Below are 115,343 nucleotides of genomic sequence, written 5' to 3'. Positions count from 1 at the left end.
GGGTAACCAAAAGGGGCACAAAACCCTGAAAGGCACCTTTGGCTGTTATTTTCTGTTTTTTAAGTCCTACGATCAATAAGATTACAAAAGAAAGCAAGGCAACGGCAAACATGGGCCAAATCCACTTGAATGGATAAGATACCAACCGAAAATATGGGAGGTTAAAATAGATGAAATCATCCGTGCTTTTTAGATTATTTAGGTTGGCATCACTAAAGTGATGTAACAAAGGCATCAAATAACTACCCTGATGGGACAACGTATTTTTGTCCAACCTTTCATAATTGTCCAGGGCAGTATGGTAGTCGTAGTGGTCATCAATAAACGCAAAATTAAAACCCTCAATATCCCCATCTTCCCTAAATACGGTTAAATCGGTATCATTGGGCAGCATTTTATAGATACTGTAAGCCAAAGAGTTGGCCACTGGATATTTTGGATTGGCTTTGGTAAATTCCTCAATCAAAGTTCCATTGCCTTGATTGGTTTCAATTAACATATAGCTGGGTCCACCACTGCCTCTGGCTTCAAAGTTGAGTACAAGTCCCACCTCCTTCGCCCAAGGATGGTTTTTTACAAAAAGATCGGCTCCATTTAGGCCTAATTCCTCAGCATCTGAAATAAGAATGATGATATCATTTTTTGGAGTCTTGTTTTCAGCTAAAAAAGCCCGTATACCTTCCAAAATTGTGGCAACTCCACTCGCTGCATCACTGGCCCCTAAAGAAGAATGCGGGTTGCTATCATAGTGAGATAATAAGAGCAATGCTTTTCCGTTGCCCGACCCTTCTATTCTTGCCAAAATATTGGTTGCTTTGCTCAAATTTGCCCAATCACCTGCTGTATAGCCCTCTTGTGTAATCGGGTCCAATCCCATTTTCTTTAGCTCGGCAATAATATAACCTCGAGCGGTGGCATGTCCAGGGAATCCCACTGCGTGAGGTTCAATAGAAAGGTTTTTAACATGAACCAAAGCTCTATCGGTTGAAAATAATTCCAGTGAATTTTCAGCATCACCCTTGTACGATGGCATTAACGATTTATAGCTCCAATACACTGCTAAAATCAGTAGGAGAAGGGCGAGGGTTCTAGAAAATTTCATAGTTTGAAGGAATTGGCGTATAAAAATATGAAATTATGAAAGGTTCGCACATTTAATGCGAAAAACTTAAATAATTCGTTAAAATTTCCTATCTTAATCAATCAACCCAAAAATTAACGGCATGGCAATCAAGAGTTTTCAGGGCGCTCGAGCAAAGGATTCCTCCAAAAAAGAGTATAACGCCCCCATATTGGTTGAGGACTATATGACCAAGAAATTGGTGACTTTTACTCCGGAACAATCTATTTTGGAAGTGATGGAGGCTTTTGCAAAGCATCATATTTCAGGTGGACCTGTAATGGATAAAAATGGGTTTTTGGTTGGGATTATTTCCGAAGCGGATTGCATGAAACAAATTTCTGAAAGTAGATACTTCAATCAGCCTATTTTGGATAAAAGTGTGGAACGCTTTATGACAAAAAATGTACAGACCATTCCAAATGATATGAGCATTTTTGATGCTGCCGGCGTTTTTGACAAACACAATAGACGCAGGCTCCCAGTAATGAAGAATGACATTTTGGTAGGACAGATCAGTAGAAAAGATATTGTGATTGCGGCGCTAAAATTAAGTGCCCAGAATTGGAAGAAATAATCTGATCATTCCCGTTTTACAATCATATAACGATCATTGTCCAAAGGCAAGTACCCAAGGTCATAAAGGAAGTAATATGTACTTCCTTTTTTTGTGGTGTAAAGGTTGGTGATATATTCAAAATCGAATCCTTTGTCTACCAACCGCATTTTTGTAGTAGTGGTTTTGCCTTCTTTTAGAGGAAAACTTGCTAAAATCCGGTAATTTTTACGCAGTCTATTGTTGATGTTTCTGACTAGGTTTTTACTGTCTTTGTTCAGCCTATTGTTATAGGCATTTCTGCAGTGGTCGGAACAATATTTTTTATCAACCCTACCTATTAATTTTTCACCACATTCCAAACAATGCTTCTCGGACATCTCTTCGATTTAGGATAATACAATATCGTGTTTTTTCAATAAACCGATAAGATTGTCCTTGCTGAACCTGGCCTTTTTTAAATTGTTTTGCTCCGGATCTATACTTAAATTGAATGAAGTGGACAAATCCACCTTTTCAAGATTGGTCTGGTAAAAAACAGCCTTTTCCAGATTGCAATTGGGAAAGATGGAATGTGATAGAACTGCTTCAGAAAAATCAGCTTCAGTAAGATTGCAATCTTTAAACATTGTACTCTTTAAAGTGAGCTGGAAGAAGGAGCTTAAGGTCAAATTGCAATTTTCAAACCGGAGCGAGAGTAAAAAATCATTACAATCCTCAAAACGGAGGCCTACCAATTTGGAATCCCTGAAAACAGCATCTTTAAAAATGGTATGCTTTATATTGGCATTGGTAAGATCACAATCCACAAACTCACACTCCATAAAGTTTTGATTGTCCAGATACGCATTGGAGAAATTACAACCGCTAAAAACACAGTTCTCATATTCCCCTTTTTCAAGGGCCGTTTTGGTGAAATCTTGACCTTCAAAAGTTTTGTCGGCAATAAATGGTTTATCCATGTTGGAATTCTATTCCGATATCTTGAATTTTACATTTACCGAAGTTTCCACTTTAATTTTTTCAAAATCAATATCCAATGGCTCTGCTTCAGCCATATCCATGGCCATCGCTTTCATTTCCATTCTGGGAGCTTGATTGTACCTTGGGTAATAGGGTGTGGAAGTATCAAGAATATGGATGGCTGCACCAACTTTTTGACCAAGAGGAGCGGTGAGCGCATCTGCCTTTTTCTTAGCCTTTTTAACCGCTCTGGATTTTAGTTCCAGTTCCAATTCGTCCATTTTAGAGTACTCCGTCTTTTCAAGATAAGTGTTGGCAATATCCAATTTTTCCAAGGCTACCATAACTTCACCGGCTTTTTTCCCTGAGTGAACCAAAAGGGAATATTGCTTGCTTTTAAGCACATCTTTTTGTCTAAGGAAGTACTTTTTGAAGTTGCTGCTAAGGTCTTTGATCACCAATTGTTTGTCCAAATCAATTCCTAAAGCCCTTAAGCTTTGGGCCATTTTGTTCTCTTGCTCTTCAACCGACTTTTTGCCTTTTGAATCTTTTTCTTGAATGGTGATGTTCAAATAGATTTTATCAGGAGTGACCAAAGTGTCCACCCTTGCAGATGTTTCAAGATAAGGTATGTCTAAGAAATTTTTTGATTGTCCCATAGCGGAAGTTAATGCACTGAATAAAATAAAAGTAGCAACAATTTTTTTCATCACTGAAGTTTTTTTAAAGGTAAATACTTTGCTGCAGGGTGCAAAACCTGTGCCGTTTTAAATCGACAAAAAAAGAAGTCTTATTTTTAGTAACATGAAGTTTGTATTGGCTCCAGATAAATACAAAGGATCCCTATCGGGATTGCAGTTTTGCGAGGTAGTGGAACGGGGATTGCGAAGGGTATTTCCCAATGCCGAAATTGTACAAATGCCCTTGGCCGATGGTGGGGATGGAACTGCGGAAGTAGTACAGCACTATTTACATGCCTGCCAATTGAAAACCATTGTTAAAGACCCGCTGTTTCGGGATGTTACATCTGGATATCTGTTTTCCCAAGAAAAAGAAACTGCTTTTGTAGAAATGTCCGAAGCTTCCGGCTATAAACTACTGGACAAGGACGAACTGAACTGTATGAACACAACATCTTTTGGAACCGGACAATTGATTGTCCATGCGATAGAACAAGGCGCCAAAGAGATTGTTTTGGGAATCGGAGGCAGTGCAACCAATGATGCGGGAATGGGAATGGCGGCTGCCTTGGGCTATCAATTTTTGGATGAAAAGGGAAACGAACTCTCACCAATTGGGAAAAACCTTTCCAAAGTGGTAAAAATTGATTTGGAAGATGTACTTCCAACACTTAAGGATGTGAAAATCAAAGTGGCCTGTGATGTAAACAATCCATTTTATGGAAGACAAGGTGCAGCTTATGTGTATGGACCACAAAAAGGAGCTTCCGCAGAAGATATTATTCATTTGGACCAAGGACTTGAAAGTTTTGCGAAGATTGTCCATGGGCAATTTGGGGTTGATGTGCAGAAAATCCCCAGAGCAGGGGCTGCAGGCGGAATGGGAGCAGGAGCTAAAGTGTTTTTGGAAGCCGTGTTATTATCTGGAATCGACTTGATCAAAGAAATTGCTGATTTTGACAACGCAATCATGGATGCGGATTGGATCATTACTGGGGAAGGACAGTTGGACCACCAAACTTCATCGGGGAAAACAATTGATGGAGTAATCAAATCCGCCAAAATCCAAGGTATTCCGGTAGCTGCGTTTTGCGGTTCGGTCGATATTGATATCAATCAATTGGAAGGCATGGGACTCGAATATGCAACTTCCATTCTAAATGGAATCGGGACTTTGGAAGATGCTAAAAACAACACTTCGAAGAATTTGGAAATGACCAGCTATAATTTTGCCAGACTTTTAAAGCAAGCACAAGGGTAGTTGTCTGGAAGTTCTACGAATACGACTTTTCCATTTTGAATTCCAACGATTTTTTAACCGTTGGCCATTCGCTGTTTAAAATGGAGAATACCACCGTGTCTCTAAGGAACCCGTTATGATCAATACTGTGATTTCTCAGGATTCCGTCCTGTTTTGCGCCCAATCGCAAAATGGCGTTTCTGGACGGGTGGTTATGAAAATGGGTTCGGAATTCTACAGCGATAGTATTTAATGTTTCAAAGGCATGTTTAAGTAACATGTATTTGCATTCCGTATTGATTCCGGTGCGTTGCATTCTTTTAGCATACCAGGTGGCCCCGATTTCTACACGTTTGTTTTTAGAATCTACATTTAAATATCTTGTAGTGCCCACAACATCGCCCGATTTTTTATCAATAATGACAAAAGGTAGTGCCAAACCATTTTTCTGCTCGGCCAGTGCGGTTTTCACATAGGATTCCACTGTTTCTTCCGAAGGTACGGAGGTGTACCAAAGCTCCCATAAATTTCCATCAGAGGCAGCTTCCAACAAAGCTGCAACATGGGTTGTCTCCAATGGTGCCAGTTTTACCAAATTTCCTTCTAAAACAACAGGTTTTAACCAAGTTTGCATATTGTGTTTCTTTGGTTTCAAAGATAAACCTATTCCACTTTTAAAAGAAAGGAATAGGTGTTGAGGGATGTAATTAGTTATCCAGAAAGAAAATGGCCTTTGAACCAACAAGCACTACAAAATATCGCTTTTTAAACCCTGTGTTATTCAAGTCGTTGATTACAAGCTTTTTGGTGACATTTTTATATGTCAAAAGCGCTCCACTGGATTTGGAAAAAGTAATCAGTGCAACAGTATCCTTTTCTTCGGCCAACTTTAAAGCCGCAGGCAATTCATTTGGATCACTTATATGTTGAGACGTTTCTATCAGTTTTAATTTTTCTGCCACGGGAAGCTGTCCATAGCTAAATATCGCAATATGGAACAGGATTAAAAATGAAATAAATGGAATGATCTTCATTGTAAATTATGGTTTGGGTTTTGACAATGAAGATTTGATAAAATCAAAACGAATAGCAATCCGATTCTTGCTACATTTTTGGACTAGGACTCTAGGTTTTCCGTTTTCCAATCCTGATAGGCCTTTCGCATGCAATGTCCGCATGGTCTGTAACCTTCTTTTAGGGCTTCATCTTCACTACTAAAGAAAACACGGGTTGATTTTTTCATGCGTTTTCCTGATTTGCAATACAGAGTTCCATAAATTTTCAGTTTTCTATTTCCTGCCCATTTAATCCTTTGGTGCTTCAATGCTTTGAAAATCTCCAGTGGGGTCAACGTTTCATGTAGCATCATTTTTTAGGTTGTGGCATCATGAAAAATGATTCCAAGGGTATACCGTTCTCCAGAATGTACCTCGCTCACTCCGTGCTTCATGGTTACTCTATAATGTCCTTTTTTACCCTGCAGAGGTCGGTAATTGGTTGTAAAGATTAACATAGACCCTTTTTTAGGACGAAGGACCATTGCCTTTGATTGGGCTCTGGGAATCTGCTGTGTCATTACAAACTCACCTCCGGTATAATGCTTTTCAACCTCATTTAAGAACAACACGGCCTGCATGGGAAAGTAAACATCTCCATATAAATCTTGGTGTAACGTGTTGAAACCTCCTTTTGTATATTTTAATATAAGTGGAGTGGCCAATTGCTGCCCGTTTTCAGCACACTTTTTACGAAGCGCGGATAGTTCAGCCGGAAAGTTGATATCAAGTTTCAGATTGCTCATCCACTGATTGGCTACGGGCACCAACTTTGGATATACATACTCTCTGAGTCTTGAAAGCGTATCGGGCAAGGGGTATTTAAAATATTTGTAATGCCCTTTACCAAAGCGATACCGCTCCATATCCACATTTTTCCGATAGCGTTCAGGATTTTCAAAATCTTCTATAAATTCTTGACAGTCCTTATCGCTTAAAACATTTTCAACTACTACATATCCCTGTTGATTCAGCTTTTGTTGAGCATTTTTCCAATCAACAGCCTCAAGGTTTTTCAAAATAGCATCCATTTTACTGTACTTGAGCAGCTTCCCATCCAATAATGGCGGTCTTGCGATTGCTGTCCCATCGATATCCTCCTAAATTTCCAGAGGCTTGGATGACCCTATGACATGGAATCAGGTAGGCGATTGGATTGCTGCCTATTGCCGTACCCACAGCTCTTGAAGCTTTTGGCTTGTTGATCATATCAGCAATAGTACCGTAAGTGGATAACTGTCCTTTTGGGATTTTGAGCAGGGATTCCCAAACCTTTAATTGAAAATCGGTTCCTTTTAGATGAAGTTTTATTTCTGAAATCTGGCTCCAGTCATTGGCAAAAACCATAAGTGCATTAACCTGCGTTTGATCTACTCTTTGATGATACGTTGCTTTGGGAAACTGTTTTTTGAGTTCATAAAGTCCCTTTTCCTCATCATTGGTGAACGAAACATGGCACAAGCCTTTTTCCGTTGAAGCTATCACCACCAATCCAAAAGGACTTTGGGCATAGCTGTAGTTGATGTTCAGGTTTTCACCTTCATTTTTATATTCCCCAGGGGTCATGCCTTCAATGGAAATAAACAGGTCATGCAATCTACTGGTACCTGATAGCCCAGTTTCCATGGCCACATCAAAAAGCGAAGTCTTGCTTTCGTCCAGCACCTTTTTTGCATGCTGTACACTGGTGTACTGTAAAAACTTTTTCGGACTTATTCCTGCCCACTCCTTGAACATGCGTTGAAAATGATAAGGGCTCAGATGAACGCGCTCCGCTATTTCGTCCAAAGAAGGCTGTTCCCTAAAATTGGCTTTAATGTGGGCAATGGCCTTGGCAATACGATTGTAATTTATACTTTCCTGACTTTCCATGACATACATTTTATTTTCCAAAAGTAAAGTCAATTACTTTCGTTGAAAACCCGATTCTTGCTATCTTGACAACGGGTAAAAATGTACTGATAAAATCTTTATCGGCATCCAAGAAATATGAAAACAAAGAATTTTTCAGCCTTAATAACAACAATTGCGATTGTTCTGGGTTTCTTGATCTATTGGCGGGAATATGCAACCCGTGATCAAGTTACCCTAATTCACGTGTTGCTATGGCAAATTCTTATATGGGCCCCTTGGATTTTGATGTTTTTGGTGTTCAAAATGCTTGTTGAAAAGGTCAAGAGCATTAAATATGGAAGGGTTTTGACGGTGGCAATTGGGTTTTTATGGATTGCGATGCACTTTGGATGGTTCTTTATGGTCAGTTCTACCATTAGTCCATATGTAGACCTCCCGGGGTCCAAGTTTGGCGTATACCGTTACTTTTTTGTGTTCTGGACTTTGATTGATTTTGGAATTTTATGGTTTGTAGTTGATAAACTTCGGTGGAGAAAAGAAGAAAAAGCAAATACTCCCTTGTTGTTTGAACTCACCCGTGGCGGGAAAAAACACTTTTGCGAGCCTTCGCAGATCCATTGGTTGGCAGCCGAGAATTATTACACCAAATTGTTCACCACAGAAGGGATGTTCGTCATGCGTAAACCGTTAAAGTCATTTTTGGATGTATTGCCCGGGGACAGCTTCAAAAAAATCCATCGATCTACCATCATCAATGTGAACTTTGTGTCCGAACTGGCTAGGGGCACCGGAAGTACTCTCGACGTAATCATGAAAGATGGTACCAAACGCAGGGTCAGCAAAAGTTTTGTCAAGGACATCATTCATTTTTTTAAGGATAGGACAAATTAAGTCCATTCGCTATCAAAAATCCGTCAGTTTACTGCAGCACCCATTTTTCTTCTTCCCAAAAGGGTAAGTTTAAGAGCCGAAGTATTTCTGCCAATAACTCATCATTCAAAATCAAAAAACGGGAAATAGTATGCCATCCTATACACTTACAATCAATGAGAAGGAAAGAACCGTTACTGCCGATGCCGATACGCCATTGTTATGGGTGCTCCGGGATATCTTAAATCTTACCGGCACAAAATATGGGTGTGGCCAAGGGCTTTGCGGAGCATGTACCATACATTTTAATGAAAACCCGGTAAGATCTTGCATACTTGTGGTAGCTGAAGCGGAAGGAGGCACAATCACAACCATTGAAGGCCTTTCCAAAGAGAATGACCATCCCATTCAAGAAGCATGGAAAGAAGCTGATGTACCACAATGTGGTTATTGTCAATCTGGACAGATCATGAGCACATTGGCTTTACTTTCTAAAAACCAGAAGCCTTCAGATGAGGATATAAACACAGCATTGTCGGGCAACATTTGCAGATGTGGAACCTATGGTCGTATTCGAGAGGCTGTGAAATTGGCGGCAGATAAATGGGACAGGTAATGCGTTGGGCGCTGGTTTTAATATTGAGCTGTTTCTCCACCTGTGTTTTGGCGCAGGATTTTTCCTTTAAAAAATTGAATCTGGAAGGTCTCCCGCAAGGATCTAGAGGGGTGTCGATTGCCGATTTGGATGGTAACGGCTTGCTCGATATTGTTGTTGCCACTCAGGTAGATTCCACACAGCTTTTGGGAAATACCATTCATTTTAATGAAGGCAAGACGTTTAGAAGGGCTTCCATTGCTGAAAATAAATTGCAGGCATGGAGTGAATCCGTTCATACGGTGGATGTGGACAATGACCACGATATGGACATCTTTTTTACTACGCAGTTTGGTGTTCCCAACCTTTTATACCTGAACGACGGAAACGGAAATTTTTCACCTACAAATGCTGGTAATCTTACAGAAGATTTGACCAATTCTCCCGGGGCATGCTGGTGCGATTATGATTTGGATGGAGATTTGGATGTTTTTGTAGTTAACCGTGATGGGGAAGATGATAACCTATACATAAATGATGGAAGGGGAATGTTCAAAAAAGCCAATACCGGACCTTGGATTGGAAACAAGGGAGATGGAAGGGCATGTGGCTGGGGTGATTTGAATGGGGATGGATTCCCGGATTTGTATGTGGCAAATTTTGTGGTCAAAGACGATGGGAAGTTTACTGGTAAACACAGAAACTATCTGTTTCTGGGATTGCCCAACGGAAATTTTAGAGAACAGCAAGAAGGAACTTTGGTTGAAGAGCTTAATGCTTCCTACGGAGTATCCCTCATAGATTATGACCACGACATGGATTTGGATATTTATGTGACCAATGTCTCCATTTCTGATGAAAATGCGTTGTATCAAAATTCCGGATCAGGAAACTTTCGAAAAATTACCGATAATGGCATTACTTACGAAGTAAGAAGGCCGTCAAAAGGGCAGACCTGGGGAGATTTTAATAACGATGGTCAGCTAGATTTGTACGTAGCAAATGGAACGGAGGGGTATCCTGAAATTCAGAATTTCTTCTTTTCAGGAGGACCTAATCGGTCTTATAAAAGAGTTTATAACACACTTCCGGCCGTTGAGGGCCACATATCTGCAGGAACGGCTTCGGGCGATTTGAATCGCAATGGGAACTTGGACATATATGTGTGCAATTGGGGAGGAGAGGCAGAACCTGACGATTGTTATATCAACCAAAATACAACTAACAACTGGGTGATTTTTCAATTGAAAGGAATGGAATCCAATAGCTACGGGATTGGATCCTGGGTTAAACTTACAACTTCTGATGGTGCTGTGCAGACAAGATATTTTATTAGGGAAACAGGCTATGGAAGCGAGAATGCTCCGGAAATTCACTTCGGGTTATCTACGCATAAGATTGCCAAGGTTGAGCTTATTTGGCCAAGTGGCATTAGACAGGAAATGAAGAATCTGGACAGTAACCAGATTTATAGGGTGACAGAAGGTAAAGCAATCAAAAAAATGGAAAAATGAAAGATACACTAGGGAGAAGAAATTTTTTAAAACTTACTGCAACTGCGAGTGGAGCCTTAATGGTTGGCGTGCATCTTCATTCATGCAAAGGAGAAAAGAAGCCAGCGGAAAACTTTGAACTTTTACCCTTGATTACAATCGATACCGAAGGATGGGTAACCCTTATTGCGAAAAATCCCGAGATAGGTCAGGGTGTAAAAACTTCCCTTCCCATGATTTTGGCAGAGGAGCTAGGTGCCGATTGGGAGAAAGTAAAAGTGGTCCAGGGCGATTTCAACAAAATGTATGAGGAACAATGGGCTGGGGGAAGCTATGCCATTATCTTAAATTGGGATTTGATGCGAAAAGCTGGGGCCCAGGTAAGATATGCGCTTGTTGAGGTGGCATCGAAAAAAATGGGCATACCCGCAACTGAACTTATCACCCAAAACGGAGAAGTGGTCCATGAAAAATCTGGAGAAACCCTTCCTTTTGGTGAACTGGTTATGGAGGCCGCCCAGGTTACATTGCCGGAGGAGGTGGAGTTTAAACCTTTGGATTCATATAAAATTGTTGGTCAGCCCATTCCTCAGGTCGATTTGGATAAAATTGTCAGTGGGACGGCTGAGTTTGGGATCGATATAAAACTTCCCGATATGTTGTATGCCACTGTGCGGAAAAATCCGGTTCATAATGGTAAAGTAGATAGTTTTGATGCTACCGATGCCCTGGCTCTAAACGGCGTCATTGATGCTATTGCTTTGGACAATGAGGCATACGGGGGGCGACTTTTAGGCCCCAATAACCCCAACTTTGTCAACGGTGTTGCGGTAGTGGCAAATTCCACTTGGGCCGCGTTTAAAGGAGCAGAAAAACTTAAGATTAACTGGGACAATACAGCTTCAAGAAATGAAAATACTAAGGGTATATTTGAACGTTTTCATGCACAACTTACAAATACAACCATTGAAAGGGAAGATGGTAATTTGGATTTGGCAAAGAAACAAGCAAGCTCCTATGTAGAAGCGGTATATGAGGTTCCCTTTTTAGCTCATGCAACCATGGAACCCATGAACTGTACTGTGGATTTTCGGGATGGTTTTTGTGAAGTCTGGGCGCCAACACAAAACCCGGAAGCTTTACAGGAAGGTCTGATCAAGCTATTTGGATTGAATCCTGAAAAAATAAAAATCCATATCCCTAGAGTTGGAGGCGCTTTTGGAAGAAGATATTATGTGGATTATGCCATGGACGCTGCAATTTTATCCAAGGAAAGGGGCAGACCGGTCAAACTGACCTGGACCAGGGAAGAAGATTTCAAACACGGTTGGTATAGACCGGGAAGTGTTCAAAAATTGGCCGCTACACTGGATAAGGATGGAATGGTCACGGGATGGCAGCATATTTTGGCCAATGCTTCACGCAAAACTTGTTTGGGGCGTGAAGGAAGACCAGCTGGTACCGAGATTGATGAATATGAGTTTCCAGCTGGATTTGTGCCGAATCTGCGATTTGAATATGGACATGTTCTAAGTGACGTGCCCTTGGGACAATGGAGAGCTGTAGCTCCCGGTGCAAATGCATTTCCTATCCAAAGCTTCCTGGATGAGCTGGCTTTCAAGAATAATATGGATCCCATTGATTACTTCTTAAAATTTATTGGTCCGGCGCGAATGGTGCCAGTAGTTGGAGAATATGAATTTGACAATACACGATTCATTAGTGTGATTGAAAAGGTCAGAAAAAATAGTGATTGGGACACTCCACTGCCCAAAGGACAGGGAAGGGGCTTTGCCGCTCGAAAGATGTCAGGGTCTTTTATTGCCGAGATTGTGACAGTAGAAGTATTGGAGAACAACAAAGTGAACATTCTTAGGGTGGATGCCGTTGTGGATTGTGGCATTGTGGTGAACCCGTCAGGTGCCAAGGCTCAGGTTGAAGGAGCAATTTTAGAAGGGCTCTGCGCTGCGCTTTATGGTGAAATCACCATTAGGGACGGGGCAACGGAGCAATCCAATTTTCATGATTACAGATGGATGCGTATGGGTGAAATACCAGAGATTCATGTTGAGTTTATTAAAAATGATTTACCTCCTCGAGGTTTGGGAGAACCCCCGCTGCCACCGGCGATTCCGGCATTGACCAACGCCATTTTTGCGGCCACCGGTAGACGGATACGGAAATTACCCATAGTAAGTAGCCAAAACTTTAAGGCATTTATATAGAGAATAGGATAAAAAAAAAGGGATAAAAAGCCAAGTGACCTTTATCCCAAATATGTAGAATTACTTGTATCCTTCATGGCTTGAATTTCCCCAAATCTAACCTAACTTTGTAAGAATACTCTTATATAACTGCCAATAATGGTAAATATTGCCTCTGAACCCAAGAACCTAAGAATTGGGCTGATTATTAATAAGCCATTCATATGAATCCATTTATTTGTAATTTTTAATGCTATTCATGCTTATATTGTTTTCCAAAGATTGTGGTTGAGACAATACTATCATTTCACTGCATAAAAGATATTGGCTAATTGCTGAAACAGAATCATGAAATTCGTTTTTATTGTTGGGGCGGTACAAGCTTTCTTTTTGACCCTTGTGGTAATGAACAAAAAGAATAAGTCCAAGGGTGATTATGTCATGGTCATCCTGTTGGTGCTTATGGGTTTTCTTTTGGTAGGGTATGCATTGGAAGTTATGGGACTGGATACGGAGTATCCAGTTTTTCTTGGGTTTTATACGGCTATGCCCACTTTATTTGGCCCATTGGTTTACCTATATGTTGTTAGCTATACGAAGAAATCGCAAAAGTTCAATCCATGGTTTTTGCTCCATGCCCTTCCCTATATTGTTTTTACGATTGCAGTTTTTTTACAACTTACATTGTATAGTGAAGGGTCTATAGTCGATGACAAGAACGTTATTGAAGATACGAAGAAGCCTGTTTTTCTTATCATGAGTTTTTTTCGGGTCTTTGTAGGGGTCATTTATCTAATTGCAAGCTTCCTTGTTTTGAAAAAGCATTCAAAAAGAATAGGAAATCATTTTTCTTACACGGAACATATCGATTTAAAATGGCTGCGGTATGTCATTATTAGTATGGTGGTACTTTGGAGCACTATTGTGGTCGCCAATATTTTATACCATTTCGACACCTTTCTTCCTTACCGTCAGGGGGACAATATTATTTTTACAGTGATTACCATTATAGTGTTTCTTACAGGTTACTATGGCATTAAACAACAGATAATTTTCACTCCCTCTATAACTATTGAAGGTAACAGTGATAGAAACAACTTGGTCGCTGATAAGCAAAAGACCAAAAAGCAGTATTTGCATTCAGGATTGTCCGAAGAAGATTCCAAAGCCCAATTGCAGAGACTTTTAAAATATATGAAAGAGGAGAAACCCTATCTGAATGGAAAATTATCACTTCCAGATGTGGCTGACCAGCTGGATATTTCAACTAATCACCTGTCCCAGATAATCAACGGGAACCTCAACAAAAATTTCTTCGATTTCATTAATGGTTACCGGGTTGATTTGATGAAGAAAAAAATGCTCGACGCTTCAAATGACCATCTCACCCTGCTTGGTATGGCTTATGAAAGTGGTTTCAACTCCAAGAGCAGTTTCAACAATATCTTTAAAAAGACCACTGGCCTAACACCTTCACAATTTTTAAAGGCTAAAACTTCATAACCTAAAATTTCTGAGGTCCAGATTCATAGGGGATATCACAAGATATAGGGAGGTGTCCAAATCTATAGGGAAGGTCGATTGGCCTCAAGTTATTTTATTGGTTTGCCATGATTTTAAGTAACATTTCATTTCAAATTAAAAATTATGGCTTCAACTAAACGACTTCATTACCTAGACTGGCTTAGAGTATTGGCCTTCGGATTATTGTTTTTATTTCATTCTTGGCGTCCCTTTGATCATTTGCCTTGGCACATTAAAAATGAGGAACAAAGTGTTGTTTTTGACCTTCTCACCTTCTTTACCCATGGGTGGCGAATGCATTTGATCTTTCTGGTATCTGGAGCTGGCACATGGTTTGCCATGCGCTCCAGAAAAGGAAAGTTTATAACAGATAGGGTCAAAAGGCTGCTAATACCTTTTTTATTTGGAATACTGATTATTATACCTCCCCAGCGATTTTACGAGTGGGTCATGTTCAGGGATTTTGAAGGGGGGTATCTGGATTTTTTAATGATTTACCCCTCCCAACAACTTGGTGATACCATGGGTTCCAGTGTACTACTTTGGTTTGGACACTTAGGGACCCATTTATGGTATCTGCCTTTTCTTTTTGTGATGACAATTATCTCCATACCAATATTTCGTAAAATTCAGAAAGGGAAAATTAAGTTTACATGGCTAAAGAGAATCTTATCCACTCGCTTAGGTGTTTTTGTTTTGGTGATCCCCATGATTGTTTGCAGATTTTTATTGAAACCGATATTTCAAGGATATACTGATTGGGCGGATTTTTTTGTGTACATCTGGCCTTTTATATATGGGTTCATGTTTGTTGCGGACAAAGAGTTTATCGACATTATAAAAAGGAAAACATTGCTGTTATTGAATGTTGGTGTATTAAGTTCAGCAATTTTTATATATCTCGGTTCTTCAAATGCGCAAATGGTGCAGGTCTTTTTGGAACCCGAACTTTCATGGATTCATCTAGGTGTAACCATAAATGCCATGTTCATTGCACTTAGTTGGATATTGTTTTTCCTTGCATTTTTTGCTAGATCTATGAATTTCAACCATTCGATTCTTGTTCCGGCAAATATTAGCATCCTGCCTATTTATATCCTTCATCAAACATTGATTATTGTATTCGGATATTATATCGTCCAATACGATCATAACATTTTCATCAAGTTTTTGATTATTGCACTAACGGCTATTCCTACATCTGTTCTTTTGTACCAATTGATTAGAACCAATAATGTAACCCGGTTTTTGTTTGGCTTAAAACCCTTGGTGAAGGTGCCAAAACAAGAGAAATTGGCACCTGTATACAAAGAGCGATAAAATTGTAACTTACAGAAAACAAAACCAACTATGGAAGCTCAAAATGAAACTGTCACAATAATAGCCAGTGCCACGATAACGATTATCGCATTGATTGGTGTTTGGCTCTACAGACGCTACCAAGATAAGAAAGGGACCGACCAACAATCTAAGGGTTGATTGTTGATAGGGCATCTATATACAAAGTGGGACAAAGCCAGCTTTAAATTTTCATATCTTCATTGCATGTCAATGATAAAGCTGTTCACTTCCATTTACGACACTATTAAGAAGACTACGGCTAAGGAGTTCTTTAAGTTTGGCCTTTGGTTATGGATATATGGGTTGTCATTCGCCACAATTTTATTTTTGCTTTATTGGTTATTCAATTTGTAAAATCCTCCTGAACCAGAAAAGAATATAGATGTCAGGGTCAGCGATGAATAAATTGTTTTTAAACGACTACATCCGTTTACAAACGAAAACAAATGTTTTAAAACCGATTCATGATTTTGACACGTGCTAAGTTTGCCCTGTCGGACGATAAGAGTTCGATAGTATTAACTGTTTAACACGTAAAATTAAAATTATGAATTCGCTAAAAAACAAAGTACAGTTGATTGGAAACTTGGGAAATGATCCTGAAATGGTAACCTTGGAAAATGGCAATAAATTGGCCAAGTTTTCCATTGCCACAAACGAAACCTATAAAAATGCCACGGGCGAGAAGGTGACCGATACACAATGGCATAACATTGTGGCCTGGGGCAAAATAGCAGAGATTGTTGAGAATTTTTTGGTCAAAGGAAAGGAAGTGGCCATTGAAGGAAAGCTTATTTCCCGTTCTTATGAGACCAAAGAAGGTGAAAAAAGATACATAACAGAGATAAAATGTAATGAGCTGTTAATGCTTGGAAAGTAATGTTGTTTAACTACGGATTATCGAGAAAGCGGGTCAATTGACCCGCTTTCTTTTTGGTTATCAACATTTAACAGTAAATTAAATATAAATGATGCAACCATTTAAGAAATTGAATGTCTTTTATATGAGGTCAAGACAAAATGAAATTTGTTCGAATACATATCGTAATTTTTGCAAGCTGCTGCATGGGTGCTTTTGCGCAGGACACGGCCCGTGTTAAGCATGGATTACGCTTTTACGAGCAACTGGCGCAACGAGATGCCGGTTACGAACAAACACTTCAACTTTTAACGCATCAGGACGAATCTGATTATTGGACAGACCAAAGAAACTTTGAAAGACAACTGGGCAAATCTAACTTCTCTTCGTATTTGGCATACATGAAAGGCAAAAAGGATGCCTATCACAAACATTTAAAAACTTGCGGGCATAAAACTCCACACAGCGAACTGTATTTGCAAAAGGCTAAAGAGTATCTTTCAATGACCGATATGGAGTTTTCATTAATGCAGGAAAGTCAGAAGGTTGTACAATCTTCGGTTATAAAGAAAAAGGCAATAAAATAGCAAAAGCCACCTTCAAGGTGGCTTTTTTTATGCTACTTTCTTCAGCAGGTCAAAACATGGGCAACGCTTACAACGTTTGTTTTCTCCCTTTTTATATTTTTTACAACATTTGGTCTTGCAATTGGTAGGGGCTAGCTCCATTAGCAAGCTGCTGTTACTTTTTTTAGATTTTTTCTTCTTTTTACCCATCTTGAGAAAAACGATGGGCCAAAAATAGTTATTTTAAATTAATCTAAATAAAAGATTTATCAACAATTATTCTCCTGCCGTATCCGAAGCCGCACTTTCAACAGTTAGTTGTTGTATATCCCTATCAAAAAGGTAAAGACCTCCCTTATCGTTACCAATCAAATTGATTTTATCCAGAACCGTACGTGCCAAAGCCTCTTCTTCTAATTGTTCCGCCACATACCATTGTAAAAAGTTATGCGTGGCATAATCCTTTTCTTCCAAGGTTACATGTACCAGCTCGTTGATGCTTTTCGAAACAAAAATCTCATGATCATACAATTCCTGAAACATTTCTTTGAATGTTCCAAAATCTGTTTTGGGTGCTTTTAAATCTGAAATATGGGCATGTCCTCCTCTTTCATTAACATATTTGACCAGTTTGAGCATGTGCATACGCTCCTCGTCAGAATGGCCGTACATAAATCCGGCAACACCTTCCAAACCTTTTACTTCTGCCCATGACGCCATGGAAAGATAGACCTGTGATGATTCTGCTTCTATTCGTATTTGCTCGTTAAGCGCTTTTTCAAGTTTTTTGGATAACATGTTTTTACTTTTAGTGGTATAAAATTACAAAATGGACAGGACTATAAGCAGTGTACAATTGGGTTCAATCAAAAACGAACAGCCACCCCCATAGTTCCTGGACCAAAATTAAGATTCCAACTTAGCTTTTTTCCAGTGTCATTATACTTTTCATTGTATTTGGAATCCAGATAACGATCTATGGACTCTACAATGAAGATGCTCAATACCGTACTAAAGGCTATATCCGACACCCAGTGAAAACGATCTGTGATTCGAGCAAAACCTGGAATGAGTCCTACAGTATAAATACCTGCTTTTACCCATGGGTTTTTAAATTGCTTGGCAATGGCATAGGCATTGCTAAAGGCAAGCATGGCATGCCCGGATGGAAAAGAATCATAATTATGAACGCGATCAAGATGAAATGGGTCGTAGACATCAGAACTATCACCACTTTTAGGTCTGGCCCTTCCAATGATTCGTTTACTTACTTGCTGTAAAAAACCACCTGCAGTGGCAGATGCAATTAAAAGTACTCCGGTTCTTCGCAATTTTTCATTTTTGGTAAACAGTCCGGCCAGATATACCCCTCCGGTAATCATATAATTGTTCTCTGGGCTTCCATACTCGTTGCCATAGTCCACTAGAAAATCAGGGACATCATTTCTAAAACCATTGGCCCAATCATCTATTTCATCATCAACCATAAATAAAACTGCAGTTCCGGCTGTTAGGTAACCAAAATTTGCCCAATCATTGCCTTGCCAATGAAAAGGACGGCTGTAGGCATGTCCAATTCCCCCAAAAACATTGCCCATGTCATAAGTGAAGTTGTTCCAAGTATTCTTTTTATTGGAATGAATCTGTTCTTGGGCATGCAATTGGATCCCTAAAAACAGTAGTAAGCCAAAAATGATCGGTTTCATAATTCAGAAGTGTTGGAGGTTAAACAAATAAAGTTAAAAATAAATTTCTTGGGCAAATACTGTATAGATGAGACGGCAAACTATACTCAACATTACTATTCGTCCCGACTTACTTGTGCAATGCCAGTTGTATTCGTTTTCTGGGAATATCAACATCCAAAACCTTTACAACTACCTGTTGATGAAGGCTCACATGCTCATTTACATCTTTCACAAAAGAATTGGAAAGATTGGAAATATGGATCAGTCCACTTTCCTTGATTCCGATATCTACAAAACAACCAAAATTGGTAATGTTGTTGACTATGCCCGGTAACAATTGTCCCTGCTGTAGATCTGTAATCTGTTTAATGTTTTGGTTGAAGGTAAAAACCTTTGCTTTTTCCCTACGGTCCAATCCGGGTTTTTCCAATTCTTCCAGAATATCCTTCAAGGTGGGCATTCCAATGATATCGGTACAGTAGTTTTTTAGGTCGATACTTTGCAAAACGGACTTGTTTCGGATGATATCCGATAAAGGAACTCCCTTGTCTTTGGCCATTTTTTTAACGATGCCATAACTTTCAGGGTGCACCGCGGAATCATCCAGCGGGTTTTCTCCTTCCTTGATGCGCAAAAAACCAGCTCCTTGTTCAAAAGCTTTCCCCCCCAATCGTGGTACTTTTTTGATTTCTTGTCGGTTGGTAAAGGCACCATTTTCATTCCGATATGCCACTATGTTTTCGGCCAATTTAGGCCCAATACCAGAAACATAACTGAGCAAAGGGATACTGGCGGTATTGATGTTAACCCCCACGGAGTTCACACAGCTTTCCACCACAGTGTCCAAAGATGTTTTTAATTTGGTCTGGTCCACATCATGCTGATATTGCCCAACGCCAATGGATTTGGCATCTATTTTCACCAGTTCGGCCAAGGGATCGGCCAATCGGCGACCTATGGAAACGGCTCCTCTTACGGTTACATCATAGTTGGGAAATTCATCCCGTGCAATTTTGGAAGCGGAATAAATGGAAGCCCCCGCTTCACTCACCACAAAAACCTCGATGGGATTTTTAAAATGAATTCGTTTGACCAATTGCTCCGTTTCCCGGGATGCCGTCCCGTTACCAATGGCAATCGCCTCAATTTTATGGGCATCGACCAAAGAGCTTATTTTTTTGATGGCACCTGAACTATCATTTTGTGGGGCATGTGGATAAATGGTCTCGTTGTGTTTTAAATCGCCTTGCGCGTCCAAACAGACCACTTTACAACCCGTCCTAAAGCCTGGGTCAATGGCCAATATGCGTTTTTCGCCTAAAGGTGCGCCAAGTAACAACTGTTTTAGGTTTTTGGAAAAAACCTTAATGGCATCGGCATCTGCTTTTTCCTTGGCAGTTTTTAAAAGCTCATTGGATAATGAAGGAAACAAAAGACGTTTATAGGCATCCGCGATAGCCAATTCAATTTGTTCGGCGCAGGCATTATTGGATTTAATGATTCGTCTTTCAATATTCTGTAATGCCCTTTCCTCATCGATTTCAATTTTGACACGGATAAAGCCTTCTTTTTCGGCCCTTAAAATGGCCAAAAACCGATGCGAAGGGCACCGACTCAAGGATTCGTTCCAATCAAAATAATCTCGAAATTTTTGTGCTTTCTCGTCATCTTTTTTTGTTTTGATGACCTTGGTGACCAATATGGCATGTCGTTCCAATTGATTTCTCAATTGATTTCGAACATCGGTGCGTTCGTTGATCCATTCCGAAATGATATGGCGGGCTCCTTCCAGGGCATCATCCTCGTTTTCAATTTCGTTGTTGAGGTATTTGGAGGCAATGAATTCAATCTCATCACTCCGTTGGGCCATGATGATCTTGGCCAATGGTTCAAGTCCATTTTTCCGAGCTGTTTCCGCTTTGGTTTTCTTGCTTTTTTTGAAAGGAAGGTAGAGATCCTCCAAACTGGTCAGGTCAGCACAATTGTGAAACTTGGATTCAAGCTCTTGAGTCAACAGCCCTTGTTCACTAACTGCTTTTATAATGGCCGCTTTTCTTTTTTCTAAGGCTTCAAACTCGGTTTTAAACTTTACAATGGCACCAATTTCAACCTCATCCAAATTCCCGGTACGTTCTTTTCGATAGCGAGAGATAAAAGGAACAGTGCAATCTTCATTCAGCAGTGCCACCGTATTTTCAATACTTTGCTCTGAAAGTTGAGTGTGCTTAAGGATATAGGGGATGAGTTGCATTAAGAAAGCTAGTTTTCAAATTTGGATAGCGTATAACGCTTATCAGCATTGTTGTAGTGACTATGAATATAGTACCCCTTATAATTAAACAAGGTTGTAAGCTTTATGTCGAACAAACCATCGCTATGTTTTTGGACCCTGTCGAACAGATTGGAAAATGGATCCATTTCTATATGGTTCAACGTTGAGGAATCAAATATTGATTTTATATAGACTGCTCTTGTTGAAGAGTAGGAATTGTAGGCATAAAATGCTGGGCTTACAGAGACGGTAATGGTACCAAAGCTTGCAATGGGAATTCCCGGCATTGGCATCATCATTGCACCGCCACCTGTATGGATTGATACCCCGCCCATTTTTATGTTTAACTTATTGTCTTTTTCGTTTGCTGTTATCCCTATTCGCTGTATGTTGGCTACTTTTCTAAGATATTGCTTTGTTTTTTCCAATTCCCGCTTACCTTCTATATATGGACTTCCCTCTACATAGATAGGAGAGTTTTTAAAAGGGATTTCTTGGTCGCTGGCTATGGAATATTTTTTTAACTCTGTTTTGGATGTTAGATCATAAATATAAAAATTGAGCAATTTGGTCGAAGATATTATTTGGAACATTTTTCCATTGCTGATGAAAGAATTGGATTTAACGTATTCCATATTACCAAATGAAAAAGTAGGAATTGAAAAGAACTCCATGCTGTAATTTTCGCTATCTGAATCAAGTTTCAAAAGTCGTGTGGCATTCTTCCGGTGATTTAGGCTAATTGTCATTCCATCAGCGGAAGGATAAATCTTGATTGGCTGGGAAGCCTGCTCAATAGAGGCCGGAAGACTGGGTTTTATTATAGAATTTTCATGATAATTCAATATGGAGCTGAGCGGTACAATTTTGTCTTCCGAATTGAAAAAACGTTCTCCCGAAAAATCATAAATTGAAGTTGAGACTGCATCTTTGTTGAAAATATATCTTTTTATTATAGAAGAATTTCTTTTAAAAGTAAAAATATTGAGTTTGTTGTCATAGTTTAATGAAGCAAAGATCTTTTCCTTTTTCATGGGCAATTCAAATTTTGCAATTTGAAGTTTGTTTCCCTCACCAAAGGAGTAAGCACAAAACTTGTTCTTGGCAGGATTGGTAAAATAGAGGCTTACCATGTTCTTTGAAGAAACCGAATATCCTTGCAACTGTGAATATGGATATATGGGCTTTGGATAGTCTTTTTTATGAATGGAATCAAAACTGGCATTGAAGATCAAATGTTTGATTGCTTTATTGTCCAAAAAGAAGTAATGTATATTTTCAGCATTGTCTGTGACCGAAGTTACTTCTTTACCCTTTTTAAGGTCAATACTTATGGATTTTAGGTGTTCTTGACCATTTATGTAGGTTGATGGTATAAAAAATATCGAAAATAAAATACTTAAGCGACTGAACATAGTAAGAGGTATGGTTGAATGGGTATTGAGATTGGGTGAATTGGTAAAAATCAGCTAATTGATGCTCCATTTTGAACACTCTTATCATCCGGATTCACAAACACCAATTTGCCTTCTTGATCTTCGGTCATTAAAATCATACCTTCACTTTCCACGCCACGTAGTTTTCTTGGAGCTAGGTTGACCAAAACGGTTACTTTTTTTCCTACAATGTCTTCGGGTTTAAAGCTTTCGGCAATTCCTGATACTATGGTTCGGGTGTCCAATCCCGTGTCAACTTTCAAAACCAAAAGTTTGTTCGCCTTCGGCATTTTTTCGGCTTCAATAATGGTTCCCACTCGCATATCCAGTTTAGTGAAATCATCAAAAGTGATGGTCTCTTTTTGCGGGGCAATTTCCTTGTCCATTTGCTCATTGGTTTTTTTGGTGGCTTCCAACTTGGCTAATTGGGCCTCAATTTCTTTATCCTCCACTTTACGGAATAACAGTTCACTTTTATTGATTTGATGTCCTGAAGGAAGCAATGTTTCTTTTGTGCTAAGTTCATCCCAAGAGGTCTCAACTGCGTTAGACCTGATATTGAGAATGTTTTTAAGTTTTTCCGAAGTAAAAGGTAAAAACGGCTCACTGAGAACAGCCAGTCCCGTTGCGATTTGCAAGGCTACATACATTACTGTTTTTACACGCTCCTCATCGGTTTTGATAAGTTTCCAAGGTTCTTCATCCGCCAAATATTTATTACCAAGTCGGGCAAGGTTCATTAATTCTTGACTTGCTTCCCTAAATCGGTAGCGGTCCAACGAGTTGTCGAGAATTTCCGGAAAGCCCTTAAGGGCTTCTAAGGTCCGTTTGTCAACATCGGTTAAATCTGAAGGCGTGGGTACAACTCCATCGTAATATTTATGGGTCAGCACAGCAACCCGGTTAATAAAATTCCCAAAAATAGCAACAAGTTCATTGTTATTTCTAGCTTGAAAATCTTTCCAGGTAAAATCATTGTCCTTGGTTTCCGGGGCATTGGCTGTTAATGCATAACGCAAAACGTCTTGCATATCTGGAAACTCTTCCAAATATTCATGCAACCACACCGCCCAGTTTTTGGAGGTTGAAAGTTTGTTTCCTTCCAGATTTAAAAACTCATTCGCTGGAACATTTTCTGGCAGTACAAAATCGCCATGAGCCTTTAGCATACTTGGGAAGATGATACAATGGAAAACAATATTATCCTTCCCTATAAAATGAAGCAATTTGGTGTCTTTATCTTTCCAATAGGGCTCCCAATCCTTGCCTTCGCGTTCGGCCCATTCTTTAGTTGAGGAGATATACCCAATGGGGGCATCGAACCACACGTAAAGCACTTTTCCTTCCCCGCCTTCAACTGGAACAGGAATTCCCCAATCCAAATCACGGGTAACGGCACGGGGTTTTAATCCATCGTCAATCCAAGATTTACATTGGCCATAAACGTTGGGTTTCCAGTCATTTCTGTGGCTTTCCAGAATCCATTCTTTTAAGAAATCCTCGTAGCGATCTAGTGGCAAAAACCAATGCTTGGTTTTCTTCAATGTGGGAACTCCTCCGGTGATTGTCGATTTTGGATTAATGAGATCAGTTGCATTTAGGGACGAGCCACAATTTTCACATTGATCACCATACGCTTCCTCATTGCCACATTTGGGGCAGGTTCCTACCACAAAACGATCGGCTAAAAACTGCTGGGCTTCTTCGTCATACAGTTGTTCGGTGACCTCTTCTATAAAATCATTTTGGTCATATAGTTTCTCGAAAAAATCAGAGGCGGTCCTATGGTGAACCTCGGCAGAAGTTCTTGAATAATTGTCAAAGGTGATTCCGAAATCAACAAATGATTTTTTGATAATCCCGTGGTATTTGTCAATTATCTCCTTTGGAGATACTCCTTCTTTTTTGGCTTTCATTGGGATGGCAACACCATGCTCATCACTACCGCAGATAAAAGCCACATCCTTCCCCTTTAAACGCAAATAGCGGGAATAGATGTCCGCAGGAACATAAACCCCAGCCAAATGGCCAATATGAATAGGTCCATTGGTGTAAGGCAATGCAGCTGTAATGGTATATCTTGAAGGAGTTGTGGTCTTGGACATGTTGTACTTTAATTAAGCCCCAAAAATACTGAATTTCATTGGAGTGATTCCATGCTTTTTTGGTACTTATTGAAGCTTATCATGATATCGAAAAGCGAAGGATTTTAAAAATAAATAAAGCTAGTGTGAGTTATTTATAAGAATCTACTTACGAAACGAAGATTATGAGTATTGGAAACCCAAAAAAGTTCAAAAAGCTTGAGAAATTCAAGGAGGTTTTAAAAGAGGAGCAAAAAGAAGAATTGTCCAGGGTCTATAAGGACAAAAACCACGAAGTGAAGAAAGCCTTGGGATTTAAAACTGATAAAGACAAACCTAAGCTTACCTAAAAAGGAAACCTCCGAATCGTACAGCCCAAATTGGGGTGGGGGGATGCACTATCGGAGGATTCTGGAATATGTACGTTTCTCTATAAGATTACATGATCATTACAGATTTACTCATTCTTTCTTCTCCCACACGGATTTGATAGATATATTTTCCTGTGGACAGACTATCGCGCATGCGATCTCTAATATTTATTTCCGCGGAACCTTCCAACATCATTTCATTGAAAACTGTACCCACATTTTGCCCAAGAATGTTATACAATTGAATATCGACATGGGCAGCAACGGGCATTTCCAAATAGATGTGTGGAGTATTTTCTGTTGGGTAGTACGGTCTGTGGACTATGGCTGCCAAAACATCTGGATCTGGATCCATGCCATCTGGACTTGGTGGGGTGTCCGGTAATGTTGGTGGATCACTGTCCATGGCAATGTCCGGGAACTCTGTTCCGCTACAATTAAACCCAAGGTTAACCGGATTGTAGGGGTGATCCAACAAATGTTGTTCTACCAGTGGAATTGGCACGCAGAGCCATTCGGCCAATACGGTGGCATACAAATCCCTAAAATCCATGGTGTACTCGAGGTTTCCACGCCCGTTTGGATTATCCAAAGATGGGTGGTCACCAACAAAGGCACTTCCATTTAAACCTGACCCAAAGAATAGAGTAGGCGCAGCTTTTCCGTGATCTGTTCCGTTTGAACCATTTTCAAATATTCTACGACCAAATTCAGAGAAGGTCATACTCAAGACCTTATCGTCTTGCTGGGTGAAGGCAATATCATCATAGAAATTCTGTACCGCAATGGAAAGGTTCGTCATTAACCGTTCGTGGGCAAGTGGCTGGTTACCGTGGGTGTCAAAACCACCCATGGAAATCATATATACCTTGGTGCCCAAGTTTCCTTTGATCAATCGTGCCAACAAAGCCAATTGTCGTGCAAAACCATTGTCTTGGTATTCCACCTGGTTTTGCCCTCTTTCATAGGCATCATGAATTTTACCAGCATATTCGTAAGTAGTGTTGGCCACACCTCTCAAAAAGCGCAACTGATCACCATACATACAGTTGTCAAACGGAGCATTCTCAATGTCGTAGAAAAATCCAGTTTGCGCAATTTCCTCCAACTGGTCAATATTGTTGGTAACAAATGCATAGTTGGTTTCCTCACCTTGGAAAACCAAGTTGGACAGGTTTCCAATTTGGATTGCCGCTGGAGCTTCGGGCGGATTGATCAAATAATCTGGATAGCATTGCTCAAAATGTCTACCCATCCAACCCGTATTCAATCCGGTAAAACCGGTTGTTGTCAAATCCGTATTGGCGTAAATATCCGACCCTGTAAAATGGGACAAACTCTGGTTTTCATAACCTACTCCGTGAACAGCTTTAAACTGTCCATCGCCCCACAAAGGTTCTAGGGCGTTCATGTAGGTAGGTACACCAAAGTCATCGGTAAGTTTTAGGACCTTACTTTCTGGGATGTAAATGTTAGGCCTGGCGTTAGCATAAGTATCGTATTGTTGAATAGGGATAACGGTGCTCAGTCCATCGTTTCCTCCAGACAACCTGATCAGTATTAAAATATGATCGGTCTCTGCATCTGCAATGGCAGAAGTAAAGGGGGACGGGGCCGAAGCGGAAACCAAGTTGCTTCCTAAGAACATGGAACCAGATCCTGCAATACCCAATGCTTGGATAAAGGAACGTCTGCTCCATGTTTTATGTTCTTGATCATGGCCATCATGTTCTAGGCCTTTATAGGGTGATTTATCGTGGGTATGATGAGTATCGCACATGGGTAGGGTTATTTAAGTTGAAATTCGGGTTCTCTAGACAGGTGACGCAATAATAGATAAACTTGGGATGGAGCGGTAGGCCAAGAGGACAAGGTCCAATCGGGAGTGGCACCTCCTTCGTAATATGTGGCATCCACATCACTTCTAAAAGCTACATAGGCTTTTTCATATTCACCATCAGTCAGTAGCCCTTTAGGTAGCATTTTATCAATAATTGGCCTTGCTATAATATCGGGGTTACTGCTGGTTAAACCGTCATTTCCTGTAATGGACAATGCAAAATCCCTAAACTGTTCGGGATTGTCCTGGAAAAAGCGTTCCAAAAACACTTCTGTTGTCAACCAACGACCAATAATAAAATTGGTATTGATCCATTGTCTATCCCGTTGCCAACCTGCAACATCAAATGGATCAAAAAGTGTTTGACCTATCAATCTTGATGCGTCAATAACGTTGATCACGGTACCATCATCATAAGAGAATCCGGTTTCCTTGAGTAGGTTCATGTACAAATCGAACGGACTCTTAATAATTACCCCAATTGCATCTTCGTCAAAAAAATGCTGGCTTTTAAATAACTGGGAAAGTACCGGGGCAATCTCAAAATTATTGGCCGTAAATGTGGCCGCCATTCCGTTGATTATGGTTTGCGCATTACCATCCGCATCATCAGAATCTGGATGCACAAAGAATTCGTATAATTTCTTGCAGATAAACCATGCTATTTCATTTGGTCTTTCAGTAAACAAGATATTGATGACATCATCATACCCCCAATTACCTGTTTGACCAAAGATGGTTTTGTTTTCAGTATTGAAATCTTCCGGGTTAAAGGTGACCTGTGTACATCCTTCTTCACCTCTTTCGGTATATCCTGAAATAGCTTTTGCTGTTTCTATGATATCCTCCTCCGTATAGTTATTACCCTCACCTAGGGTAAAAAGTTCATACAGCTCGCGGGCATAGTTTTCGTTTGGATTGTTCCCTCGGTTTCGAACCCCATCCAAATAATAGAGCATGGCACTGGTCAATCCTATCTCACTTACAAACGTTCTGAAATTACCCAGGGCATTTCGCTGCAAACAGTTTATATAATGGTATAAAAAGGAGTTGCAATTATAAACATCGATTTCGGTAACAAAATGATTGCTCCAAAAGAAACTCATTCTGTCCCTTAGTTCATTGTTTAAAAGAGCATTACCGTATGCCGTGGCAAATTCTTCTTGTTGGGTTCTTCTAAGTTGCCCAGCTAAATCATCATCTGCGGGATAGTCCGCATTTGTCCAATTTGCCCATGTCGGTGCAGGGATTGGTGCTAATGCAAGGGCCTGATTTACTAGATTATCCACAAGGGCTCCAGCTGTTTGTCCAACAGCTGCGTTAATGGTTTGTACCGAGGCACTAAAGCCTAGCCTCCGATACAAATGGGCAGCACGCAACTCATCCAATGGAGTTGTGTACGGCGCCAAAGTTGAGGAATTACAATTGATAAAGTACTCCATAGCAATGTCTGGCGTTAATTAGGTCCATAGTTTTGGGGCAACTATATGTTTAGTTAACGTTGGGTGTGGTTCAATTCAGCCAACAAAGTACAATCTAAACGCTGTTTTTGCCGTGAACTGCCAATTTTTTCGATGAACTGCACATATTTTTTAATATTTTTCAAAATCTATGGGAAAACACAATGAATTTGGAAAGCAAGGAGAGCAAATTGCAGTGGATTTTTTACGAAAGGCAGGATATAAAATTTGTTTAAGGAATTATCGCTACCTAAAAGCCGAAATAGATATCATTGCAAAAATGGGAGAAACATTGGCCATTGTGGAGGTAAAAACCCGAACTTCTGATTTTCTTGAAGATATGGAAAGTGTAATCAATCCAAAAAAAATCAAGCTTCTTACCCTAGCGGCAGATCAATATGTACAAGAACATGATCTGGATATTGATGTGCGATTTGATGTTATCATCGTCATCAAAAGAAGGGAAGGCTTTGAGGTTGAACACTTGGAGAATGCCTTTTATCATTTTTAACCATTTGTTTTATTTGTAACAATGTGTTATTTTTGTTCCACCAATCCATACCAATCAAATGAAAACAATTTCTGCCGTAGTTGAACATTACATCAAAAAGAAGCCCTTTCTTCAAAGTGCCTTGGCTCAAGGAATTATTAACCTTACCTCTTTGTCCAGACAGATAAAACCAGAAATCTCTGATGAATTGGGTAAAGATGTAAAGGACGGTGCCATTGTAATGGCACTTAAACGTCTTTCGGACGATTTGGAATTCCGTGCTACCCATAAAATTGTAAAGGTACTCAAAAACATAGGGGAGATTACCGTTCGTTCCTCATTGACCGATTATACTTTTTTGGCATCTGAGACCATTTTGCAGCAACAGGCCAAACTTTTGGAAGAAGTAAACGCCAATCAAGATGTATTTTACACGTCATCCAGAGGGGTAAATGAGATCAATATTGTAATTAGCAGCGTTATGGATAATGTTGTGGAAAAGTACTTTAGCCATGAACGCTGTTCTCAAAAAGCTGAAAATCTATCCTCTATTACGGTAAAGTTACCTGCCGAAAATGTTTCAGTACCCGGAATATACTATTTCATTTTTCAACGATTGGCATGGGAAGGGATTGTACTGTATGAAGTGATTTCTACTACTAATGAGTTTACCATTTTGGTGAACGAAGAGCAGGTTGACGTAGCCTTTAAGACCATTAAGGATTTAAAATCCCTTTAAGGGATTGTCCTATAAACTAAACGATTGGCTTTTTCGTTGTTAGAAAAGACACTTCTTTTCCAATGACTAAAAAAAGAATTCTTCTTGGGTTGTTGGCCCTATTGGTACTGTACTTATGTTACCTGGCCTACATTTTTATATTATCGCCCAAAACCAATTTGCAATCCATTTACCTGATTCCCAAGGATGCTGTTTTTGTCATAGAATCAGAAAAGCCAGTAGAAAGCTGGAAAAAAATTGGTAAGAGTGAAACTTGGCAACACCTTCAGAAGAATGGATATTTTGCGGAACTGACCGAGAATATTCAAAAAGTGGATACGGTCTTTAACAACAACCATAGGTTGTTTGAGTTTTTTGATGGGCGTTCCCTCTTTATTTCCATCCACATGATTTCCAAAAAAGACTATGGGATTTTTTATGTGCTCGACCTTAAACGTATTGCCAAACTAAAATTGCTAAAGACGTATTTGAATACCTTGCTCAACGACAACTTTACACTGAGCAAACGCAATTATCACGGTCATGAAGTTTTGGAGGTATACGATCGGAGAAACAAAGAGACCATGTATCTTGCTTTTGTCAAAAACCAATTGGTGGCCTCGTATACCCACACTTTGGTAGAAGCTTCCATTGATCAATATCTGGAGCCAGTTTTGGGAAGGAATCTTGATTTTATTGAGGTAAATAAAAGGGTGGGTTATGAAGATCTGTTTCGATTATATCTTCAATATGATTTTTTGGATGACTACTACAAACGGTTTTCAGATAAGCCCAGCGAATGGATGGATCGGGTAAGTGAGAATTTTTTGTTCTCAGGATTTAGCTTTGATCTGGACAGAAACAATACAATTACTGCAAACGGGTTCACAAATATTAGTTCAACCAACCATCATTATTTAACAGCACTTCAAAAGTCGGGAGAATCCAAGCGGAATGTCCCAAAAATTGCTCCTGAACGCACGGCACTATATCTGAGTTATGGATTTGATAGCTTTTCAGAGTTCTATAAGAATTTTGAAATGGTTCAACAGAACAATCCTTCGGAATTTCAAGAATATCAAGAAGGAATAACGAAGGTTGAGAAATTCCTCAAAATTGACGTTAAGGAAAATTTTGTGAGTTGGATTGGGGATGAGATTGCCCTATTGCAGATACAATCTTCCATTTCAAAAGGAAAGAATGATGTGGCCTTGGTTTTAAAAGCGACAGATATTGATGATGCCAAAACCAATTTGGACTTTGTGTTGAAGCAAATTAAAAAGAAGACTCCAGTAAAATTTAAAGCCGTTACCTATAAAGAACACGAAATTAATTTCCTTTCGATCAAAGGGTTCTTCAAAATGCTGCTTGGGAATCGTTTTAAAGAATTTGACAAACCCTACTTTGCCTTGATAGATGAATACGTTGTGTTCAGCAATAATCCCAATACTTTAAAAAGTATCATTGACGATTTTAAAGAGGAGAGAACGCTATCCAATTCGCAAGATTTTCAAGATTTTGATAAAAAATTTGAGGATGAATCCAGTTTGTTCGTGTATAGCAACATTCCGGTTTTATATAATAATATGTATGCTTTGGCAGATGGGAATACCAAACAAAAACTAAAAAAGAATAAAGATTTCATTATATGTTTTCCCCAAACAGGTTTTCAGTTAACACCAGAGGATGATCTTTTTAAAACCAGATTGGTGGTCAATTATGAAGATGTAGATACCGTAAAGGCTAAGTATCAAATTCAACAAAAGACCGTCCCGCCAAAACCAAAATCTATTCCCAAAAACAACAATGAGATTACCGAGGCTATTTTTGATCTTAGGCCTATTTACCCAACGGATCTGAATGCCAAAACTTTTTCCAGAAACTATGGCAATGGAAAAATTAGATTTGAAGTAGAGTTAAAAGATGGACTTAAACATGGGCGATATACGCAGTACCATCCAAATGGAACCGAAAAAATGACCGGGCGTTTCCGAAAAGATGTGCAAGTGGGTACGTGGCGCTATTTTGACCAGAGCGGTGAATTGATAATAAAGAAGCGGTTTTAATCGAAAAGAATTCCTCGATGCTTGCATCGGGGTGTCCGATAAAATTGTCATTCTCGTGAAAACGGGAATCCAAATAACAGAATTTTGGTTTTTGGTCTTTAGGTCAAAATTAAACCAACAAAATATTTCTATAACTATGATTGTCATAATATTGGATTAAAGAAATTCTTTATTTCCTCCTAAGTTTCAAGATTCAGATTGCAATCACTAACTTGATTTCCAAAATCAAGTATACTTTAATGAAAAGAATTATCTATCCCATCGTCTTTTTGATTTGTGTATTGGCTCCTCAACATATGGTGATGGGCCAAGAATTTTACTTCCCCCAACGGAATGAGGTGTGGAAGAAAGCCACCGCGAATCAATTCACCTATAATCAGAAAAAGATGCAAGCTGCGATTGATTTTGCAATGGAGAATGAATATTCCGGTTCACGAGATTTACGTCAAGCAATTTTAAAAGGATTTCAACGGGAACCTTTCCATGAAATTCTGGGACCGACCAAAAAACGAGGTGGACCGGCAGGGATGATTTTGAAGAATGGCTATCTCTTGGCTTCATGGGGAGATGCCAAGCGTGTGGATATGACCTTCAGTGTAACCAAAAGCTTTCTTTCCACCACTGCGGGTTTGGCTGTGGACAAAGGACTTATCTCAGACGTTGATGACCAAGTAGGAAAGTACATTTGGGATGGCACTTTTGGTGGTGAACACAATGGAAAAATCACATGGGAGCATTTGCTTCAGCAGAATTCGGATTGGTCTGGGGAACTTTGGGGCCTAAAAGATTGGGCAGATCGCCCTCCCAGAGAAGGCGGATTGGACGATTGGAAGTTTCGGAAACTCAATGAGCCCGGTTCTGTAATGGAATATAATGATGTTCGGGTCAATGTGTTGTCTTATTCACTTACCCATGTGTGGCGCAAACCTCTGCCCATGGTTTTAAAAGAGCATTTTATGGATAAGATTGGTGCCTCTACCACTTGGCGTTGGCATGGCTATGATCATGCTTGGACGGAGATTGATGGGGTACAGATGAAATCGGTTACAGGAGGAGGACATTCTGGAGCAGGATTGTTCATCAATACAGAGGACATGGCACGTTTTGGATTGGTTTTTTTGAATAGTGGAAAATGGAAAAACCAACAAATAATCGGTGAGGATTGGATCGTAAAAGCAACAGAACCTTCGGTTCCCAATATTAATTATGGGTATATGTGGTGGCTGAACCAAAAAGGAGCCCGGCATTGGGAAGGTGTCCCAGAACACATATTTTATGCAGCTGGGTTCGGAGGCAATTTTATTGTGATAGACCAAAAAAGCGGATTGATGCTGGTAACCCGATGGTTGGAACCTCAAAAAATTGGTGAATTTGTAAAGTTGGTCTACGAAGCTTTTTAAGAATTATAATTGTATTCAACTGTAACAAAAATGGGTAAAGGTAGTCTACTATAAAGTTGAAAATCATAGCTAAATAATTACCTCAGACCCATGAAGAATTCGCTGTATCGTTCCGTTAGTAAGATATTCCTTTTTACTCTTTTTACAACCAATTATGGATTTGCACAAACCGACCATGAACAGGCACTGGAAAAACTGGATTCCAGTTTAAAGGAAATCAGTGAAATTGGCCTGATAAAGGGATATGGGGTGGCCATTGTTTCACCGGACAGCACCATTTTTGCAAAGGGGTATGGTATGGCCGATGTTTCAAATAACATTCCGTACACTCCAGAAACACTTCAAAATATTGGTTCGGTTTCAAAAACTTTAATCGGCATTGCTTTGATGAAAGCACAGGAAATGGGGAAATTAAAATTGGACGATCCCATATCCAAGTATTTGGATTTTGATGTCGTCAATCCCTTTTATCCTGATGAACCCATTAGAATATGGCACTTGGCAACACATACGGGCGGTATTAAGGACACTCGATTATATGAAAAGAAAGCCTACTATGTCCTTGACGAAAATGATTTGGGACTTGATGTGCTAAAAAAGCAATCGGAGGATTTTTTAAGTCCAAAGACCAAAGCCACTTTGGCTGCCTATCTTGAGAACTTTTTATCTAAAAAAGGTTCCTGGTATGCTAAAAAGAACTACAACAAAAAGAAGCCGGGTAGTACCTTTCGTTATAGTAATGTGGGCGCAGCATTGGCGGCCCATGTTGTTGAAAAGGCCACAGGAATGCCTTATGACCAGTTTACGTCAAAATACATTCTTTCTGCTTTAAATATGAATGCCAGCGGGTGGGCATATGATAAAATTGACGCCTCCAAACATTCTGTTTTGTACTCCAAAGATGGCCGTCCATTACCAAAGTATGCGTTGGTCACCTATCCAGATGGCGGATTGATCACCAATTTGAATGATTTTGGCAGCTATCTGTCGGAGTTGATGAAAGGATATTACAAGAAGGGAACTTTGCTGGAAGCGGATGGTTATGAAGCACTTTTTCAACAACGTTTGGAAATCAAAGAGTTTCCGGAAGAAGGTGGAAATCGCTACGATGATGAGTTTAATAGTGGAATTTTTATGGGATTCACTCCTGTTGGTTATGTAGGGCATAGTGGTTCCGACCCTGGCATAGTTGCCCTAATGTTCTTTGATCCAAAGTTGAAATTGGGCCATATTTTGATGTTGAATACTTCGACTAGTTCTGATTCTGTGGAAAAACAGTTGATACCAATATTGAAGGCAATCCACGAATATCTTAATGCTCAAAAGTGATGGGGGCTGTAAATGATATTTTAGGATGAAGAATCATTTTTTAGCAGAATATCGCAAAACCCAAATTTAATAGTGCTCTTTTTGCTCGAAGGATCATCGTAAGTTTTAAAGACCTTTTCGCCTATTTCAAAATCAATTGGGTTTGCAAAGATGGGGCCATTAAAACAAAACGTATGGAACTCCCCATTTTCACCACAAGGGTCAACATCTTCCGGAAATTTTTCTATGAGCGCTGGAGAGAGCTCTTTACCCAAAAAAGAAGCATCCAATTTAGAATTATTGATGCATACGATTACTGCCCGGAATCCCAATTCGAAAAATTCCTGAAGCAATTCTTGTGTATCTCTTTTCCAAATGGGAAATAAGGTTTGGATTCCCACGGATGCCAACATCTTTTCTCGATAGACCTTAAGGTCTTCCAAAAAAATATCTCCAAAAGCCGTATGGGTATACCCTAGACTTTTTAACACCTCTATTTTATTTTCCATCAAGGTGTTGTATTCTTCCATGGAAGGTTTTTCGGGAACTTCCAGCACATCCAAAGGAATTCCAACAGCTTTAGCTTGAGTTTCCAAAACCTCTCTTCGCAGTCCATGCATGGATACCCGATCATAATGTGCGTTGACAGTGGTCAGCAAACTGCCAATATCATGTTGATTTTGTTCTTGAAGATAGTATAGAGCTAAAGCAGAGTCTTTTCCTGAACTCCAATTAAAATAGGTTTTTGGTTTTTGAGGCATGGGTTGAAGATATAAACTTCTAACTAAGGGTTATCGCTGAACTTTTAATCAAAAAGAGATGCCTAAAATTAAAAAACGTTATAGATTACAGCGGTAGCACGGAAAAAAATCTAGACAATCAGTGTAATTAGAGGTGCAGGTTTTTTTCTGGTTCTGTTTTGAAAGTTCCCCATAAATTTTCGCATTGCTTACAAATGTCCATATTTGAAATGGCTTGAGTTTTTTTGAGAAGCTCTGTTTAAAGTGGAACAAGGAGTCTTCCCTACTGCCAACACCACCACCCAGATTCAAATATTTGTAATTTTCTGCGGTAGATGATATCCTCGCGGTATCTATCAACAGTTTAATAGCATTGAGGTGCGAAAATTCTGGTCTAGTTCCAGACAAATGATAATGTACTATTTCTCCTTTTTTGATGAAAAGGGCACCAGCCACAATTTCACTGCTTTGATTTTCAAAAGCAAGCAAAATTTCTGATTTGAATTCTGGACTGCTGAGCAGTTTTTGAAAATAACACTTATCAAAGAAATATTTCTCCTTAGCGTTTAACTTCTTCATGGTGTTATGGTAAATATCCATAAATTGAAAGACCTCTTCTTCAGTGGAAGCGACCCTGACCGTACATTTTTTTTTGGCTTTATTGATATAGGTCTTTAGTCTTTTGCGATAATGTTGTCGTTGAATTTCGAGTTTTTCGGTAAGATCAAGGTATACAACTTTTCCCAGTGAGGAGACTGAACCGAAATTCTTAAAACACGTTTTCTGATTTTTGATGAATGGATTTAATCTGGTAAAAACAGATATAATGTTCATCTCCTTGAGCACATTTTCCAATTCAATCCTAAAATTGGTGTTGTCAAAATGCGGATCTATGTTCTTTGTTATTGGTCCCGCATAACCATATACCGAAGTTGCATCTTTGTATCCCGTTCCTTGGATTTTGCGAACCAGTAAAGGAAGTAAGATAGTTTTCTCTTCCTCAGTATAATGGATCAAAATAGGTGTGTCCTGGGTGTTTTTATCCAGGTAATGATAGGTGTGGGTGTGATAGAAATCCGCGAGATTCAAAGTAATCAACAGATTGTTCCACCTTCCTTGTTCTTCTATTATCTCAATCATCCAATTTGGATATGGCTAGTTTTTGGATATTAACAAAACTATTGTCATTGAACTGGGAATTATATGATATATATCATGTTTAGCGTTTCCCTTTCTTATTCAATACATGAGCTGAAACCCACTTTTGATCACGGAAAATTCAGGTGCGGACCAAATCTTTTATTGAATCTTATGTAAGATCAGGTTTTTGATATTATATGGTATAAACTCTGAACAGCTATAGATTGGGAGAAAAGGAAGGTGAAAATGGTTTCATGGCTTTTAAAGCTTTTTCAATACTTGTAACCCCATCAAAAATCAATAGCAACCGCAATCCATTGCGGGTCTGTTTTTCCTTTAACTGGCAGGTTTTAGGATTGGATTGTACATAGTTCAATACTTGGGTAAAAGCTGGACTTTGATAAAAATCGGATTGCTGGTCGGCAATAAAGTACCCTAGGAACTTGCCTTTCTTTAAAATTACGCGCTCCAATCCAATGCTGTTGGCAATCCATTTAATCCGTACCGAGTTGAGTAGATCAACAGCTGATGTGGGTAATTCTCCAAACCTATCTATCAATTGCTGTTCGTAGTTGCGTAGTCCTTCTTCGTCTTGAACTTGGTTCAATTGGGTGTACAGATTCAATCGCTCCGTAATATTGTTGATATAATCATCTGGGAAGAGCAATTCAAAATCAGTATCGAGCTGAGTGTCTTTTACATATGTTTTTTCCTGATGCCCTTCAACTTCTTCATACAACTCTTTAAACTCATTTTCTTTGAGTTCCTCAATGGCCTCACTCAGTATTTTTTGGTAAGTCTCAAAGCCAATTTCATTGATAAAACCACTTTGTTCACCACCAAGTAAATCTCCCGCACCTCTAATCTCCAGATCTTTCATGGCAATATTGAAGCCACTGCCCAATTCGGTAAATTGCTCCAAGGCCTCGATACGTTTTCGGGCGTCGGGCGTCATCACCTCGTAAGGTGGGGTGATAAAGAAACAGAAAGCCTTTTTATTGCTTCTCCCTACACGGCCACGCATTTGATGTAGATCACTCAAACCAAAATTATTGGCGTTATGGATAAAAATGGTATTGGCGTTGGTCACGTCCAAGCCGCTTTCCACAATGGTGGTAGAAACCAGCAGATCGAATTCACCGTTCATAAAGGCCAGCATCAATTGCTCCAGTTTTTTGCCTTCCATCTGACCATGACCGATTCCGATTTTAGCATCTGGCACTAGACGCTGAATCATTCCAGCCACTTCTTTGATGTTTTCTATGCGATTATGGATAAAAAACACCTGCCCACCACGTTGGATTTCATACGAAACGGCATCCCGAATAATTTCCTCATTAAATCGAATCACCCTACTTTCAATGGGATAACGGTTTGGGGGAGGAGTGTTGATGACCGAAAGGTCCCGAGCCGCCATCAAACTAAATTGCAGCGTTCGCGGAATAGGGGTGGCCGTCAATGTGAGTACATCCACATTTTCCTTAATGGATTTAAGTTTATCCTTGACCGATACACCAAATTTTTGTTCCTCATCCACAATCAACAAGCCCAAATCCTTGAACTGCACATTTTTGTTCACCAGTTGGTGGGTGCCAATGATAATATCGATTTTACCCTTGGCAAGTCGTTCCAAGATTTCCCGTTTCTCTTTGGCAGTTCTAAACCGGTTAAGATAATCGACGGTCACAGGAAGTTCTCCCAATCGCTTTTTAAAGGTATTGTTATGTTGAAATGCCAAAATAGTCGTGGGTACTAAAACAGCTACTTGTTTACCATTGTCGACTGCTTTAAAAGCAGCACGAATGGCCACTTCCGTCTTACCAAAGCCAACATCACCACAAATTAAACGATCCATGGGCCGTTCACTCTCCATATCCCTCTTTACATCTTGGGTCGATTTCTCTTGATCTGGAGTATCTTCATAAATAAAAGACGCTTCCAGTTCATGTTGCAGGTAGCTATCGGGGGCGTATTGGAATCCTTTTTCCAAGCGGCGTTTGGCATACACTTTAATCAGGTCAAAAGCAATTTTCTTGACCCGACTCTTGGTTTTTTGTTTCAGTTTTTTCCAAGCGGCGGAGCCCAGCTTGTAAATTTTGGGTGGTGCTCCATCCTTACCATTGAATTTGGAAATTTTGTGGAGCGAATGGATACTCACATATAAGATATCCCGGTCACCATAAACCAATTTAATGGCCTCCTGTTTTTTTCCTTCAACATCTATTTTTTGAAGGCCACCAAACTTCCCTATACCATGATCTATGTGGGTTACGTAATCCCCAATTTCCAACTTATTAAGTTCCTTGAGGGTGATGGCTTGCTTTTTGGCATAACCATTCTTTAATTGGAATTTGTGGTAGCGCTCAAAAATTTGATGATCCGTATAACAGGCCAGTTTTAAATCATGGTCGATGAATCCTTGGTACAACGGAAAGACCACGGTTTTGTAATGAACCGTTTCTTCAACCTCTTCAAAAATATCATTGAAACGTTTAGCCTGTTGTTCGGTGGAGCAAAAGATATAATTGGTAAAACCCGAGGTATGATTTTCATTCAGGTTTTCAATAAGCAAGTCAAATTTTTTGTTGAATGCCGGTTGGGGTTTGGTCTGGAATGTTACTTCTTGTGATGCTACTAAGTTGTTTACAGTACCTAACTCTACCAGTTTAAACTCCACCAATTGCGATTTCAACAAAGTTGAAGTCACAAAAAGTTCTTCCGGTTTGGCATGCTTCAGCTCGCTTTCAAGTTTGGCGAAACTTTCCTCTGCCTTTTCAAAAAATGAATCAATTCGGCCATAGACCAAATCCAAATTTTTGGAAAAAATGACCGTTTTGGGCGAAATATATTTAAAAAAACTCTCCCGGGATTCCTGCAGAAATTTATTTTCCACATTTGGAATGATGGTAATCCGTTTTACTTTTTCAGTAGAGAGTTGGGTTTCCACATCAAAAGTCCTGATACTATCCACTTCATCCCCAAAAAACTCGATGCGGTAGGGTTCGTCGTGTGAGAATGAGAACACATCCACAATACCCCCTCGAACTGAAAATTCACCTGGCTCCGTAACAAAATCCACCCGATTGAATTGATACTCGAAAAGGACCTCATTTAAAAAATCGAGAGACAAAGTGTCTTCCAGCTTAATTTTAAGCGTGTTTTTGTCCAACTCTTTTCGGGTGACTACTTTTTCAAAAAGGGCATCAGGATAGGTGACGATAACAGCTGGCTTTTTTCTGGAATTGATGCGGTTCAAAACTTCTGCCCGAAGCAACACATTCGCGTTATCGGTCTCTTCAATTTGATAAGGTCTGCGATAACTTCCGGGATAGAAAAGCACCTCTTTTTCCCCAATCAATTGTTCTAAATCGTTTAGATAATAGGCAGCTTCCTCTTTATCGTTCAACAAAACCAAAAATGGCAATTCAGCCGATTTGAATAGAGAAGAAATAGTAAATGAAAGGGAAGAGCCAGTAAGACCTTTTACATTGATTTTTTCGGAATGGGTAATAGCATCCCTCAGTTTCCCAAGTTGGGGAGACTGTTCAAAAAGTTGGAAAATCGATGCTTTGGTCAATCCAAAAACTTTGCGGCAAATATAAAATGAATTGTCCCCTTAAGGGGACTTTAGGGGTGTTTTTTTGTAAAAGAGTTTCATGTTTGTCATTCCGTGCTTGACATGGAATCTCATCTATATTTTCAACTTTTGATTCCTGCCTTTGCAGGAATGACAATGTAGAGTTAGACTTTCACCACCTCATCCTCAACAATCACAAAAACCTCATCTCCTTTTTTTGGTTTTAGGGTAAAAGTACCGGTAAACTCCCCAAAAGCGGGGAAAATCAGCTGATTTTTGGATTTGAAAAAACAGGAAAGCCGCAAATTCTGCCTTCCAAATCCCTTGAGTTTTATCGCTGGGTGAATATGCCCACAGAAATTGAAAAGCCCTTCTCGTTCTTCGGGGTGATGGGTTAACAGATAATCACTCACGATTAATTCTTGAAAAATGGGAATTCCCAATTGTTCAAATTTATGAGGGGAAATAATATCGTGATTGCCTGATACCAAAATGATTTCTGAAGGGGTTTTGCTTACCCAGTTTTCAAATAGCTCCCATTCTTTGTTTAGGGTTGAGTGAAATAAATCTCCCAAAAAACAGATTTGAAAGGGATTGAAATAGGCCACAATCTTATCCAACAACAAATAATTCTTATGGATTGCCTTTCTAGGCACGGCAGCCCCAAATTTTCTAAAGTGTGCAATTTTCCCCAGATGAACATCACTGATCAGCAACATGGATTTTTCCACCCAAAAGATTCCACCCAAAGGGTGGAGCACAAAGTTTTGGTTTTGTATCTGAATTTTATGGATCATTAAACCAGTGAAAGATCAAAGTTAATTCTAATCTGAATAGTTTTCAACCACAAAGTCACCCCATTCGGCAATGGATCGTAAAAGAGGTACGAGGGTTTTACCAAAATCTGTTAATGAATACACGACCTTTAAAGGAGGTTTAGTTGTGAACACTTTTCTTTTAATAACCCCATCCTCTTCAAGACTTTTTAACTGTAAGCTAAGAGTCCTTTCCGTTACGCCCTCAATTAACTTTTTGAGTTCATTGTAGCGTAATGGGCCACTCATCAAATGAAATAAGATTACGGTTTTCCATTTACCACCAATAATCCCCATGGTAACACTTGTGCAACAGGGATAGGTTTTGCCTTTAACGGTATGCATTGATCATATAATTTAATAAAATGTTACTATCCTTTTTGACCGTTATTGGATAGCAATAATACTATACTTAGTTTTGTAACTATAAAAAATATAGTATAAAAATATGAGTTTTCTAAATACAATGCAAGGACGTTATACAACCAAGAAATATAACGCTTCAAAAAAAATTGATTCCGCTCAACTTGAAGAGTTAAAGGAAATTGTGAGATTAAGTCCATCATCCATCAATAGTCAACCTTGGAAGTTTACTTTTGTAAGAGACATTGAGACAAAGACAAAATTGGCCAAAGCTTCCTTCTTTAATGAACAAAAAGTTCTTGATTGTGATACTTTGGTAGTGTTTAGTCGAATAGATGCCATTCCTTTATTTGAAAAACAAATTGAGGAAACTTTACCTGAAGGTGCAGTTGGATATTATAAACAGTTTTTGAAACCACAGCCCAAGGAACAAATCAAAGCTTGGTTTGATAGTCAGACCTATTTGGCACTAGGCGTTTTCTTATCCGCCTGTGCTGCAATGAAAATTGACGCTACACCCATGGAAGGAATTGAACCGGATAAATACAATAGTATTTTGGATGCAAAAGATTATCATGCTTTGGTTGGTGTGGCCATAGGATATAGAGATGAAGAGGATTCCAATCAACCATCAAAAAACCCAAAATCACGAAGACCCTTAAATGAAGTAGTAACTACCATAAATTAAAAACATTATGGCAAATCAGCTAACCATTGTAGCTAGAATTTTAGCAAAACCTGGAAAAGACGAATTGGTGAAATCCGAGTTGTTAAAACTCATTGAATCAACAAGAAAAGAGGAAGGATGTATCAATTATGACCTTCATCAGGACAATGAGAATGAAAACCTCTTTTTGTTTTATGAAAATTGGACCACTAGGGAACTTTGGCAAAAACATATGGCCAACCCTCATTTGGAACAATACATGAAAGCCACCGAAGGGGCTATAGAAGATTTTACCTTAAATGAGATGACCATTATTGGCTAGCTTTTTCATTTTGTCAATATTTTGGTCATCCGTTTAATACGGTCTGCCAGTTTTTCGTTGGACAGTTTTTCTCGTAACCTGTCAGTGATAATTGGGAAGGAAAAGGGAGTAGGATTTTGGCATTTTTTCCAGATAATTTCTTGTTGGGCAATGCGTTCCAGAGCTAAACGAAGTCGACCCTCTTCCAATTGATGTTCAAAAGTTTCGGTAAAGGCTTGTTGATAGAGCAAATTGTCATCCTCAAAATCCTTGAACACATCAAAAAGGAGTTGGGAGCTGCTTTGCAAGTGTTTCATTTTGACGCCTTTCTCAGGATATCCTGTAAAAACCATTCCAGATATGACGGCAATATCCCTGAACTTACGTCGGGCCATTTCGTTGGAATTCAAACTTTTTTGAAGGTCACTCAGCATATATTCCGAAGTGAACAAGTTATTGTCCAAAACCGCTTGAATATCAATCTCCTTATCTGAAAGCAATTCAAACCCATAATCATTGAAGGCAAGGGAACAGGTAATGGGCGAAAGTAGACTTATACGGTAAGCAAGCAAGCTACTCATGCCCTCATGAATGGCCCGACCTTCAAAGGGGTAAAAAATATGATGATAACCATCGTTGGTTTTAAAAGTTTCAATCAAAAATTGATTAGGTTGAGGTACAATGCTCTCTTCGCGCTGTTTGGCAAACAAGGGGGCTAATGACTTGATTTCCGGAGATTGGGCTTTGGGTTCCAGTTCTGCGGAGTATAATTCTTGGCGTAGGAGTTCCGACATTTTTGCAGAAAAACTAAGACGACCGCCCATCCAAGATGGTATTTTGTTGCTGCGCTTGGATGAATTCTTAACCTGTGCGGTCATACCTTTAATGCGGATAAATTCCAGATTCCGCCCGGCAAAAGTGAAAACATCACCAGGAGATAATTTTGAAATAAAAGACTCCTCAATCGTACCGATATACCCACCTTTTTGGTAACGAACCGATAGACTGGCATCACCCACGATGGTCCCAATCTGAAAGCGGTGCCTTCTGGCAATGGCCAAATTGTTTACTTTGAATTTTCCGTCAGACTCCACTTCCACTTTTTTGTATTCGTCATAAGTTTTGAGACTTTGACTGCCCATCACCAAAAAATTCAATAGCCATTGCCAAGTTGCTTCCGTAAGGGTTTGGTAGCAGAATGTATTTTTAATCTCTAGGTATATTTCTTCTGGATAAAACCCATCTGAAACAGCAAGCGTGGTCAAGTATTGAATCAATACATCATAACTGTTTAAATATGGAATTCTATCTTCAACAGCAGCGTTCAATACTGCTTTTTGCATTGCCGAAGCTTCAATAAGCTCCATGGCATGCGTTGGTAAAAAGTAGATAATACTCTCTTTGCCTGGTCTGTGTCCGCTTCGTCCTGCGCGCTGCAAAAAACGCGCAACACCTTTGGGGCCTCCAATTTGCACCACGGTTTCCACGGGGGCAAAATCCACACCCAAATCTAAACTAGAAGTGCAGACAACCGCTTTCAGACTTTCATTTCTAATGGCCTGTTCTACCCAAAGACGAGTATCCTTATTGATACTGCCATGGTGCATGGCAATTTCCCCAGCGTACTCCGGATGTTTTTCCAGGATTTTTTGAAACCAGATTTCACATTGTCCCCAGGTATTGGTGAACAACAAAGTGGTTTTACTATTATTTATAATAGGAACAACTTCTTCCAATAGGCGCAAACCCAAATGTCCGCGCCAAGGAAAGGTTTCCATCTGTTCGGGAATAATACTTTTTACGGTAATCTTTTTGTTGAGATTGGCTTTGACCAGGGTCGAATTTTCAAGTTGTGCCGAAGTAGGCCCCAGCAACACTTCGCGGGCTTGCTCTAAGTTTCCAATGGTGGCTGAAATACCCCAAATGCGCAAGCCTTTGCAGATAGTTTTTAATCGAGAAAGCCCCAATTCCATCTGCACCCCTCTTTTAGAGCCTAAAAGTTCGTGCCATTCGTCAACTACAATGGCTGAGCAATCTTTAAAAACCTTATCGTAACCTTTGGATGAAAGCAAAAGTTGAAGGCTTTCGGGTGTTGTGATCAACAAATCGGGCATACTCCTTTTTTGCTTGGCCCTTTCAGATGTTGAGGTATCTCCCGTTCGAATTCCAACGGTCATTTGGGTTTCCAAATCTTGGGTTATCCGTTCTGCGGATTGTTTGATTTCTTGGGAAAGCGCCCGTAACGGAGTTATCCAAATAGCTTTAAGTCCTTTTTTGTGTTTGGTTTTGTAATCGGGATTATTTTTAATGTAATTCAGAACAATAGGAAACCATAGGGCATAGGTCTTACCACTTCCAGTTGGAGCGTTGAGCAAACCATGTTTTCCATTTAAAAAAGCTTTCCAGGTTTCTTTTTGAAATGGGAAGGGTTTCCATTCTTGTTGATGGAACCAATTTTCGGCAATATGGAAAAGTTCGGATTGTTGCAGTGGAACGATTTTGAAAGGTTAGATAGCAAAATGAAAATTACAAATTTCTTTTGGGCATTATTTTACAATCCTTTCTACTTTAAGAATTATATTTGCCGAACAAATTTTTGCACATGCCCATTTTAGATTTATACGAGCACGGAGAACAGCGTAAAAACTTGGCTCATTTTGCCACTTTGGCCACTTTAGCCGCTGCAGACGGTATTATTACTGAAGAAGAAAAGGCTATCCTTGACAAGTTTGCCTTTAAATTGAACATTACCGATGCGGAATACAAAGAGGTAATGAAAAAAGAGAACAAATATCCGATTGAAACCCCACATAGTGGAGAAAAGCGTTTAATGCGTTTGTTCGATTTTTTTAGAATGGCATTTGCAGACAGAAATATTGATGAGGATCAAGAAAAAATGATTGAAAAGTATGCTATCGGATTGGGTTACTCCCATGAAGATGCAGTGGAAATCATCAAAAAATCTTTTGATATCTTTTGTGGTAAAATAGCCTTTGAAGATTATCAGTATCTACTTAAAAAGTAGGTCTAGGACTGCATAAACTCCTCGGCCTTTTCTACCATTTTTTTACTGCCACAGAAAAAAGGTACGCGCTCATGTAATTCTGTGGGTTGAATTTCCATGATGCGCTGATGGCCGTCACTGGCCTTTCCATCGGCTTGTTCAGCCAAAAATGCCATAGGGTTACATTCATACAATAAACGAAGTTTCCCTTTTTGTGCCTTGCTACTTTTGGGATACATATAAATTCCACCTTTGATCATATTACGGTGAAAATCGGAGACCAAAGATCCTATATACCTTGAGGTGTACGGTCTGTCACCCTCTTCTTTTTGGCAATATTTGATGTAATCTTTCACTCCTTGCGGAAAATGGATGTAGTTCCCTTCGTTTACAGAGTAAATTTTCCCCGTTTCTGGAAATTGCATGTTTGGGTGCGACAGGTAGAATGTTCCAATAGCCGGATTCAGGGTGAAACCGTTCACCCCATGTCCAGTGGTATAGACCAACATAGTAGAAGTTCCATAAATAATATATCCTGCAGCTACCTGATTTTTTCCAGGCTGAAGAAAATCCTCAAGGGTAACCGGGGTTCCAACCGGAGTAATTCTTCTATAAATAGAGAAAATGGTTCCAACGGAAACGTTCACATCAATATTGGAAGATCCATCCAAGGGGTCTATCAACACGACATATTTATTTTGGTGGTTTTCATCTTGACTGTTTATGCTGATATAATCATCCTCTTCCTCCGAGGCAATTCCGCAGACAATCTCCCTGTTCTTTAAGGTTTGAATGAACTTTTCGTTGGCAAGAACGTCTAGTTTTTGTTGATTTTCACCTTGAATATTGGTGTCCCCAGCGGTACCCAAAATATCTACCAAACCGGCTTTGTTGACTTCGTGATTGACTACTTTAGCTGCCAGTCTAATGGCATTGATCAATTTTGAGAGTTCTCCAGTGGAGTATTGGAACTCGGTCTGATTTTCTATGATAAATTCACCAAGGGTCTTGTTCTTGCTAAACATGAATGCAGGCTGTTTTATTTGGCGACAAATATCGGGTATTTTGTGATACTATAACGTTTTCGTTTTAACATAATTATAGATATTTATAACTTTGAGTTTTATTTATAACAATATGAGTTTTTCAATTAGGGATGCACGCAAAGAAGATATGGGGCAGGTTTTGGCTCTTATCAACGAATTGGCAGAATTTGAGAAAGATCCCAACGCGGTCGAAGTAACTGAGGAAGATTTGGTGAAGGATGGTTTTGGCGAAAGTAAACGGTTTCATTGTTTTGCAGCAGAGAAAGAAGGAAGCATAGTGGGAATTGCACTGATCTATCATCGATATTCTACTTGGAAGGGTCCTGTACTTCATTTGGAAGACTTGATTGTGTCCGAAAAAATGAGAGGAAGCGGTCTGGGTACGGCACTTTTGAATGAGGTTGTGAAATATGGCCATTCTCTCGGGGTACGAAGAATTTCATGGGAAGTTTTGGATTGGAACGAACCGGCCATTGCGTTTTATGAAAAAAAAGGAGCATTGGTCAGACGTGATTGGGACGTTGTCCAGCTTGACGAAAAAGGAATCAAAAATTATATTGAAAATTTAAATTAGCCGTTGGGTTAAATACAGAAAAGAAACTTATGAGGGTTTTTAAGTTTGGAGGAGCATCGGTCAAAGATGCGGAAGCAGTTAGGAATGTGGTCAAGGTATTGCAAGAGGTTGGGCACGATAATACATTTGTGGTGATTTCTGCAATGGGCAAAACTACCAACGCTATGGAAAAGGTAGTGGCAGCTTATTTTGATGATAAGTCTAAACTCACGGCCTCAATACAGGAGGTCGTGGAATACCATGAAAATATTCTAGCCGATTTATTCGATAATAAAAACCATCCTGTACATGCCAGGGTGAAATTGCTTTTTGAGGAGGTGAAGGGTTTTCTGACCTGGAACAAATCACCTAAATATGCTTTTGTCTATGATCAGGTAGTGGGTTATGGCGAATTGGTTTCCACGACCATTGTCAGTGAATATTTAAACAAGGTTGGAATTCCAAATGCGTGGCAAGATGTTAGAAATTTGATTAAAACGGACAATAACTATAGGGATGCGGCTGTAAATTGGGAGCGTACGCAAAATGAAATTTCGACCAAGGTAGATATGTCCAAACTGAACATAACCCAAGGATTTTTAGGGAGCGATGATAATAACTTCACCACTACATTGGGAAGGGAAGGGTCGGACTATACGGCGGCAATTCTTGCCTATTGCCTCAATTCCGATTCTGTGACCATTTGGAAGGATGTGCCGGGAGTGTTGAATGCTGATCCAAGAAATTTTGAAGAAACCCAGCTGCTCGATAAGATTTCGTATCGAGAGGCGATTGAACTTGCATTTTACGGAGCTTCGGTAATTCATCCCAAAACACTTCAACCGTTACAACGAAAAGAAATACCTCTGCATGTTAAGTCTTTTGTAAACCCAAAAGGAAAAGGGACCATGGTATGCAAAGGGGTGGGGATTTCCCCAGAAGTACCCTGCTTCATAGTTAAAAGGGACCAGGTGCTGCTAAAACTGTCATCACTTGATTTTTCTTTTATTGTAGAGAACAACATTAGTGACATTTTTAAACTGTTCCATGACCATCGGATGAAAGTGGACCTCATTCAAAACTCGGCCATTAGTTTTTCGGTTTGTTTGGATAATAAATTCAATGGCCTAAAGCCCATGTTGAACGAATTGAAAAAAAGATTCAAGGTGGTCTGTCATGAAGAAGTTTCGCTTTATACCATCCGTCACTTTGATGATAATGCAGTAAAATCCTTGCAAAACGGCAGGTCCGTCTTGGTGGAACAGCGTGGAAAAGAGACGGTTCAGTTGGTGGTAAAATAAATTTACCCTAACCGTTCAAACCTAAAAATCCAATAACTCTAATTTTCTATCTTTATGCCTACCTAATTTATGTTATATGGGGTTGGTTTCTGCGAAAGAGGTAGCAAAGGTCATTAATCTGGACAGGTATGGCTTTTTAGGCACCTTTGTTGGATGGCTTTTAATGGTAGCCACCAAAATTACAACCATCAACAGGTTTTACAATAAAAACAAGGCGCTTCCTGGCACCGATTTTCTGGATGCCATTTTGGAACATTACGAAATTGATTTTGAAATCCCGGAAGAGGATTTAAAACGGTTGCCAAAATCTGGCCCATATATTACCATAAGCAATCATCCGTTGGGGGGTATTGATGGCGTTTTGCTTTTGAAACTCATGCTACAAGAACGTAGCGACTTTAAAATTATAGCAAACTTCCTGTTGCACAGGATAGAGCCACTAAAGCCATTTATCATGCCAGTGAATCCTTTTGAAAATCATAAGGATGCCAAGAGCAGTATTATGGGGTTCAAAAATGCGCTTTTACATTTAAAGGAAGGACATCCATTGGGGATATTTCCGGCTGGTGAAGTATCTACCTACAGAGATGGAAAGCTTGTGGTGGATAAACCATGGGAGGAAGCCGCTCTTAAGTTGATTAGAAAAGCAGAAGTACCCGTAGTGCCAATATACTTTCATGCGCGCAATAGTCGACTTTTCTATAGGCTGTCCAAAATCAATGATGTTTTTAGAACGGCCAAACTACCTTCTGAGCTTACATCACAAAGTAGTAGGCCTATTAAAGTACGGATAGGTCAACCGATATCTGTAAAAGCTCAACAAGAGGAACCGACTTTGGAATCTTTTACAGAATTACTTCGTAAAAAGACCTATTTGTTGGCTAATGCATTTGAAAAAGAGAGTATACTTGATAAAATGCCCACCACATTAAAGATTCCCAAACCACCAAAAAAGATAGCTTCCGCAGTGAGCAAAAAAGTACTGCAGGGTGAGATTGATAAACTTCGGGAGAAGGATTGCAGAATGCTGCAGAGCAAAAATTATGAAGTGTATTTGGCCCAGCAATCCGATATGCCATTTATTCTAAATGAAATTGGACGACAGCGCGAGATAACCTTCCGTGAAGTGGGTGAAGGAACCAATAACTCTATTGATTTAGATGAATTTGATGCCTATTACCATCATCTGTTTCTATGGGATAATGAGGATCAATGTATTGTTGGTGCTTACCGAATGGGATTGGGGTCTCAAATATTCAAAAAATATGGGATTGATGGATTTTACCTTCAAGATTTGTTTCGGTTTGAACCCGAACTATATGGCATGATGGAAAAATCCATTGAAATGGGAAGGGCATATATTGTTAAGGAATACCAACAAAAGCCTATGCCACTGTTTTTGCTTTGGAAGGGTATTGTGCATACAACATTAAGGCATCCTGAGCATAAATATTTAATTGGCGGGGTCAGCATAAGCAACCAATTCTCCAATTTTTCAAAGTCCTTGATGATTGAATTCATGAAATCCAACTATTGGGATCCCTACGTAGCGCAATATGTTAGGCCCAAAAAAGAATTTAAGGTTCAACTAAAGGATGCGGATAAAGAATTTGTTTTTGATGAGACTCAGGCTGATCTGAACAAGTTTGACAAACTGATCAATGAAGTGGAACCCGGAAGCTTAAGGTTACCTGTACTGATTAAAAAATACATCAAACAAAATGCAAAAGTGGTCGCATTCAATGTAGATCCACTTTTTAACAACTCTGTTGATGGATTGATGTATATAAAAATTGCAGATCTTCCCGAGAGCACCGTCAAACCGGTTATGGAGGAATTCCAAGCCGAACTGGAAAGAAAAATGGCGGAAGGAAACACCCATGCCGCCATTGATTAAGCTTGGTTGAGGTTAGTTTACCAGCTCTTCTTTCACAAAATCATGGCAAAATTCCTTGATTTCGTTTCTTGCCTTTAAAAAGGCAGTATGTTTTACTTCTTCCGTACCTGTAACTTTTGACGGGTCAAAAAAGTTATGGTGAATTCGTTCCGCATTTTTTGAAGGGATAAAAGGACAATTTTCTTTGGCATGATCGCAGACGGTAATAATATAATCCCATTCAATTCCTTCATATTCGTCCACGTGGTTTGAGGTATGTGAAGAAATATCTATGCCATCTTCCTTCATGATTGATACAGCTCCGGGATTGAGCCCATGGGTTTCTATTCCTGCACTATAAATATTTGCCAAAGAATCTTGAAAATAGTTCAAGTATCCATGGGCCATTTGGCTTCGGCATGAATTTCCTGTACAAAGTACCAGTACGTTTTTCATTTTTGTTTTTTGATGTTTAATCTATTCCAACTTTGTTGCTTCTTCGTTCAAAAAGCAGGTTATCTTTCCATTGACCATGCAATTTGCCAACGCGTTCACGTTTGCCAATATAGCGAAAACCTACTTTTTCATGAAGATGGATGCTGGCTTTGTTCTCAGGAAAAATACCGGATTGAATGGTCCACAACCCGGCATCTTCACTTTCAATGATTAATCGTTCTAAAAGTAGTTTGCCAATTCCTTTGCCTTGGTTTTCAGCTCCAATATATACACTGACCTCTCCAATACCTCCATAAACACATCTACTGGAAACAGGGGATAAAGCCGCCCATCCAAGAATGTTGTTGGATTCTTCCGCTACCAATCTGCACTGGGTTAAATGGGCTTGATTCCAATTTTCGTAAGTGGGAATTTCTTGCTCAAAGGTTGCAAAGCCCGTGGCAATGCCTTCGGCATAAATTTGGGACACTTGGCCCCAATCCGATGCTTTCATTTCTCGGATTAGCATACCAGACAATTAACAGCAACCACTTTCAGGAGCACAACAAGCTTCTTCGGCAACCGTTTTTTCTGATTTTTCTGAAACTCCACAGGTTTCTTTGGCCTTGCAATCTGTTTTTTGGACTGATAACTTAAAGGTCAATGTATTTGAGTCTAGAGCATAGTCGTCTACAAAAAGTTGCGCTGTGTGGAATTCGGCATTACTATATTCAAATTTAACTTCGGCCTCTTTGGTCATGGATTTCATTCGGTCAACTTTGTTTAAGATTGCCAAAGCCTTGTAAGCCGACATATATTCTGTTTTTCCGATTTCTTTTGGACTTTCCCATAATTGTACAATGGTCTCTTTCCAAAAATCCGTTCCAGCACCACAATCCACGGACTCAATGGTGATGTTTTTTACTTCCGTAATGTGGTAATTGGCACCAACAAGTTTACCCTTGGTATATTCAAAAAGTAGACTTTTATCCTGATGTTGTTTTAATAGTGATAGAAATTCTGATGTATTCATGATTAACAGCAATTATAATTAATATTGGAAAAGAACAGTTGGAAAGATTGTTGTAATTCTTCCCATCGCTCCTCGTTTATGCAGTAACAAAGATTTTTGCCCTCAAAAGTTCCCTTTAAAAGGCCAATTTTTTTGATTTCGTTCAAATGTTGGGAGATTGTGGGCTGGGCCAAGCCGATGACATCTACCAAGTCATTGCAAATACATCCCTGTTGCTTGCTTATATGTTCTAGAATGGCAATACGGGCCGGGTGGGCCAAAACTTTGGCTACTTGGGCCAATTCGTTTTGCCTTGAAGTGAATATATGTGTCTTGGTAACTCCCATTTGAGGACAAATATAGAAATAAAATTTAATATTGCAATATTACGATAATGGTAATAAATAAAAAGCCAGAGAATATTACTCTGGCTATTTTCCTAAAACCAAGGTTTCTTTCCTACCTGGTAGGTGTTGTAAAATTCCTCATCAGATTTGGTGAGATAAATGATACCTTCAATCAATCCGATAATACCTGGAATCCAAGCTAAAAAGGCGCCAATAACAAAGCAAACCAAAATGTATGCTATTATTGAAAAGCCCAACAAGATGAAACCTTCCTTGTTATAACCAAGGATAAATTTGTGAACACCAAAGGACCCCAGTAGAATTGCTAAAATTCCCGCAAGGATTTTTTTGTTGTCACCCCCGGCATCTTTTATGCCTTCGGCAAATTCATTGGCGGTTTTTTTTGCTTCATCAGCAAAGTCACCTGCTGCTTCTTTTGCTTTATCTCCTAAATCTTTTTCTTCTTCGGACATGGTATTATTTGTTGGTTAAACTTGTTTTAAATGTAGCAAATAAATCAATACCTATTGAAAAGCTTTATCAACAGGCTCCCAAAGCTCTAATTTATTGCCCTCAGGATCTATGATCCATCCAAATTTACCATAATCATATTCCTCTATCTCTCCCACAACAGTAACACCTTCTTCTTTTAAAGTTGCCAAAAGTTCAACTAAATTCTCAACTCTAAAGTTCATCATGAACTGTTTCTCACTGGGTTGAAAGTAGGTAGTATCATCCTTAAATGGGCTCCATTGCGTCATACAATCGTTACCATCCTTATCTTTCCACCAAAAGCTCCACCCATACTGATCGGTAGGAATACCCAGATGCTCTTTATACCACTTTTTAATGGTATCCGGGTCTTTGGTTTTAAAAAAGAAACCACCCAATCCTGTTACCCTGTTTTTCATTTTTTTCGATTTTTTACATTTTTCTCATAAAGTGCTATCCACGAATCCGGTGTCATTTTTTGACATAACTCGGCAATAAGATCATAAGGAATGTTCTCTATTTTTTTGAACCGGACACAGCTTTTGCCCATATCCAATTTGGTTTTCACATGCTTTGGATATTCATCCACAAACCAATCCAGCAGACTTTTATCGGCATAAATACCGGAGTGATACAAGGCCACAAAGTTTTTTTGAGAGGCAATGTTGATAAAGGGAAGTGGCAACTTCGGGTCACAATGATATCCATCAGGATAAAGCGAGTGCGGCACTACATAACCGATCATTTTATAACTGATACATTCTTCAAATCCATCTGGTAGATTTTCCTGAACTGTTTTGCGCAATTTGGAAACGGCCTTTTTGCGGTCTTCAGGAAGTTTGCTGATGTATTCATCCGGAGTTTTGGCATCTATGGTCATAACAGAAATTATTTACGTTGTAGAATCAAAGCTGAAATTAGGGAAATTATAAAACCGATTACAAATACGGTCATGGCCATAAATGCAAATGAAACTATAGGATTTGAAAACATTTCCTTTTCGGCATTTAGTTCTGCCAGTCTTTTTTCAAATTCATCTGGTGGCAATGTATTTCTTAGGCCTTCAACAATTGTATCGTAATAATCTGCCATGAAATCAGGATTCAATATCTGTGAATAAATAGTGTCCAGTACTCCAAATGCCAAAGCGGTGATAAGGCTTATAAGAACACCTATGGTCAACGCTTTTTTAAGACTTAACTTTCCTGCGTTTTCATTATCTCTAAAGTGCTTGATTCCAAAATAGACAAACCCCAAGGAAAGAACCATGGAGACATACCCTATGATTTCTTGGGTTGCGAAAGATAAATTGTCCAATAGGAATAAGCTTATCAGAAATAAAACCCAGATGGTGACCGCTCCGTAAAGTCCAAATCGAATTACTGTTTTTTTCATGTGTATTTGTTTTGATGGTTGAAGCAAAAATACCCAGCGAGGGAAGTTGGGTGGTCATACTAAAGTACCAAAAAGAACTAAAGTGCCAGAATTTGAAAATCTTTTGCTTTTTGGATGGCTTGGGTTCTGCGCTTGGCATCCAGCTTTAAAAGAAGACTGGATACATGTGTTTTTATGGTACTTTCAGAGACAAAAAGCTTATCTGCAATCTCTTTGTTGGACAAGCCTTCGGAAATATGCACCAATACTTCATATTCCCTTTTGCTTATACCTAACTCTTCAATCTTTTTTGAATCAATGGATTGGGAGGGAGCAGACTTTTCACGCAATGATTTTTTATTGATGTAAATCCCTATTATGAAAAAGATTACTGCTACAATGGCAATAGCCACTTCAATGGAAATATCTCCTGAGACATAGGAATATTTACTCAATTGGAAAAGCGCCAACAATGCTACAATGAGTGCTGAAAAAACAAAAATGGTTTTTTTCACCCACTAAATTTAGCAAAATCTACCTTGGATTTTGTCTACAATGGTTTGGGCCAGCTTTTCTTTACTCTCCACTGTCCAACCGGCCACATGAGGGGTCAGCAGTACATTTTTGGCTTTTCGTAGATATTTAAAGGCTTTGTGTTTTTTGGCGAACATGTTCTCAAACGACTTCTTTTCATATTCCAACACATCTAATCCTGCCCCTAATATTTTTTGTGATTTAAGTGCTTTTACAAGGTCCTTGGTAACCACACATTTTCCTCGGGCGGTGTTCAAAAGCCAAAAGGGGTTGTGGAATTTGTCAATAAATTCTGAGTTGACCATTCCCACGGTCAGTTCAGTCTGAGGTACATGTAAGCTTACCACATCAGATTTTTGTTGGAACTCCATGATTCCAACTTGTCGGGCATTTTCATCACCTACACCACCTACGATATCATAGCAAATAACTTCAAGATCAAAACCTCGGAGCTTTTTGGCAAAGGCTTTTCCCATATTTCCGTAGCCAATGATACCGACGGTTTTTCCATCCAGTTCCACACCACGATTGCCCTCACGATCCCATTTTCCTTTTTTGATCTCCCTGTTGGCTTTGCCCATTTTGTTCATTAGGGACAACAACATGCCTAGCGCATGTTCACCAACGGCATTTCTATTACCTTCGGGAGCAGAGGCCAAAAAAATGTCCTTACGCTTTGCATGGTCCGTATCAATGTTTTCCAATCCAGCCCCAACCCTTCCAATAAATTTAAGATTGGTGGCTTTGTCCAAAAATTGTTGGTCCAAAGTAAACCGACTGCGAATAATTACCCCATCGTATAAATGAATCTTATTTTCTACTTCTTCCTTGGAAGATTCATAATCCTCATCATTTTCAAAACCCAATTGGGAAAACTGCTCTAGGAGTAAGGGGTGGTTGGTGTCAAGATGGAGAACTTTCATGAGGCTAAATATACAACTCCTTAAATTTTTGGATAGTCGGTTTGAGTCTTTTCATGCTGAACGGCCCCGGTATGCGCAGTGGAAAGTTTTTCAAAGAGCAGCACCTGTACTTCTTCACCATTTTTGGTCATGGGATTATGTTCAACCCCTTTGGGTACCACAATGATTTCACCTTCATTGACTATTTCCGTTCTATCCCTAAACTGCATATAAAGTGTTCCTTTTATTACTTGGAAGAGTTCATCCTCATGCTCATGGGCATGCCAAACAAATTCGCCTTGCAGCTTCGCCAAAAGTACTTGCATGTCATCTACTATAGCAATTTGATGGGGGTGCCATTGTTTGTTAAACTCGGCATGCTTTTGTTTTATGTTGATGGATTTCATAGATAAAGAAATTAAATGCCCAAAATAATTTTAGCGATCCAAAAGTAGATTAGGATTCCAAAAATATCGTTACTGGTGGTGATAAACGGACCTGTGGCGATGGCAGGGTCAATACCCCTTCTATCTAAAAATAATGGAATAAAAGTGCCGATGATTCCAGCTACAATGATGACCACTACCAATGAAATGGAGATGGCCAGAGCTGTTAAAAAATCACCTTTCCAAATCCATGTAAATATCAGGAGTAAAGCTGCTAAAATAAGTCCATTGAGCAAAGAAAGCAGCATTTCTTTGATGAGCCGATTACTGATACTGCCTTTTAAGTCGTCATTGGCAAGCCCCTGTACAATGATTGCACTGGATTGCACGCCGACATTACCGGCCATGGCCGCAATCAGTGGGGTAAAGAAAAATAGAATGGCATGCTGGGCGATCATTTCCTCAAAACCACCCATGATAGCCGCGGCACCCAAACCGCCAAACAATCCCAAAATTAACCAAGGCAAACGTGCACGGGTCAATTCCCAAATGCTATCATCAGCTTCAACATCTTGTGAGATACCTGCTGCCAATTGGTAATCTTTATCGGCCTCTTCTTTTATAACATCTACAATATCATCAATGGTGATTCTACCTACCAATCTCCCAATTTCGTCTACCACAGGAATGGCCTCCAAGTCGTATTTGGACATGATCTTGGCAACTTCCTCCGCCTTTTCATTGACATCTACGGAGTCAACCTTGGGTATATACACATCTTTGATATGCGTTTTTGTTGATGTGGTCAGCAAATCTTTTAATGATAGTCGGCCCTTAAGTTTTTCCTCGTCGTCCACTACATAAATGGAATGTACCCGAGTGACATTTTCGGCCTGTGCACGCATTTCCTTAACGCAGGTGAGTACGTTCCAATTTTCCTTCACCTTTACCAATTCCTTCGCCATAAGACCACCTGCAGAATCTTCGTCATAACGCAAAAGGTCGACAATATCCTTGGCATGTTCTTTATCTTCAATTTCAGAAATGACCTCTTGGACAATCTCTTTGGGGAGTTCACTAACTATATCCGCAGCGTCATCGGTATCCAACTCTTCCAGCTCCCCTGCAATCTCTTTTACCGAAAGGTTGTTCAATACCGCCTCCCGGATATCTTCATCCATTTCAGCAAGAATATCAGAGGTTTTCTCGCTGTCAAGGAGTTTAATGAGATAGGTAGCCTCGTCAACGGTAAGTTCGTCTGCAATTTCTGCAATATCCGCATAATGGAATTCCTTCATCATGGACCGAAGGTCACCATTCTTGTTTTCGGTGATCAACAGTTTGATGTTGGCAATTAGCTCGTCTGTGAGTTTAAACGGGGTCATTGGCTATCTTCTGTGTTAGCTCCACAAAATCAGCTACACTTAGCTGTTCTGGGCGCCGGTCAAAGATAGTATCTTCTTTTAGATTTTGGGACAGGTTGAATGTTTTAAGACTGTTACGGATGGTCTTGCGTCTTTGGTTGAAGGCAAGTTTTACCACTTTGAAGAACAAATGCTCGTCACAAGGTAATTGTATATTTTCTTTTCGAGTCAAACGTAAAACCCCAGAATGTACCTTGGGCGGTGGGTCAAATACGTCCGGTGGAACGGTAAACAAGTACTCGGCATGGTAGAAAGCTTGCACCAGTACAGACAGAATTCCATAGGTTTTACTTCCTGGTTTTTCGCAGATACGTTGAGCCACTTCTTTTTGGAACATCCCGGAAAACTCTGGAATTTGATGTCGCATTTCCAACATTCTAAAAACAATCTGGCTAGAGATGTTGTAAGGGAAATTTCCAGTTATGGCAAATTGTTCATCTCCATACAACTGTTTTAAGTCAAACTTTAGAAAATCTGCCTCAATAACATTTAGTCTATTGTTCCTTTCCAAAATTGCAGGATGTTCCAAAGGAAAGCTATGGTTCAAATAAACAATTGATTCTTCATCAAGATCCATGGCGACCAAATCCAAATCCCTTTGCAAAAGATATTTGGTGAGCACGCCCATTCCAGGACCAATTTCTATAACATTGGTGTAGCCATTAAGAGAAAGGGTCTCCGCAATTTTTTGGGCGATGGACTCATCCTTCAAAAAGTGCTGGCCCAAGTGTTTTTTAGCCTTGACCGTACCATTTGAATTCCCGTTTTTAGGGTTGTATGACTTGCCATGTGCAAGCTTCCTTTTCTTTTTTTTGGCCACGGGATTTTTTACTGATTAATTTAAACTTTCGACATAAACCCAAGCTGAAATGCCAGATGTCAATATCATTTTCACCCTCTGGTAAGCATTGGTTTCATAAATATCGGCCTTGTTCAATTCTTCCAAAGAGACTTTATAGACTTTGCCTTCCACTTTATCTTCAGGTCGATTGGTCTTGACTGCCAATAAATAACGATCATAGACTGCATTTTCTACACGTTTAAAACCAGGAAGCGAATCAGATTGCCCTTCTAAAACCCGATTAAAGATATATTGTTGCACTTGATTGTCCTGAAGGGTACCGTAAGTAAAAAGATGTTCCAAAGTATTAGGGTATTTGTTGGCTGATGACTTCCAGCTCGGTTCTGAAGGCGACAAATTTGTCAGCGAATAGCTTTAGGGCATCACTCCGAAGACGCTCAGCATCTTCCTTATAGTAAGATTCTAGAGTTGTGCGATCTTTAGTTGTATACTGCACGGAATAGGTTATACCTCCCATATCTTCCTCAACCAGCACTTTTGCCATTTTTGCATGGGAGAATTTTCCTGTGGCCAACATATCGGGAACATGTTTGTCCTTCATCCACGATAACCATTGATCATGGACACTTTCATCTATGTTTATAGTAACGTTATATATGAGCATTGGATTTTTTAATTGCCCAAAGTAACGAAGATTTAGTTGATTGCGTCCCCCCTTAACCTTCTAAAATGCTTGCGGGCCTTTGGAAAATAGTAGCTGTCCTGATAGTTATAGATGATTTTTTCGTAGTGGGCTTTTGCCTTTTCGGGCTGATTCAATTCGGTTCTATACAGCTCGCCTAAAGCAAAATGTGCATCATCGGCCAAAATACCATCGGCATAAAATTCTACTATCTTTTGATAGTTGAATTCAGCATCAGCATGTGATTTTTGATTTTCTAAAAGTTGAGCTTGCCGCAACAAGGCCTCATCTTCAATTTTTTCACCTTTATGGTTTTGTAAAATATCTTCTAACGCATCAATGGCTTCTTTGTTTTTATTCTGGTAAGCCAAAAGGTCAGCTCTTGCATATTTTTTCAGTGCAGTTTGGGTAGAATCTTCCAGCGAATTATCAGAAATCAAAAGGCTCAGTTGCATGGCGTCGTTGGCAATCAACTGTGATGTGGAACCGCGTAGTACCTTCAGCTGGGTGAGTGCCCAGTCAAAATCACCTTTGTAAAAACTGGTCTGTGCAACTTTAAAGCGGGCATCCTGGCCCAATACATCATTTTTTAGACTTTTTTGAACCTGGGTGAAATAGATCAATGCCTGATTGAATTTTTGATCAAATACTAAAATATCTCCTAGGGCTAATTTTACATAGGCCTTTCCCATTCGCCCCAATGGTAGTTTTAGACTTTCTTTTAGCATATCTATGGCGGGGGCGGCATTTTCCCTTTTAAAAGTGAGGAAATTGGCATAGGCAATTTGCAATTGCAGGGTCCTGCTCTCATTTCCGTATTCAGAGACCAGCTCATTGAATTTTTTTTCAACAGCATCCAATTTTTTACCTGTTGCATCCACAAGCTCAATGTCTATTAGATGAAGTTCGGCATTTAGTTTGGCAACAGGGTCGTTGTTATTTTCCACAATGAATTCGAACACGAAGGTGGCAGACTCGTAGTCTTTGTCTTCCAAGGCAATTTGTCCCAGACTGTTGAGCCTATCCATTGAGGTCCCGTCTGTTCGTTTGTAGATGGCTTTTTCTTGCCCAAACGCACTTTTGTATTGTTTTTGTTGGATGAAGAGCCAGCTCAATAACTCGTTCCACAAAATATCAGGGTTCTTTTGAGCATTTTTGAGCAGTACTTTTCGTAGTAAAATGTTGTTGGTGTTAGATGGTTCTTCTGAAATAAAATCATCCAGATTCCTAAGAATGTTGGAGCGCGAAGTTCTACCTTCAACAATCAAGTTTAGGTAGGATTGGTACATTTTTTCAATATCACCCTGTTCCCCATAAATTCGTGCCAATTGAAAATCGTAGTTCAAATCTGGTTTTAGGATCATGGCCCGGGTATAGGCTTCAATGGCATAATCCAATAAGGCATATTTTTGAAATCGATACCCTACGCTATAACCAAAATTTGGGTTTTCTTCAATTTTTTGGAGGGCCATGTTATAATAAGTGGTGGACTTATCAGGTTGGTTTTGCAGAGTGTAGTTATACCCCAGTTCAATAAAAAAAGTAGGGAATGCATAGGTGTCCTCAATTTTTTTCAGCAGAAAGTTCTCGGCATCAATGTACCGCTCCAATTGTTGGTAACAGGCTACCAAGCCTTCGGAATAATCCGTACGCCTTGGGTTCTTTTGCACCAGTTTTTCATAAAAAACCACGGCCTTTTCGTAATCCCCGTCATTGAAATACTGCTTGGCCAGAAAATCTTCCTGAGCATAGGAGAAAGTTTGAAATACGAAGTATGAAATAAGAAACAGTAGGTATCGCAATACTTAGTTTTATTTCAAATATAACGTAGAAAAGCACTGGATTCTGTTAAGCGAATCCAAATAAAAGAATTCAAAGGATCTTATTTAATTATATCGAACCCACAGTAAGGAACCAAAACTTCAGGAATTTTAATGCCGTCAGGAGTTTGATAGTTCTCAAGAATTCCGGCCAGAACTCTGGGCAATGCCAGGGCACTTCCATTTAAAGTGTGCGCTAATTGACTCTTTCCATTTTGATCCTTAAAACGAAGTTTTAATCTATTGGCTTGAAAGGTTTCAAAATTGGAAACAGAACTTATTTCCAGCCATCTATCTTGCGCAGTGGAAAATACTTCAAAATCATAGGTTAGGGCAGAAGTAAAGCCCAAGTCGCCACCGCAAAGACGCAGAATCCTGTACGGAAGTTTTAATTCCTTAAGGATGGTTTTAACGTGCTCTACCATTTCGTCCAAAGCTTGGTAGGAGTTGTTGGGGTGTTCAATGCGAACTACTTCGACCTTATCAAACTGATGCAAGCGGTTCAATCCCCTTACATGGGCTCCGTAACTACCAGCTTCTCTTCTAAAACATGGCGTGTATCCCGTATATTTTATAGGAAAATCTTCCGAAGAAACTATATCTCCCCTATGCAAATTGGTAATTGGAACTTCTGCCGTTGGAATCAGATATAGATCATCTGCCTGCACATGGTACATTTGACCTTCCTTATCCGGTAATTGTCCGGTTCCATAACCAGAAGCTTCGTTTACCATAAGTGGAGGTTGTACCTCGGTGTATCCGGCTTCGGTGTTTTTATCCAGAAAATAGGAAATCAAGGCACGCTGTAAACGAGCACCTTTTCCTTTATAAACTGGGAATCCTGCCCCAGTGATCTTAACCCCAAGTTCAAAATCTATGATGTTATATTTTTTGGCCAACTCCCAATGAGGTAATGCACCTTCTGAAAGGGATGGGATGTCGCCCTCACGGAAAATCTCCTCATTGTCTTCATCTGTATTTCCTGCAGGAACAGATTCATGGGGAATGTTTGGTACCTGATACAACTGTTCTTGAAGAGCCTCAGCCGTAGCGTTAAGATCTTCCCCCAGTTTTTTAGAAGCTTCTTTCAGATTAGTGGTTTGTTCCTTTAAAGCATTTGCTTCTTGGGCTTTTCCCGATTTAAAAAGCATTCCAATTTCTTTGGAAAGCTTGTTTGATTCTGCCAGGGTGCCATCCAGTTCTGTTTGTATGGAACGCCTTTTCTCATCCAAATCCAGAATTGCAGATAGAATGGATTCAGCATCCATATTTCGCTTCTTTAAAGCAACTATGATACTTTCTTTGTTCTCCCTAATGGTCTGTAGTTGAAGCATTGGTTTTAATTAGAGCTGCAAATTTAGGGTATCTTATAATTAAAACACACAAGCTTTTAAATGAATCTGACAAAGTAAAAATATAATATGGTGAACAAGACAATAGAGAAAAGTTACAAACCAGATTTCAGCTCTATTGTCCGATACTTGTCACAGGAAACTATGTATCATGGAGTTTTTAATTGAAAAGGTGCTTTTTCAAAAACAACAGAAATATTTTAGGGGAATCATAATACACTATTTTCTTAATTTGTTTTAATGCACGGCTAATATGTTTTTCAACCGCTTTTTCGGAAAGATCAAGTTCAGCAGCTATCTCTTTATATTTATAACCTTCTTTTTTACTGAGTAAAAAGACTTTTTTTCGTTTTTGGGGCAATTGGTCAATAGCGGTTTGCAGAAGTTTCATTTTTTCCTCCATTATCTCACGGTCCATATCAACCATATAATCCAGAACTTCTTGTTTTAGTTCTAAAAGTAGTTTTTCTTTTTGCTTTACCTTACCGGCATCTTTTACAAATTCATTGAAAACTGCCCGGTATAGGTAGCTCTTTAAAGATACTGTGATTTCAATTTTGTTTCTGTTCTGCCATATTTTTATCAGCACGTTCTGTACAATATCCTCAGCGCGCGGTATGTCATTGGTCAAGGTGTAGCAATACCGCACCAAGTTCTTGTAATAAAGCTCATAAAGATTTTTATAAGCCCTTTCGTCGCCTCTCTTTAACCCTACCGTCAATATTTCCTTTTCTATGGGCAAATTTTCAGAATGAAGATGATTAGTTCTGAACAAATATTAAAAAAAGTTTAAAAAAAATGTAGGGTAATTATTAAATAATAGGTCATAGTTATAGATCAAGGTCAATATGACAGACAAAAGACTCGAAGTTTTACTACAACGTTTTCGAGAGGGAAATTTAACGGAAGAAGAACTTGATGTTCTTCTCAATCTCCTTTCGGATGAGAAAATCAAGGAAAAATACAAACAGTCCGTGGAGGTCGATTACTTATTGTCCATCAAGTATGTTGACGCAGACCCAAAAATTGCGTATTTGGATTTTTTGTCCAAAAAATCATTGGATGGTAAAAGTAAAAATGCTTTTCGTAAAGGCCGTAGTGCGTTTTTAGGTTATGCTGCCGTATTTCTGGGTTTGATAGGACTAGGCTATTTAATGTGGCTTAATACTGGGGAAGAATCATATTCGTCTCCGTTGATACAAATAGAGGAAAAGGCAATTACACTGCAGTTGGAAAGTGGAAAAATAAAGGTGATCCAAGAAGATGGGAGTTCCCAAATAATAGATGAAAATGGGCGTACTGTCGCGGTACAAAAAGATGGAGAGATTGCTTATGATGAAAATACAGATATTGAAAAACTTGTCTATAACGAACTCCGTGTTCCCTACGGGAAAAAGTTTAGAATAGGACTTTCTGATGGTACGGTGGTACATATGAACTCGGGTTCTTCTTTAAAATACCCTATCAAATTTTTAAATGGGAAAAACAGGGATGTTTTTATAGATGGGGAAGCATTCTTTGATGTTGCTGAGGACAAAGAACATCCGTTTACGGTTCATGCGGGTGAGGTAAATGTAAGAGTGCTGGGTACTAATTTCAATGTGTCCTCATACAAAGAAGATGCAAGTGTAAGTACTGTTTTGGTCTCAGGGCATGTTAGATTGTATGATTCATCCGAGGGTTACCGTCCAGATGCAACTTTGGATATCATGCCTGAAGAAATGGGGGTTTGGAACAAGGAACAGAAGGAGTTTACTTCAAAACAAGTAGATACTGATATTCACACGGCTTGGATGGAAGGAAAACTCATTTTTAGGGATATGCCCTTTAAAGAGATTCGTAAAAAACTGGAAAGACATTATAACGTGACAATTGTAAATGCAGATAGCGTATTTGATGAAAACACTTTCAGTGCTGCTTTCGATATTGAAAATATTGAAGAGGTCTTGGAAACGTTTAGCAGGAATTTTGGAATTAAATATGAGATAATAAACAATGAAGTAATAATACAATCTAAAAACTAACCGCCTATGTAAAAACAAAAAACCAAACCAATCAATTTGATCAGATACAAAAAAGGGGAATGCTAGGAACACTCCCCTGATTCTAAAGATGTTCGATTAAATAATAACCAAACAAAGCAACACAAAAATATGAAAAAACCAATAATACTTGGGCATCTCATGATTGCCTTCAAGTACGACCTTAAAATGAAAATAACCACCATACTACTCATAGCGGTTTTTTTTCAGATCAATGCAAGCACATATTCCCAAAACACAAGAATTTCCCTGGACTTTACCCAGATAGCTTTGGAAGACGCGTTGCATGAGATTGAGTCATTAACTGAGTTCAAGTTTTTTATAGATACAAAAAAGATAAATGTAAATAGAAAGGTGACCTTCAAAGGAAGGAATGTAAGGATATCGAAAATCCTTAAGAAATTGTTTCACGGCACCGATATTGTTTACGAAATTTTCAATAAGCAGATAATATTGAGGAGGGAGGCTCCTAAAATAACTCCAATTTCCATGGGGGTTCAATTGCTGGACACCAAAAATGTTCCACAATATACTATCACGGGAACAATAACAGATGGACAAGGGGTGCCCTTGGCCGGCGCCAATGTTTTGGAAAAAGGAACCATAAATGGTACTCAGGCCGATTTTGACGGAAATTTCACTTTGAATGTAACCGATGGTAACGCCGTATTGGTTGTCTCCTATATTGGTTTTGCGACTAAGGAAGTTTCCGTGAACAACCAAACAACGATTGCCATAACACTTGAGGAAAGTGCTGCAGGTCTGGATGAAGTAGTGGTGGTTGGTTTTGGTACCCAAAAGAAGGAAGCTGTTGTTGGAGCAATGACCTCCATAAAACCTGCTGAGCTAAAAATTCCATCAAGTAATCTTACAACCGCGTTGGCGGGAAGATTGTCCGGTGTTGTTTCCTTTCAAACAAGTGGTGAACCGGGTGAGGACAATGCCCAGTTCTTTGTTCGTGGGGTGGCTTCATTTAATGGACAGAACGGGCCATTGATTCTTATTGACGGTGTTGAACTGACAGCAGATGACCTTGCTAGATTACAACCTGATGACATCGAAAGCTTTTCGGTATTAAAAGATCCAACAACTACGGCAATCTATGGAGCCCGAGGGGCAAATGGTATTATCCTTGTAACCACAAAAACAGGGGTTAAAGGAAAACCCGTTATTAATTTTAGGGTTGAAAACTCGTATAGCGCACCTGTACAAATAGTTGATTTGGCCGATCCCATTACCCATATGCGCCTGCAAAATGAGGCGGATAGAACAAGAGGAAGGTTTCCAACTTTTACCGAAGAAAAAATTGCATCCACAGAACGGGGCCTAAATCCAAATATATATCCTGCTATAGATTGGTTCGATGAACTTTTTCAGGATTTCTCCGTTTCTAGACGTGTAAATCTTAATGTAAGGGGAGGGGGAGATAAAGTAAGATATTATGTTGCAGGATCGATTAACAATGATGAAGGGATTTTAAAGGTCAACAAGGAAAATAGCTTTAGCAACAATATTAAATTGAATCGCTTTTTACTGCGTTCCAACATTAATGTTGACTTGCATGAGAATACAGAGATGATTGTCAGATTGCATTCAACAATTGATGATTATAGGGGGCCGTTGCAAGGGGGAAATCAAATCTATAATGCTGCAGTACGGACCAGTCCAGTTCGGTTTCCGGCAGTTTTTGACCCAGACCCTTCATTGGAAGGTGTACCTCACATTCTTTTTGGGAATGATCTTGGACCAAGGTTGGGTGGCTCATTCGGCGATGACATTGCCGTGTGGTACAACCCTTATGCAGAACTTCAAAGAGGTTACAGGGACTACAGAAGGCAACTGAACTTGGTTCAACTTGAGTTTAAACAAGACCTTGGTTCCATTTTGGAAGGCCTAAGTGCTCGTTTTTTGGGGAACTTCAACAATACGTCTTATTTTGAGAACAGACGGTCATATCTACCTTACTTCTATAGGGTATTACGAGCTGATTCCAACACGGGGGATTACCAATTGGTAAGGACAGTAGAGGGAAATGAATCCTTGGAATTGGAGCGTTTGGATAATAGTGTAAATAACTCCGTAATATACATGGAGGCAGCTGTTAACTACTATAATACCTTTAACGAAAAGCACAACGTAAGTGGACTTTTGGTATTTACGGCACGGGAGTTTTTGGATGGAAATGCCAGTACGGTGCAATTATCACTTCCAAGTAGGAACCTTACGTTGGCTGGCAGATACAACTACGATTATGACAACCGTTACTTTTTGGAAGCGAATTTTGGATATAATGGTTCCGAAAGATTTTCCAAAAGTAACCGTTTCGGTTTTTTCCCTTCATTTGGTGCCGGTTGGTTGGTTTCCAATGAAAAGTTTTTTAAATCCAATGTGATAAGCAGGCTTAAGTTAAGAGCTTCTTATGGGTGGGTTGGAAACGATCAAATAGGTAATACAAGAAGGGATCGTTTTTTCTACTTGTCTGAAGTTGACATAAACAGTCCTGGCAGAGGGTATACTTTTGGAACAGAATTTAGCGAAAGTATAAATGGAGTTTCCATTTCAAGATATGCAAACCCAGAGGTTACTTGGGAAACCTCGGAAAAGGCCAATATAGGAGTAGAGTTAAATTTCTTCAATGATGCAGTTCAACTTAGAACAGATGTCTTCCAAGATAAAAGGACCAATATTTTGCAGACTAGGACGGATATTCCAACAACCTTAGGTCTACAGACTACCATTCAGACAAATGTGGGGGAAGTAACTCAAAAAGGTATAGATGCTTCCTTGGATATTAACCACTCTTTCAATAATGGTGCTTGGATACAAGGTAGGGCTACTTTTGTATACAGTGATAATGAATTCACGGTCTTTGAAGAACCAAATTTTGATGAGGCAGGAACGCCGTGGCGAACTAATATTGGCAACAATGTAAATGTTCAGCAAGGTTTTATAGCGGAGCGCTTGTTTGTTGATGATGAAGAAGCTTTGAACTCACCCATACAATTTGGTACTCCTGGAGTGGATTATGGTGGAGGTGACATCAAGTATAAGGATTTGAATGGCGATGGCCAGATTACTTTGGAAGCGGATGTGGCTCCTATAGGAAAACCGACCATCCCTAAGGTTACTTACGGCTTTGGATTATCAGGAGGGTTTAAGAATTTTGATCTTAGCTGTTTCTTTCAAGGACTCGCAGAAACCTCATTTTATATCGACCCTGTCCGAACAGGTCCGTTCATAAACAGTGTTGTTGGGTCCCAAAATGCAGATGAGGGAACAGGGGTTATCGTAACTCCCGGTAACGGACTTCTTTCAGAAAATGGACTTCTCCAAGCCTATGCAGATAGTCACTGGTCCGAAGAGAATAGGGATGTATATGCCCTTTGGCCAAGACTTTCTACCGAAGTGGTGCAAAACAACGTGCAAAGAAGCACATGGTGGTTGCGTGATGGTTCCTTCTTAAGACTAAAACAAGTGGAACTGGGTTATGATCTCGCTGATGCACTTAACAATGATAGTGTACAAAGGTTTAGAATATACCTTTCAGGGACCAATTTGATTACATGGAGCAAATTTAAAATGTGGGATCCCGAATTGGGAGGTAGAGGCTTGAACTATCCTTTGCAACGTGTATTCAATTTAGGTATCCAACTAGGATTTTAATAGTGTACATGATGCAATCATTAAATCAATTTAAGAAAAAGAAGATCATGAAGATAAAAATATTAAAAGGGGCAATGACCATTTTGTTCATGTTGAACGTAGTGGCATGCTCAGATTACGTTGATGTTGTTCCAGAAAACATTGCTGTCATAGAAGACGCCTTTGAGACCAGAGATTCTGCCGAGCGCTTTTTAGCGACCCTTTATGGGTATTTGCCAGCATATGAGAATGCCAACGCCAATCCTGCACTTAGCAGTGGGGATGAGATATTTGTAAATACCAATGTTTCCAGAAATTGGCCTTCGGCCATATTGGCCCAAGGAGGTCAAAATGTGTCTACTCCTTTAATGAGCTATTGGGGATCGGGGAGTATAAGCAACCTTTTTGTAGCGCTAAGGGATTGTAATATTTTCTTGGAGAACGTGGACAAACCATTTAACCTTACAGAGGACGAAAAAATAAGATGGGTTGCGGAGGCCAAGTTTTTAAAGGCCTATTACCATTTTTATTTAATGCGTATGTATGGGCCTATTCCCATTGTCCGGGAGAATATTGAGGTGAGTGAAGGTGTAGATGCCGTAAGAGTGCCTCGGAATTCGGTAGAAGAAGTAACCGATTATATTGTGGAATTGTTGGATGAGGCCATAGCGGACCTACCTACTTCTATTGCTGATGAAGGGTCTGAATTGGGTAGGATTACGGCACCAATTGCCGCGGCCATAAAGGCAAAGGCATTAGTGACAGCAGCTAGTCCTTTATTCAATGGTAATGCGGATTATTCAAGTTTTTTGGATAGTGATGGTAACGAGCTTATCAGTACTGTGTATAACGAAGAAAAGTGGGTTAGAGCAGCCAGTGCCTGTCAACAGGCCATAGAGCTTGCCGAAGCCAATGGACATTCACTATACCAATTTACCGATGCACTTCCTACTTGGTCAGACACCACAATAACCAAATTGAGCATAAGAGGTTCTGTTACGGAAAGATGGAATCCTGAGATTGTTTGGGGAATATCGGGAGATCCGGTAACTACCCTTCAAAACTGGGCCCAGGCAAAAATAGCCACTGGTTTAACCGGTGAAAACAGGGAAAGCGTACAATCATGGTGGTCCCCTCCATTACAGATAGCTGAAATGTTCTATTCTGATAATGGTGTGCCTATTGACGAGGATGTAAATTACGATTACGCTGGAAGGTATGAACTTACCACAGCAACGGATGCCGATTTGTACAATATCACACCCGGGCATGAAACGGCTAAACTACACTTTAACAGAGAGCCTAGATTTTATGCATCCATTGGTTTTGATGGTGGTACTTGGATGGGACATGGTAGAGAAGACGATACTAATTTATTGTTCCCTCAGGCTTTGTCGAAACAAAAATCTGGAAAACTGGATGCCCAGCGTTTTGCGGCATCAGGATATTGGGCCAAAAAATTGGTCTATTATGAAAATGTACAACGGACAGGGGGAGCTACAGGCTATAGTTTGAGAGCTTATCCATTTCCTGCAGTACGTTTGGCCGATTTGTACTTGTTGTATGCAGAAGCACTAAACGAATCTGGAAGTACAAATCAAGCGCATGCATGGATTGACAGGGTCAGGGATCGTGCAGGTCTGAACGGAGTTGTAGATTCATGGGCGACAGCATCGAGTGATCCTACAAAGCCTACTACCAAGGATGGACTAAGAGATATTATCCATGACGAGCGTATGATTGAAATGGTGTTTGAAGGACAGCGTTTTTGGGATATTAGAAGATGGAAACGCGCAACTGAATTTTTGAATACGGACATATTGGGATGGAACATTGAAGGTGAAACTCCAGCAGCGTTTTACAATGTTATAAGCTTGGGAACATATAAGTTTCAAAGTAGAGACTATTTATGGCCCATTTCGGAAAGGGATATTATTACAAACAATAAGTTGATTCAGAATCCGGGATGGTAAAATCATTAAATTTTAAAAACTTAGATAACATGAAAAAGATAACTGCTAATTTTCCAATGCTGCTATCACTGCTACTTGTAGCGTTAATATCATGCGATGAAGAGGCAAGAGGACCTCTTGTAACTGATGCCACTATTCCAGGTGCAGTTTCCGAAGTTTCGGTACAAAACCTACCTGGAGGAGCTAAAATAAGCTACAAAACACCTTCTGATGAGGATGTTTTATATGTTGAAGCCATTTATGAACGCAATGGTGAACCTGTGAGTACACGATCCTCCGTTTTCAAGGATTTTGTGACCATTGAGGGGCTTGATATAACTGATCCGGTACAGGTAAGTCTGATTACAGTGGACCGTAGTGAGAATAAATCGACTCCGATCAGTGTTACTATCAATCCCGAGAAGTCCCCTTTGAAGAAAGTTTTTGAAAGCCTTGAGCTTGTTGAAGATTTTGGAGGGCCAAGGCTCAAGTATAACAATGAAGACGATATTAAAATCGAATTTTTGTTATATACCATAGAAAACGGGGAGAGAGTTTACCAGCAATCTGCTTTTATTGAAAACGGTCAAAATACATTTCACATTTTTAGAGGGTTCCCGCCGGTAATGACAAAATTTGGCATTGAAGCTGTTGATCGTTGGGATAATAGTGCCTCATTATTTGAAGCTGATGTAACGCCATTGGAAGAAGTAATCTTGGATAGATTGGCCATGAACGGCGAAGTTCTGAGCGGAGATGAAGAGACTGCATTTGGTTGGACATTGGGCAATCTTTTTAATGGTACCGCAGGTGGAGCTGGATTTCATACAAATCAGTCCAATCTGGGTTCAGTTGTATTTCCTTATACAGAGGCCTATCATATGTTCTCGGTAGATATGGGGGTTACAGCCAAGCTGAGCAGGTTTAAATTTTGGCCTCGACAGGGAGATTGCTGTGGTACACCTTTTGGACACGGAGACCCTAGGTATTTTGAGATATGGGGGATAGATGAAATTCCAGCGGATAACGGTGCATCCCTAGAAGGATGGACCAGATTGGTGGAAAATGGTGAGGTAATCAAACCATCTGGAGCTCCTGTGGGCTCCAATAGTGCGGAAGACAGGGCATTGGCCGCGTCGGGCTTAGAATTTAATTTCCCTATTGATGCGCCTCCTGTTCGCTTTATCCGTTTTGTGGTTTTTGAAAACTGGTCAGGAACCAATTTCACTCATGTCATGGAACTTGAATTTTATGGGCAGATTGAAGAATAGCCTTAACTGGTTTATGTAACCATGGCTTAATGATAAAATCAATATTTGATGCAAAAAATATAAAAAGATAAAATGAAAAATTTAATAACTAAAATTGGAATGTTCTCATTTGGTTTGGCATTGCTTATAATAGGTTGTGAGACCCAGACCGAGACTTTTGATCAATTTACAAAAGACGGCGAAACGGTATATATTGGAACACCTGATACCGTAATTGTAGTTCCTTTGGGTGTTGACCAAAGCCGTTTTTTTGTGACTGTGAACGCAGATCCAAAAATTAGTAAGGGAAAAATTCTTGATCTTGATAAAAATGCAGTTCATGAATTTAATGTAGATAGGAGCAGTTTGGTGGACAACACCCTACAATTTGATCTTAACCTTGATGAGGGGGATTATTCCTATAAGGTCGTTTTGGAAGATGATAATGGGAACAGTTCCATTCAAAAAGAAGTGTCATTTAGGGTATATGGAGCAAAATATCAAGCTACTTTACTTAATAGGGCTGTTACGCAGATGAGGGCCACATCCGAAAATGTAACATTGCAGTTTTCAGACCCTTTGGAGGGGTTATTGTCGTCTATTTTAAGTTATGAAGATGCGGATGGGGTAATGCAGCAAATGGATTTGCCCAATGATGTAACAGAAGTTGTTATTGACAGTTACAAGTTGGGAGGGACAATCAGTATCTCTGGGTCATATAAACCCACGGAAAATGCTATTGAGGAGTTTCAATCTAATCCATTGGAGGGTACTTTTCCAAGTAGTTTTGCCCTAGATTATAGTTTGATAAGCGCTCTTAAATTACCTTTTGACGCTACGGATGGATGTCATGGGTCTAGCTATGAAAGATTGACCAATGGGGCCACTGGAGAATTTTGGCATAGCTGCGATTCTCCTGAAGATGAGTATCCATGGGTAATGAGCTTTGATTTGGGTGTTACGGCACAACTTAGAGGTTTTCGTTTAGATGAAAGATCTGGTTGTTGTGGTGATAGAAGTCCGGCAGCTTATCAAATTTGGGGCACCAATGATCTTAGTCAAGGTGATACCGCCGATATTGACGCTGGCACCATAGCAGATTGGGAAGCTGATGCAGTTGCCAAGGGATGGGTGAAATTATTGGATGTTACTGATAACACGAGTCCAACTTTTGAAGTGGAAATTCCAGAAGCCCCAACAAATTATAGGTATGTAAGAGTAGTTGGGATTTCTTCCATTGGTGGTGGAGTGACTGCCAATTTTGACGAATTCACTTTTGCAGCTTCTAGTATAGAATAACCTATAATCTGTAATAATTGAGCCTGTTCGACAAGCTCAAGCAAATATTAAATTTGGTTTAGTTTAGAGTTGGTTAGTTTTTACTCTTTAGCTTGAAGTCCCGCTAATTTTTTAGCGGGATTTTTCATGGTTTCAAACATACTTGTTTTGGCACAGAAATTTAGCAAACTTCTCATCGATTATCAGAATCTTCTTTACTGGAAGGCCTTATCCAATCATTATGTGATAAATGTTTCCACGGTGTACCTGCTAAATCAACTTTGGGGTCTATAAACTCATGGAATTTGCCCTTGTTGACCTTTACTTTACAGCTTACAAAAACTTGGATGTCTTCTCCTCTGGAGGCGTAGTCCTTTTTTAAATATTGCGCAAACTGCCAAGTAAAATCTGGATAGCTGGCCACTTTTCTTTTTTGTTTTTTGGTGAGATAGTCATCTAAATTAACCTTGCTTTCCTCTCCTGTTTTTTTGTTGATGATTTTAAAATGCACTATTCCAGAGCGACTCCGGAGCATCATTCGCCAACTCATTCGATGCCCTTCTTCGGTCCACAACACATCATCTTTTATCATGTGGTGTCTTAATGGAAGAAGCAGTTGTGCCATAAAGTAACATCCCAAAATCACCAATACCCACTTCCTGTTTTTTGATGGCTGATCGGTGTCTTCAATGACCACTTCTTTTCGCTTTAAGAAAATGTTCCTTATGGTTTGCGGAGGAAAGAAGAACACTATGAAGGCTAAAGATAAATAAGGGAAAATACCTATTTGAAATACAATACTATTGAATAAATGAAAAAATATGGATAGCGCAAAAGCAATTTTCCGAGTTGGCTTCCAAAGCAATGCCGGAACAATCAGTAGGTCGAAAAAGATGCCAAAATATGCAACTATTTTATGCACCCATTTTTGTTGTAGAAAATCACCTATTAAAAAATAGTCGTCCTTGGACTGCATTAGCAGCTCTATGATGCTAAAATCTAACCAATCTCCATATAATTTTGCAACTGATGCATAGGTATAAACAATGAACAACTGTAAGATTATGATCCATCTTATCCAGTTGAACATGGAATTGGACTGAACCTTTGGGTTTATTTTGGCATCCAATGAAAAATCACGACCAGCGGGCAAAAAGGCCATAATGTAGGCCAATAACATCAATAAGTAATAATGATTGTTATATGACGTCTTTTGCATTAGATAAACACCGGTCCACATAAAAGCAAAGGCAAAGGCGCTATATCTATATTTGTACCCAACTGTAATCAGAAGTCCAAGTATGCCCATAAGGACAAAATAAATGTACATACCACTTCCCGGTAACGGTTGTATCCATTCAAAGCCAATAAAGGAAAAAGTGAATTTGGGTTCAACCAAAGTTTTCCGTACCCATCCAGTAGCAATCGCACCAAAGCATTCGGCAGCAACCAATAGTCCATAGAATACCCTAAAAACAATCAATTGGGCATTGTCTATTTTCTTAAAAAGGAATTGATCAAGCATGTTGCTCTGAAATTAACACTAAAGATTGCTCTTTGTCTTTTTTAAGTTGTTCTTGAAGCTCTTGAACCGAATCAAATTTATGTTCGTCCCGTATACGGTGCAATATGACCACTTGTATGGTTTGGTCGTACAGATTTCCCTCAAACTTAAAAAAGTTGACCTCTATAGTTCTTTCTGTTCCTGAAACCGTAGGGTTAAATCCAATATTCATCATCCCAAAATACTCCGTGGTCCCAATCATGCTCTTCACTACATAGACCCCATTTTTGGGAATAAGCTTATATGTTTCCGCTATATGAAGATTTGCGGTTGGAAATCCAAACTGCCTACCTAGGCCCTTTCCTTTTTGAATTGTGCCGGTCAGCATATACGGATAACTAAGGTAGCTGTTCGCGGTTGCAATATCACCTTCCATTAAGGCGTTCCTGATTTTTGTGGAACTTACAGAGACCTCGTCAATTTCTTGGGCAGGGATTTCCTCCACCTCAAAATCCAAGGTATTTCCAAAGGCAATTAAATCTTGGATGTTTGCATTTCTATTTCGGCCAAATCTATGGTCATAACCAATAATGATTTTTTTGGTTTTTAGACTGTTCACCAAAACATCCCGTACAAATTCGGTAGCAGAGAGCCTAGAAAAATCCTTAGTGAAAGGATGAACGATAAGGTAGTCCAGTCCTAAGGTGTCCAGAATCTGTTTTTTTTCCTCAAGGGTGTTGAGCAGTTTAATATCGGTGTCTTTTTGCAGAACCATCCGGGGATGCGGGAAAAATGTAAGCACGGTAGACTTTAAGCCAGTGTTTTTGGCATCATTTATGAGGCGTTCCAATATCTTTCTGTGGCCAAGATGTACCCCGTCAAAAGTACCAATGGTAACCGCGGTTTGAAAAGAAGTGTTGGTGAACTGAGAAATACCCTGGATTGTTTCCACAAATAAAGAAAAATAAAAAAGGCTATTTTTGAATTTGACTTATGCCCCATGCGTATGAAAGCTAAATTACATCTTGTTTTTTCAATAACCATATTTTTTATCTGCTTTTGTACATATGCGCAGCAAGGTTATTGGAAATCAATTCCTAAGAAATCCAGCTTCAAGAGTGTTTCGATTAGGAATATGGACAATGCTAAGGGTGTTTTTTCACTAGATGGAGAAAGGTTTTCCAAGCAACTGAAGTCTTTTTCCTCTTCAAAAAATAATAGGCAAGTTATATACCTACCAGCACAAAATGGAAGTGTAATTGCCTTTGAAATTAGGGAAACCTCTGTGTTTCACCCAGACTTGGCAAAAAAGTACCCAAATATAAAATCCTTTACAGGTTATAGTGTAGATGGTCAGTATAAGGTTAAGCTTAGTAGTTCCCATAAAGGCCTGCAAAGTATGATTGTGGATTTGAATGGTCATAATAGTACTTTTATGGAAAGGTTGACCAATAAAAGGGATGCGTACGTTGTGTATGAAAAAGGAAAGGGAAACGCCTTAAAAGAAGGGTTTGTTTGTCATACCCGAAAAATGCAACAAAGTCTTGATAAGAAGCCTCAACAAGGCATTGGAAAGACCATTACGCCTCTGGTGGATGATCAGCTTTTGCGCAAGTATAGGTTAGCTGTTTCCGCAACAGGCGAGTATACTGATTTTCATGGTGGTACGGTCGCTGATGCATTGGCTGCTATCAATGCTACGGTTACCAGAATAAATGAAGTTTTTGAAACAGATTTGGGAATTACCTTGGAATTGGTGCCAAACAATGATTTGGTCATTTTTACCGATGGAGGTACAGATCCATATAACGGGAACCTTAATGGAGAAGTACAAAGTACATTGACATCAACTATTGGTGAGGCCAACTATGATGTTGGACACTTATTCCATAAGGTAGAACTGCCAACACAGAACAATGGTAATGCCGGATTCATTGGGTCGGTTTGTGTAGATAATAGAAAAGGGAGTGCTTTTGCCTCCGCTGACACTCCCCAGGGAGATGTATTTGATCTAGATTTTGTTGCCCATGAGTTGGGGCATCAGTTTGGAGCTAACCATACATGGTCCTTTGAGTCTGAAGGAACTGGAGTTCAGGCAGAACCCGCTAGCGGAACCACAATTATGGGCTATGCAGGCATTGTCAACGGTAATGATGTGGCCCCTAATGGGGATGATTACTTTCATTACCACAGCATACTTCAAATTTCCAACTATGTGCAATCCGTTTCTTGTGCACAAACAACAGCTTTGACCAATTCTCCGCCCGTTTTAACACCAATGGGGGACTATATAATTCCCAAAAGCACTGCTTTTGTCCTAGAAGGGGCAGCTACGGACAGTGATGCGGGAGATGTGCTTACCTATACATGGGAACAAATAGATGATGGGGTGGTTACCACTGGTAATTTTGGTCCAGAAAACCCTAGTGGCGCAACTTTTAGATCTTTGCCGCCCACAACGGACCCAAAAAGGTATTTTCCCAGGTTGTCAAGTGTTGTTCAAGGAAATTTGACACAAACCAATCCAGCAATCAATGAGCCCTGGGAAACAGTTTCTACTATAGAACGAGATTTGAATTTTGCATTTACGGTAAGGGACAATGCCGCCGGAGGTGGGCAAGTAGTTTCTGATGTGTTGAATGTACAGGTGATTAATTCTGCCGGACCTTTTACCGTTACCTCCCAAGATTCCAATGTAATGTATGAAGGCGGCTCTGTCCAAGAGATTACTTGGGATGTGGCCAATACCAATATTTCTCCCATTGATTCTAGGACTGTGGATATTTTTCTGTCATTGGATGGAGGAGTGACCTTTCCCATTACCTTGGCAGATAATACGTTGAACGATGGCTCAGAGGAAGTGCTTATACCGGGCAATGCTACCACTACGGCACGGGTTATGGTAAAAGCCAGCAACAATGTCTTTTTTGCAGTTAACTCTTCCGATTTTTCCATTCAAGAATCGCAAGTGGTTTTGAGTTTTCAAAACCTTTCTTTTGAGGCTTGCCAGCCAAATGACATTGTAATTCCATTTACATATCAAACCTTTTCTGGATTTACTGAAACATCAACATTTTCGGCGAGTCTACCTGCCGGTTTAACGGTATCTTTTGCTCCAACTCAAGCAGATGCGAATGATACCGCTGTAGATATGACCATTTCAAACACCAATGCCGTAACTCCCGGAGTTTACCCCATTACAGTTACGTCAACATCCACATCAATCACAAAAAATGTGGTTTTATCATTGGCTATACGTGATGGAAATTTTGCTGACGTAGTTTTACTGAACCCAACAGATACCGAAGCGAATACCTCCATAAACCCACAATTGAATTGGCAAGCCAATGATTTATATACAGATTTTGATGTAGAGATTGCAACCGACGTTGGATTTACCAGCATAGTGGAATCAGCCACGATTCCTTTCAATTTTTATCAAACAACCAATCTTAACCCGCAAACAGAATATTTTTGGAGGGTTAGACCCCAAAATAATTGTGGGACAGGAACTTTTGGAACACCTTTCAGTTTTACCACAATACAAGAGGATTGTAAAAGCTCTGATCCTAGTGGACTTCCGTTACAAATTTCGGCAAGTGGTATGCCAACGGTGACAACGTCGGTGCAAATTTTTGATGACCTTCCTGTGTCTGATATCAATGTAAGCTTGGAACTCACGCATACTTATTTGGAAGATTTGGTGATAACCCTGATTTCTCCTTCTGGAACACGGGTAGCATTGATTTCCAATACATGTGGAGATTTGAACAATATCAATGCTGTCTTTGATGATGATGGAGTAGCTATTGTTTGTTCAGATAACCCTGCAATTTCTGGAACGGTAAGCCCTTTGGGTTCGTTAGCTTCGGTAAACGGCGAATCTACTCTTGGGGAATGGACACTGGAGATCAAGGATACTGCCAATGGAGATGGTGGTTCTTTGGTTGCCTTCTCGTTAGAAATATGTGCCGAAGGTGCTTTTAGGCCAGATGATGATGATGATGGTGTTTTTGATGATGGTGATGACTTGTGTTTGGGGACTCCAAAAGGAGTTGAAGTTGATACAAACGGTTGTCCGGTGAACAGATTTCCTGCAGATAACTTTTCAATAGCTGTACAAAGTGAAGCATGCAGAAATAACAATGATGGCTCTATTTCAGTAACCGTGTTGGATACTTCAATAACATATTCTGCTGTGTTGAGTGGTGGTGGATCAACTTTTAATATGGATTTTACCGATATGCACACCTTTCCAAATCTGAGTGCAGGAAGCTATACTTTGTGTATTACAGGAACGGATGGCTCTATTGATTACCAAGAAGTTTGTTTTAATGCTGTTGTAACAGAACCTGAAATCTTAACTGCATCGGCGACAGCAAATGGAAGTATCCTGAATATTTCGTTGAATGGAGGTGACCTATACAATGTAGAACTAAATGGTCTGGTCACGCAAACCAAAGAATCAGAAATTCAATTGGAATTAAAGAATGGTATTAATACGTTAAAGGTATTTACCAATTTGCCGTGTCAAGGCGTTGTTGAAGAAACATTTTTCTCTTCAACCAAACCTATTCTCCACCCCAATCCTGTTGGTTCAATTACCAAGGTTTTTCTTAATGGGTATAATGGGCAGGTAAAGGTTGAGTTGTTCTCGGCCAATGGAAAACATGTAATGTCTGATACAAAATCAGTCAATGGGAATGACCTTGAGATGGATTTTTCTTTTTTGCCCACAGGTGTTTATTATATGGGTATTTGGACTACAGAAGTAAAGGAGACATTTAAATTAATTAAGGAATGAAGTGGTTTTTTCATAGTTTAGGGATATTAGTTTTGCTTTGGTCATGTGGTGGCAATGACGATCCACCGCCTGCTCCAGAGGGCGCAAGTTTGATTTTTCCCTCGGAGAATTCTGAATGTACCACGGGAGTAAGTATCAATGAGACCCAGAGTCAAGTTACTTTTGAATGGCAAACCTCGGCAAACACGGACAGTTACACCTTAAGTGTTGTAAATTTAAATACCAATGTTCCCCAAACAGTTTCAACAGTTACCACTTCTGCTACCCTATCCATTGCCAAGGGAACCCCTTTTTCATGGTCTGTGAATTCCCTTAATTCCAAATCGGACCAAATAGCCACAAGTGAGACATGGTTGTTCTATAACTCCGGTTCCCAAACAACTTATGCACCTTTTCCCGCACAATTGGTAAGCCCTGTTTCGGGATCAACTGTACAAAAAGACATTGCAAATGAAGTTACGCTGATATGGCTTGGAGCTGATGTTGACAATGATATTGAATCTTTTGAAGTTTTCTTTTCAGACCAGAATCCGCCAACAACATCAGTGGGAACGACAACGTCCGAAACAATGGAATTTACCGTTGGAGTGGTATCCAACACGGTTTATTTTTGGAAAGTTATTACAACGGATCAGGAAGGCAACACTTCAGGTTCGGGACTTTTTGAATTTAAAGTATTTTAAACTAAGTACCATTAAATTGATTCATGGTGTTCTTTGTACCCGAAAACACAAATGAACGAACCAAATCAGCAGATTTTTTCAAACGTTCCGGTAGTGCGCTGGCTTCATCCTCATTCCATTTGCCTAGCACATAATCAACTTGTTTTCCTTTGCTGAATTCGGAACCCACGCCAAACCTGAACCTATTGTATTTTGAGGTCTGCAAAGTGTTCTGAACATCTTTAAGGCCATTGTGCCCACCATCACTGCCTTTTGTTTTAACCCGTATGGTGCCAAAAGGGAGGTTAATATCATCGGTGACAATAAGAATGTTCTCCAAAGGAATTTTCTCTTTTTCCATCCAATATCTTACTGCTTTGCCACTGAGGTTCATATAAGTGGATGGTTTAAGGCATAGAATGCTCTTGCCCCTGTATTTAAAAGTGGCGACTGTTCCCAATTTGGCACTTTCAAAGACAAAATTTTCTTCTTCAGCTAAAAAGTCCAATATTTTGAACCCAATATTGTGCCTTGTTTCTGCATACTCCAAGCCTATATTTCCTAGACCGACAATAAGGAATTTTTTCATGGCATCTATTTCTGGCAATCGCTGTTTTGAAGTGCTAAAAAACGCTTTGATGAATTGGAACATGGGCGGATTTCCATTTGTCCAAAAATACAAAAGCATCCCAAATTTTGTGAATACAAAAAATAGGGATGCTTTTTTAATCTATTAAAACTATTCAGCACCTTCGGCTGCTGGAGCTTCAGCACCTTCTGCTGCTGCCTCAGTACCTTCTGCACCTTCTTCAGTTTCTTCTTCTTCCTCTTCGTCATCAACAGATGTTCTGGAAGCTTTTACCTGAACAACAGCAGTGCTGTCAGGATGAAGAATAGTATAGTCGTCATTCAAAAGTGTTTCCACGGCAATGGTTCCACCAATTCGCAGCTTTGAAATATCAATGGTGATAAAATCAGGCAATAAGTCTGGCAATGCCTTGATAGCAAGCTTTCTTTTTCTGAAAAGTAGACGTCCACCATTTCTAACACCTGGAGAATTCCCTTCCAAACGAACCGGGATATTCATAGTAACCGGCTTGTCCTTGAACAATTGGTAGAAATCGATATGTAAAATCTTATCCGATACAGGGTGAAATTGAATGTCCTGTAGTACGGCTTCAAACGTTTGACCGTCTTCCAACTCAATCACAACAGTGTGTGCGTTGGGAGTGTACACCAAATGTCTAAATGCTAGCTCATCAGCTGAAAAGTGCATTGGCTTATCCCCTCCGTACAGCACGCAAGGGACCTTTCCAGCATTACGTAAGGCTTTGGTAGATACCTTGCCCACGCTTTCTCTTTGGGATCCTTTGATAGTAATTGACTTCATAACTTTTGTTAATCTATATAATATTTAATTTATCCTATTTCATTTTCGAATTGCCAAGCTTGTCAGCCTGAGCGTAGTCGAAGGCTACATTAAAAATTTTGAAGATATTGATGTGTTGTGATGGACCCTGTGCATAACATCTGCAAAAAGGTCGGCACAGCCCAATACCTTTATTTTTTTTCTGTTGTGTTCCACTGGAATGGAATCGGTAACGATAAGTTCGGACAACTTTGAATTTTCTATTCTTTCATACGCGTTACCAGATAATAACCCGTGTGTGGTAATGGCACGTACACTTTGGGCCCCTCTTTCAATCATCAAATCTGCTGCTTTGGTCAGGGTACCCGCTGTATCCACCATGTCATCAACAAGTATAACATTTTTGCCTTTTACTTCACCAATCAACTCCATGTGCGAAATTACATTGGCTTTGGCGCGCTGCTTGTAACAAATGACCACATCGCTTTCCAGTGCTTTGGAATATGCATAAGCTCTCTTGGATCCTCCCATGTCAGGTGATGCAATGCAGAGATTGTCCAAGTTTAGACTTTTCACATAGGGCAAAAACAAGGTAGACGCAAAAAGATGATCAACCGGTTTCTCAAAAAATCCTTGAATCTGATCTGCATGCAGATCCATGGTAATAATTCGAGTGGCTCCTGCAGTTTCCAACATTTTGGCTACCAGTTTGGCAGCAATGGGAACACGTGGCTTATCTTTTCTGTCCTGTCTTGCCCATCCAAAATAGGGCATAACCGCTGTAATGTGTCTAGCTGAAGCTCTTTTGGCAGCATCCAACATCAACAACATTTCCATTAGGTTCTCAGAACTTGGATTGGTGGATCCGATGATAAAAATACGCGCACCTCTTATAGATTCTTCAAAAGAAGGTTGGAACTCGCCATCACTATATCTGGAAAACTGGACCTTTCCTAGTTTTGCGCCATAGGAAGCTGCTATTTTCTCCCCAAGGGCGGTACTCTGGGTACATGCAAAAATCTTAGGTTCTGGAACTTGGTATGCCATTGCAAACTCTTGTTAACTAGCTTTTTAAAGCTCTTTCTGATAAAAGAGGTGCAAATTTAAAAATTAATTTGGGTTGCTAAAGGATTAATCAAGGTATTTTTTGGTGGTAAACAAAATAATTTTTTAGCTTTGCAGTCCTTTTTAAAAATTAATGCTCGAGTGGCGGAACTGGTAGACGCGCTGGATTCAAAATCCAGTTCTTTCGGGAGTGTGGGTTCGATTCCCACCTCGAGTACTTCAAAGAAAAGCTGAAATCTTAGATTTCGGCTTTTTTTATTGGGACAACATTTCAGATTTGTTCAATTCTAGTCTTAAAAATCAGTGCTACGACTTGGTTGGTTCATTCGCTTTGGATAATGATACCAAACCGCCCATTGCCCCTAGATTCATGGAATCCAGAGCCGAACTGGGTACGATTACCATGGACCCTTTTTCTTTCAGGCCTTCAAACAACATGTTCATGCCTCTTAGATGTAGCGCTACTGGGTTTTCACTATACTGCTCACTTGCTTCGGAAAATTTATGGGCTATTTCCGTTTCAGCTGTTCCCAGAATTACACGTGCCCTACGTTCCCGCTCGGCTTGAGCTTCCTTACTCATGGCATCAGCCAGAGCCTGCGGAATAATGATGTCTTTTATACCTACATTTTGACAAGTTATACCCCATGGATCGGTATTGTGGTCAAGTACTTTTTGCAGGTCATCCGCTATTTTGTCCCTGTCTTGAAGTATATCCGCCAGTTCATGTTTTCCAATAATATCCCTAAGTCCGGTCTGTGCAATATAAAAAATGGCCTTCTCGTATTCTTGCACTTCCAAAGCCGCTTTTTCAACATCCCAAACGGTCCAATAAACTACGGCATCCACATTTACTGGAACGGTATCCCTGGTCAAGGTTTGTTCCGCCTTAAAATCTGTCACGCGAACACGCTGGTCAATGTATTTGTCTATTTGATCAATAACAGGAATGATAAAGAAAATCCCTGGGCCTCTTAAACCTTTATATTTACCCATTCTCAAAACCACTGCTTTTTCCCACTGATCTGCAATATGGATTGACTTGGCAATAAATAGAAAGAATAAGAACAGAATAGCTGTTACTTTCAAATCTACAATGTCAAAAAAATACAATCCAGCACATAAGGCCAGACCAGAAATTATGATTGCTGTGGAAATGGGATTCCCAATTTTTTTAATAGAAGTCTTCATCTTAATGCTGTTTTTTAAGTTGATTAATTATGTCATCTGTTGAAAATCCATAGCTAAAAGCTATAGTGGAAAATTCATTACATATTTCGTTTAGTTTGGCCCTTTTCTCTTCTTCCGATATTTGAATTTTGGTTTGGCTTATGAATGTCCCTGTACCTTGTTGTGTTTCAAGTATATTTTGAATTTCCAACTCTTTATAGGCTTTAGCGACCGTATTTAGGTTCACTTTCAAATCTACTGCGAGAGACCTTACCGTAGGTAATTGTTCCCCGGTTTTAAGGTTGCCAAAAGCGATGCCAAATTTTATCTGATCGATGATTTGGCGATAAAAGGGAATACCCGTTTTTGGATCTAATTTGAAACTGATCATTGTTTTAATGTACTATACATATAGTACAAACATACAATATTTTTTTTGATAATTAAATTTTTATGTCATTGAAAATTAAGGCGTAAACTAATTAGCCTGTTATTTGATCTAGTACATGTCGTACAAGCTCTTTTACATGTCCCCTATAATTTTGATTGGCATTTTTGTTGAGCCTGTTGGCGATGATCAAACAAATAGCGATCGCATTATGGTCTAGCATTTTGGCAAGCCCATAAAGAGCGGAACTCTCCATCTCATAGTTGGTGATTCGAAACCCATCATACTCAAAGCTTGACAGTTGATCATTGATGTTTTCCAAGGTTCCAGCCAATCTGAGTTCCCTGCCCTGGGGAACATAAAATCCGGGTGATGTAATGGTTATTCCAGTGTGGATACCTTCACTTTTTAATTTTTGAACCAGTTCTTTCGAGGCATCGATAACATAGGGATTCAGGTATATGGAATGTTCTTTGACCAACATTCGCATTAACCTGCTGAATTTCTCATTTAAAACTGAGGGACTGTCCTTATAAAAGTACAGTAGGTTATCAAACCCCACCGATTTTTCCGAGATTACATAGGAATTTACAGGTATATCGGCCTGAAGACTTCCTGAGGTACCTATCCGAATGAAGTCCAATTTTCTTCGGATTTTTTTGACCGTTCTGTTTTCAAAATTGATGTTGACCAGAGCATCCAGTTCGTTCATCACAATGTCAATATTTCCGATTCCAACACCAGTGGATACCACCGTCATTCTTAGCCCATTGTATGACCCGGTCATACTTACATACTCCCTGTTGTAGACTTTCAACTCAACACTTTCCATCAGTGATTCAATGATATCCACGCGTTTTGGGTCACCTACCAAGATTATAGTATCAGCTACCTGTCCTGGTTTGAGGTGCAGATGAAAAATACTTCCATCGGTGTTTAAAATCAATTCTGATTCGGATATCATGGGATGTTTATTTTGTTTCATTCGTTTGGATTATCATTTAATTTTTTGTGAAGATCAATGCATCTCCAATGGCTCTTTCACCTTCCTTATCAGAGGATGTTCCTGTTTTCTTTCCTTGGACCACCATCATGCTTGAGCCGCCGCCATCCAGGTTAAAGGCTTCAACAGCACCGAAGCTTTTTAGCAAATTGGACATTTCGGTAATGGAGGCCCCAGCGGAAATTCCCGGTTGACGGCCATAGACCACGGCGATATAGGCTTTATTGTCTGTTGTTAGTCCAATAGCAGTTCTTGGATGGCGCCGGACCACCCAGCCATGGTAAAAACCATGCCTATTGTTGGACTTCCTATCGGCAATTGCAGCCTTGTCTTTTTTGTCCACAAACTCATCGCTTATTTGGAAGCGATCAAATTGGGTTTCCCAGCCTTCTTTATACCGATCCGACAATTGCATTTCTCCGCCTCGTAGAAGCGTAGGCCCCCCATTTATGGCAAATACCCCCTTTTTCAAAGGAATAGGTCCCTCATCGCTGTTTACTTGTTTAACCAATTCGATTTGCCCACCCAACGCTATGCTTTTGCGAAGTTGTTCCACACAATTTCCTGTTGCTTGAACAAGAAATCCATCTTCGGGTATTTTACCTCCTCTTTCATTTGAAATGGAGATTACTCTATTAGCCATGTTGACGGCAATTTCAATTCCTTTTCCTGCCTCTCCTCTCTCACCGAATTCAGGTGTAAAGACCACAATCTCATGCTCATTTTTGCAAACAAAATCATGTACTGGAATTTCAATTCCTGAATTGGACAGATTACCACAATTCAATATTTTTCCCAATGATCGGTTTATCCCATTTATTACTAATGAGGTATCCTTTAGTTTTATGTTAATGTTGGTTTTGACATTGTGTGCAATGGAAATTTTCTTGAGAGTATTATTATCGATAATCAATGCGGCTCTTCCATTGGTTGCTTCACTCAACAATTTCCCATCAATTATGGAGAGGCCAGCAGGATCACCAGTAACTCCTACCGTGGTGTTCCATGCAAAGAATCCTGCATTTATGGCCGCAATGGCGTTGTTCTTATTTGAAATAACGGAGGTAAGTTCTTTTTCCTGAATTTTGCCCTTTCCCAGAACGGCCTTGATATTTCCATTGAATTGATTCAGGTCAATTTCCAGCAGACTAATTTGAAAAGGACCTGTGGTCGGGTTTCCATCTTCTGAAGTGTGTCTGATTGCCATATCAACGCCTTGTTGATGTAACTTTTTTGCCATTTGTTTGGCATCTTCGTGCGTATCGTATTTTCCTGTTCTGATAATAACTCCAAGTGAAAGACCGTGGGGATTGGTTTCGGCCGCTTTTTCGATTCGTGATGAAAGCCCCAAGTTTTTGAGCCTTATCACCAATGAGTCCGATGCACTTTGGGAAATGGCTCCAGTGGATAGCGTATAAAAATCTTCATTGGATACTTTGCCTCTTTCCACTTGGAAGTGGGTAATTCCTGATGCAAGCTTTTCAACTGCAACATTTTGATTCAATCCTGCTTGGCCAAGCAATAGATCCGGAACTTTCGGTAGGTCTGGATTGCAGGACGCAGATATCAACATGATAAACGCCATTGAGGAAATAATCCTCTGTATTGGATATTTTTTCATTTAAAAAGTGTTTTAACTAAAAAAGGGAGGGAAAATAATTCCACTCCCCTTTCCAAACTAAACTATCTCAAACTAAATCTTACATGAAAATCAATATCCAGGATTTTGCTCCAATTCGGCCAAATCTATTTCGCGTTGAGGTATGGGAAGCAACAACTGATTTTGATCAGTGACGTTCTCCAAACGTTCAATGGCTTTTCCGGTCCTAACAAGATCATACCAGTAAAAACCCTCGGCATAAAACTCGCGTTGTCTTTCATCAAGGATGGCATCGATAAAACTATCTTGATCAGTTGCCACATTTGGGCCCAGCCCACGAATACTTCTAAGTTCGTCCAACCTTGTATTCCCTGCGGGATATCCTTGGGCTTCGGCACTGATCAAATACATTTCGGCCAACCTACTTACCACCACGGGCATGTTTGTACTCTCCGTATACTTGTTGACTATATTTTGACCGTTGAAGACAATTAAAGTGGCCTCTCTTCTTAAATCGGCAACATCATATAATGTATTAAAAATATCATCTGTAGGAGCAAACTGTTGGGACCCAGAAACTGGATGATCATTAGGGTTGAAGGTCACATATTGTCGTACCAACTCCTCAGGGTCATTGCCCAAGGCAAAAATGACTTCCTGATTGCCATTTTTACTGAAAATTGAAGCAAATTCGGATTCCAAAGCAAAGTTCCCTGCTGCGGATGTGATTACCGCCTCCGCCATATTCTGCGCCTCGGAGGTATTGCCTTGTGTCAAGTAAACCCGTGCTGCCAAAGCCCTAATAGCATCCTTGGATACAAAATGTTGGTTGCTGAAATCTTCCGCTAATGGCAAGGCAGTGGTCAAATCATTAACGATAAAACTCCAGGTGTCTGCGGCACTGCTTCGAGGCACTATTTCGGTGGTGTTTGCCGGTAACAGAGGAACCCCTCCAAAACGTGTTGCCAAGTAGTAATAGGCCAATCCCCTAAGATAAAGAGCTGTGGCTCTCTCATTATTAAAATCACCCTCTAACCCATCAATAACTTCAAGTGATGTATTGGCATTATAAACAATTTCGTAAAGTTGCAACCACCAACTTTCGGTTTGTGTTGGGCTCAATCTGTTTCTAACAAAATTCACATCATCACCTGCAAAAAGGGGAGTAGCTTGTAAATGATTGGCTAGCAAATCAAAATCCACAAATCTATTCCCTATTCCAACTGTGGACTTGTTGTACACCCCGTTGATCAATTGCGGTAGGTCCGAACTTTCCAATTGTGAGGGACTAATACTTTCTTCTGGAAATAATTCCAACTCACTTGAACATGATGTTGCCATGAAGAGAAAGGAAAGTAAAAAAAGCATTCTGTATTTTATGTATGGTTTCATTGTCTTTTCTTTTTGGTTAAAAATTCAAATTCAATCCCAGGATTACTGTCCTCAAAGGAGGTGCGGTCAAGAAGTCTGCACCAAAGGTCCTTGGGTCAGAGCTATCTGAAGCTTCGGGATCATAACCGGAGTAATCGGTAAACGTAAACAGGTTATTCCCGGTTACATAAAACCGCAATAAATCAACGGACAATTTGTTGGAAACATCCTTCGGCAACGTATATCCTAGCGTTATGTTCTTGATCCTGAAGAAAGATCCATCTTCCACCCATCTTGACGATGCTTGGTTGTTATGGAATGCAGCTCCCGTGCCACCAGCTATGGCCCTAGGCACAGTATTGCTGGTATTGGGACCAGTCCAACGGTTTTCGGCCGTTTCCTTCAATAATCCAAATTGGGAAAAACCTAGACCCTCAACACCACCACCAACGCGAATTGAACCGGCAGAACCTCCCGATAAAAATCCTCCGGATCTCCAGGCAGAGTAAATATCATTTCCAATGGAAAAGTTGGAAAAAATGGTCATGTCGAAATTTTTGTATCTAAAAGTGTTATTGATTCCTCCAAATACATCTGGGAATGCATTGCCAACAATCTGTCTGTCGCTGGCATTGATCTGTCCATCCCCATTTACGTCATCGAAAATGACATCACCGGCCCGAACACCGTTAGCGGCCAAGGCAGCTGGAACTTCAGCATCTGACTGATAAATGCCCAATTGCTTTAACAGATACAAAGCTCCGATGGATTCACCAACCTGGAGGACATTATAACCCAGAGGAATTGGTGCTTCCCCTATTAATGAGGTCAATTCATTCTTGGCAGTTGCCACATTGAAATCTAGATTCCATGAAAAGCTCTCATTTTGAATTAAAGAGGCGTTAATTCCCAATTCAAAACCATTGCTATTTAAACTCCCGATGTTTTCTGAGAATGTGGTAAATCCTGTGGTTCCATGAACAGGGCGATCATATAAAAGATCGTCCGTTTTTTTAGTATAGTATTCAGCAGTTAGGGAAACTCTGTCTTTTAACAACCTCAAGTCCAATCCGAAATTATAGGAACTGGACTGTTCCCAAGTTAAATCAGGGTTGGCCAATTGATTGGCTGACAATCCACTAGATCCCAAATAATCAGCTCCTCCTGAGACCAAGGCCAATGAGCTGTAATTGCCAATACTACTAGTGCTTCCGGTAACCCCATAGGACCCCCTGACCTTTAAAAATGTAAGAAAATCGTTTTCTTTAAAGAAAGGTTCCCTGGAAATGATCCACCCTAAAGAAACAGATGGGAAGTTTCCATATTTTTTACCGCTGGCAAATCTTGAGGATCCATCTCTTCGGAAAGCCACATCCGCTAAATACCGATCCTTCAAAGTTCCTGAGATTCTACCCAAATAAGAATCCAGGGCATTTTCAACTTTTGAACCAAATGCGAATTGTTCAGCTGCAGAAGAAATAGCGGTGAATGATGGAGATGGAAAATTCCGGGCATCAATTAATGTGGATTCAATAGTCTGTTTTTGAAATGAATGGGCCGCAGCGACCTTAAGGTCAAAGTTCTCCCAGCTTTTTTGATAATTGAAGAGGTTTTCAACCAAGACGTTGGTCAGTATATTCCTTGAATCGAAGATTTGGCCATTGACCCTTCTTCCTCTCGGATGTAGTGGAGAACGATAAGTGTTGTCATGGTAGGTGCCATAATCAATGTTAAAGGAGGGCGTATAAGAAAAGCCTTTAAACAGCTTGAATTCAGCAAACGCATTTATGATTCCCCTATAGGTTTTATAACTGGATTCCTGTTCATTGATTACCTGTACCCCGTTGTGTCTGGTCAAGGTTGGGGAGCCACCAATGTTATAACTTCCATCGGGATGGAATGGCTGATCGGCAGGACGTTGCTCCAAAGACCTGATCAACAAACGCAATCCCCCTTCATGGCTGGCTACCCTACTGTTTTCAATATAATTCCCAATAAAATTGATGCCAAATTTTACGTGGTCGCTAAACCGATGTTCCACATTAAGTTTGTTCGACAGTCTTTCGAAATTATTCTTCCTAAACCACCCATCTTGATTGAAATAGCCAAGAGAGGCATAGAATCTGGTGTTCTCGTTCCCTCCGTTAATGGATACATTGTGATCTTGGATGTTGGAGGTTGAATTAGTGATGCCACCAGTCCAGTCATATTCGGTTTGCCCTGGAGCCAAAGGATTATCCAACGGAGCCAAGAAACCAGCATCTCCGCTTGACAACCCCTGATCTATATTGAAGTTGTTTCTAGCTTCATTATTTACCTGAAGCCATAAAGCAGTAGGTGCTGTTTCTATTTTCTCAGGAGCAAACTGGATTCCTGCATAGGAGGAAATGTTGACTTTTGCTTTACCAGCCTTTCCTTTTTTTGTGGTAATGATGATAACTCCATTTGTACCCCTAGACCCATAGATGGCAGTAGAGGAGGCATCCTTTAGTACATCAATACTTTCAATATCATTTGGATTTAACAAAGCAAGCGGACTTTGATTGTTGACTTCGCCAAAAACGTTGACGGAACCGGGAGTGTTACGATTTAAATTGGATGGATCTGTAGTGTTAATGGGAATTCCATCAATGACAACCAAAGGTTGGTTGTTTCCTTGCAATGATCCTATTCCCCTGATGTTGATGCGTTGTTGCCCTCCTGGATTACCTGAGGTTGAGGCAATCTGAACTCCAGAAATTCTACCTTGCAGAACATCATCTGTGGATAAGAAGCCGGTTTTTTCAGTTTCGGCAACATCCAAACTTGAAATGGCTCCAGTAACCCGTGTTTTACTTTGGGTACCATAGCCAACCACAACAACTTCTTCGAGTTTTGCAGAATCTTCCAATAAGGAAATGGTAAGGTTTGCTTGTCCGTTCACAGCAACTTCCTTTTGGGTGAAACCGATATAGGAAACTTCCAGTATGGCATTTTCATCACTTACATTCAGCTGAAAATTACCGTCAAAATCTGTTGAAGTTCCATTGGTTGTGCCTTTTTCAACGATACTGGCCCCGGGCAATGGCTGACCTTTGTCGTCAACTACATTTCCATTGATTGTAAATTGTGGTAAAGGTGGAGGGCTTGTTTTTGATTTGGTGGCAGTCGATTTTTTGCCTTTATTTTCGGTGAGGTAGATTCGCTTTTTAATAATATCATATTTTGTTTTTGAATCTCTAAAAACCCGTTGTAGAATAGCGTTAATCAGTTCGTTTTTAGCAGTTATATCGATTGTTCGATTTAAATCAACTTCCCTGATCTTATAAATAAAGCGATATTCTGTGCTGTTCTCAATTTTATCCAAGAACTCGCCCACCGTAATATTGGATAAGTTCATGGTAATCTTGGTTCGTTGGGCATAAGTGTCGTTGGCCTGTAAAGTGAACAGGGCAACAAAAATGAACAGGACACTTAGCTTCATCTTGAGGTCGGAATTTTAATAACGTATTGGCCCCACTTGTGGTTATAAGCGGTTTTTTCATACTTTTATAGTGTTAGAATTGTGGTTAAACTTTTGTTTGATCACGTTTGCACAATCGGAAAATGTTGCCTCATTTTCCGATTTTTTTTTGCCCAAGATTAAATTACTGGGTAAAACGTGAATGGTCTTTTGTGTAATCTTATCTTTAAATTTTAGTCATAGGCATATTTTGGTTTTATGTTAGTTGTTGTATTAGTTGATTATGATAGTATCCCCTTCAATGGAATAGGTGATATGATACATCGTTTTTAGTTCGTCCAAGACTTCCTTGATCAAAGGTTTTGCTTCCAAAACTTGCGTTGAACTTTTCAGATGAAAGGCCTTCGTTATTGTTTATGATGTTGACATTATATTGTCTTTCCAGTTTTTTGAGGATGTTGTTAAACGACATATTTCTGAATACCAGCTCCCCGTGCATCCATGAGGTGTAGATATCGGTCATTACAGCTTCTGTCTCTATTTTTTTATCTGTTTTATCAAAACTTGCTTTAAAACCTGGTTCCAGTCTTGTGCTTGTATCGGTATGGTATGCCTCATTTTCTGGGTATAAGGCCACAGCACCTTCTACCAGTACAACTTCGGCTACTTCGTCTTCCGGATATACATGTACATTGAACTGGGTACCCAATACCCTTACATTTAAATCATCCGCACCTACAACAAAGGGATGGTCCTTATCTTTCTCAACATTCAAGAAAACCTCTCCAGAAACAAACACCTTTCTTTCCATACCGTTCAAAAATTGAACAGGATATTTGAGGGAAGATCCAGCATTTAAATGGGCTTTTGTGCCATCCGATAAAAGAAGCTCAAATGTTTTTCCATAAGGGACCGTCAGGGTATTATAAAACCAGTTCTTTTGTGTTGACTTCATTATAGACCAATTGATTGCCTTTTTGCTCACCAATGACTTTTCCATTTTGATCTAAGACTTTTTCGTCCCCGGTTTCCTGTATTATCTTAATGCTCCCATCCTGTAGCTCAAGTGTAATGGCACCTTCCGGTATGGTCAATTCTGGTTGGGAGGAAATCTGAAGATAAATGTACCCTAGTCCAATAAGTCCAATAAAAATGGCAGCTGCTCTGGAGAGTTTGGTCAACACCCATTTTCTCTTTTGAGGCGTTTCATCATTTGCAATGCTATGGCCAATTCTATCCAACAAACGGATTTTGGCCTGTTCTTTTTCAGGTAGGTTCCATGAATCCATAACATTATCCTTCTGAAAGGATTCATAAAAATTGAAAAGTAGATTTTCTTCTTCTTTTGAGCATTTGCCTTGCTCAAACTTTACTAGTAGATCAAAAAATTCTTTTTTAGTCATATCATCCCTTGTACCTATATGATGCAAAAGGAAGGGGATGACTCACATAAAAAAATGAAAAAAATAAAAATTATACGTTGGACCTCTCAAACGGGACCTCAAAAAATTTGCTAAAAAGTGAAAAAGAGGAGTAAGGATATAACATTGCCCAAAGTACTGCGAATATGCTTCAGCGCAATATGTAACTGATTTTCTACCGTTCTATGCGAAATATTAAAATGTTGGGCAATTTCATTTATGGAGTATTCTTGGTATCGACTCATAAAAAAAATAGCCTTGCATCTGGCGGGGAGGGATTTTGCCGCTTGTCCTATTTTGAACTTCAAATCACTTTCCGCAAGGTTTTGTTCAGCTTTTGGGGAAAGGGACAATTGCCGAATGGTTTCTTCATGTAGGTCGATGAACCTTTCATTTCGGATTTTCATTAGCGCTTGATTCCTTACCGCCCTAAAGAGATATCCCTTAACGTTTTGGATGTCGAGTTTATCCCGTTTGGTCCAAATGTTGACAAATACTTCATGTAGAACATCCTCAGTTTGCCCTTTGTCCTTAAGCACATTTATAGTGCATGAATACAATCCTTCCCAATGCCTATGATACAATTGGCGAAAGGCCATTTGGTTTCCTTCTTTTATCAATGACAAAAGATTTTTATCGGATAAATCACCAAAATTTTCTTGGCCCACTGAGGTTAAATTTTGGCCTTAAATTATAAAAGTTGTTCGATCGCGCCAAATCCTTGTAAATTATGAGGACTATTTTCTTTAGAAGTTTTTGTTATATAAAAATTACATCAATCCCAATGATTGTTTAAAGAACTTGTAGAGAATCGGCAATATAATTTACTTGTTGAAAAGTTGTTCTTAAACGGGTATGGGTTCAATAATAACCAAAGGTTTTTATACGAGAAACTGAAATTTTGACTTCCTTTTTTTGCATATCACGATTGGTTGATTCCACGAAATCTTTTTTGTAAGGTTTTTATAGTTTTAAAGGCTAAGGGGATATTATGGAGAATGCCCAAAATTTCATGGCTCGGTGCGAAGAATTGGCGAGTCAAGCCGCTACTAAAGGAAACAGTCCAGTGGGTAGCTTAATTGTTGTTGACAACAAAATTGTAGCGGAGGCCGAGGAAGCCGGAGCTACAAAACAAGATGTTAGCTGCCATGCCGAAATGGAGGTAATTAGGGAAGCGCGAAAAACTTTGGGAAAAGATATGTCAAATGCCACTCTGTTCACTACAAAAGAACCTTGTGTTATGTGCAGTTACGTTATTAGATTTCATAGAATTGGCACCGTGGTTTTTAAGGAAAAGTCGGCGGAGCTTGGAGGCGCAAGTAGTGATTATAATTTATTGGTATCACAGAATGCTCCAAAGGGTTGGGGCCCACCAGTACGATGTATTCATTTAAAAGAAGAATAAATGAACTATTCAAGATTAGCTTTTACAGACACCATCAAGGAAATTCAGGAAGAGCAAGGGAGCAGACATGCCTATGAACGTATGGAACGTATGGAATTGCCCGATGGATTGTCGTATAGAGAAATGAGTTTTATTCAAGAAAGGGACAGTTTTTATATGGCATCATTTGGGGAAAACGGTTTTCCCTATATTCAGCACAGAGGCGGGCCCAAAGGCTTCTTGAAGATGATTGATGTAAAAACTTTGGCGTTTTTGGATTTTACTGGCAACAAACAATACATCTCAACAGGAAATGTGAAAACACATAAAAAAGTTGCGTTGATCCTTATGGATTATGTTAATCGAGCAAGGTTAAAAATTTATGCCAAAGCTGAAACAGTTTCCCTCAAAGAAAATAGAGAATTGGCTGAAAAACTGGAATTGGATTACGACTACAAAGCGGAGCGGATTTTTATATTTCATATAAAGGCTTTTGACTGGAATTGCCCTCAACATATAACACCTAGATATAGTTTTGAGGATGTTGCTAAAATGAATCAAGAACGGGAAGATTATATCCAAGAATTGGAAAGTCAGGTTGAATCTCTCAAGCAAAAATTGACCAATTTTAATTTGGATAACTAGGATTGAAAGCCTTGGCTTTTGTTCTGCCAAGCCACTAAAAAACACTTTTTGACTTCCAATTGGTTTTTGCCCCTTCTCACATCATTTTTGAAGTTGGTTAGGAGAGGAGGTAATTATAGCCAGCCTTGAACTTCTTGTGAATGTAACCTTCTAACAATCAATTATTTTGAAGCTTGGAATAGGGTCAAAAAATAGAAGAAAGAGCCCCATGTTGTCAAAATTGGACTAAATAATAAAAAAGCTTCCATCATTTATCCGATGTTTCACAACAAATGATCGATGAAATACAACATATATTCCTTTTAACGGGTCGTAGTGGATATGTTTGAGTATTCCCACAAGGAAGAAAACCTCATTTTCATTGACTATGAACACATCCGTAACCCACCAAAAAAAAGGAAACTTTTTCTTGTTTTTTTTGTTTTTGCTAGCCTCGTTTCAATTTGGACATGCTCAAAATTGCGGAGTATTTGCGGGCTTGGACCAAACTGTATGTGAAACGTCTCTATCAGGTTTTAGTATAACTGGATTGGACGTTGATAGCACGGTAAGTACTACTTGGTCTCAAATAGGCGGGCCGGGAGTGACCATAGTTTCCCCTTCTAACCTTACTACAGCTATAACTGGAATGACTGGCGGAAACACGTATACTTTTCGGTTAAGTGCATTATGTGGAGATGGAGCAAACGTATTTGATGATGTTGTAATTACTGTAAACGCAGTGCCCACCCCTGAAGCGGGTCCTGATCAAACCTTAAATCAAGGAGCTTCTGTTTTTTTAAATGCAACATTACCACCTTCTAGCACTGGAACATGGTCACAGGTAACAGGCCCTACCACAGTTACTTTTACAAATATAAACGATCCAAATACCGAGGTTACGGGCACAACAGCTGGAACCTATGTTTTTGAATGGACTGTGTCCCCGGCGGTATGTTCATCAGTGTCTGATACAGTAGGAGTCTCAATTTTAGGAACTGATCTGGAACTGCAATTGCTTGCTGGCAATACAGTTCCAGACGTGGGCGATATCGTAACATTTACCGTAAACCTGAGTAACCTTGGTGATTTTGATGCCACAGGGGTTTCAGTGGAGAACCTAGTACCAACAGGATTCGGAACCATTACGGGTATAAACAATGGAGGAACTTATAATTTTGGGTCGGGGATTATTACCTGGACCGGACTTACGGTTCCTGTGGGAACAAATACAACCGTACTTACTTTTAATGCTACAGTGCAAACGCCAACAGGAGCTTTGGGAGAATTTACACATATTGCCGAAGTCACCTTCAGCAATGAATTTGATTTAGATAGCACCCCAAATAATGATGACGGGGATCAGAGTGAGGATGATGAAGATGCTATTACGGTGGCACCGGAACAGGCAGATCTGTCTTTGGTAAAAACTGTGGTCGATAATGATATTACCCCCATTGTTGGCGATGAAATAAGTTTCGAGATAACCATCTCTAATGCTGGACCTAATGACGCTACCAATGTTGTGGTAACAGATTTGCTGCCAACAGGGTTTGACTATGTTTTATATAGCGCTACCACTGGAATCTACAATGATACAACTGGTGAATGGCAAGTGGGAACCGTTACAGCCGGGGATTCAGAAACCTTGATCATAGATGTGTTAGTAAACGCTTCTGGAAATTACGTGAACACAGCTCAAATTACTGCTTCGGATGCTTTCGATATTGATTCCACACCCAGTAATGGTGTTTTAGCAGAGGATGATCAAGATGAGGTTACCATAACCCCAACAGCTTTGGTGGATCTTTCTTTGACTAAAAATGTAGATAATACGAATCCAACGGTGAATACAAATGTGGTATTTACGTTGACGGTTTTCAATACAGGGCCAAGCGATGCCACCGCAATCCAGGTAACGGATCAATTACCAACAGGATTTACCTATGTTTCTGATGATGGAGGTGGAGATTATGATGATGCGACTGGAATTTGGAATGTTGGAGCTATGACCAATGGAGGTAATGCAAGTTTGAACATTACCGCAACCGTAAATCCAACCGGAAACTATACCAATATTGCTGAAATTACTGCCCAGGGTGAAACGGACAGTGACTCCACACCAAATAATGGAGTGGCAGGTGAAGATGATCAAGACCAAGTAATCATTAATGCCGCACCGCTTGTTGATATCTCCGTTACAAAAACAGCTGATGATCTTACCCCAAATGTGGGTGATCCAATTGTATTTACCATAACCGTACAAAATGATGGCCCCAATGATGCCACCAATGTTGTTGTCACGGATTTCTTGGCGTCGGGATATGCTTTCGTGAGTGCTGTGCCATCCAATGGGGTGTACGAACCTTTAAATGGTTCTTGGACTATTGGAAATTTGGCCAATACCGCTTTGGAAACTCTTGTGATAACGGCAAATGTGCTGGCCGCTGGGGATTATACCAATATTGCCGAATTGACAGGGTTGACCGAAACCGACGTGGATTCGACCCCTGCAAATAATGATGATACCGAAGATGATCAGCAAACTGTGGCCCCTGTCCCGGTTTTGGTTTCAGATTTAGTGCTTCGCAAATCTGTAAATATTTTGAGTCCGTTGGTGGGTGAAGAAGTGATTTTCAATATCAGTATTACAAACAATGGACCAAGTGATGTCACAGGAGTAGAGGTGCAAGATTTGTTGCCCACAGGATATACTTATATTTCCAACAATAGAACTGCTGGGGTTTATGACCCAAATACAGGCATATGGGAATTGAATGGGGTTATTCCAAATGGAACCACGGAGACCATGAATATTATTGCTACGGTTAATCCATTAGGAGACTATTTCAATGTGACCGAGGTATTCTCGTCTAATAACTTGGACCCGAACTCCACACCAAACAACAACAACATCTTTGAAAATGACCAGGATAGCGCAGGTACAACACCAATTCCCGCTGCAGATTTAGACTTGGATAAAACCGTGGACAATGCATCTCCGGATGTTGGCTCCAATGTAACTTTCACCGTAACCGTTACCAATGACGGTCCAAGTGATGCAACAAGTGTTGTGGTTTCTGACGCTCTTCCATCGGGATATACTTATGTCTCTGACGATTCTGGAGGAACCTATAGTAGTGCCAGCGGATTATGGAATGTTGGAACAATAACTGGAGGGAATAGTGCAAACTTGAACATAGTTGCCCAAGTAAATGCTTCTGGGAACTATAACAATAATGCTGAGGTGATTGCTTCCCTTCAACTGGATCCTGATTCCACGCCTGGGAACAATGTTCTTTCAGAAGATGATCAGGATGAACAGTCCATAACACCAAGAACGGTTACCGATATTTCAATTTCAAAAACAGTGGATAATCTAAGTCCATTGGTGGGTGAACAAATCGTATTTACGATTACTGTAAATAACGCCGGTCCCAATGATGCTTCGGGGTTAGTGATTGAAGATGTATTGGCTACAGGTTATGGTTTTGTTTCTGCTATAACATCTGCAGGAGTTTATGATGAAATTTCAGGAGCTTGGGCACTGCCCAATATTACGAATGGCGCTTCTGAAACACTTCAAATAACAGCTACGGTATTGGCCAGCGGAGAATATAGAAATACCGCCGAGTTGATAGCCATGGATACTTTTGATCCTGATTCAACACCAGATAACAATTTGAACACTGAGGATGACCAAGATACTGTACTTCCCGTTCCCAACGGATTGTCTGACCTTGAACTTACAAAAACAGTGGACAATGCCACTCCCAATGTTGGTGATGTGGTTGAGTTTACCATCATCATCGCCAATAATGGATCAAGTGATGCAACAGGGGTAGTGATAACCGATCAGTTGCCATCGGGTTATACCTATCAGTCTCACATTGCAACCGCTGGAACGTACAACGAAGTCACTGGAATTTGGAACATTAACGGTACTATTTTCAATCAAAATACAGAAACCTTGGTCATATTGGCAACGGTAAACAGACCTACTGGAACTGCGGACGAGTATTTGAACGTAGCAACCATTACCGCTACTGATTTAGCAGATCCGGACAGTAATCCAAACCAAGGGATTGACGTGGATGACTTGGCGGACGGAATTGGTGATGATGATGAGGCCATAGCTTTTGTTACACCACAAACCACAGATGTTGCAATAACCAAAACAGTGGACAATACTTCGCCAAACATTGGAGGAGAAGTGGTCTTCACGATTACGGCGATGAATCAAGGTAGTGTAGCCGCAACTAATATTGGAATAGAAGAGCAATTACCTTCAGGATACAGATTGATTACATCCCAAGCATCAGATGGTGCCTATGATGAGGTTTCAGGTTTTTGGGAGATAAATTCAATTGATGCCTTGGGGACTGCCAATTTACAGCTTACCGTGGAAGTATTGGATGTCAATGACTATCTAAACACGGCAAGTCTGGCCTATGTGGACCAATTGGATGTCAATGACACCAATAATTCTGATCAGGCAGAAGTGGAACCTTCATGTTTGACTGTATTTAATGAGTTCTCACCAAATGGTGATGGGGTTAACGAATTCTTTAAGATTGACTGTATCTCAAGATACCCGAAAAATGTACTCCAAGTATATAATCGCTGGGGGAACATTGTGTATGAACAACGCTCCTATAATAATGACTGGGACGGCACTTCAAACGGCCGTGCTACCGTTCAGAAAGGAGATTTGCTACCGGTGGGGACATATTATTATGTCCTGGACTTAGGAGATGGCTCAGAGCCAAGAACAGATTGGTTATATATAAATCGATAACAAAATGGGTAGCGCAACGGTCAAAAAAACAACACCAATGAAGAAGCAATTACAATATATCTGTTCCCTGGCTCTACTACTGATGTCCTATATAGTATCCGCACAGCAAGACCCGCAGTTTACGCAGTATATGTACAATACTTTGAGTGTAAATCCAGCATATGCTGGTTCTAGGGGGCATTTAACTGCATTGTTGATGCACCGTTCACAATGGGTCGGTGTCAATGGGGCACCTAATACCCAGGTTTTGGCCGTAGATGGTCCAATGGGGAATAATGTAGGTCTTGGACTTGTGCTTTCGCACGATGCCTTGGGACCATCTTCAGAAGTTTTTGTGGATGCCAATTTTTCATATACCCTAAAATTGGATGAGAACGATAAAAAACTCTCTTTTGGATTAAAAGGAGGGGGAAGACTCTTTAATGTGGATTTTACCAAAGGTTTGGTGGAGAATCCTGATGTAGCCTTTCAAAATAATATTGAAAACAAATTTTTTCCGACCATAGGGGCTGGAGTATACTACCATACGGCCGAAAGTTATTTAGGTTTGGCTGTGCCCAATTTCTTTTCACAAGATCACTATGAAGGGCAAGAACAAGAAATAGCCACGGAACGGTTGCATTACTTTTTGATGGGTGGAAAGATCATTGATCTTACCCCGGATATCAAATTTAAGCCTGCCTTCTTTGTAAAATGGGTTCCTGGTGCTCCGATTATTGCTGATATTTCGGCAAATGTCATGCTAATGGAAACCTTTACCGCGGGTCTGGCTTATCGGTGGGATGATTCCTTTTCCGCACTTTTGGGGCTTCAGATTTCCCCAGACCTAAGTGTTGGCTATGCCTATGATCTAACAACATCAGATTTAAGAAGTTATACCAGTGGTACACATGAGGTGTTTTTGAGGTATGAATTCAAGACCGTGGAAAAACGACTTAAATCCCCAAGATTTTACTAAGATGAAAGCGACAAGAACCAACATAACCGCACTTCTTTTTTTGATGGTCTTTGCTGTACAGGCCCAATTAAAGTATAACGATGCCGACATCAATTTTGACAACCTCTTGTATGTAAGAGCGGCCAAACAATATGAAAGTCTTGTACAGAAAGGAGACGATTCCCAACATGTTTTGCAGCGTTTGGGAGATGCTTATTTTTTCAATACGGATATGGAAAATGCGGCTAAATGGTATGGAATGTTGTTTTCAAAATATGAAAATGTGTTGGAACCAGAGTATGCATTTAGGTATGTGCACGCCTTAAAAGGTGTTGGCAATTACAAACTGGCCAAGGCCATCATGAAAATTTACACCCAAAAACTGGATGTATCAAAATTTGAGGTTGACCAATTGAAGAACAACGATGAAGCCTTGGATGAGTTGCTGAACAGACAACCTCAATTTTATATTGCCAACTTGGCCATCAACACCCCGGTAGCAGACTTTGGAACAGCTTATTACAAGGACAAAATTGTGTTTTCATCAAGTAGGGATTCCTTACTGTATGAAACTCGGGTTTATGAGTGGAACCAACAACCATATTTAGACTTCTTTATGGCCGATACCAATGATTTGGGCTCCGATTTGGCCAAGGTAGAACAGTTTTCTCCAATTCTGAATACAAGATACCATGAAGCTGTTGCCAGTTTCATCCCAGAAGGGAATGTGATTTATTTTACCAGAAACAACTATTCCAACCAAACATTGGGTAGAGATGGAGAGGGCACCAATCATTTAAAGATGTACACTTCCCAGCTTCAGGGTGGGGAATGGACAAGTGCCACTGAAGTTTCCTTTAATAGTGAAGCGTATTCCGTTGGGCAACCTGCCCTAAGCCCTGATGGCAAAAAATTATATTTCGTATCGGATATGCCAGGTAGTATTGGTGGTACCGACATATTTGTTGTGGACATCCTTAGGGATGGGAGTTTTTCACAACCTAGAAATTTAGGGCCCACAATCAATACCAGCGGTAGGGAAATGTTCCCTTTTATCACTGAGGAGAAATTATACTTTGCTTCAGATGGACATTTAGGCCTTGGAGGTTTGGATGTTTTTGAAAGCGAATTGGGCAGGGATGGCTTTGGGACACCCAACAATTTGGGCAACCCTTTGAACAGTAATCGGGATGATTTTGCCTACATCGTAAACGAAGCTACACAGCGCGGATATTTTTCTTCCAATAGGGAAGGAGGAAAAGGAGACGATGATATTTATTCGTTCCAACGTATGGAAGAAGCCTGTGAGCAGACCGTAGAAGGGAGTGTAATCCGAAAGGCCAATGCGCAACCTATGGTGAATGTGGTGGTAGAATTGGTGTCAGCAGGTGGTGCATCATTGGAAAGAACTGCCACTGACCCTTATGGCGCATTTAGTTTTACTACAGTTTTGGATTGTGAAGCAAAATATAGCGTTCAAATCAGCAAAGAGGGTTTTATATCCAACGAAAAAACTTTCAATACAACCACCGACAAAGATTTTGTGAACAATGTGCCCATGGAAATCACCAAAGAACTCAATAAATTGATTGTTCGTGAAAATGGGGTGCTAAAAATCAAGATTGATAACATTTACTTTGACTTGAACAAAGCCGATATCCGGCCAGATGCCGCCCAAGAGCTCAACAAGATTGTGGAAGTGATGAAAGAATATCCTAAAATGGTCATCAAAATTGAAGCACATACAGATTCAAGAGGTAGTGACAGGTACAATGAGACCCTATCAGATAAAAGAGCAAAATCTACTGGAAGTTACATTGTTTCTCAAGGAATCCAGGCCCATCGTATAGAAAGTGCCATTGGATATGGAGAAAAAATTCTATTGAATCACTGTAAAAATGGAGTCAAGTGTAGCACTGAGGAGCATGATGTTAACCGTAGATCGGAATTTATTATTGTAAAGTTGGAATAAGATTTAACCAAACCAAAATACCAAGGACCTTCAACGAAAGTTGGAGGTTTTTTTATTAAAAAGCATTTTGGTGCAACCCTTCAATTTTTGATTTGTCTTTGGAATAGATGAATAAGAATTATTTTTAGCTGTCATTGAATAACCGTCCAGGATTTTTGGAAGCAAACGTACGATTTACACACCAAGCATTGGTGGAACAGAGCAAGGAAGGAAACAGAAACGCCCAATATCAGTTGTATGGGCTGTATGTGGATGCTATGTTCAATGTTGCTATGCGTTTGTTGACGGTTAGGGAAGACGCCGAAGATGTTTTACAAGAGAGTTTTGTGGAAGCCTTTAAAAAGTTGGACACTTTTAGGTTTGAAAGCACTTTTGGAGCTTGGTTAAAGCGGATTGTGATCAATAGGAGTATCAATCATTTAAAAGCGAAGCGACTCTTGCTGTCCTCTTTGGAAAATGAGGCCGAACCTGTTGAAGATGGTAATGCTGAGGTTATTCCTGATTTGGAAATTGAAAAGATAAAAATAGGGCTTGGACAATTACCAGAAGGGTACAAGCAAATAATTACACTGTACTTGATAGAAGGGTACGATCATGTGGAAATTGGTGAAATACTGGGTATATCTACATCTACATCCAAGTCACAATATCATCGAGCCAAAAAGAAACTTATTCAAATTGTAAATGAACTATGATGGACAATTTTGAAAAATACATAAAGGAGAACAAACAAGCTTTTGATGTTCACAAGGTGGACAAGGATAAGCTGTGGGGAAATATAACTTCCCAGTTGGATGAGGAGGAAAAAGGAAAAGTAATTCCATTATGGAGGTCTAGCAAGTTGCGTATTGCTGCTTCGATAATCCTTTTGATAGGATTGTCTTTAACTGCTTTTTTGACCATAGGCAATCCGGCTTCCGATGGTTTGGATGGGTATGCCACAGAAGAGCTGTTTGAAATAGATATGCACTATAAGAATTTGGTACATCAGCAAGTGCAACTGGTCAAGAACCATCCCAGCTTGGAAACCAAGGACAAAGAAGAATTTTTATCCTTTATGGATGAATTGGATAAGGAGTATGAACAACTAAAATTGGAAATGCAGAACAATTTGGACAATGAGCTGGTTTTGGAAGCCATTGTGAACAATTATAAAAAACGTATTGAACTAATCGAGAATTTACTCAAACAGATCAATGCTTCTAAAAATGAAATGGATTATGAAGGGTATATATTATAAAAATACAGTACTTACCGTGCTACTGGGTCTTCTTACCCTAACTGTATTTGCACAAAGCGAGCGTTCCAAAAAATGGGAAAAGACCTATGACCTTTCCCCAACGGGTACAGTTCAGATTGAAAACAAATATGGTAATGTGGTCATCAATGGTTGGGATAAAGAAGAACTAAAGGTATCCATTGCCATCAAAGTGACCCATAGAAAGGATGAAAACGCAAAAAAGCTTTTGGATAGAATTCAGCCAAAAGTTACCCTGGCCGGAGATTTTATTAAGGTCACTTCGGAGATTGTGGATAAAAGCTCAAGTCTCTTCTCAAGATATTTTAACAAAGCCAATCCATTTGACTTTGATAAGTCCAATATTCAAATAGACTATGAGGTCTATATGCCATTAAATGCGGAACTCGGCATTACCAATAAGTTTGGGGATGTAATTATAAGTGCTTGGAACGGAGATTTGGATGCCAATGTTCAACATGGAGATATATGGATCAACGAAGACGTGTCCACTGCAAAGGTTGACATGCGCTTTGGGAAATTGAACAGCCGTAGAATGGGGTATGGAAATATAAAAATGAACAATGGTGCCATCGACATAGAAAATGCCCAAAAGCTGAAGATTATAAGCAGTGGCAGTAACATTAAGCTCAATGAGGTGTCTAATTTGGAGCTGTACTCTAGCAAGGATGAAGTTAACTTAGAGAGGGCTGGGAGTTTACGAGGAGACTTTAAATTTTCAAATGTGGATATCAGCAGTATAGAAAATGAAATGTTCCTAACACTGAGAATTGCCGAAGTTGAGATTCATGAAATTCTTAAATCAGATGCCGAAATAGATATTGTTCAGGAGTCATCACAAATAAACATGGACATTTCTGGCTTGGCATTTAACTTTAGGGCAACCTTGGAACAAGGGCTTTTAAGAGTGCCAAAATCTTTTGGCAATATTAAGACCAATGTGACCAACGCTGGAAAGAAAATTAGGGAGATTACAGCTACATATGGAAATGGGTCACGAGGTGATTTCTCCATAAATGGGATAAAAGGAGTAATCGTTCTTACAGATTAATATATTGAATGTCAGATAATTGAATTTTTTTATAAAAAATGACAGTGTTTATGCAACCTTTTACAAATGCACTTGTCTTTAAATCAGCAACCTTATCAAAAAACGATGAATCGGAACAAATTACTGTTAATTCTGCTGGCCTTTACCAGCTTTACTTGGGCGCAAACGGAGGAAGAAGGCGACTTTATTGAATTTAATGACCGAAGAAATGTGGTCCACGGAGTCTACCTTGGATTGAGTACCTACTTTGGAGAAATTGACAGCAAAGACACTTATATAGGGAGTTTAAAAGTGGCTTATGTGGCCAATAGAAAATTTGAAGTTGGATTTGTGGGGTCCGTTCTTTACTCCGAGCAGGATAACCCATTGACCACCAATGAAGATCTACTTGCAGCCTATGGCGGGTTGCACCTGGAGCCTATTCTTTTCAGTAAGTCGGCGGTAAACCTCTCCTTTCCCATACTTATCGGAGCTGGAGGTGTTGGATATTTGGGGAATAATTTTGATGATAGGATTGACGAAAATATTGATGAAGATGATATTGATGCCATTTTTGTCCTGGAACCGGGGATGAGCATTCTTTTTAATGTATCCAGATATCTTCAACTGGAAGCGGGAGTGAAGTACCGTTTTTCGAGCAAACTGGATTTGGAATTTAATCCATTATCCAGAATCAATGGCTTTTCGGGAGGTATAGGGATTAAAGTAGGGGTGTTTAATATGGGCAGAAATCGGTATAAAAAACATTTACGTAGCGAGTAACAAATCGAAAAACGATGAATCAAAACAAATTATTATTACCGATTTTACTGCTTTTTACATGTATTTCTGCGGCTCAGACTGAAGAGGATGACAATTACATTGAATTTAATGATCGTAGGAATGTGGTGCATGGGGTTTACTTGGGACTCACAACTAGTTTGGGTGAAATTGACGGCAACAGTACCTATTTGGGAAGCTTGAAAGTTGCGTACGTGGCCAACAGGAAATTTGAGGTTGGTTTTGCAGGGGTATTTTTATATTCCGAAAAAGACAACCCCCAAGCCATAAACGAAGATCTTATAGGCGCTTATGGAGGACTACACTTGGAACCCATACTTTTTAGTAAATCATGGGTAAATCTTTCTTTTCCTATGCTTATAGGAGCGGGAGGTGTTGGATATCTAACCGAAGATCGTTTTGACGAAGATTTTTATGAAGAAGATGCTGATGCAGTTTTTGTGGTTGAACCAGGGATGAACATGTTGTTCAACGTATCAAGATATCTACAATTGGAAGTTGGGATGCGCTATAGATTTTCAAGTAATATAGACTTGAGTAGGGATGGACTCAGAAATATAAATGGATTTTCTGCCGGAGTTGGAATTAAAGTTGGGGTGTTTAATATGGGAAGAAACAGATATAAAAAACATTTACGCAATGGACAATAACAAATCAAAAAACGAACGGTTAATCAGCCAGGGCCTAATGGCCAAACACGTATTTTCAAAAAATGGATCAGTTTTTGTACGAAGCTCACAAAACTTAAGAACTGATGAATGGTCGGCAATAAATTTTTATTGGATGCCCATGCTTAAACTTGAAAAAGAGCTTCGCTAAATACCATTCATTAACATCATAAAAAAAATGAAAACCAAAAACCTTTTGTTCTTGGGCCTACTTTTTACTGCCCTGTTTTGTGGAAACGCCCAAGATTTAAAACAAACCGTAAAAGGAAAAGTAACTGACATTGCCACAGGGAGTCCATTGATGGGAGCTACCATTGTTTTACTTGGGTCAGAACCTCAAATTGGTGTTATCACAGATGCTCAGGGCTTCTTTTCCATGGAAAATGTGCCTGTTGGCAGACAATCGTTCACCTGTAGTTATTTAGGTTATGAAGATGCTTCCATTTCAGAAGTTTTGGTTGGTTCTGCAAAAGAAATCAACCTGACGATACGATTAACGGAATCCCTGAACCAATTGGGGGAAGTTGTGGTGCAGGCAAGAAAAGATCAGATTAAGCCCAACAATAAATTGGCAACGGTGAGTGCAAGGTCATTTGGGGTTGAAGAGACCAAGCGCTTTCCGGCAAGTATAAGTGACCCAGGTAGAATGGCACTGTCATTTGCTGGGGTAACCAATACCGACGATACCACTAATGAAATTGTGATTAGAGGTAATGCCCCAAACCAATTGTTGTGGAGAATTGAAGGGGTAGAGGTGCCAGAGCCCAATCATTTTTCCGAAGAGGGCTATTCACCTGGAGCAGTGAGCTTATTAAGCACCAATATGTTGGGCAATTCTGATTTTTTCACAGGAGCTTTTCCAGCGGAATATGGGAATGCCACTTCAGGAGTGTTCGACATCAAACTGAGAAATGGAAATGCGGAGAATACCGAATATGCTTTTCAATTTGGGGTCTTAGGAACTGATTTGGCCGTTGAGGGTCCCTTTTCCAAAAACTATAAGGGATCATACCTGGTCAATTATAGGTATTCAACCTTAACCATTTTGAACAATATTATTGAGGTGTCCGAAGGCTCCGTGCCCACATTTCAGGATCTTGCATTTAAAGTGAACCTGCCACTTGGTGAAAAAACAAACCTTTCCGCATGGGGTATGGGTGGAATCAGTGAGGACAATCAGGATAATGCAGAACAATCCAATCCAAATGTTTTTGAAGATGAGATTTTTGAGTCAAAGACCTATATGGGCGGGATTAATCTGAAGCATTTTTTCAACTCCAATACCTCTTTGGACGGAGCACTTTCTTATTCTGGAAACCGCAGTGACTATATCTTTTCGCTAGATAGTAGAATCAACACAGATTTCTATAGGGAACAGGATATTCTTAGGAACAATGCCATTAGGGTCAGTGCCAACCTAAATCAAAAGTTTAACGCAAAGACCTCGCTTAAAACAGGACTTGTATATAGTAGACTATCCTATGATGTATTGACCGATGAAACCAGGGATACTGATACTGAAGTATTGGTGAATGCAGATGGCAATGGGGCCTTTCTACAGTTTTTTTCGCAGGCTAAATATCGGTTCAATGAAAAATTTTCTACCACTTTTGGGTTGCATGCTTCGTCATTTTCGGTAAACGATGACTTTGTCCTGGAACCTAGGGGAGGGTTTGAGTATAAAATCTCACCAAAACATACACTGAGTGGGGGAGTTGGGCTGCACTCAAGGAGAATGCCACTTAATCAATATTTTATTGAGGTAACAGATGGGCAAGGAGATGTAACCACGCCAAATACAAATCTAGATTTGATGAGGGCTGCGCACTACGTGTTGGGATATGATTGGCGTATTATTAAAAATGGTCATTTAAAGATAGAAGCCTACTACCAGGACCTTACCAAGGTTGCCATTTCGGCAACTCCGGGTTCCACCAATTCTTTTTTGAACGGTCGTTTTATAGAAGAGGAGTTGACAGATTCCGGTAAGGCAAGAAACTATGGGTTGGAGCTTACTTTTGAAAAATTCTTTTCCAACCAATATTACTTTTTGGTGACCAGTTCCCTTTTTGATTCTCAATACAGGGCTGGAGATGGCAATTGGTACAATAGTCGGTACAATGCCAATTACACCTTTAATGTTGTTGGAGGAAAGGAGTTTAAGATGGGCAAGAACAACAACAACATTTTTGGCATCAATGCCAAATTACTGTGGAATGGAGGCAAAAGGGACACTCCAGTGGATTTGGAATTTTTTGACCAAACAGGTCGGGTTAGGTTGATTCAAACTCAAAGAAATACCATTGAACTTGATGATTATTGGAGAATAGATGCCAGCTTTTCGTATCGCATCAACAGGCCCAAGGTGTCACATGTAATTTCATTTGATATACAGAATGTCACCAATAGACTCAATGTGGATGAAACGTTTTTTAATCCACTTACCCGCTCAATCGAAACAGAGTATCAATTGGAACTTTTACCGTTGTTGAACTACAGAATCGAATTTTAATCAAAAAACAAATATCATGACATCAATCAAAAAAATCTTTTATGCTCTTGCAATTGGAGTGTTTGCCACTTCTTGCTCTTATGAAACCATTAGGGTATCCGATGAGGTATCCACAAGGGAATATGATTTTGAAAACATTACGGCGCTTTCAGTTGCTACGGATTTTAAGGCATATGTTACTTTTTCAGAGACTGAAGAAAGTGTTCGAATAAAAGCCAACGACAATCTATTTGGTAAGATCAGGGTTTATCAAGATGGTGGAAGACTTACCGTAAAGCTTAAGAATGTCAACATAAAAGGTAAGGAAACCCTACAGTTGTACATTACCATGAAGGAAATAAGGGATTATAAAGCCTCCTCAGATGCGGCCATTTACTTGGATGACCCGTTGAATGCAAATGATGTTAAAGTGGAGTTGAGCTCCGATGCTTATTTTAAAGGAGACATTACTGCCAATGATTTTGAACTCAGGGGATCTTCAGACAGTACCGCCGATTTGTATGTGGATGCGCCCCGCGTCTATATGAACCTTTCTTCCAGCGCTAAAGTGGAGGGGGAAATGGAATCTCAAGATGCTACCTTTAAATTGACCTCAGACAGTGTTATTGACCTTGTTGGAACAGCGGATAACCTCAAAGCCAACCTGTCTTCAGATAGTAGACTAAAGGATTATGGACTGCAGGTTGAGGATTTAGAGATTTCCCTGTCCTCTGATAGTGATGCCTACCTTACGGTTTCAGAAACCATAGATGTTACTGCCAGCTCAGATGCCAGACTTTTCTATAAAGGAGATGCTGAAGTTGTGAGGCAAGTACTTTCAAGTGATGGAAGGGTTATTAAAAAAGATTGATATAATCTTTTTATCTTCAGTGGGTTAAATTGAAAGGGCATGTCTAAAGAAGAGAAAATAATGACCTTGCACCCTCAAGGAAAGGCGGGGGTGAACATCCTTAAAAGACGTTATGATTTTATCAAGGATTATATTGTAAAAACCATTACTGAGCATGGAACGATCACCTTTGAAAAACTGGGTGATATGGCCATTGAAGAGCTGACCGAAAGTTTTGATGGAAAGGTTTTATGGTATATAGTGACCGTGAAATTGGATTTGGAAGCCCGTGATATTATTGAGCGAATCCCGAAGACCAGTCCGCATCAACTGCGAATGAAAATGGGGTAATGCTATGGTTGCAAAATCTTAAAAAAGGCCAATGGCTTTGCATATATTGCTTTTCTGAATAATTTTAGAAAAACTTACGCCATGGCCATATCCCAAAAACAATCGCACGCTTTTCAACTTTTTGATGCGGCCAATGGGAAAGATCCAAACATAGAAATTTATAAGGGAGAGGAATTTCCAAAAGAATTGCTGTATTCTCTTCGGATGACTGATATGTTGACGAGATTTGCTCCCAATGCTTCTGAAGTATTGCAATTGGCTGCTAGATGTCAGCATATTTGCAGATGGGAAATTCCGCGAGAAAACTATGAAATGGATAGGGTTGGATACCTTAAGTGGAGGGAAGAACTTAAGAAATTCCATGCTCAAAAAGCAGCAAAGCTGTTGAGCCGGGTTGGATATGATCAGGATGTAATCAAGGAAGTAGAGTTTCTTCTATTGAAAAAGAAACTCAAAAAAAATGCGGAGACACAAACTTTGGAAGATGTAGTTTGCTTGGTTTTTTTGCAATATTATTTTGAACCGTTCATAAAAAAGCATTCAGAGGAAAAGCTGTTGGATATACTTCAAAAAACTTGGAGGAAGATGTCTTCACAAGGGCAGATGGCGGCACTTGAACTATCAATTTCTGGAAAGGGTAAGGAATTAATCACTAAAGCTATTGCAGATGGAGCGGAATGAGATGTATCCTATTTTTCTGAAAGCATCCAATCTAAACATACTCATTGTTGGAGGAGGTAATGTGGGTTTGGAAAAACTGTCATTTTTATTGAAGTCCAGTCCAAATGCCAAAGTGCAAATGATAGCTCCCCAGTTTTTGGAGGATACATTATTGTTGGCTAAAAAGCATGGAGTTGAGATCACAAAGAAATCATACCATAAAAAGTTTTTGGAAGGAAAACATATAGTTGTTGCTTGTACGGACAAAGTTGAAATAAATGAAGAGGTTTATAATGATTGTCGTGAGAAGAGTATTTTGGTGAACGTGGCAGACAACCCACCACTTTGTGATTTTTATATGGGAGGCATTGTGACCAAGGGCAATGTTAAGGTCGCGATTTCAACAAATGGAAAATCTCCGACCGTTGCAAAGAGATTACGGCAATTTTTTGAGGATGTGATACCTGAAAATATTGATGATTTAGTTAAAAATCTAAATGAATATAGAAAAACACTTAAAGGTGATTTTGATGAAAAGGTTGAAGCCTTGAATGAGTTTACTAAAAGCTTGGTAAACAAAAACGAGAAAGGCTGAACTGTTGCATCGGACCAAAGAATAATACAAACTCTTTGTTGTTCACCTTAATGCGTGTTTATAAACGTTTCATGGCCTCCATAAGATCGTCTTTTTTTCTTGGGGAGAGGTTAACATGAACATCATTGCTCATAATAATATAACCCCCATCCGACTTTATATATTTTTTTACCTCATTTAAATTGATCACATAGCTATTGTGTACTCTCATAAATTGCTGGTCGGCCAACAGATTTTCATATTCTTTTAAATGCTTGCTCACCAAAAGAGATCTTTTGTTTTTTAATAGAAAAGAGGTGTAGGAACCATCTGCTTTGCACAGAATAATATCTTGTAGGGCAATAAATTCCATACCAGCAGTAGTAGCTAGGCATATTTTTTCTTGTTTGTTGTTCTCCTTCGCCAGAGTTGACATTAGGGTGTCAATTTGTTGTCTATAAACATTGGTGTCCATTCGGTTTCTAGCTTTTTCCACAGCTTGTTGCAATTCATCAAGATCAATAGGTTTTAACAAATAGTCCAAAGAGCTAAATTTTATTGCCTTTATTGCATATTTTTCAAATGCAGTGGTAAAGATAATTTCAAAGCTAGGTTCCTTGATTTGCTCTAAAATATCAAAACCTACACCTGATTGTAGTTCAATATCCAAGAACACGACATCTGGACTACAAACAGAAAGTACTTTAACTGCTTCATCCACGGAACTAGCCATAGCAATCACCTTAACATCTTGGCAAAAGTCTTCAAGTAATGACTTTAAGGTTTCTCTACTGTGCTTTTCATCCTCTATTATTACAACTTTTAAGGTCATAAGGTTGATTTAGGGTTTATTATTTCTGTTTTAAATGTATGGGCAGTTTGTTTTGATTAGGACAATTATATTTAAAATTATGGATGACCGTGCAACTTGCCTTTAGAATAAACTATAAAAGTAATTATTCGGTCAATATTTTTATGAAACACAATGAAATGTATCTTTTTCCTCATATTTTTTTGGAAGAATACTATGGTTGCTATGGCCTTATTTAGTTGGGAACTAAGCATGGAATTCATCAATAATTTAATTTATGAATATTTTTTGTAATGTAATTATGAATTACATTGCTTTTTGTTAGTTATGCCATCCACATGTTTCACATATTTAAATTGAAAAAGACAATAATTTTCTAAAAGTTTAAAATTGCTTTTCTTTTTATCAATCAATTTCTCACGTCAAAATGCCAAATTTATCTATCCAAAATGAGGTAGGGTCTATTTGGAAAGAAATGGCATATTTACTAAATATAGTTAGGGGAACTTATCAGAATCAAGAAGTAAAAACACTTTAATTTTAACTTGAAATCAAAATTGAAAATAGATATATTCAATTAATCAAGCCCTTTTATAATAAGGGGAAAAGTAAAAAATGGATAAAAGGTTTTTAAAATTACATTTTTGGTTTGAATTACATTGATAAAAACTCACCACGTTCTTTCCTTTGAATTGCTTTAGCGCAGCATAACCCCATACTAGCCAGCGGCACAAAAGAACTACTTGCGGTGAGTTTGTCTATATCTAAAGTATTGTATTTGCTAATGCAGAGATTGTTTGGCATGATATGCACAATCTCCGTATTTAGAAAAATCCAAAACATTAAAAAATCCAATGCTATATTCATTACTTCTTTTGGGGTTAATACAAAACTACTTTGCTTAAATCTGGTTTGTATTGACCATTTGATGAACACCCAATTTCAATTGATAGATTGCCCCTGTGGATAGATATGACAAAACCTTGGTGAAAATTAAAGTGGGATTCCTTATAGATAAATCCCACTTTAACAGGTATACATGAACACTAAAATTTTGCAAAAGGCTTTATAAAACCCTTTTAGGGTATAAGGTTTTACTACTAGCCGGCAGATGGCAATTTATTGTTATCTGCGTTTAGAACGGATAATTTATGAGACGGTTTTTGTTTTTGATGTTTTGAGGTAGATTCTTTAAAGTGTCCTTTAAAATCTATGGATGCTATATTACTAAAGTATCCGAGGATATCGTCATAGTTGTTTATGTCTACCCCTGCTTTTTTAAGCCCTTTATAAATAGCAGATTTATCCGTTACCGTTTCCCAATCCCCATATAGTCTTTTATCTCGTGATTTTATGATTAGGATTTTCAACTTGTTCAAATGCCAAGAAGGAACATAAAAATTTGAAACCTCGTCTGCGAGTGATTTAAAAGTGATATACACTTTTCCAACATTTTTATAAACTTTTGCGGAGTATCCAATGGCAATATTGTTTACAGGCAGTTTTTGGCAGGAATCATTAGACTCAAGATAAAAAAGGATGGGACTGTTATGCAGGATTTCCTCGGTAATTTGAGGAACATCCAAGGACAGCGACCAACCGGGTAGTTGATGGCACACGTCAAAAGAAATTAATTCTATGGTATTGGATGCAAAAAAAGAGGACATTTCTCTAATGGACTCGGAAGCTACATAAGACTTGTTCAAAAGATAAATGGGATACCCCATAATTATAGATGCACAAATGAACGTCCAAACGATGATTAACAAATGCATAAGTATTGTGTTAGGTTAACAATTTGGGGTTTTAACTATATGTCTAAATAACAAATTCTTATGGGCTTAAAAGGTGTCAAATGGACAAATGCCTGTTTTTAATTGATGGATGCAGAAGTATAGATGAAGTGTATGTTTTTATAGATGAAATGCACTCCGGGTTCAGGGATTAAATCCAATCTTAATTAAGATCAATAAAAATTGCCTATGTACGGGTTACAGGACATAGGCAATCGCAATCAATGTTTTAAGGATGCTGAGTTATGAATTCAACTCCTTTATTTCATCTAGTTGATCTAATTGTCCAACAACGTTCATAACATCGTAATTGGCAATTCTTCTGGTACTATAATTTCTCTTAATATGATTTACATAAGAATGAATTTCCAGAGTATAGTAGTTTTCCAATTCAAAAATGGAATCTTCAATGGTTTCTGTACTCTCGCTTATTTTTCGTTTACCGTATGACCGGGCATGATATACAATTTTGTGGCTGTTGTTTTGTGCATCCACCCATTCTATGGTCACTTCTATAAAATCATCCATTCTTTCCCGTAGCTTGTATGTTGCCTGTTTAGGAATATTGCCAAATTCATATTCTGATTTTACTAAATTCAAAATCCATTTTTCAAGAAAGTTATCTCTCATATTTGTTCAATTAATTTAGGTGTTCTGATTTGGGACCACTTTTGGCCATTACTTGTTTTGATTCTATTTTTTGAGGATGATAGATGTTCCCTTATTTTCATGATTTCCTTGGTTATTTGGAATCATTTATTAGAGATGGATCATTTCTGGCTTATAATTATGCCAGAGGGAACAATGGGTTGAGAGGATGAAGTATATTGTCTGAGAGGCTTATGGTTTTGAAAATATACATTGGGATCCAAACTCCAATTTCATTTATATTATAAAAGTTTCATTTCATATTGAACAGTTGTTTAAACCAATTAATAGTGTTGTTTCGTGCGCGAAGACTTTGTTCTGCCTCATCAGTGTCAAAACCATGACCCACACCTTCATAAAGGTTTAGTTCTACGGGATTCTGCTTTTCAATGAGTAAATCGATCATACAAAGTGCATTTTCTGCTAGGTAACCCTTGGCAGGTATATGAAACTGCATTGGGGCGTATACCTGATAAATGTTATCGGTCATTGCATCATGGTCGCATGGGTTGCCTCCCCAGTAACCATGTCCGTAAACCCCTCCGTAGTAAAAAACTCCGCCCTTAAAACCTCCATCAAAGGGTATCTCAGGTGGAGCTCTTACGCCATCAGCTTCGGTATATTCTTTTCCATCATACTTTTGGGTCCATTTCCAGTTTGGAGGTGTGGAACTTGAATCGTAAAGTGTGGCAAAAACAGCACCACCACCATCTGAGAATCCAAGAATACCAATGTCCTTGGGTCTAACTACTTTGCTGCCATCATCAAATGTGAGGTTTCTTAAAAAAGTGAGGGCAGCATTGGCGTACCTAGGTCGAACAAATTGAGTGCTGATTCTAAAAGTTTCAGGAGGAGTATCCCACTTCCCAGATCGTTCAACAGCGCCTGCACCGGTATAGCTGTCCACAAAAGCCCCAACCATACAATTCTCGGAGAGCAGATTTTTCCATTCACGAAATTGACTGGACAACACCCCTCTAGAGGGATTGTCATCTTTCCATAGGCCACCAGACCCATGTTTTACAACAACTGCTGGAAAATCCTTAGCTCCACAGTCTTTGGGGATGGATAGGTAAATTGGTACATTTACATTGTCTACAGAAACATATACAATGGTATCCGTACTACCTGCTAACAGTTGAGCGCCCTTGCTTGGCAGATTGGATAAAGAACCATCATCATCTTTTCCGCAAGCAAAGCAAAAAATGAAAATGGTCAAGATTAAAAGTAGGTTGAGCATGTTGGGTAATTTTGGGTTTAACTTCATTTTCAATGCTTTTTATAGTTCATTAATAAGTACATGTGCAGTTGGAAATACCTTGAAAAAGATCAATCCCTAATGTCAATACATGGGTTCCAGAGGAATATCCCAATATTTCGTTCATAATTACCTGGTAAGAATAACCGAAATAAAAATCTCCCTTCTTCAAACCAATAATTGGGGCAACATAAAGTGGACTTCCAGGTTGATCGTTCAAAAATCGATAAGTGATACCAGCATAGTAGTAATCTAAAAAATCATACCATCGGAATTTCAAATTCATATCGGTCACCGAACGTCCATCACTTTCAAAATATTGAAAGAAAATAGATGGTTCAAATTCGAACTTATCCCTTGGGTGCTTGCGATATTTATAGCCAGCGTATAGGTAATAGTTGCGAAGGGTATTAGGCTCAAAAATAGGATTGAACTTTTTAAAATTTTTGTTGAGAATATTGGAAGCGTTTAAGCTTAGATAGAAACCGTCTCTACGGTATAACGCGCCTACATCAAAATTGGGATTGTTGGATGACCGATCATCCACGATAGCTTCATCGTTGTTCTCATCAAAATTTTCAATGTCAATTCGGAATTGGTTCATGTTAAAGCTTAGGGCAAATGAAAAATAATTGTTCTCATATTTGTCTATGGTCAAATGATGGGCAAAAGAAACCTTTCCTCCTCTCTGCTTGGTTTCCCCATTGGCATCATTATATAATACCATGCCTATCCCAGATCGGTTTCCCAGTCGAACATCGGCAGATAATGACTGGGTATCCGGCGCATCTTGAACTCCTACCCATTGGGTAAGCCCGTTCATGCGGACCTTTACATAATTTCCGATTCCAGCATACGAAGGAGACATTAAAAAGGGATTGTCGGACAAGTACTGTGAGAGTTGCGGAATGGTCAATTCTTGTCCTTTTGTAAAAAGACTTATCAAAAACAGCAAAAAGAAATTTGTTTTCTTCATCTAAATCATTCTTAATTTTATCTGTAAAGCGTAAAGTGTCCTACAAATTCTCGCTCGCTTTCATCATTAAGCTTTACTATGTACCAATAATCACCAGAGGGTAGTGCGCTTCCTTCATAAAGACCATCCCATCCATTGCCCAAGGCTCCCATAATCCGTATCTCCCTACCGTATCTGTCAAAAATGATGGTCTCAATATTGGGAAACCCTTCAATGTTCTTGGGACTCCAAGTATCATTTTGTCCATCGTTGTTCGGCGTAAAGAAGTTGGGGATTTCAATATCCAGAAACTCCAATGCTATGCTTGCAGATGCTTCACAACCATTAGCATCAATAACCCTTACGGTATGCTTTCCGTTTTCAGTTATATAAAGGACATTATCATTGATTCCTGAATGATTGTCGAGGAAATATGTATACGTTTCAGTGCCTCCTGTCACCGTTGCCGTAATTTCATTGATGTTGGTGTTGACCAAACTGAGTTGCAATGGAGTATTA

General features: G+C 39.5%; 107 protein-coding genes and 1 tRNA gene (2 of these 108 only partly in view). 46 read left to right on the top strand and 62 right to left on the bottom strand.

Going from position 1 to position 115,343, the window contains the following annotated elements; translation table 11 throughout:
- Positions 1–1,102: the 5' portion of a M28 family peptidase gene (locus ACOQO1_RS12250; RefSeq protein ID WP_420603168.1), read on the bottom strand. Its footprint begins 1,178 nt before the window's first position; the window shows 1,102 of its 2,280 coding nt (coding positions 1–1,102); it begins with the start codon at positions 1,100–1,102; its stop codon lies beyond the left edge, outside the window.
- Positions 1,103–1,223: 121 nt separating this feature from the next.
- Between ACOQO1_RS12250 and ACOQO1_RS12245 the strand changes: the two genes are divergently transcribed.
- The gene (locus ACOQO1_RS12245; protein WP_420603167.1) at positions 1,224–1,697 is read left to right on the top strand and encodes a CBS domain-containing protein; all 474 of its coding nucleotides are present in this window, start codon (positions 1,224–1,226) and stop codon (positions 1,695–1,697) included.
- Between the two features lie 5 nt (positions 1,698–1,702).
- Here ACOQO1_RS12245 and ACOQO1_RS12240 read toward each other — a convergent pair whose 3' ends face one another.
- From ACOQO1_RS12240 to ACOQO1_RS12230, 3 genes are read right to left on the bottom strand one after another with little or no spacing between them, the layout of a single operon-like run.
- Positions 1,703–2,056 (bottom strand): hypothetical protein, encoded by a 354-nt coding sequence (locus tag ACOQO1_RS12240; RefSeq protein WP_420603166.1) that lies wholly within the window; start codon positions 2,054–2,056, stop codon positions 1,703–1,705.
- Positions 2,057–2,065: 9 nt separating this feature from the next.
- Positions 2,066–2,638, bottom strand: coding sequence for a pentapeptide repeat-containing protein (locus ACOQO1_RS12235; protein WP_420603165.1), 573 nt, complete (start codon positions 2,636–2,638; stop codon positions 2,066–2,068).
- 9 nt (positions 2,639–2,647) lie between these two features.
- Positions 2,648–3,349 carry an SIMPL domain-containing protein gene (locus ACOQO1_RS12230; RefSeq protein WP_420603164.1) on the bottom strand — a complete coding sequence of 234 codons (702 nt, stop codon included), beginning with the start codon at positions 3,347–3,349 and terminating at the stop codon, positions 2,648–2,650.
- Positions 3,350–3,443: 94 nt separating this feature from the next.
- On the opposite strand from ACOQO1_RS12230, the gene ACOQO1_RS12225 reads away from it, so the two are divergent.
- A complete protein-coding gene (locus ACOQO1_RS12225) occupies positions 3,444–4,580 on the top strand; it encodes a glycerate kinase (protein WP_420603163.1) in 1,137 nt (378 codons plus the stop codon).
- 13 nt (positions 4,581–4,593) lie between these two features.
- Here the strand turns inward: ACOQO1_RS12225 and ACOQO1_RS12220 are convergent, their stop codons facing one another.
- The 5 genes from ACOQO1_RS12220 to ACOQO1_RS12200 form a co-directional block, all read right to left on the bottom strand.
- Positions 4,594–5,193, bottom strand: a complete 600-nt coding sequence (locus ACOQO1_RS12220) for a GNAT family N-acetyltransferase (protein ID WP_420603162.1) — start codon at positions 5,191–5,193, stop codon at positions 4,594–4,596.
- Between the two features lie 73 nt (positions 5,194–5,266).
- Positions 5,267–5,593, bottom strand: coding sequence for a hypothetical protein (locus tag ACOQO1_RS12215; protein WP_420603161.1), 327 nt, complete (start codon positions 5,591–5,593; stop codon positions 5,267–5,269).
- A gap of 83 nt (positions 5,594–5,676) precedes the next feature.
- Complete coding sequence (locus ACOQO1_RS12210) at positions 5,677–5,928, bottom strand: Ada metal-binding domain-containing protein (RefSeq protein WP_420603160.1); 252 nt, start codon at positions 5,926–5,928, stop codon at positions 5,677–5,679.
- Positions 5,929–5,931: 3 nt separating this feature from the next.
- On the bottom strand, positions 5,932–6,645 hold the full coding sequence (locus ACOQO1_RS12205) for a 2OG-Fe(II) oxygenase (RefSeq protein WP_420603159.1): 714 nt from the start codon (positions 6,643–6,645) through the stop codon (positions 5,932–5,934).
- Between the two features lies 1 nt (position 6,646).
- The gene (locus tag ACOQO1_RS12200; RefSeq protein ID WP_420603158.1) at positions 6,647–7,486 is read right to left on the bottom strand and encodes a methylated-DNA--[protein]-cysteine S-methyltransferase; all 840 of its coding nucleotides are present in this window, start codon (positions 7,484–7,486) and stop codon (positions 6,647–6,649) included.
- A gap of 117 nt (positions 7,487–7,603) precedes the next feature.
- Here ACOQO1_RS12200 and ACOQO1_RS12195 point away from each other — a divergent pair, with 117 nt between their 5' ends.
- The 9 genes from ACOQO1_RS12195 to ACOQO1_RS12155 all read left to right on the top strand — a co-directional run bounded on the left by ACOQO1_RS12195 (position 7,604) and on the right by ACOQO1_RS12155 (position 16,941).
- On the top strand, positions 7,604–8,359 hold the full coding sequence (locus tag ACOQO1_RS12195) for a LytTR family DNA-binding domain-containing protein (RefSeq protein WP_420603157.1): 756 nt from the start codon (positions 7,604–7,606) through the stop codon (positions 8,357–8,359).
- 130 nt (positions 8,360–8,489) lie between these two features.
- Complete coding sequence (locus ACOQO1_RS12190) at positions 8,490–8,954, top strand: (2Fe-2S)-binding protein (protein WP_420603156.1); 465 nt, start codon at positions 8,490–8,492, stop codon at positions 8,952–8,954.
- On the top strand, positions 8,942–10,447 hold the full coding sequence (locus tag ACOQO1_RS12185; RefSeq protein WP_420603155.1) for a CRTAC1 family protein: 1,506 nt from the start codon (positions 8,942–8,944) through the stop codon (positions 10,445–10,447). The genes ACOQO1_RS12190 and ACOQO1_RS12185 overlap by 13 nt, the downstream gene beginning before the upstream one ends.
- Positions 10,444–12,651 carry a molybdopterin cofactor-binding domain-containing protein gene (locus tag ACOQO1_RS12180; RefSeq protein ID WP_420603154.1) on the top strand — a complete coding sequence of 736 codons (2,208 nt, stop codon included), beginning with the start codon at positions 10,444–10,446 and terminating at the stop codon, positions 12,649–12,651. Before ACOQO1_RS12185 ends, ACOQO1_RS12180 begins: the two co-directional genes overlap by 4 nt.
- Positions 12,652–12,978: 327 nt before the next feature.
- Positions 12,979–14,133 carry a helix-turn-helix domain-containing protein gene (locus ACOQO1_RS12175; RefSeq protein WP_420603153.1) on the top strand — a complete coding sequence of 385 codons (1,155 nt, stop codon included), beginning with the start codon at positions 12,979–12,981 and terminating at the stop codon, positions 14,131–14,133.
- Positions 14,134–14,277: 144 nt separating this feature from the next.
- Positions 14,278–15,474: an acyltransferase family protein gene (locus ACOQO1_RS12170; protein WP_420603152.1), complete on the top strand. Its 1,197-nt coding sequence runs from the start codon at positions 14,278–14,280 to the stop codon at positions 15,472–15,474.
- Between the two features lie 30 nt (positions 15,475–15,504).
- The gene (locus tag ACOQO1_RS12165) at positions 15,505–15,633 is read left to right on the top strand and encodes a hypothetical protein (protein WP_420603151.1); all 129 of its coding nucleotides are present in this window, start codon (positions 15,505–15,507) and stop codon (positions 15,631–15,633) included.
- Positions 15,634–16,042: 409 nt separating this feature from the next.
- Complete coding sequence (locus ACOQO1_RS12160; protein ID WP_420603150.1) at positions 16,043–16,375, top strand: single-stranded DNA-binding protein; 333 nt, start codon at positions 16,043–16,045, stop codon at positions 16,373–16,375.
- Between the two features lie 140 nt (positions 16,376–16,515).
- Entirely contained in the window at positions 16,516–16,941 is a 426-nt protein-coding gene (locus ACOQO1_RS12155; protein WP_420603149.1) for a hypothetical protein, read from the top strand.
- Between the two features lie 255 nt (positions 16,942–17,196).
- Here ACOQO1_RS12155 and ACOQO1_RS12150 read toward each other — a convergent pair whose 3' ends face one another.
- The 5 genes from ACOQO1_RS12150 to metG all read right to left on the bottom strand — a co-directional run bounded on the left by ACOQO1_RS12150 (position 17,197) and on the right by metG (position 24,421).
- On the bottom strand, positions 17,197–17,718 hold the full coding sequence (locus tag ACOQO1_RS12150) for a ferritin (protein ID WP_420603148.1): 522 nt from the start codon (positions 17,716–17,718) through the stop codon (positions 17,197–17,199).
- Positions 17,719–17,786: 68 nt separating this feature from the next.
- Entirely contained in the window at positions 17,787–18,626 is an 840-nt protein-coding gene (locus ACOQO1_RS12145) for a phosphatase PAP2 family protein (protein ID WP_420603147.1), read from the bottom strand.
- A gap of 109 nt (positions 18,627–18,735) precedes the next feature.
- On the bottom strand, positions 18,736–20,859 hold the full coding sequence (locus ACOQO1_RS12140; protein ID WP_420603146.1) for a Tex family protein: 2,124 nt from the start codon (positions 20,857–20,859) through the stop codon (positions 18,736–18,738).
- An 8-nt stretch (positions 20,860–20,867) separates the two neighbouring features.
- Positions 20,868–22,295 (bottom strand): hypothetical protein, encoded by a 1,428-nt coding sequence (locus ACOQO1_RS12135; protein WP_420603145.1) that lies wholly within the window; start codon positions 22,293–22,295, stop codon positions 20,868–20,870.
- Between the two features lie 50 nt (positions 22,296–22,345).
- The gene (metG, locus tag ACOQO1_RS12130; protein ID WP_420603144.1) at positions 22,346–24,421 is read right to left on the bottom strand and encodes a methionine--tRNA ligase; all 2,076 of its coding nucleotides are present in this window, start codon (positions 24,419–24,421) and stop codon (positions 22,346–22,348) included.
- A 164-nt stretch (positions 24,422–24,585) separates the two neighbouring features.
- On the opposite strand from metG, the gene ACOQO1_RS12125 reads away from it, so the two are divergent.
- Positions 24,586–24,750 carry a hypothetical protein gene (locus ACOQO1_RS12125; protein ID WP_420603143.1) on the top strand — a complete coding sequence of 55 codons (165 nt, stop codon included), beginning with the start codon at positions 24,586–24,588 and terminating at the stop codon, positions 24,748–24,750.
- A gap of 88 nt (positions 24,751–24,838) precedes the next feature.
- On the opposite strand, the gene ACOQO1_RS12120 is transcribed toward ACOQO1_RS12125, so the two are convergent.
- Positions 24,839–26,551: a DUF1501 domain-containing protein gene (locus ACOQO1_RS12120; RefSeq protein WP_420603142.1), complete on the bottom strand. Its 1,713-nt coding sequence runs from the start codon at positions 26,549–26,551 to the stop codon at positions 24,839–24,841.
- 8 nt (positions 26,552–26,559) lie between these two features.
- Complete coding sequence (locus tag ACOQO1_RS12115) at positions 26,560–28,053, bottom strand: DUF1800 domain-containing protein (protein ID WP_420603141.1); 1,494 nt, start codon at positions 28,051–28,053, stop codon at positions 26,560–26,562.
- Positions 28,054–28,222: 169 nt separating this feature from the next.
- Between ACOQO1_RS12115 and ACOQO1_RS12110 the strand changes: the two genes are divergently transcribed.
- The 5 genes from ACOQO1_RS12110 to ACOQO1_RS12090 all read left to right on the top strand — a co-directional run bounded on the left by ACOQO1_RS12110 (position 28,223) and on the right by ACOQO1_RS12090 (position 34,074).
- A complete protein-coding gene (locus ACOQO1_RS12110) occupies positions 28,223–28,582 on the top strand; it encodes a YraN family protein (RefSeq protein ID WP_420603140.1) in 360 nt (119 codons plus the stop codon).
- Between the two features lie 58 nt (positions 28,583–28,640).
- Positions 28,641–29,300: an aspartate kinase gene (locus ACOQO1_RS12105; protein ID WP_420603139.1), complete on the top strand. Its 660-nt coding sequence runs from the start codon at positions 28,641–28,643 to the stop codon at positions 29,298–29,300.
- Between the two features lie 62 nt (positions 29,301–29,362).
- Positions 29,363–31,345: a DUF3352 domain-containing protein gene (locus ACOQO1_RS12100; protein WP_420603138.1), complete on the top strand. Its 1,983-nt coding sequence runs from the start codon at positions 29,363–29,365 to the stop codon at positions 31,343–31,345.
- A 239-nt stretch (positions 31,346–31,584) separates the two neighbouring features.
- A complete protein-coding gene (locus ACOQO1_RS12095; protein WP_420603137.1) occupies positions 31,585–32,745 on the top strand; it encodes a serine hydrolase domain-containing protein in 1,161 nt (386 codons plus the stop codon).
- Between the two features lie 90 nt (positions 32,746–32,835).
- Positions 32,836–34,074, top strand: a complete 1,239-nt coding sequence (locus ACOQO1_RS12090; RefSeq protein ID WP_420603136.1) for a serine hydrolase domain-containing protein — start codon at positions 32,836–32,838, stop codon at positions 34,072–34,074.
- 20 nt (positions 34,075–34,094) lie between these two features.
- On the opposite strand, the gene ACOQO1_RS12085 is transcribed toward ACOQO1_RS12090, so the two are convergent.
- The 5 genes from ACOQO1_RS12085 to ACOQO1_RS12065 all read right to left on the bottom strand — a co-directional run bounded on the left by ACOQO1_RS12085 (position 34,095) and on the right by ACOQO1_RS12065 (position 40,670).
- Complete coding sequence (locus ACOQO1_RS12085; RefSeq protein WP_420603135.1) at positions 34,095–34,814, bottom strand: diphthine--ammonia ligase; 720 nt, start codon at positions 34,812–34,814, stop codon at positions 34,095–34,097.
- Between the two features lie 78 nt (positions 34,815–34,892).
- Positions 34,893–35,933 (bottom strand): peptidoglycan bridge formation glycyltransferase FemA/FemB family protein, encoded by a 1,041-nt coding sequence (locus ACOQO1_RS12080; protein WP_420603134.1) that lies wholly within the window; start codon positions 35,931–35,933, stop codon positions 34,893–34,895.
- A gap of 217 nt (positions 35,934–36,150) precedes the next feature.
- Positions 36,151–39,510, bottom strand: coding sequence for a transcription-repair coupling factor (mfd, locus tag ACOQO1_RS12075; protein WP_420603133.1), 3,360 nt, complete (start codon positions 39,508–39,510; stop codon positions 36,151–36,153).
- 164 nt (positions 39,511–39,674) lie between these two features.
- Positions 39,675–40,307 (bottom strand): ligase-associated DNA damage response endonuclease PdeM, encoded by a 633-nt coding sequence (gene pdeM / locus ACOQO1_RS12070; protein ID WP_420603132.1) that lies wholly within the window; start codon positions 40,305–40,307, stop codon positions 39,675–39,677.
- Positions 40,308–40,334: 27 nt separating this feature from the next.
- Entirely contained in the window at positions 40,335–40,670 is a 336-nt protein-coding gene (locus ACOQO1_RS12065) for a winged helix-turn-helix transcriptional regulator (protein WP_420603131.1), read from the bottom strand.
- Between the two features lie 103 nt (positions 40,671–40,773).
- Here ACOQO1_RS12065 and ACOQO1_RS12060 point away from each other — a divergent pair, with 103 nt between their 5' ends.
- Together ACOQO1_RS12060 and ACOQO1_RS12055 are read left to right on the top strand one after the other, a co-directional pair.
- The gene (locus ACOQO1_RS12060) at positions 40,774–41,376 is read left to right on the top strand and encodes a nitroreductase family protein (protein WP_420603130.1); all 603 of its coding nucleotides are present in this window, start codon (positions 40,774–40,776) and stop codon (positions 41,374–41,376) included.
- Positions 41,377–41,383: 7 nt separating this feature from the next.
- Positions 41,384–41,677 carry a putative quinol monooxygenase gene (locus tag ACOQO1_RS12055; protein WP_420603129.1) on the top strand — a complete coding sequence of 98 codons (294 nt, stop codon included), beginning with the start codon at positions 41,384–41,386 and terminating at the stop codon, positions 41,675–41,677.
- Between the two features lie 5 nt (positions 41,678–41,682).
- Here the strand turns inward: ACOQO1_RS12055 and ACOQO1_RS12050 are convergent, their stop codons facing one another.
- Positions 41,683–44,145 (bottom strand): ligase-associated DNA damage response DEXH box helicase, encoded by a 2,463-nt coding sequence (locus ACOQO1_RS12050; RefSeq protein ID WP_420604330.1) that lies wholly within the window; start codon positions 44,143–44,145, stop codon positions 41,683–41,685.
- Between the two features lie 113 nt (positions 44,146–44,258).
- Here ACOQO1_RS12050 and ACOQO1_RS12045 point away from each other — a divergent pair, with 113 nt between their 5' ends.
- Positions 44,259–44,681: a TerB family tellurite resistance protein gene (locus ACOQO1_RS12045; protein ID WP_420603128.1), complete on the top strand. Its 423-nt coding sequence runs from the start codon at positions 44,259–44,261 to the stop codon at positions 44,679–44,681.
- A gap of 2 nt (positions 44,682–44,683) precedes the next feature.
- Here the strand turns inward: ACOQO1_RS12045 and fbp are convergent, their stop codons facing one another.
- Positions 44,684–45,685 carry a class 1 fructose-bisphosphatase gene (gene fbp, locus ACOQO1_RS12040; protein ID WP_420603127.1) on the bottom strand — a complete coding sequence of 334 codons (1,002 nt, stop codon included), beginning with the start codon at positions 45,683–45,685 and terminating at the stop codon, positions 44,684–44,686.
- Positions 45,686–45,797: 112 nt separating this feature from the next.
- On the opposite strand from fbp, the gene ACOQO1_RS12035 reads away from it, so the two are divergent.
- From ACOQO1_RS12035 to ACOQO1_RS12025, 3 genes are all read left to right on the top strand, one after another.
- On the top strand, positions 45,798–46,280 hold the full coding sequence (locus ACOQO1_RS12035) for a GNAT family N-acetyltransferase (protein WP_420603126.1): 483 nt from the start codon (positions 45,798–45,800) through the stop codon (positions 46,278–46,280).
- Between the two features lie 29 nt (positions 46,281–46,309).
- Positions 46,310–47,560, top strand: coding sequence for an aspartate kinase (locus ACOQO1_RS12030; protein WP_420603125.1), 1,251 nt, complete (start codon positions 46,310–46,312; stop codon positions 47,558–47,560).
- 76 nt (positions 47,561–47,636) lie between these two features.
- A complete protein-coding gene (locus ACOQO1_RS12025; RefSeq protein WP_420603124.1) occupies positions 47,637–49,457 on the top strand; it encodes a GNAT family N-acyltransferase in 1,821 nt (606 codons plus the stop codon).
- A 12-nt stretch (positions 49,458–49,469) separates the two neighbouring features.
- Here ACOQO1_RS12025 and ACOQO1_RS12020 read toward each other — a convergent pair whose 3' ends face one another.
- From ACOQO1_RS12020 to ACOQO1_RS11935, 18 genes are all read right to left on the bottom strand, one after another.
- Positions 49,470–49,892 carry an arsenate reductase ArsC gene (locus tag ACOQO1_RS12020; RefSeq protein ID WP_420603123.1) on the bottom strand — a complete coding sequence of 141 codons (423 nt, stop codon included), beginning with the start codon at positions 49,890–49,892 and terminating at the stop codon, positions 49,470–49,472.
- 16 nt (positions 49,893–49,908) lie between these two features.
- Positions 49,909–50,385 carry a GNAT family N-acetyltransferase gene (locus ACOQO1_RS12015; RefSeq protein WP_420603122.1) on the bottom strand — a complete coding sequence of 159 codons (477 nt, stop codon included), beginning with the start codon at positions 50,383–50,385 and terminating at the stop codon, positions 49,909–49,911.
- Between the two features lie 24 nt (positions 50,386–50,409).
- Complete coding sequence (locus ACOQO1_RS12010; protein WP_420603121.1) at positions 50,410–50,904, bottom strand: DUF6428 family protein; 495 nt, start codon at positions 50,902–50,904, stop codon at positions 50,410–50,412.
- 2 nt (positions 50,905–50,906) lie between these two features.
- Positions 50,907–51,230, bottom strand: a complete 324-nt coding sequence (locus ACOQO1_RS12005) for an ArsR/SmtB family transcription factor (protein WP_420603120.1) — start codon at positions 51,228–51,230, stop codon at positions 50,907–50,909.
- 92 nt (positions 51,231–51,322) lie between these two features.
- Positions 51,323–51,703: a TM2 domain-containing protein gene (locus ACOQO1_RS12000; protein ID WP_420603119.1), complete on the bottom strand. Its 381-nt coding sequence runs from the start codon at positions 51,701–51,703 to the stop codon at positions 51,323–51,325.
- A 51-nt stretch (positions 51,704–51,754) separates the two neighbouring features.
- Entirely contained in the window at positions 51,755–52,141 is a 387-nt protein-coding gene (locus ACOQO1_RS11995; protein ID WP_420603118.1) for a VOC family protein, read from the bottom strand.
- On the bottom strand, positions 52,138–52,602 hold the full coding sequence (locus ACOQO1_RS11990) for a DUF1801 domain-containing protein (RefSeq protein WP_420603117.1): 465 nt from the start codon (positions 52,600–52,602) through the stop codon (positions 52,138–52,140). The genes ACOQO1_RS11995 and ACOQO1_RS11990 overlap by 4 nt, the downstream gene beginning before the upstream one ends.
- A gap of 8 nt (positions 52,603–52,610) precedes the next feature.
- Positions 52,611–53,117: a DUF4199 domain-containing protein gene (locus ACOQO1_RS11985; RefSeq protein WP_420603116.1), complete on the bottom strand. Its 507-nt coding sequence runs from the start codon at positions 53,115–53,117 to the stop codon at positions 52,611–52,613.
- A 77-nt stretch (positions 53,118–53,194) separates the two neighbouring features.
- Positions 53,195–53,611, bottom strand: coding sequence for a response regulator transcription factor (locus ACOQO1_RS11980; RefSeq protein WP_420603115.1), 417 nt, complete (start codon positions 53,609–53,611; stop codon positions 53,195–53,197).
- Between the two features lie 9 nt (positions 53,612–53,620).
- Positions 53,621–54,553 carry a 2-hydroxyacid dehydrogenase gene (locus ACOQO1_RS11975; protein ID WP_420603114.1) on the bottom strand — a complete coding sequence of 311 codons (933 nt, stop codon included), beginning with the start codon at positions 54,551–54,553 and terminating at the stop codon, positions 53,621–53,623.
- A 20-nt stretch (positions 54,554–54,573) separates the two neighbouring features.
- On the bottom strand, positions 54,574–54,939 hold the full coding sequence (locus ACOQO1_RS11970) for a cupin domain-containing protein (RefSeq protein ID WP_420603113.1): 366 nt from the start codon (positions 54,937–54,939) through the stop codon (positions 54,574–54,576).
- Between the two features lie 11 nt (positions 54,940–54,950).
- Entirely contained in the window at positions 54,951–56,303 is a 1,353-nt protein-coding gene (gene mgtE / locus ACOQO1_RS11965) for a magnesium transporter (RefSeq protein WP_420603112.1), read from the bottom strand.
- Positions 56,290–57,162, bottom strand: a complete 873-nt coding sequence (rsmA, locus tag ACOQO1_RS11960; protein ID WP_420603111.1) for a 16S rRNA (adenine(1518)-N(6)/adenine(1519)-N(6))-dimethyltransferase RsmA — start codon at positions 57,160–57,162, stop codon at positions 56,290–56,292. The genes mgtE and rsmA overlap by 14 nt, the downstream gene beginning before the upstream one ends.
- A 15-nt stretch (positions 57,163–57,177) precedes the next feature.
- Positions 57,178–57,486 (bottom strand): gamma-glutamylcyclotransferase family protein, encoded by a 309-nt coding sequence (locus tag ACOQO1_RS11955; RefSeq protein WP_420603110.1) that lies wholly within the window; start codon positions 57,484–57,486, stop codon positions 57,178–57,180.
- Positions 57,487–57,490: 4 nt separating this feature from the next.
- Positions 57,491–57,808 carry a DUF4286 family protein gene (locus ACOQO1_RS11950; protein ID WP_420603109.1) on the bottom strand — a complete coding sequence of 106 codons (318 nt, stop codon included), beginning with the start codon at positions 57,806–57,808 and terminating at the stop codon, positions 57,491–57,493.
- Between the two features lie 32 nt (positions 57,809–57,840).
- On the bottom strand, positions 57,841–59,628 hold the full coding sequence (locus ACOQO1_RS11945; protein WP_420603108.1) for a tetratricopeptide repeat protein: 1,788 nt from the start codon (positions 59,626–59,628) through the stop codon (positions 57,841–57,843).
- A gap of 80 nt (positions 59,629–59,708) precedes the next feature.
- Positions 59,709–60,980 carry a serine--tRNA ligase gene (gene serS, locus ACOQO1_RS11940; protein ID WP_420603107.1) on the bottom strand — a complete coding sequence of 424 codons (1,272 nt, stop codon included), beginning with the start codon at positions 60,978–60,980 and terminating at the stop codon, positions 59,709–59,711.
- Between the two features lie 178 nt (positions 60,981–61,158).
- A complete protein-coding gene (locus ACOQO1_RS11935; RefSeq protein WP_420603106.1) occupies positions 61,159–61,773 on the bottom strand; it encodes an RNA polymerase sigma factor in 615 nt (204 codons plus the stop codon).
- A gap of 73 nt (positions 61,774–61,846) precedes the next feature.
- Here ACOQO1_RS11935 and ACOQO1_RS11930 point away from each other — a divergent pair, with 73 nt between their 5' ends.
- The 5 genes from ACOQO1_RS11930 (at position 61,847) to ACOQO1_RS11910 (ending at position 71,183) form a co-directional block, all read left to right on the top strand.
- Complete coding sequence (locus ACOQO1_RS11930) at positions 61,847–63,022, top strand: FecR family protein (protein WP_420603105.1); 1,176 nt, start codon at positions 61,847–61,849, stop codon at positions 63,020–63,022.
- 129 nt (positions 63,023–63,151) lie between these two features.
- Positions 63,152–66,703: a TonB-dependent receptor gene (locus ACOQO1_RS11925; protein ID WP_420603104.1), complete on the top strand. Its 3,552-nt coding sequence runs from the start codon at positions 63,152–63,154 to the stop codon at positions 66,701–66,703.
- A gap of 47 nt (positions 66,704–66,750) precedes the next feature.
- Positions 66,751–68,655: a RagB/SusD family nutrient uptake outer membrane protein gene (locus ACOQO1_RS11920; protein ID WP_420603103.1), complete on the top strand. Its 1,905-nt coding sequence runs from the start codon at positions 66,751–66,753 to the stop codon at positions 68,653–68,655.
- A gap of 29 nt (positions 68,656–68,684) precedes the next feature.
- Entirely contained in the window at positions 68,685–69,905 is a 1,221-nt protein-coding gene (locus ACOQO1_RS11915) for a DUF5000 domain-containing lipoprotein (protein WP_420603102.1), read from the top strand.
- A 72-nt stretch (positions 69,906–69,977) separates the two neighbouring features.
- Positions 69,978–71,183: a DUF4998 domain-containing protein gene (locus tag ACOQO1_RS11910; protein WP_420603101.1), complete on the top strand. Its 1,206-nt coding sequence runs from the start codon at positions 69,978–69,980 to the stop codon at positions 71,181–71,183.
- Between the two features lie 172 nt (positions 71,184–71,355).
- Here ACOQO1_RS11910 and ACOQO1_RS11905 read toward each other — a convergent pair whose 3' ends face one another.
- Both ACOQO1_RS11905 and ACOQO1_RS11900 read right to left on the bottom strand, forming a co-directional pair.
- Entirely contained in the window at positions 71,356–72,687 is a 1,332-nt protein-coding gene (locus ACOQO1_RS11905; protein ID WP_420603100.1) for an HTTM domain-containing protein, read from the bottom strand.
- The gene (locus ACOQO1_RS11900; protein ID WP_420603099.1) at positions 72,680–73,618 is read right to left on the bottom strand and encodes a bifunctional riboflavin kinase/FAD synthetase; all 939 of its coding nucleotides are present in this window, start codon (positions 73,616–73,618) and stop codon (positions 72,680–72,682) included. The genes ACOQO1_RS11905 and ACOQO1_RS11900 overlap by 8 nt, the downstream gene beginning before the upstream one ends.
- A 183-nt stretch (positions 73,619–73,801) precedes the next feature.
- Between ACOQO1_RS11900 and ACOQO1_RS11895 the strand changes: the two genes are divergently transcribed.
- Positions 73,802–77,470 carry a reprolysin-like metallopeptidase gene (locus ACOQO1_RS11895; RefSeq protein ID WP_420603098.1) on the top strand — a complete coding sequence of 1,223 codons (3,669 nt, stop codon included), beginning with the start codon at positions 73,802–73,804 and terminating at the stop codon, positions 77,468–77,470.
- Positions 77,467–78,153, top strand: coding sequence for a hypothetical protein (locus ACOQO1_RS11890; RefSeq protein ID WP_420603097.1), 687 nt, complete (start codon positions 77,467–77,469; stop codon positions 78,151–78,153). The genes ACOQO1_RS11895 and ACOQO1_RS11890 overlap by 4 nt, the downstream gene beginning before the upstream one ends.
- A gap of 1 nt (position 78,154) precedes the next feature.
- Here the strand turns inward: ACOQO1_RS11890 and pth are convergent, their stop codons facing one another.
- The 3 genes from pth to ACOQO1_RS11875 all read right to left on the bottom strand — a co-directional run bounded on the left by pth (position 78,155) and on the right by ACOQO1_RS11875 (position 80,548).
- The gene (gene pth / locus ACOQO1_RS11885; protein WP_420604329.1) at positions 78,155–78,784 is read right to left on the bottom strand and encodes an aminoacyl-tRNA hydrolase; all 630 of its coding nucleotides are present in this window, start codon (positions 78,782–78,784) and stop codon (positions 78,155–78,157) included.
- An 87-nt stretch (positions 78,785–78,871) separates the two neighbouring features.
- Positions 78,872–79,522, bottom strand: a complete 651-nt coding sequence (locus ACOQO1_RS11880) for a 50S ribosomal protein L25/general stress protein Ctc (protein ID WP_420603096.1) — start codon at positions 79,520–79,522, stop codon at positions 78,872–78,874.
- 84 nt (positions 79,523–79,606) lie between these two features.
- Entirely contained in the window at positions 79,607–80,548 is a 942-nt protein-coding gene (locus ACOQO1_RS11875; RefSeq protein WP_420603095.1) for a ribose-phosphate pyrophosphokinase, read from the bottom strand.
- A gap of 153 nt (positions 80,549–80,701) precedes the next feature.
- On the opposite strand from ACOQO1_RS11875, the gene ACOQO1_RS11870 reads away from it, so the two are divergent.
- A tRNA-Leu gene (locus ACOQO1_RS11870) sits at positions 80,702–80,783 on the top strand.
- Between the two features lie 89 nt (positions 80,784–80,872).
- Here ACOQO1_RS11870 and ACOQO1_RS11865 read toward each other — a convergent pair.
- From ACOQO1_RS11865 to ACOQO1_RS11825, 9 genes are all read right to left on the bottom strand, one after another.
- Positions 80,873–81,757 (bottom strand): slipin family protein, encoded by an 885-nt coding sequence (locus ACOQO1_RS11865; RefSeq protein WP_420603094.1) that lies wholly within the window; start codon positions 81,755–81,757, stop codon positions 80,873–80,875.
- Position 81,758: 1 nt separating this feature from the next.
- A complete protein-coding gene (locus ACOQO1_RS11860) occupies positions 81,759–82,127 on the bottom strand; it encodes a GntR family transcriptional regulator (RefSeq protein ID WP_420603093.1) in 369 nt (122 codons plus the stop codon).
- Between the two features lie 91 nt (positions 82,128–82,218).
- Positions 82,219–83,109, bottom strand: a complete 891-nt coding sequence (locus tag ACOQO1_RS11855; RefSeq protein WP_420603092.1) for a nucleoside phosphorylase — start codon at positions 83,107–83,109, stop codon at positions 82,219–82,221.
- Between the two features lie 16 nt (positions 83,110–83,125).
- Positions 83,126–84,748: a phosphodiester glycosidase family protein gene (locus tag ACOQO1_RS11850; RefSeq protein ID WP_420603091.1), complete on the bottom strand. Its 1,623-nt coding sequence runs from the start codon at positions 84,746–84,748 to the stop codon at positions 83,126–83,128.
- A 90-nt stretch (positions 84,749–84,838) separates the two neighbouring features.
- Positions 84,839–86,119: a RagB/SusD family nutrient uptake outer membrane protein gene (locus ACOQO1_RS11845; protein WP_420603090.1), complete on the bottom strand. Its 1,281-nt coding sequence runs from the start codon at positions 86,117–86,119 to the stop codon at positions 84,839–84,841.
- Positions 86,120–86,135: 16 nt separating this feature from the next.
- Complete coding sequence (locus ACOQO1_RS11840) at positions 86,136–89,561, bottom strand: SusC/RagA family TonB-linked outer membrane protein (RefSeq protein WP_420603089.1); 3,426 nt, start codon at positions 89,559–89,561, stop codon at positions 86,136–86,138.
- Between the two features lie 277 nt (positions 89,562–89,838).
- A complete protein-coding gene (locus ACOQO1_RS11835) occupies positions 89,839–90,495 on the bottom strand; it encodes a FecR family protein (RefSeq protein WP_420603088.1) in 657 nt (218 codons plus the stop codon).
- On the bottom strand, positions 90,464–90,943 hold the full coding sequence (locus tag ACOQO1_RS11830) for a hypothetical protein (protein WP_420603087.1): 480 nt from the start codon (positions 90,941–90,943) through the stop codon (positions 90,464–90,466). Before ACOQO1_RS11830 ends, ACOQO1_RS11835 begins: the two co-directional genes overlap by 32 nt.
- A gap of 110 nt (positions 90,944–91,053) precedes the next feature.
- Positions 91,054–91,629, bottom strand: a complete 576-nt coding sequence (locus ACOQO1_RS11825; RefSeq protein WP_420603086.1) for an RNA polymerase sigma factor — start codon at positions 91,627–91,629, stop codon at positions 91,054–91,056.
- A 323-nt stretch (positions 91,630–91,952) separates the two neighbouring features.
- Between ACOQO1_RS11825 and ACOQO1_RS11820 the strand changes: the two genes are divergently transcribed.
- The 15 genes from ACOQO1_RS11820 to ACOQO1_RS11750 all read left to right on the top strand — a co-directional run bounded on the left by ACOQO1_RS11820 (position 91,953) and on the right by ACOQO1_RS11750 (position 109,380).
- Positions 91,953–92,366, top strand: coding sequence for a nucleoside deaminase (locus ACOQO1_RS11820; protein WP_420603085.1), 414 nt, complete (start codon positions 91,953–91,955; stop codon positions 92,364–92,366).
- Positions 92,367–92,990, top strand: a complete 624-nt coding sequence (locus tag ACOQO1_RS11815) for a pyridoxamine 5'-phosphate oxidase family protein (RefSeq protein ID WP_420603084.1) — start codon at positions 92,367–92,369, stop codon at positions 92,988–92,990.
- Between the two features lie 367 nt (positions 92,991–93,357).
- The gene (locus tag ACOQO1_RS11810) at positions 93,358–97,767 is read left to right on the top strand and encodes a gliding motility-associated C-terminal domain-containing protein (protein WP_420603083.1); all 4,410 of its coding nucleotides are present in this window, start codon (positions 93,358–93,360) and stop codon (positions 97,765–97,767) included.
- A gap of 37 nt (positions 97,768–97,804) precedes the next feature.
- The gene (locus ACOQO1_RS11805) at positions 97,805–98,725 is read left to right on the top strand and encodes a type IX secretion system membrane protein PorP/SprF (protein ID WP_420603082.1); all 921 of its coding nucleotides are present in this window, start codon (positions 97,805–97,807) and stop codon (positions 98,723–98,725) included.
- A 1-nt stretch (position 98,726) separates the two neighbouring features.
- On the top strand, positions 98,727–100,676 hold the full coding sequence (locus ACOQO1_RS11800; RefSeq protein WP_420603081.1) for an OmpA family protein: 1,950 nt from the start codon (positions 98,727–98,729) through the stop codon (positions 100,674–100,676).
- Positions 100,677–100,831: 155 nt separating this feature from the next.
- Positions 100,832–101,371 carry an RNA polymerase sigma factor gene (locus ACOQO1_RS11795; protein ID WP_420603080.1) on the top strand — a complete coding sequence of 180 codons (540 nt, stop codon included), beginning with the start codon at positions 100,832–100,834 and terminating at the stop codon, positions 101,369–101,371.
- On the top strand, positions 101,368–101,916 hold the full coding sequence (locus ACOQO1_RS11790) for a hypothetical protein (protein WP_420603079.1): 549 nt from the start codon (positions 101,368–101,370) through the stop codon (positions 101,914–101,916). The genes ACOQO1_RS11795 and ACOQO1_RS11790 overlap by 4 nt, the downstream gene beginning before the upstream one ends.
- Positions 101,897–102,985, top strand: coding sequence for a hypothetical protein (locus tag ACOQO1_RS11785; RefSeq protein ID WP_420603078.1), 1,089 nt, complete (start codon positions 101,897–101,899; stop codon positions 102,983–102,985). The genes ACOQO1_RS11790 and ACOQO1_RS11785 overlap by 20 nt, the downstream gene beginning before the upstream one ends.
- A 105-nt stretch (positions 102,986–103,090) precedes the next feature.
- On the top strand, positions 103,091–103,747 hold the full coding sequence (locus tag ACOQO1_RS11780; RefSeq protein ID WP_420603077.1) for a hypothetical protein: 657 nt from the start codon (positions 103,091–103,093) through the stop codon (positions 103,745–103,747).
- A gap of 14 nt (positions 103,748–103,761) precedes the next feature.
- Positions 103,762–104,415, top strand: coding sequence for a hypothetical protein (locus tag ACOQO1_RS11775; protein ID WP_420603076.1), 654 nt, complete (start codon positions 103,762–103,764; stop codon positions 104,413–104,415).
- A 196-nt stretch (positions 104,416–104,611) separates the two neighbouring features.
- Positions 104,612–106,945, top strand: coding sequence for a TonB-dependent receptor (locus tag ACOQO1_RS11770; RefSeq protein ID WP_420603075.1), 2,334 nt, complete (start codon positions 104,612–104,614; stop codon positions 106,943–106,945).
- Positions 106,946–106,961: 16 nt separating this feature from the next.
- Positions 106,962–107,795: a head GIN domain-containing protein gene (locus tag ACOQO1_RS11765; RefSeq protein ID WP_420603074.1), complete on the top strand. Its 834-nt coding sequence runs from the start codon at positions 106,962–106,964 to the stop codon at positions 107,793–107,795.
- Positions 107,796–107,834: 39 nt separating this feature from the next.
- Positions 107,835–108,125, top strand: coding sequence for a DUF6958 family protein (locus ACOQO1_RS11760; protein ID WP_420603073.1), 291 nt, complete (start codon positions 107,835–107,837; stop codon positions 108,123–108,125).
- A gap of 81 nt (positions 108,126–108,206) precedes the next feature.
- The gene (locus ACOQO1_RS11755; protein WP_420603072.1) at positions 108,207–108,806 is read left to right on the top strand and encodes a DUF4202 domain-containing protein; all 600 of its coding nucleotides are present in this window, start codon (positions 108,207–108,209) and stop codon (positions 108,804–108,806) included.
- Complete coding sequence (locus tag ACOQO1_RS11750; protein WP_420603071.1) at positions 108,793–109,380, top strand: precorrin-2 dehydrogenase/sirohydrochlorin ferrochelatase family protein; 588 nt, start codon at positions 108,793–108,795, stop codon at positions 109,378–109,380. The genes ACOQO1_RS11755 and ACOQO1_RS11750 overlap by 14 nt, the downstream gene beginning before the upstream one ends.
- Before the next feature lie 58 nt (positions 109,381–109,438).
- Here ACOQO1_RS11750 and ACOQO1_RS11745 read toward each other — a convergent pair whose 3' ends face one another.
- The 7 genes from ACOQO1_RS11745 to ACOQO1_RS11715 form a co-directional block, all read right to left on the bottom strand.
- Positions 109,439–110,191: a LytR/AlgR family response regulator transcription factor gene (locus ACOQO1_RS11745; protein WP_420603070.1), complete on the bottom strand. Its 753-nt coding sequence runs from the start codon at positions 110,189–110,191 to the stop codon at positions 109,439–109,441.
- Positions 110,192–110,824: 633 nt separating this feature from the next.
- A complete protein-coding gene (locus ACOQO1_RS11740; RefSeq protein ID WP_420603069.1) occupies positions 110,825–111,037 on the bottom strand; it encodes a hypothetical protein in 213 nt (70 codons plus the stop codon).
- Between the two features lie 233 nt (positions 111,038–111,270).
- Positions 111,271–111,945 carry a hypothetical protein gene (locus ACOQO1_RS11735; protein WP_420603068.1) on the bottom strand — a complete coding sequence of 225 codons (675 nt, stop codon included), beginning with the start codon at positions 111,943–111,945 and terminating at the stop codon, positions 111,271–111,273.
- A 261-nt stretch (positions 111,946–112,206) separates the two neighbouring features.
- A complete protein-coding gene (locus ACOQO1_RS11730; protein ID WP_420603067.1) occupies positions 112,207–112,593 on the bottom strand; it encodes a hypothetical protein in 387 nt (128 codons plus the stop codon).
- Positions 112,594–112,864: 271 nt separating this feature from the next.
- On the bottom strand, positions 112,865–113,878 hold the full coding sequence (locus ACOQO1_RS11725; RefSeq protein WP_420603066.1) for a dienelactone hydrolase family protein: 1,014 nt from the start codon (positions 113,876–113,878) through the stop codon (positions 112,865–112,867).
- Between the two features lie 22 nt (positions 113,879–113,900).
- A complete protein-coding gene (locus ACOQO1_RS11720) occupies positions 113,901–114,845 on the bottom strand; it encodes a type IX secretion system membrane protein PorP/SprF (RefSeq protein ID WP_420603065.1) in 945 nt (314 codons plus the stop codon).
- A 17-nt stretch (positions 114,846–114,862) separates the two neighbouring features.
- Positions 114,863–115,343: the 3' portion of a T9SS type B sorting domain-containing protein gene (locus tag ACOQO1_RS11715; RefSeq protein ID WP_420603064.1), read on the bottom strand. It continues 3,305 nt past the right edge of the window; only the last 481 of its 3,786 coding nucleotides appear in the window; the start codon falls outside the window, past its right edge; its stop codon occupies positions 114,863–114,865.

The organism is Flagellimonas sp. (assembly GCF_965222555.1).
Classification (GTDB): domain Bacteria; phylum Bacteroidota; class Bacteroidia; order Flavobacteriales; family Flavobacteriaceae; genus Flagellimonas.
The sequence above is the reverse complement of the archived record's forward strand: the minus strand, read 5'-3'. Positions and strand labels throughout refer to the sequence as shown.

Bases quoted from the DNA above. Each gene is read 5' to 3' on its own strand.
- ACOQO1_RS12245 (WP_420603167.1), top strand. From the start codon at position 1,224: ATGGCAATCAAGAGTTTTCAGGGCGCTCGAGCAAAGGATTCCTCCAAA.
- ACOQO1_RS12240 (WP_420603166.1), bottom strand. From the start codon at position 2,056: ATGTCCGAGAAGCATTGTTTGGAATGTGGTGAAAAATTAATAGGTAGG.
- ACOQO1_RS12235 (WP_420603165.1), bottom strand. From the start codon at position 2,638: ATGGATAAACCATTTATTGCCGACAAAACTTTTGAAGGTCAAGATTTC.
- ACOQO1_RS12230 (WP_420603164.1), bottom strand. From the start codon at position 3,349: ATGAAAAAAATTGTTGCTACTTTTATTTTATTCAGTGCATTAACTTCC.
- ACOQO1_RS12225 (WP_420603163.1), top strand. From the start codon at position 3,444: ATGAAGTTTGTATTGGCTCCAGATAAATACAAAGGATCCCTATCGGGA.
- ACOQO1_RS12220 (WP_420603162.1), bottom strand. From the start codon at position 5,193: ATGCAAACTTGGTTAAAACCTGTTGTTTTAGAAGGAAATTTGGTAAAA.
- ACOQO1_RS12215 (WP_420603161.1), bottom strand. From the start codon at position 5,593: ATGAAGATCATTCCATTTATTTCATTTTTAATCCTGTTCCATATTGCG.
- ACOQO1_RS12210 (WP_420603160.1), bottom strand. From the start codon at position 5,928: ATGATGCTACATGAAACGTTGACCCCACTGGAGATTTTCAAAGCATTG.
- ACOQO1_RS12205 (WP_420603159.1), bottom strand. From the start codon at position 6,645: ATGGATGCTATTTTGAAAAACCTTGAGGCTGTTGATTGGAAAAATGCT.
- ACOQO1_RS12200 (WP_420603158.1), bottom strand. From the start codon at position 7,486: ATGGAAAGTCAGGAAAGTATAAATTACAATCGTATTGCCAAGGCCATT.
- ACOQO1_RS12195 (WP_420603157.1), top strand. From the start codon at position 7,604: ATGAAAACAAAGAATTTTTCAGCCTTAATAACAACAATTGCGATTGTT.
- ACOQO1_RS12190 (WP_420603156.1), top strand. From the start codon at position 8,490: ATGCCATCCTATACACTTACAATCAATGAGAAGGAAAGAACCGTTACT.
- ACOQO1_RS12185 (WP_420603155.1), top strand. From the start codon at position 8,942: ATGGGACAGGTAATGCGTTGGGCGCTGGTTTTAATATTGAGCTGTTTC.
- ACOQO1_RS12180 (WP_420603154.1), top strand. From the start codon at position 10,444: ATGAAAGATACACTAGGGAGAAGAAATTTTTTAAAACTTACTGCAACT.
- ACOQO1_RS12175 (WP_420603153.1), top strand. From the start codon at position 12,979: ATGAAATTCGTTTTTATTGTTGGGGCGGTACAAGCTTTCTTTTTGACC.
- ACOQO1_RS12170 (WP_420603152.1), top strand. From the start codon at position 14,278: ATGGCTTCAACTAAACGACTTCATTACCTAGACTGGCTTAGAGTATTG.
- ACOQO1_RS12165 (WP_420603151.1), top strand. From the start codon at position 15,505: ATGGAAGCTCAAAATGAAACTGTCACAATAATAGCCAGTGCCACGATA.
- ACOQO1_RS12160 (WP_420603150.1), top strand. From the start codon at position 16,043: ATGAATTCGCTAAAAAACAAAGTACAGTTGATTGGAAACTTGGGAAAT.
- ACOQO1_RS12155 (WP_420603149.1), top strand. From the start codon at position 16,516: ATGAAATTTGTTCGAATACATATCGTAATTTTTGCAAGCTGCTGCATG.
- ACOQO1_RS12150 (WP_420603148.1), bottom strand. From the start codon at position 17,718: ATGTTATCCAAAAAACTTGAAAAAGCGCTTAACGAGCAAATACGAATA.
- ACOQO1_RS12145 (WP_420603147.1), bottom strand. From the start codon at position 18,626: ATGAAACCGATCATTTTTGGCTTACTACTGTTTTTAGGGATCCAATTG.
- ACOQO1_RS12140 (WP_420603146.1), bottom strand. From the start codon at position 20,859: ATGCAACTCATCCCCTATATCCTTAAGCACACTCAACTTTCAGAGCAA.
- ACOQO1_RS12135 (WP_420603145.1), bottom strand. From the start codon at position 22,295: ATGTTCAGTCGCTTAAGTATTTTATTTTCGATATTTTTTATACCATCA.
- metG (WP_420603144.1), bottom strand. From the start codon at position 24,421: ATGTCCAAGACCACAACTCCTTCAAGATATACCATTACAGCTGCATTG.
- ACOQO1_RS12125 (WP_420603143.1), top strand. From the start codon at position 24,586: ATGAGTATTGGAAACCCAAAAAAGTTCAAAAAGCTTGAGAAATTCAAG.
- ACOQO1_RS12120 (WP_420603142.1), bottom strand. From the start codon at position 26,551: ATGTGCGATACTCATCATACCCACGATAAATCACCCTATAAAGGCCTA.
- ACOQO1_RS12115 (WP_420603141.1), bottom strand. From the start codon at position 28,053: ATGGAGTACTTTATCAATTGTAATTCCTCAACTTTGGCGCCGTACACA.
- ACOQO1_RS12110 (WP_420603140.1), top strand. From the start codon at position 28,223: ATGGGAAAACACAATGAATTTGGAAAGCAAGGAGAGCAAATTGCAGTG.
- ACOQO1_RS12105 (WP_420603139.1), top strand. From the start codon at position 28,641: ATGAAAACAATTTCTGCCGTAGTTGAACATTACATCAAAAAGAAGCCC.
- ACOQO1_RS12100 (WP_420603138.1), top strand. From the start codon at position 29,363: ATGACTAAAAAAAGAATTCTTCTTGGGTTGTTGGCCCTATTGGTACTG.
- ACOQO1_RS12095 (WP_420603137.1), top strand. From the start codon at position 31,585: ATGAAAAGAATTATCTATCCCATCGTCTTTTTGATTTGTGTATTGGCT.
- ACOQO1_RS12090 (WP_420603136.1), top strand. From the start codon at position 32,836: ATGAAGAATTCGCTGTATCGTTCCGTTAGTAAGATATTCCTTTTTACT.
- ACOQO1_RS12085 (WP_420603135.1), bottom strand. From the start codon at position 34,814: ATGCCTCAAAAACCAAAAACCTATTTTAATTGGAGTTCAGGAAAAGAC.
- ACOQO1_RS12080 (WP_420603134.1), bottom strand. From the start codon at position 35,933: ATGATTGAGATAATAGAAGAACAAGGAAGGTGGAACAATCTGTTGATT.
- pdeM (WP_420603132.1), bottom strand. From the start codon at position 40,307: ATGATCCATAAAATTCAGATACAAAACCAAAACTTTGTGCTCCACCCT.
- ACOQO1_RS12065 (WP_420603131.1), bottom strand. From the start codon at position 40,670: ATGCATACCGTTAAAGGCAAAACCTATCCCTGTTGCACAAGTGTTACC.
- ACOQO1_RS12060 (WP_420603130.1), top strand. From the start codon at position 40,774: ATGAGTTTTCTAAATACAATGCAAGGACGTTATACAACCAAGAAATAT.
- ACOQO1_RS12055 (WP_420603129.1), top strand. From the start codon at position 41,384: ATGGCAAATCAGCTAACCATTGTAGCTAGAATTTTAGCAAAACCTGGA.
- ACOQO1_RS12045 (WP_420603128.1), top strand. From the start codon at position 44,259: ATGCCCATTTTAGATTTATACGAGCACGGAGAACAGCGTAAAAACTTG.
- fbp (WP_420603127.1), bottom strand. From the start codon at position 45,685: ATGTTTAGCAAGAACAAGACCCTTGGTGAATTTATCATAGAAAATCAG.
- ACOQO1_RS12035 (WP_420603126.1), top strand. From the start codon at position 45,798: ATGAGTTTTTCAATTAGGGATGCACGCAAAGAAGATATGGGGCAGGTT.
- ACOQO1_RS12030 (WP_420603125.1), top strand. From the start codon at position 46,310: ATGAGGGTTTTTAAGTTTGGAGGAGCATCGGTCAAAGATGCGGAAGCA.
- ACOQO1_RS12025 (WP_420603124.1), top strand. From the start codon at position 47,637: ATGGGGTTGGTTTCTGCGAAAGAGGTAGCAAAGGTCATTAATCTGGAC.
- ACOQO1_RS12020 (WP_420603123.1), bottom strand. From the start codon at position 49,892: ATGAAAAACGTACTGGTACTTTGTACAGGAAATTCATGCCGAAGCCAA.
- ACOQO1_RS12015 (WP_420603122.1), bottom strand. From the start codon at position 50,385: ATGAAAGCATCGGATTGGGGCCAAGTGTCCCAAATTTATGCCGAAGGC.
- ACOQO1_RS12010 (WP_420603121.1), bottom strand. From the start codon at position 50,904: ATGAATACATCAGAATTTCTATCACTATTAAAACAACATCAGGATAAA.
- ACOQO1_RS12005 (WP_420603120.1), bottom strand. From the start codon at position 51,230: ATGGGAGTTACCAAGACACATATATTCACTTCAAGGCAAAACGAATTG.
- ACOQO1_RS12000 (WP_420603119.1), bottom strand. From the start codon at position 51,703: ATGTCCGAAGAAGAAAAAGATTTAGGAGATAAAGCAAAAGAAGCAGCA.
- ACOQO1_RS11995 (WP_420603118.1), bottom strand. From the start codon at position 52,141: ATGAAAAACAGGGTAACAGGATTGGGTGGTTTCTTTTTTAAAACCAAA.
- ACOQO1_RS11990 (WP_420603117.1), bottom strand. From the start codon at position 52,602: ATGACCATAGATGCCAAAACTCCGGATGAATACATCAGCAAACTTCCT.
- ACOQO1_RS11985 (WP_420603116.1), bottom strand. From the start codon at position 53,117: ATGAAAAAAACAGTAATTCGATTTGGACTTTACGGAGCGGTCACCATC.
- ACOQO1_RS11975 (WP_420603114.1), bottom strand. From the start codon at position 54,553: ATGAAAGTTCTCCATCTTGACACCAACCACCCCTTACTCCTAGAGCAG.
- ACOQO1_RS11970 (WP_420603113.1), bottom strand. From the start codon at position 54,939: ATGAAATCCATCAACATAAAACAAAAGCATGCCGAGTTTAACAAACAA.
- mgtE (WP_420603112.1), bottom strand. From the start codon at position 56,303: ATGACCCCGTTTAAACTCACAGACGAGCTAATTGCCAACATCAAACTG.
- ACOQO1_RS11950 (WP_420603109.1), bottom strand. From the start codon at position 57,808: ATGCTCATATATAACGTTACTATAAACATAGATGAAAGTGTCCATGAT.
- serS (WP_420603107.1), bottom strand. From the start codon at position 60,980: ATGCTTCAACTACAGACCATTAGGGAGAACAAAGAAAGTATCATAGTT.
- ACOQO1_RS11930 (WP_420603105.1), top strand. From the start codon at position 61,847: ATGACAGACAAAAGACTCGAAGTTTTACTACAACGTTTTCGAGAGGGA.
- ACOQO1_RS11925 (WP_420603104.1), top strand. From the start codon at position 63,152: ATGAAAAAACCAATAATACTTGGGCATCTCATGATTGCCTTCAAGTAC.
- ACOQO1_RS11920 (WP_420603103.1), top strand. From the start codon at position 66,751: ATGAAGATAAAAATATTAAAAGGGGCAATGACCATTTTGTTCATGTTG.
- ACOQO1_RS11915 (WP_420603102.1), top strand. From the start codon at position 68,685: ATGAAAAAGATAACTGCTAATTTTCCAATGCTGCTATCACTGCTACTT.
- ACOQO1_RS11910 (WP_420603101.1), top strand. From the start codon at position 69,978: ATGAAAAATTTAATAACTAAAATTGGAATGTTCTCATTTGGTTTGGCA.
- ACOQO1_RS11905 (WP_420603100.1), bottom strand. From the start codon at position 72,687: ATGCTTGATCAATTCCTTTTTAAGAAAATAGACAATGCCCAATTGATT.
- ACOQO1_RS11895 (WP_420603098.1), top strand. From the start codon at position 73,802: ATGGACAATGCTAAGGGTGTTTTTTCACTAGATGGAGAAAGGTTTTCC.
- ACOQO1_RS11890 (WP_420603097.1), top strand. From the start codon at position 77,467: ATGAAGTGGTTTTTTCATAGTTTAGGGATATTAGTTTTGCTTTGGTCA.
- pth (WP_420604329.1), bottom strand. From the start codon at position 78,784: ATGTTCCAATTCATCAAAGCGTTTTTTAGCACTTCAAAACAGCGATTG.
- ACOQO1_RS11880 (WP_420603096.1), bottom strand. From the start codon at position 79,522: ATGAAGTCAATTACTATCAAAGGATCCCAAAGAGAAAGCGTGGGCAAG.
- ACOQO1_RS11875 (WP_420603095.1), bottom strand. From the start codon at position 80,548: ATGGCATACCAAGTTCCAGAACCTAAGATTTTTGCATGTACCCAGAGT.
- ACOQO1_RS11865 (WP_420603094.1), bottom strand. From the start codon at position 81,757: ATGAAGACTTCTATTAAAAAAATTGGGAATCCCATTTCCACAGCAATC.
- ACOQO1_RS11860 (WP_420603093.1), bottom strand. From the start codon at position 82,127: ATGATCAGTTTCAAATTAGATCCAAAAACGGGTATTCCCTTTTATCGC.
- ACOQO1_RS11855 (WP_420603092.1), bottom strand. From the start codon at position 83,109: ATGAAACAAAATAAACATCCCATGATATCCGAATCAGAATTGATTTTA.
- ACOQO1_RS11850 (WP_420603091.1), bottom strand. From the start codon at position 84,748: ATGAAAAAATATCCAATACAGAGGATTATTTCCTCAATGGCGTTTATC.
- ACOQO1_RS11845 (WP_420603090.1), bottom strand. From the start codon at position 86,119: ATGAAACCATACATAAAATACAGAATGCTTTTTTTACTTTCCTTTCTC.
- ACOQO1_RS11840 (WP_420603089.1), bottom strand. From the start codon at position 89,561: ATGAAGCTAAGTGTCCTGTTCATTTTTGTTGCCCTGTTCACTTTACAG.
- ACOQO1_RS11835 (WP_420603088.1), bottom strand. From the start codon at position 90,495: ATGAAGTCAACACAAAAGAACTGGTTTTATAATACCCTGACGGTCCCT.
- ACOQO1_RS11830 (WP_420603087.1), bottom strand. From the start codon at position 90,943: ATGACTAAAAAAGAATTTTTTGATCTACTAGTAAAGTTTGAGCAAGGC.
- ACOQO1_RS11820 (WP_420603085.1), top strand. From the start codon at position 91,953: ATGGAGAATGCCCAAAATTTCATGGCTCGGTGCGAAGAATTGGCGAGT.
- ACOQO1_RS11815 (WP_420603084.1), top strand. From the start codon at position 92,367: ATGAACTATTCAAGATTAGCTTTTACAGACACCATCAAGGAAATTCAG.
- ACOQO1_RS11810 (WP_420603083.1), top strand. From the start codon at position 93,358: ATGAACACATCCGTAACCCACCAAAAAAAAGGAAACTTTTTCTTGTTT.
- ACOQO1_RS11805 (WP_420603082.1), top strand. From the start codon at position 97,805: ATGAAGAAGCAATTACAATATATCTGTTCCCTGGCTCTACTACTGATG.
- ACOQO1_RS11800 (WP_420603081.1), top strand. From the start codon at position 98,727: ATGAAAGCGACAAGAACCAACATAACCGCACTTCTTTTTTTGATGGTC.
- ACOQO1_RS11790 (WP_420603079.1), top strand. From the start codon at position 101,368: ATGATGGACAATTTTGAAAAATACATAAAGGAGAACAAACAAGCTTTT.
- ACOQO1_RS11785 (WP_420603078.1), top strand. From the start codon at position 101,897: ATGAAGGGTATATATTATAAAAATACAGTACTTACCGTGCTACTGGGT.
- ACOQO1_RS11780 (WP_420603077.1), top strand. From the start codon at position 103,091: ATGAATCGGAACAAATTACTGTTAATTCTGCTGGCCTTTACCAGCTTT.
- ACOQO1_RS11775 (WP_420603076.1), top strand. From the start codon at position 103,762: ATGAATCAAAACAAATTATTATTACCGATTTTACTGCTTTTTACATGT.
- ACOQO1_RS11770 (WP_420603075.1), top strand. From the start codon at position 104,612: ATGAAAACCAAAAACCTTTTGTTCTTGGGCCTACTTTTTACTGCCCTG.
- ACOQO1_RS11765 (WP_420603074.1), top strand. From the start codon at position 106,962: ATGACATCAATCAAAAAAATCTTTTATGCTCTTGCAATTGGAGTGTTT.
- ACOQO1_RS11760 (WP_420603073.1), top strand. From the start codon at position 107,835: ATGTCTAAAGAAGAGAAAATAATGACCTTGCACCCTCAAGGAAAGGCG.
- ACOQO1_RS11755 (WP_420603072.1), top strand. From the start codon at position 108,207: ATGGCCATATCCCAAAAACAATCGCACGCTTTTCAACTTTTTGATGCG.
- ACOQO1_RS11750 (WP_420603071.1), top strand. From the start codon at position 108,793: ATGGAGCGGAATGAGATGTATCCTATTTTTCTGAAAGCATCCAATCTA.
- ACOQO1_RS11745 (WP_420603070.1), bottom strand. From the start codon at position 110,191: ATGACCTTAAAAGTTGTAATAATAGAGGATGAAAAGCACAGTAGAGAA.
- ACOQO1_RS11740 (WP_420603069.1), bottom strand. From the start codon at position 111,037: ATGAATATAGCATTGGATTTTTTAATGTTTTGGATTTTTCTAAATACG.
- ACOQO1_RS11735 (WP_420603068.1), bottom strand. From the start codon at position 111,945: ATGCATTTGTTAATCATCGTTTGGACGTTCATTTGTGCATCTATAATT.
- ACOQO1_RS11730 (WP_420603067.1), bottom strand. From the start codon at position 112,593: ATGAGAGATAACTTTCTTGAAAAATGGATTTTGAATTTAGTAAAATCA.
- ACOQO1_RS11725 (WP_420603066.1), bottom strand. From the start codon at position 113,878: ATGAAGTTAAACCCAAAATTACCCAACATGCTCAACCTACTTTTAATC.
- ACOQO1_RS11720 (WP_420603065.1), bottom strand. From the start codon at position 114,845: ATGAAGAAAACAAATTTCTTTTTGCTGTTTTTGATAAGTCTTTTTACA.